This is a genomic window from Streptomyces sp. NBC_00996 (assembly GCF_045162675.1).
Taxonomy (GTDB): Bacteria; Actinomycetota; Actinomycetes; order Streptomycetales; family Streptomycetaceae; genus Streptomyces.
In genome coordinates this window covers 4,986,566-5,098,100 of sequence record NZ_CP108723.1, presented here as the reverse complement: position 1 = coordinate 5,098,100, position 111,535 = coordinate 4,986,566, and the positions used below count along the sequence as shown (strand labels likewise).

Genomic DNA, 111,535 nt, shown 5'->3' with positions numbered 1-111,535 from the left:
GGCGACCCCGGCGACGGTGCCCTTCTTCGCCGCCGGCACCACGTTGGTGCTGGTGCTGCTCGACGCGGCGCCCTTGCCGGTCAGCTCCTGGATGCCGAACGCCGTACCGCCGCCGATGGCCGCGGCGACTATCGCCACGGCGGCGAGCAGGGCCAGCGGGCCCTTCGCGCGCTTCTTGGCCGGAGCGTGGGCGGGGTTCTCCTGGACGGGGGGCGCGGCGAGCACCGCGGTGGCGCCGGCGTCCGGCTCGGGGTATCCCGCGTAACCTCCGCCGCCATGGCCCTCGCCACCGTTGCCGCCCTGACCGGAGCCCGGCCACACGGTGGTACCCGGCTCCACGGCGACCGGTGCGGCCGGCTGGTACGCCGGCGGGGGAGGCCACTCGGGGTTCACGGGGGAGGAGGCGTGCTGCTGCCGGGGGTACGCGGGCTGCTGGTCGCCCTGGACGTACCCGGACCGGCCGTCCTGCCGGGGGTGCTCGTACTCGCCGCTGCGGCGGAAGCTCTCGGTCATGGAAAAAGACTGTCCCCCGATCATGAGAGCTCCCTGAGTGCCCGCTGAGAAGCCCGACAGAACCTCGTATGCCCGATATAAAGGCGCTCGGGCCCGGGAAACGGAGGGTTGCGGTGGGGTGAGGGCGGGGAACGCGGCGGACGAACACTTGTCTGTCTGCTGTGCAGCCCGTGTGGGGAGGGGCGCGTGAGGCCTACGATCTCCGCGCCGGAGCCATCAGCTGGGGCCTGCAGGCCGACCTGGACCGGGACTTCCATCAGGACCTGATCGTCCGCGACAAGGGTGACGGCAAGCTGTACCGCAGCTACCTGGACCACTCCAGCGGTGAGTTCGAGTGGACGCAGATCAGCTCGGTGTGGGGCGGCTACACGTCGTACGCCATCCCCGGCGACATGACCGGTGACGCCCGCCCCGACCTCGTCGCGGTGGACTCCGACGGCTCGGTCTACCTCTACCCGGGCACGAACAAGGCGTCCAGCAGCCTCTTCGGCTCACGGAAGAGCCTGGGCACGGGCTTCAACCAGTACAACCTGCTGTTCCAGGGCATCCGAAGAAACGCCCCGGCCCTGCGGGGCCGGGGCGTTTCTTCAGAGGCGCGGGGCTGTGACATATGCGGCTCCGCCGCGTGGGCGCGAGGGACCACATCGGGCCCGCGGCTACTCGCAACCGCAGGACCGCCGCACAACCAGCCGGGACGGAAACAGCTTCAACCGCTCACGCCGGGACCCGGCGACCCGCAACCCGTCGTCGAGCACGAGGTCGACGGCGGAGCGCGCCATGGCCGACCGGTCCGATGCAATCGTTGTCAAAGGCGGGTCCGTCAGCGCGGCTTCCTTGACGTCGTCGAAGCCGGCGACGGCGAGCTCCCCGGGCACGTCGATGCGCAGCTCGCGCGCGGCCCGCAGCAGACCGATCGCCTGGTCGTCCGTGGAGCAGAAGATGGCCGGCGGCCGGTCCGGCCCGGCCAGCAGCCCCAGGGCGACCTGATACGCGTCATAGCGGTTGTACGGCGCCTCGAACAGGCGCCCTTCCGTGGAGACCCCGGCCTCCTGCATCGCGCGCCGCCAGCCCTCGACGTGGTCGGAGACCGGGTCGCCGACGGCGGGCGTCTCGGCGGTACCGCCGAGACAGGCGACGTACTCGTAGCCGTGCTCCAGGAGGTGGCGGACGGCGAGCTGGGCGCCGCCGAGGTCGTCCGTGACGACCGCGACATCGTCGATCGCCTCGGGCCGCTCGTGCAGCAGCACCACGCGGGCGTCCCAGGCGTCGATCTCGGCGGCCGCGTTGTCGTTCAGCGCGTGGCTGACCAGGATCAGCCCGGAGACCCGCATGCCGAGGAAGGCCCGCAGATAATGGACCTCGCGCTCGGCGATGTAGTCGGTGTTGCCGACGAGCACCATTTTCCCGCGCTCGGCGGCGGCCTGTTCCACCGCGTGCGCCATCTCGCCGAAGAACGGCTGGCGCGCATCCGGGATGATCAGGCCTATGAGCTCGGTCCGCCGCGACGCCATGGCCTGGGCGACCCGGTCGGGCCGGTACCCCAGCTCCTTGATCGCAGCGAGAACGCGCTCGCGCGTGGCCGGGGCAACCGGCCTCGGTCCGTTGTTGATGACATAGCTGACGACGGCGGTGGAAGTACCCGCCAGCCGCGCCACATCATCCCTAGTCACCTTGGCCACGCGCGGAGTCTACGCGGATGGACCTACCTCTGGGCAGGGCGTACGGCGGCTTCCTCTGCCTCCGCTGCGGCCTCCACCGTGTCGACCGCGTCCAGGTGCGCCGTCTCGTCCGCATCATCCGGCTTTGGCTGGGCGGCGTTGGCCCTCGCCCCCTCGGCGGCGCGGTCCACCTTCTCGGGAGTAACGAATCGATAACCGACGTTCCGCACGGTTCCGATGAGCGACTCGTGCTCGGGTCCGAGCTTCGCGCGCAGTCGTCGTACGTGGACGTCGACGGTCCGCGTGCCACCGAAGTAGTCGTAGCCCCAGACCTCCTGGAGCAGCTGGGCGCGGGTGAACACGCGGCCCGGGTGCTGCGCGAGGTACTTCAGGAGCTCGAACTCCTTGAAGGTCAGGTCGAGGACCCGGCCCTTGAGCTTGGCGCTGTACGTCGCCTCGTCCACGGAGAGATCGCCGTTGCGGATCTCCATGGGGGAGTCGTCGCTGACGATCTGCTGGCGGCCCATGGCGAGCCGCAGGCGGGCCTCGACCTCGGCCGGACCGGCCGTGTCCAGGAGTACGTCGTCGATGCCCCAGTCGGCGGTGACGGCAGCGAGACCGCCTTCGGTGACGACGAGGATGAGGGGACAGCCGGGGCCCGTGGAGCGCAGCAGCTGGCACAGGCTGCGGACCTGCGGGAGATCACGGCGCCCGTCGATCAGGATCACGTCGGCACCCGGGGTGTCGACGAGAGCGGGGCCTTCCGCCGGAGCCACTCGCACGTTGTGCAGGAGCAGGCCGAGGGCGGGAAGCACCTCCGTCGACGGCTGAAGGGCATTGGTCAGGAGCAGCAGAGAACTCATCGCGCCCCACCTGCCTGGGTCGTCCTACGTTCGTGCACGGTTCGCTCGCCCATAACGTCTGGTTCCTCCTCGGTCCCTGCGAGGACGTTTGCGGCACTGCTCTGTACGTGCGGCTCCCGCGCCCCTGGGATCCGCTGTGCATTCAAGGCCGCGTACACCTGCGGTTTCCCGCTTCGTATACAACCCTTCCGAAAGCACAAAAGGACCCGGGGGCTACGCTGCCCGAGTCCTCTTCCCAGCAGAATAGCCCACATGAGCTCAGGCCCGGCAGGTCATGTGACGCGATCTTCCAATAGTCCACACCGTGAGACAGCGTCCCGCACCCCGTTGCGGACGTTTCTGCGCACGGTCGACGGGGTGACGATCGATGCGGCGTACGACCCTGCAACGGGGCCTTCCGGCGACCTCGCGATCGTTGTCGCGCACGGTTTCACGGGCGACCTGGAGCGCCCGCACGTGCGCCGCGCGGCGGGTGTCCTCGGGCGGAACGCGGCGGTGGTCACCTTCTCCTTCCGTGGTCACGGGGCCTCCGGCGGCCGCTCGACGGTCGGCGACCGGGAGGTGCACGACCTGGCGGCCGCGGTGGCGTGGGCGCGGGAGCTGGGGCACCAGCGGGTCGCCACCGTCGGGTTCTCGATGGGCGGCTCGGTGGTGCTGCGGCACGCGGCGCTGCACCGAGTGGCCGGTTCGGAGCACGAGGGGCGCACGGAAGCGCATGCGGACGCGGTGGTTTCGGTGAGCGCACCAGCCCGTTGGTACTACCGGGGTACGGCCCCTATGCGGCGGGTGCACTGGCTGGTAACCCGGCCGGTGGGGCGGACCGTGGGCCGCTACGGGCTGCGGACGCGGATCCACCACCGCGAGTGGGACCCGGTGCCCGCCTCCCCCGTCGAGTCGGTCCCCCTCATCGCGCCCACCCCGCTGCTGATCGTCCACGGCGACCAGGACGGCTATTTCCCGGTGGACCACCCGCGGATGCTGGCCGAGGCCTCCGGGGACCACGCCGAGCTGTGGCTGGAGCACGGCATGGGCCATGCCGAGAACGCGGCCGACGACGAGCTGCTCGCCCGGATCGGGGACTGGGTGGCCGCGCACGCGGGCTAGCCTGACGGTGTTCACAGGATCCGCCGACGTACGCGATCCGGATCCACTGATGTACGCGATCCACCGGGTCACGTATCCACTGATTGAGGAACGAGATGGCAAAGGGCACGGTGCGTTACTGGGCCGCCGCCAAGGCCGCGGCAGGCGTCGCCGAGGAGCCGTACGACGCGAGCACGCTCGCCGAAGCGCTCGACGCGGCCCGCGGGCGACACCCCGGCGAACTCGTCAGCGTCCTGCGGCGATGCTCCTTCCTCATCGACGGTGACCCCGTGGGGACCCGCGGGCATGAGACGGTACGGCTGGCCGAGGGCGGCACGGTCGAGGTGCTCCCGCCGTTCGCAGGAGGGTGAGCGAGACGATGAGCAACCAGCCGTATGAGTCCCCGTACGAGCCGCCGTACGAGGGGTACGACCCGTATCAGCAGCCCCAGCAGTCTCCGCAAGCCGCGCAGCAGCCCGAATGGCAGCAGTACACCCAGCAGTGGGAGGGGCAGACCTGGGAAACGCAGGCGCAGGCGCCGGTCTCCGCGGCGGACACGGCATATCTGCCTCCCCAGGGGTATGCCGAGCCGTCTCCTTACGGCACCGTCGGTCAGCCCCTGCCGCCGGAGGCGCCTGCTTCCCAGTGGACCGGGGTTGCCGGTTCTGCTTACGGCCCCGGTTACCCGGCGCCCGGCGACGGCGGCTTTGCCCACGCGTCCGGCCTGGGGGTCCCCCCGGGGCCTTCGGACGCCGGGGGAGGGACGACAGCCCGAACGGGGAGCAGCAGCCCCCAGGAGCCGTCCGTCCCCGTTGCCGAGCCTGCCCCCGGCTACGGTCCCCCCACCATGACCGGCAACCCCCGCATCACCGACGCCCAGCGTGCCCGTGCCGAAGGACGGTCGCCGATCATCGAACCCGGGATGCAGCCGGCCGCGCTCACGGCGGGGCTGGGGCTGCTGCTGTCCGGTGCGGCGGCGATCGGGGAGTACGCACTCGTCGTACCCCTCGTGCTGCTGCAGGCCGTCACGGCGGCGGGATGGTTCCGGCTGAACGGGATGTGGCCCGCCCGGCAGGGCATCGCGCTGGCGTTCCTCGGCGCGGTGACCGCGGACGTGGCACTGCTCGCGACCGGCCGGGAGAACGCGCCCGCCGCGATCCTCGGCACCCTCGGCGTATGGGTCCTGCTCACCCTCGTCCTGCAACTGCGCAGCCACGCCGACCCGGACACCCGGATGTACGGCCTGATGGCGACCGTCGCCTCGGCCGCGCTGGCGATCGTCGCGGCCGGGCATCTCGCCGCGGAGCCGGACGCCGTCACGGTGGGCGCGGCCGCCGTCGCCGTGGCGATCCTCGCCCGTGCGCTGCCGCTGCCCACGGCGGCCTCCGTGGTGGTCGCGCTGCTGGCCGCCGCGGGCGCCGGCATCGCGGTCGGCGGGATGACCGACTTCGGGTCGCGGGGTGCCTTCCTCGGCCTCGGCGCGGGCGTCTGCGCGCTGATCGGCCACCGGGTCGCGAGCTACGACTACCCGTCCCGTTTCGTCCACTTCACCGCGGGCGTGGCCCTTCCGCTGGCCACCGCGGCCCCGGCCGTCTACCTGCTGGGCCGCGCGCTCGGCTAGGTCCCGTCGTCGAACTCCCGTCGTCCGTCGGAGCGTGGGGCAGGCGGGAGTTCTGACGACAGGGCCTGGCGGCGCGGTTCGTCACAGCTGATCGACAAGCAACCCGAAGGGCCCCCGACACGGGGGCCCTTCGGGGTTAGGCTCGCGAATTGACGGCCACTCGGTCGTTGAGACCGGGTCTGCCGAGGTGGGGGAAACACCGAGCATGCGCGCACTGCGAATCATCCTGATCGTCGCCGTCATCCTGGGCGGCCTGTTCGTGATCGCGGACCGGGTGGCGGTCGGGTTCGCGGAGGACAAGGCGGCCGACCGGATCAAGAGCACCGAGGGGCTGGCCAGCACCCCCGACGTGTCCATCGAGGGCTTCCCCTTCCTCACCCAGGTCGCCGGCGGCGAGCTCGACGACGTGAAGATCGGCATCAAGAACTACGAGGCCTCGACGGGCGGCACGGGGGCCGCCGCCTCCACGATCCGCATCGACGACCTCAGCGCCGAGATGCACGGCGTCGTCTTCAACGGCGACTACAGCTCCGCCACCGCGGACAGCGCCACCGGCACCGCGTCCATCTCGTACGCCGAGCTGTTGAAGGCCGCCAAGGCCGAGCCCACCCAGGTCGCCTCGGGTGTCAGCGCGCGGGTGATCGGCCTCTCCGACGGCGGCAACGGCAAGATCAAGGTCACCATCGAGGCCACCGTCCTCGGCACCAAGCTGCCTCAGCCGGTCTCCGTGCTCAGCTCCGTCAGCGTCTCGGGCGACACCGTGAAGGTGCACGCCGACTCCCTGCCCAAGCTGGGCGTTGAGCTCGCCGAGGGCCGGATCCGGGCGATCACCGACTTCCAGCAGAAGATCGACGAACTGCCCGGCGGCATCCAGCTCGACAAGGTCGAGGCGGCGAAGAGCGGCGTCGACCTCTCGGTGAAGGGTTCGGACGTCAAGCTGGTCGGGTAGGCACGGGCCGGGGGCCGTGGAGGGCCGATTGTCCGAAGAGCGAGACGGCCTGGTCCGTACCGCAGATGCGCTATCGGTGTGACGACGGAAAACGAGCCCCGGAAACCGGGCGGGCGCGGCCTCGACCTTCATCGCATCCCACATCGCGGACGATCGCGTCTCAATATACGACACGCCGGTGACATGCCCGCCTGTCCGTCCCTACGATCGGACGCATGAAGCGACAGGCGGATCTCACGAAGCGGCGGGCAGTAGACCTGTGCCGCGTCGCCGCCATGCTCTGTCGCACCTTCTGAGCGGAAGCGTTCGTACTTCCGCGAGCCGGGCCCCTGGACCTCTCTTGTCGGGGCCACCCCTGCGCCACGCAGCCGTCACCGGCATGACCGCGCACCCCTCTTCAACGCACCGCCCCGCCGCAACTGCCCCGGAGGAGAACGAGCATGAGCCGCAGCGACGTCCTGGTAGACGCCGACTGGGTCCAGGACCACCTGGACGACCCGAACGTGGCCGTCGTCGAGGTCGACGAGGACACGTCCGCGTACGAGAAGAACCACATCAAGAACGCCATCCGGATCGACTGGACCAAGGACCTCCAGGACCCGGTCCGTCGTGACTTCATCGACCAGGAGGGCTTCGAGAAGCTCCTCTCGTCGAAGGGCATCGGCAACGACACGCTCGTCGTCCTCTACGGCGGCAACAACAACTGGTTCGCCTCGTACGCCTACTGGTACTTCAAGCTCTACGGCCACGAGAACGTGAAGCTCCTCGACGGCGGCCGCAAGAAGTGGGAGCTCGACTCCCGCGACCTGGTCGACGGCTCGCAGGTGCCCGAGCGCGCCGCGACCGAGTACCAGGCCAAGGCCCAGAACACGGCGATCCGCGCCTTCCGCGACGACGTCGTCGCCGCGATCGGCTCGCAGAACCTGGTCGACGTGCGGTCGCCCGACGAGTTCAGCGGCAAGCTGCTCGCCCCGGCCCACCTGCCGCAGGAGCAGTCGCAGCGTCCGGGCCACATCCCGTCCGCGCGCAACATCCCGTGGTCGAAGAACGCCAACGACGACGGCACCTTCAAGTCGGACGACGAGCTCAAGGAGCTCTACGCCGAGGAGCAGGTCGACCTCGCCAAGGACACCATCGCGTACTGCCGTATCGGTGAGCGTTCCGCGCTCACCTGGTTCGTGCTGCACGAGCTGCTCGGTGTGGAGAACGTCAAGAACTACGACGGCTCCTGGACCGAGTACGGCTCCCTGGTCGGCGTCCCGATCGAGCTCGGCGCCAACAAGTAACCCTCAAGGCCTGACGTACTGAAGGACGGAATCGACATATGTGTGGAGCGAAGGCCGGCGGCCCCGACGCCTCGACGATCAAGCCCGGTGAGACCACGATCCAGGGCCAGGTGACCCGCGACGGCGAGCCGGTCACGGGTTACGTCCGCCTCCTGGACTCGACCGGCGAGTTCACCGCCGAGGTCCCGACCTCGGCCACCGGACAGTTCCGCTTCTACGCGGCCGAGGGCACGTGGACCGTGCGGGCCCTGGTGCCCGGCGGCACCGCCGACCGCACGGTCGTCGCCCAGACGGGCGGCCTCGCCGAGGTCGCGATCGCCGTCTGAGAGGCGGACCGCCGTCGCTGACGGCAGTCACCTGAACGGCTGAAGGGCCGCACCCCCGGGGGTTGGACGCTTACCGGATCGGGGTGCGGCCCTTCGGCTTGCCCAGAGGCTCTCCGCCCGTGCGCCGAGGGCTTTCGCGGGCCTACGCTGGGTGTATGTACGCACGACGGCGTCACGTGTACTTCGCCATGATGGGGACGTGCATCGGGCTCTTCGTCCTGGCCTGGGCAGTGGTGCGGCTCTGGTCGATTCCGGTGGCCGTGGGGATGTGTGTGGTGGCCATGGTGATTCCGCCGCTGGCCGCGATGGTGGCCAATCGGCGCGGGCCGGAGGACCGGTGGTGGGACGACCCGTCCGGTGATCCCAAGTCCGACGAGTGGTGGGACGAGCTGGACGGCAAGAAGCGGCGGCAGTAGCCGGCGGCGGGTCGGCAGACGGCACGGGGCTGCGGGAGAAAGGCGCATATGTCGCGTACGAGATTGTCCACCGTGGTGTTCGACGCGCCCGACGCACATGTGCTGGCCGACTTCTACATGCGGTTGCTCGGATACGTGGTGCGCGCGGAGGAGCCGGACTGGGTGCTCATCGGCCCGTCGTACGGCGGCACCGCGCTCGCCTTCGAGACCGAGCGGCTCTACACGCCGCCCGTGTGGCCCGCGGGCCCCGGCGACCAGCGGATGATGCTGCACCTCGACATCGAGGTCGACGATCTGGCGGCCGAGACCGCGCGTGCCCTCTCCGAGGGGGCCAGGCTCGCCGAGTTCCAGCCCCAGGAGCACGTACGGGTCTTCCTCGACCCGGCGGGGCACCCGTTCTGCCTGTGGGTGCACACGCACGAGAAACCTCCGAAGCGCCTGAGGCGTCACACGCGTCAGAGCGACTCACTGGACGAGCGGTCGACGGCTCGTTAGACGAGCGGTCGGCGACTCAGTAGACGAGCGCCCGCGTCTCGTCCCCCATCGCCTCCTGCACGAACACCTGCGCGCCCGCGATGCGTACGCCCTTCAGGACGTCCTTCTCCGTGATCTCGCGCCGGGCCGCGCACTGCGTGCACAGGGTGATGCGGCCGGCCGCCAGGATCGAGTCGATCAGGTCGGGCAGCGGCGCCGCGTGCGGAAGCTCGAACTCGGCGGCGCGGCCCGGCAGCGCGAACCACGAGGACTCGCCGGTCAGCCACAGGGAGACGTCGACGCCACTGGCCACGGCCACCGCCGCGACGGTGAACGCCTGTGAGCAGCGCTCCGGAGCATCGGCCCCTGCCGTCACCTTGATCACGAGCTTCTTCGCCATGCCCGAATGGTAGTCCGAATCGTAATGAACTCGCGTGCAACTCCATGCGGTGGTCATGGGTCTCCTGTGCGCGCGGATACGGAATCCGCGTTTCACGTTCCGTGGGGGGACGTCTTGGAAGTCTCGGAAACACCTGAAGCATCTGAAAGGCCTGAAAGACCCGAGGTACCTGAAGTGCCTCGAGTGCTGGAAGTGCCCGAAGGATCGGAAACGCCGGAAGTATCTGAAGCGCCGGAAGTGGCTGAAGCACCGGAAGTGCCGGAAATGCGCGTACGTCGACGTGGGCGTACGACACTGCTGATCGCCACGGCCGCCGTGCTCGGGCTCGTCGCCGGTACCTGCGCCGGTTATCTGGTGCAGGCCGACCGTGAGCCCACCGAGCTGCCGTCGCTGTCGCAGCCGGTGGTCGCGCAGGCCAAGGGCGCGGGCCCCGAGCCTCTGTCGGCCGCGCAGGACCACCGGGTGAAGACCGATGGCGACCTGCGCAAGCTGCTGATCAAGCGGCCGAAGGGGACGCGGGAGGCCGACTGGCTGAGCGACGACGGCTGGATGGACATCGGCGAGTACGCGGAGTCGTTCACGAAACCGGCCGGTGCCTTCAGGGATCTGGTCGGCGACGAGTTCCGTCGCACGGCCGTCACCGGATGGCGCGTCGGGAACACGTACAGCGTCGAGATCCGGCTCGTCCAGTACCGCCAGGAGGAGAACCTCGGCGCGGTCGAAGCGGCCGACGACGGCCACTACTGGGCGGTCGACGAGGACGGCACCCGCAGCTGGGACATCCCCGGCACGGGTGACGGCATGGCGTACGTCCACACCAAGCCCCGCACGAAGGCCGGCTATCTGCCGATGTACGAGGCCGAGGCGCAGGCCCGGCGCGGTGACATCGCCGTGGAGATCTGGGTGAACGACACCAAGCCGATCTCCAAGGCGAAGATCATGGACCTGGCCAAGCGGCAGATGGAGCGGCTGTGACCACCGAGCAATCGACAACACCGGAGCCGGTGGAGCCCGTAAGGCCGACGGAGCCCGCGCAGGCTGTGGAGCCTGTAAGGCCGACGGAGCCCGCGCAGGCTGTGGAGCCTGTAAGGCCGACGGAGCCCGCGCAGGCTGTGGAGCCTGTAAGGCCGACGGAGCCCGCGCAGGCTGTGGAGCCTGTAAGGCCGACGGAGCCCGCGCAGGCTGTGGAACCCGTGGAACCCGTGCAGGCCACGCAGGCTGTGGAGCCCGTGGGTTCCGTGGATTCCGTTCGGGAGCCCGTGTCCGAGGCCGCTCCGAAGAAGCCCGTTCGGCGCGGCCGTATCGCCGCCATCGCCGGTTCCGTCCTGCTCGTCGGTGCCGTCATCGGTGGCGCCGGCTATACCGTCGTGACCGTCCAGGACGCCGACCGGGACGCGGGCGCGCCCGTCTGGAAGCTTCCCAAGGCCGCGAAGGAGGACGCCAAGAAGGCGAAGGCGGCCTCGGGACTCGCCGCCATGCTCGTGCCGTACGAGGCCGACGGCTGGAGCAGGGGCCCGGACATCGCCGAGTTCGGCTCCGACGCCGCGCTCAGCGGGGGCGAGGCCGCCGCCCTGCGCAAGGAGTCGATCAGCGATCTGCCCCGCTCCCAGCGGCGGCGGCTGGAGAGGGAGATCGACAAGCAGCACACCAAGGGCATGGTGATGCGCAGTTACCTGAGCACGTCGAACGCGAGCGACTCCACGCTCTACGCCGAGAGGGCCTTCACCGTGAGCGTCGAGCTGATGCAGATGGAGGACAAGACGGCGGTCCGGAACATGTCGACCTTCCAGAACGAGTTCTTCGACGCTCTCTCGATCTTCCGCAGCGGGCCGAAGATCGAGGGCCACAAGAACGCCAAGTGCTTCCTTCCGCCCAAGGACAAGGAGGAGAAGCTCGACATGATGATCTGCTCCGCCTACGAGGGGAACGTGCTGGTCAGCGTCACCGCGGAGGCGGCCAAGCCGTTGAACACCAAGGGGGTCGCGGCGCTCCTGCGCGAGCAGCTCGACCGCATCGTCGAGCCGGGGGAGGCGGTATGACCGAGCAGACGACACCGATGGAGCCGCAGGCCGTGCTGCCTCCGGTGCCACCGATGCCCGAGGCGGCCCCGCCCGTCCTGGTCGCCGAGCCGACTCCGCGCGTCAAGAAGGACCGTCGCGTCCTGCGTGCCGTGCTGCGCTGGACGGCTGCCGTCGTGGTCTTCGGCGCGGTCGGCACGTCGGCCGCGTACGGCATCACGCGGATGGAACGCACCGACGTACCGGGTCTGGCGACGGAGTCGGACGGGCGCTGGGACTACCCGACGATCACCATGCCGCCGCTGCCCTCGGGCAGCCCGGGTCCGATGGCCGAGTCGAACAAGGCCGGCGCCCACTACGCCGACCTGCGCAAGCTGGTACTCCCCGCCCCCAGGGGGGCGAAGGCCGACGCGGCGCTGCGCGGCGAGGACGGCTGGCTGGCGAGCAAGACCTTCCTGGCGGAGTACGCCGAGAAGGCCGACCGGGAGACTGTCGGGCAGCTGCTGACCGACTCCGGTCTGCGGCACATCGCCGCACGCGGCTGGACCACCGAGGACGGTACGCACACGCGGATCTACCTGCTGCAGTTCGACACCGCGGCCGTCGCGGACGATCTGGTCAGCAGCGACCTGGCGAACTACGACTCCCCGCAGTACGCGGTGCGCGGCGCGGCGCTGACCGAGCGGGACGAGAAGTTCCCGGAACGCGCCGCGGTGGACGACATCACGCGTCTCGCGTACGTGGAGAGCAAGCCGTACGGCGCCGAGCAGGTCCGGCAGTCGTACCTCTCGGCGGGGGACACCATCGCCGTGATCGTCCAGTCACGGAAGGGCACCGCACAGGCGGTCCCGTTCCAGCAGACGGTGATCCTGCAGAGCGAGCTGCTCGGCTGAGCCCGCCAGGGTGCACCTGAAAGAGAGGGCCGGGCCCCACCCGACTAGAGTGGGGTCCGGCTCTTGTGTACACCGCAACCCCCGCTCATCCGAGGAGCACCCGTGGAGATCTTCTTCGAAACCCTGCTGGTCCTGGTCTGCGTCGGCGTGCTCGCCTTCGCCGGGCTGACCGTGAAGAAGCTGTACCAGGGCCAGCGCTGACCCCCATCAAGGAATTTCCGAGCTCATGATCGAGATCCCGTCCGACCTCCACAAGGACCTGGTTCCCCTCGCCTTCCTGCTCGGCAACTGGGCCGGGGCGGGCGTCCACGACTTCCCCGGCTCCGAGAAGTGCAACTTCGGGCAGGAAGTCACCTTCACCCACGACGGGCGGGACTTCCTGGAGTACCACTCGCACACCTGGGTGCTGGACGCGGACGGGAACAAGGTCAGGCCGCTGGAGACCGAGTCCGGCTTCTGGCGCATCGACGACAACCGCAAGGCCGAGGTCGTCATGACCCGCGACGACGGTGTCGTCGAGGTCTGGTACGGCGAGCTGGCCGACAAGAAGCCGCAGATCGACCTGGTCACGGACGCGGTCGCGCGCACCGCGGCCTCGGGTCCGTACAGCGGCGGCAAGCGGCTGTACGGGTATGTGAACAGCGACCTCATGTGGGTCGGCGAGAAGCAGACCCCCGAGGTCGAGTTGCGCCCCTACATGTCGGCGCAGCTGAAGAAGGTCGTCACCCCGGAGGACGTCGAGCGCTGGGCCAAGGCCCTCCCCGACGACATGCCGGACGACGGCATCGCGTTCTTCAAGTAGGTCTTCCAGGGCTTCGAGCAGTTCATCAGGTCGGCAACACCCGGAATGGTCCTAGACTTCCAGGTGTGGTGAGCACCGACTGGAAGAGCGACCTGAGGCAGCGCGGCTACCGGCTGACGCCGCAGCGCCAGCTTGTCCTCGAAGCCGTGGACACCCTGGAGCACGCGACCCCCGACGACATCCTCATCGAGGTGAGGAAGACGGCGTCGGGGGTCAACATTTCCACGGTCTACCGGACCCTGGAGCTCCTGGAGGAGCTCGGCCTGGTCTCGCACGCCCACCTGGGGCACGGCGCGCCGACGTACCACCTGGCCGACCGGCACCACCACATCCACCTGGTGTGCCGCGACTGCACGAACGTCATCGAGGCCGATGTCTCGGTCGCCGCCGAGTTCACGGCGAAGCTCCGTGAGACCTTCGGCTTCGAGACGGACATGAAGCACTTCGCGATCTTCGGCCGCTGCAAGGACTGCGCGGCCAAGAAGTAAGGGCTGCGCGGCCGCGAAGCAGGGACGGCGCGGCCGAGATGGGGTGTCGGGCCAGGAAGCCGGGCTCGGCAAGAAATAAAATCGGCAGCGACTGGGTCGTAGGCTGTGTGGATATGAAGAGCCCCCTGCTGTCCCTGTCCGGCGCCGTTCCCGCCGAGGGCGTGGACGAAGCCGTCGCCGCCCACTACGGCGATCTGTTCCGTGAACAGCGTGCCCTCGCCGACGGCACCGGCTTCGTGGACCTCTCCCACCGCGGTGTCGTCACCGTCACCGGTGAGGACCGGCTCAGCTGGCTGCATCTGCTGCTCACCCAGCACGTCTCGGACCTCCCGGCCGGCCGCGCCACCGAGGCACTGATCCTCTCCGCGCACGGCCACATCGAGCATGCGCTGTATCTCGTGGACGACGGCGAGACCGTGTGGATGCACGTGGAACCCGGCACCCAGGAGGCACTGATCGCCTACCTGGAGTCGATGAAGTTCTTCTACCGGGTCGAAGTCGCCGACCGGACGGCCGACTTCGCGCTCGTGCACCTCCCGGCCGGTTCCATCGCCGGGGTGCCGGAGGGCGTCGTCGTACGCGAGACGCCGTACGGGCGTGACCTCTTCCTCCCGCGTACGGACCTGGAGTCGTACGCGCGGAAGAACGGCCCCGCGGCCGGACTGCTGGCCTACGAGGCCCTGCGCGTCGAGCACCACCGCCCGCGCCTCGGCTTCGAGACCGACCACCGCACCATCCCGCACGAGCTGGGCTGGATCGGCAGCGCGGTGCACCTCCAGAAGGGCTGCTACCGCGGCCAGGAGACCGTCGCCCGCGTCCAGAACCTGGGTAAGCCCCCGCGCCGCCTCGTCTTCCTCCACCTCGACGGCAGCGAGGTCCACCTGCCGCCGCACGGCACCGAACTCCGCCTCGCGGACGAAGGCCCCGACGGCCGGAAGATCGGCTTCATCACCACCTCCGTGCGCCACCACGAGCTGGGTCCGATCGCCCTGGCACTGGTGAAGCGAAACGTGCCGGTCGATGCGGCGCTGGTGGCCGACACGACGGCGGCGGCACAGGAGGTCGTGGTCGAGCCGTAGCCGGCCGTCCCGGCTGCGGGCAGTCGTCCCGGCTGCGGCCGTCCTGGCTCACATCTCCAGCAGCACCGTGAAGGGCCCGTCGTTCGTCAGGGACACCCGCATCTGCGCCCCGAAGCGCCCTGTCGCCACCGTCGCACCCAGCGCGCGCAGTTGGGCGACGACCTCGTCGACGAGAGGCTCGGCCACATCGCCCGGGGCGGCGGCGTTCCAGGTGGGGCGACGCCCCTTACGGGCGTCGCCGTACAGGGTGAACTGGCTGATCACGAGCAGCGGCGCGTCGATGTCGGAGCAGGATTTCTCGTCCGCGAGCATGCGAAGGGACCAGAGTTTGCGGGCGAGTTGGCCCGCCTTCTCCTTGGTGTCCTCGTGCGTGACCCCGACCAGCACGCACAACCCCTCACCGCTGATCTCGCCGACCGTCTCGCCTTCCACGACGACGCTCGCGCCGTCCACTCTCTGCACCACCGCACGCATGCGGACCATCATGCCGTGTGGCGCCGACGGGGCGCCGTGCGGGCCCTTCGCGTGATTTCCGGGGTCACTAACCCCCCATCTGGGGCTGATCGGGGGCACTCGGTCACATAGCGGCCACTTGGGGTGGCACGATGCGGTGTGTTGCGGTGCAACCGTGGGGTGGACCGCGCCGGTCGAGGGGACGGTAGAGGCACATGAGCACACCGAGTAGCGGGCAGCCGCCCGGAACCGTGTCATTGACCCGTACGAGCCCACGGGCGGATCGGACGGGCGGGATGACGGCCCGGCCGCCGGCGCAGCGCACCGACAGCCCGCTGTCGGCCGACCCGCCCCCGCGCGACCTCGCGGTGCTCCGGCTGCCCGAGCTGCGAACACTGCGCCGGGACGCCCAGCGCGACGAGGCCGACCTCAGCTACGTGCGGCGGCTGCTGCAGGGACGTATCGACATCCTGCGGGCGGAGCTGGCGCGCCGCGGCGAGCGACGGGCGCCGTTCCCGGCATCGGGGCAGCTGTCGGTCGTCGGCCCCGGACAGCCGTCGGTCGTGGAACGGCTCTCGGAGATCCTGACGGACGCGCCTGCCCGGCACCGCTCGTCGGCCCGCCATGTGACAGTGGGCACACCGCACGGCGAGGAGTACCGGGCGCTGGCCGCGGACATGCTCGCGGAGGTGGAGCTGTCCGACCTGGAAGCCCGCACGGACGAGGAGTTGGGCGCCGGGATGGGCCGGCTCGTCCGGTACGAGCGGCAGGTCTCCCGGCGGCGCCAGCAGTTGCAGCGCACGGCCGACGATTGCAGCGCCGAGATCGCCCGCAGGTACCGTGAAGGCGAAGCACAAGTAGACGACCTGCTCATGTGACGAGGCGGCGCCGGCGATCCCGGGCCCCTTCCGGGGTGGGTCCCCCACCCCGGAAGGCCACCCCTGATGTCCGTGCCCGCCATATCGCCTGTCCTCGCCGAGGTCGTACGTTCCGGCTTCGTCGAGGGACGCCATCGCGGCAGCCTGGTGCTGCTGGCCGCGGACGGGTCGGTCGAGCTGGCGCTCGGCGAGGTGACGACGCCGGTCTTCCCGCGCTCGTCGAACAAGCCCATGCAGGCGGCGGGTGTGCTGCGCGCGGGCCTCGACCTGGCTGGAGAGCGTCTCGCCCTCGCCGCCGCGAGCCACTCCGGGGAGACCTTCCACCGCGATCTCGTCCACAAGATGCTGGACGAGCACGGGCTGTCGGCCGGGCAGTTGCAGTGCCCGCCGGATCTGCCGCTGGACCCGGCCGAGGCCGAGACGTATCTCGCCGCGGGCTCCGTCCGCGACCGGGTCACCATGAACTGCTCCGGCAAGCACGCGGCGATGCTCGCGGTGTGCGCGCTGCGGGGCTGGCCGACGGATTCGTACCTCGACCCCGGACACCCCCTCCAGCAGCTGATCCACTCCGTGGTCGAGGAGGCAGCCGGGGAGCCCGTCGCCGCGGTCGGCACCGATGGCTGCGGGGCGCCCCTCATGGCCATCACCCTCACCGGCCTCGCCCGCGCCTTCCGCTCCTTCGTCCTCGCCGCCCCCGGCTCCGCCGAACGCCGCGTCGCCGACGCCATGCGCACCCACCCCGAGTACGTCGCCGGCACCCGTCGCCCCGACACCTGGCTCATGCGCGAGATCCCGGGTGCCCTGTCCAAGATGGGCGCGGAGGCCGTCCAGGCGATCGCCCTCCCGGACGGCCGCGCCCTCGCCTTCAAGATCGACGACGGCGGAGGCCGGGCGCTCGGCCCTGTCCTCGCGCGGGGGCTGGGCCTGCTGGGCGTGGACGGCCCGGTGGTGTCGCGGATCGGTCGGTCGCCGCTGCTGGGTGGAGGGCGAGAGGTGGGGGAGGTCCGGGCGGCGTTCTGAGCGCAGGGAGACCGCGCGCGGGCCTGGACCCCCGCTGGTCGGGCCCGCCCGGCGGCGGTCGAACAGACCTCGTGGACGCGGAGGACGTCCGCAAGATCGGCCCCGAAGTGCACGACCGGTTCAGGCGCAGTCGGCCCGGCGCCGTCAGCCGCTCCGACCGCTGGTGGCAGATCAACACCGGCGTGCTGCGCCTGGACCGCGTGCCGTGGACGGAGCCGCTCTACGCCGTGTACCGCTCGGCGGCCGGCGAGGTCGAGGGCCTGGTCTCGTACGAGTCGGACGACAACCGGGGCGACGCCAAGCAGCCCCTGAACACGGCGGAGGTGAACTGGCTGATCGCGGTGACGCCGGAGGCCGAACGCGCCCTGTGGCACCACCTCTGCTCGATCGACTGGATCACCCACCCGGGTCAAGACCGGCCGGCGGGCCCCGGACGACCTGCTGCCGCACTTCCTGCCGGACCCGCGCGCCGCCCGCATCACCACGCAGGCGGACTGGCTGTGGGTGCGGATCCTGGATGTCGTACGGACTCTGGAGGCGCGTACGTACGCGGGGACCGGGACCCTGGTGCTGGAGGTCACCGACCGGGACGGGCTGTCCGCCGGGCGCTATCGGCTGGACGCGGGGCCCGCCGGAGCGGACTGCGCGGCGACCACGCAAAGGGCCGAACTCATTCTGGACGTGGGCGACTTGGCGGCATTGTGGCTGGGTGACGAGTCGGCGGTGCGACTCGCGGCGCTGGGGCGGGTGCGGGAAGAACGAGAGGGCGCCGCCTCCGTTGCCGACGCCCTGCTCCGCACGTCCGGGCACCACGGTCGCCCGGACGTGGGCGACTTGGCGGCATTGTGGCTGGGTGACGAGTCGGCGGTGCGACTCGCGGCGCTGGGGCGGGTGCGGGAAGAACGAGAGGGCGCCGCCTCCGTTGCCGACGCCCTGCTCCGCACGTCCGGGCACCACGGTCGCCCGGACGTGGGCGACTTGGCGGCATTGTGGCTGGGTGACGAGTCGGCGGTGCGACTCGCGGCGCTGGGGCGGGTGCGGGAAGAACGAGAGGGCGCCGCCTCCGTTGCCGACGCCCTGCTCCGCACGTCCGGGCGACCGTGGTGCCCGGACAGTTTCTGATCTGGGCCGGCGGTACTCCTTCCGTGCGGGTGATGACTCCTGGTCCGTTATCCGTAGCGAGCTATTCAGTTGTGGCTGTGCATTCAGTTGTGGCTGTGCGTTCAGTTGTGGCTGTGCTGTGCGGTGGTGCGGACTGACCGAGCTCCCGGCTCCCCTCCGGAAGGGAGCCCGGCCAGCCGGACTGACGGACGATGGCGCCCGGTCAGCCGGACTGGGCGAGCAGCATCACGAGGATCACCGCTCCGATGCCGCTGATCACGGAGTTCTTGGCCTTGAGGCCGATGGACAGCGCGACGAACGCGATGATGCCCATCGGCCCGTACTTCCACTGGATGAGCTGTTCGAATCCGATGGCGAGGGCGGCGACGGCGAGGGCGATGAGCGGCATGACGGTCCCTCCTTCGGGACGGGGAGGCGGACCCCCGCTGAGGACCGTCCACCCGATCCACCTGGCTGACAGGTGCGACTCTGGGGGCCAACCCTCGGGAAGTATGACCATGTTGTGCAAGTTGGTGACCAACTCACTGTTACTTATCTCCGCGTTGGGTCGACTCATAACCACCTATCAGGTAACTGCCCAAAGATGGCGGGAAGTTGTAGTGTTTGGTCGTGGACCCGGAACACGCCGCCGTCAATGGGCGGAACAGGTCACCACGGCCACAGAGGTCACACCGCGAGGTGGCCGACGAGCTGCGCAGCCGGATCAGGTCCGGTCAGCTGCGGGCGGGTCAGCGCATGCCCACGCAGGCCAAGCTGGCGGACGAGTTCGGCGTCGAGCGCGGCGCCGTGCGCCAGGCGCTGCGCATCCTGCAGTCGGAGCATCTGCTCGTCAACGTGTCCAAGGGGAGCCCCGCGACCGTCGCCGACACCCCGGAAAGGTCTCCGACCGGTCCCGAAGCCCCGCCGCAGCCCACCACGGTGGCGCTCGGCGCGCGGATAGCGGCCGCCTTCGCGGCCCCTCATGTGGAGATAGACGCGCTGTGTCTGACATCCATCTCGCTGACACTTGCCATCGGTGAGCCCCTCCGTCAGATTCACGCGGGGCGCATAAAACCGGCCAGGGTGGACGTTCGCCTGCTGCTGCCGAGCAGTGACATCGACCTTGCCTTCCCGGCCCCCGTCGACTCTGCCGAGGACGGCCGCCTCCAGCGCAACTGGCTGGCCAACCGCAACGCCCAGGCCCAGGTGCTGCGCCACAACCTGCTGACTCTGCGCTCCACGCACGGCATCGACGTGAACGTCAGCTTCCGAGCGCTCCCCTTCACGCCACCCGTGAAGCTGTATCTGCTCAACGGCGCCGAGGCCCTCTTCGCGTACTACACCCTCGCCAAGCGCGAGCAGGAGATCGACGATGTGTACCTGGAGATGTACGACGTCCAGGGCACGCAGTCCATGCTCTTCCTCTTCACCCAGGGCGCCGGGCTGCGGGACACGACGTTCGTGGAGCAGTCCCACCTGTGGTTCAACGCGCTGTGGGAGACCATCAGTTCGGAGTTGCTGTTCACGAACTGATGGCCTCCTGGACTGTACAGAGGCGTCTCGGGCGGGAGGCTGCCCAGCTCACAGGGCGGGTCCGGCGACCATCAGGGCGAGCATGACCGCCCCGATGGAGCTGCACGTAGGACTCTTGGCCTTGATCCCGATACTGAGCAGCAGCAGTCCGGCGATGCCTATCGGACCGTACTGCCATTGGACGAGCTGCTCGAAGCCGACGACGAAGACGGCGGAGAGGAGGGCTATGACGGGCATGGTGGTTCCTCCTGTTTTCAAGTCCTGCTTCAGGGGAGACCGGTGGGAGGCCGGCCGGGAGGGGAGGCAAAACTTCCGCCAACTTGGCCAAGTTGGTAACCAACTCTGATTAAGTTGTCCCCACTTGGCTACCAGTCATAAACAACTCTCAGGCAACTCCCCATAGATGGGTGACAGTTGTAGCGTTTGGTCGTGACCCAGGAGAACGTGGCAGTGAACGGCAGCAGAAGGACCTCGCCCCAGGAGATCGCCGACATCCTGCGGGAGCGCATCCGCGTCGGCGACCTCAAGGCGGGCGACCGCCTGCCCACCCAGGCCGAGTTGGCAGACGAATTCGGCGTCGAGCGCGGCACGGTCCGTCAAGCCCTCCGAGCACTGCAGGACGACGGTCTCCTCAGCAACGTCAGCAAGGGCAGCCCGCCGAGGATCGCCGATGTTCCCGCCGCGCGGGACGAGCCCCAGCCGACGATGGTGGGGCTGGCGCCGCGCCTCACCGAGGCGTTCTCCGTGCCGCATGTCCGCGTGGACGCCGCCTGCCTGACCGCGGAGACCCTGATGGTGGCCGTCGGGGAGCCCGTCCGCCTGATCCACGAGGGCAGGATCCGTCCGGAGTCGATCGACGTTCGGATTCTGCTGCCCTCCCGGGACATCACCCTGGCGTTCCCCGTCCCGGTGGAGGGACACGGAGGGGACGATCCGGTCCACAAGCGCTGGCTGGACCAGCGCAACGCCCAGGTGGTCGTCCTGCGCCACAACCTCCAGGCCCTGCGCTCCTCTCACGGCATCGACGTCCGCGTGACCTTCCGCGCCCTGCCGTTCACCCCACCGGTGAAGCTGTACCTGCTCAACGAGTCGGAGGCGCTGATCGCGTACTACATGATCACCAAGCGGGAGGAGACCGTGGACAGCGGAGTTCTGGAGATGTATGACGCCCTCGGCTCGGCGTCCCTCCTCTTCTCCTTCGAGAAGCGGGCCGGCCAGCGGGACGCCGCGTTTGTGGAGGAATCCCAGAAGTGGTTCGACGCCCTCTGGGAAACCATCACCACGGACCTGACACTCTCCTAGTGACTTCTGATGCGGTGCAGACTGAATCGGTGGCGACAGCGACAGAGAACCTACGGGAAGTGATCACCCGAGCCCGCTTCGTGCTCTTCGACTTCGACGGGCCGATCTGCCGGTTGTTCGCGGGGCATGCCGCGGAGGATGTGGCGAAGGATCTGGTGGAGTGGCTCGAACGGCAGGGGCTACGAGGCCTGTTGACCGAGGAGGAACGTTTCCACCCGGACCCGATGGTGGTCCTGCACGCCGTCCACCGGCGTCACCCGCACAGTGATCTGGTGACCGAGCTGGAGGCGCGGCTCACCCAGCAGGAACTCAAGGCGGTGCCCTCCGCCATGCCCACCGCGTTCGCCGATCCCCTGATAAGGACCTGGAGCGCCGTCGGGGCCCGGCTGGCCATCGCCACCAACAACTCGGCCCGTACCGTGGTCAGTTACCTGGCGAGTCGTGACCTCGCCGAGTGCTTCGTGCCCAACATCTATGGCCGCACCCAGGAACTGCACCACCTCAAGCCGGACCCGCACTGTCTCAACCGGGCCCTGAACGCCCTGGGCGCCGCCCCGTCGTCGGCCGTCATGATCGGCGACGCTCCCTCGGACCTCCAGGCCGCCCAGCGGGCCGGAGTTCCGTTCCTCGGCTACGCGCGTAACGAGGACAAGGAGAAGCTGCTGCGCAAGGCCGGGGCCGACGTGATCGTCAGGTCACTGGAGCCGGTCCTGCGGGAGCTCCGGGGTCAGGCCTGAGACACCAGGATGATGAAGACCACCGCCGCCCCTGCCGCCAGGGACGAGTGGCCCTTACGTATGCCTATGAAGATCAGCGGCAGAAGGAACGCACACGCGAGGCCGAACTTCACTTGCGTCACCAGTGCCAGGATGAACTCGGTGACCGCCAGAGCTACTTCCCACTGAGCCATGTTTCCCACCCACCCATTCAACTTCCAGTGAAGCGATCAACTCCCCGTCCAATTGGACTGGTTGACTTGAATGTTGTCTGCCCTGCCCGGTTGATCCCTTAACCAGCAGACTGGTTGGACTGGTCACTTGACTGGAATCGGTTTGCTTGTCGGGTGGCAGAGGTACGGTCGGGGTGTGAGCGGACAGCGGATCGGCGACGGCGGCGGCAAGGAGTCTTTGCGTGTCGCCGGAGTGCTGCTCGACAGGATCGGCGACGGTACCTATCCGCTGGGAGCCCTTCTGCCGCCCCAGCGCGAGCTCGCGGAGGAGTTCGGGGTCTCCCGCGACACCGTGCAACGGGCTTTGAGGGAGCTGGCCAACGGCGGGTGGATCATGTCCCGCCAGGGCAGCGGGTCCCGGGTTTCCCGCGTGGTGAAACCGCAGCGTGTTTCGGCCCGCGCGCCGAGTGGTGCGAAGCCTGGCTGGGCCGTGACCCTGGGGCCGATCATCAGCCGGGCCTTCGAGCAGCCGGAAGTCGCCCTCGACGTCTATACGCTGACATCCGAGTCCCTGGACACGCACATCCGGGTTCAGGAGGAGCGGATCCGCACAGGGGAGATCGCCCCTCAACGCATCGTCATGCGCATGCTGCTTCCGTCCGAGGATCTGGCCGTGCCCTATCCGCGCACCAAGGACGACCCGCACGACCCACGATTGGGCGACCGTCTGCACAAACTGACGCGTAGGCACACGGCATCCGTGCGACGCGTGCTGCGGGCCCTTGAACTCGAGGACCTGGTGCCCAGCGTCGAGCTGGAGATCCGCCACGTGGAGCTGACCCCGACGTTCAAGCTGTATCTCCTCAACGGGACCGACGCGCTGCAGGCCCTCTATGAGCCGGTCGAACGCCTGATTGAGCTGGAGGACGGCAGCGAGGCCCTCGCGGTCGACGTGCTGGGCCTCGGCGCCACTCTCACGCACTACGTCAAGGACGACGACCCGGACTCCACCGGGTCAGTTTTCGTCGCCAGTAGTCAGGCGTGGTTCAACTCCGTATGGAGTCTGCTCGCGACATGATGGCAATCCAGCAATGGACTGCCGTGCGCATCCTTGCGCCTTAGCGTCCGTTTACCTCATCGAGACCGTCCCAACACGCCAGAGGCCTTCAGCGGCGCTAGGGTTTGCCGCAACCTCAGTTACAGGAGTGGCCCGTGGGAGCACCTCCGGTTCCCAAGCGCGCCTTGTGGGAACGATGTGCCGCCGATGACGCCTACGACGGGTTCGTGGGACAGGCGAAACAGCTTGGAGTGATGAGCGGCGGTCATCACAACCGGAACTACGTGTTGCCCCTGACCGAGGTGATGGCGCGTCGCGTGGGGCGTGAGCCGGGCACCAACGTGACGGTGCGTATTCGCAGGCCAGAGGCTCTGCCGGTGGTCATCAGGACCTGGAAACACGAGGCGGAGATCCTCGCCGCCATCGGGGACGTCCTCCCGCATGTGCCGGAATGTCTGGCCCGACGTCGCGGCTCGGCCGTGCACAGCTACGTGGAAGGCGTTCCCCTCTCCACAGTCTGCCCCAATGGCAAGCCCGTCGACGGCCTGCTGATCAGGGCACTGGCCGGACTGCTCGCGCAGATGTCGCAGGTGCGCAGGGAGGCATTACCTCCGCTACCCGACGGCTGGCCGCCCAATGACAAGGACGGTCAGGCCTTTCTTCAGACGTTGGCCCTTCTTGCCGACCGTCAAATTCGTCAGCCCAATTGGGCCAACTTCGGCGGCTTGTTCGCCGCGCTGGGGATTCCTGAGGATGCCCTGACCCGGTTGGCCGAGCGGGTCCCGGCCATGGCCCGTCGTCCGTACAGCCTTCTGCACGCGGACCTCCACCGGGACAACGTGATCGTCACCTACGGTGGAGAACCGCCCCTGATCTGTGTGGACTGGGAGCTCGCGACATACGGAGACCCACTGCACGACCTCGCCACGCACCTGGTCCGGATGCAGTATCCGGACTTCCAGTGGAGCGAGGTGATCGATGCGTGGGCCGGGGCCATCCAGGACACCAGGCCCATGGCGGCGAACGGCTTGGTAGGGGATCTGCGTCACTACGTGGCGTTCGAGCGTGCCCAGTCCGTCTATCCGGATGTGATGCGCGCGGCGAAATCCCTGGAGGACTCGCTCGACCAGAAGAGCCTGGACCAGGCGACGGCCTCGGTGAGCCGCGCCATAAGAGCCGCGGCCGAACCGCTTCGGCTCGCCCACGTTCCTGACGAGGCCGAGGTCGAGCGCGTCCTCATCCGCTGGCAGGCGTCTCGGCACGATCGGCGCGTCGGCGCCAGCAGGGCGGTCACCACGCTTGTCTGGAGGCCGGACGAACGGCTTGCGGAGCACCCGGAATTTCCTCATTCGGCCGTACGCCACGCCTTGATCGCCGAGGGGGCGGCGCCCGCCGACCGGGTGTTCAAGGGCACCGCCCACCTCAACTCGGTCGTGCGCGTGCCCGGCATCGAGTTTCCGGTCGTGGTGCGGCGCAAGGTGGCATCGGTCTGCCGTCGCGAACGTGGCTATCTGAGCGAGCACGCCGTCCTCAAGGCCATCGAGGATTCCAAGGTCGACGTGACGGTGCCCAGGGTGCTCGCGCTGGGTGAGAGCCACACCAAGGACCTGTTTGCCATCCACACGTATGAAGGCCCGAAGGACGGTGTCCAGCCTCCCAACCACCCGGTGAACGGTCTGCTGCCCCATGAAGCGGACAAACTGGTGGACCAGCTCTGCGCCCTCACCCTGGTCGACTACGGTCAGCTGGATCCGACAGCGCCGGACTGGTCCGGCGGCGGGGACTTCTACGACTGGCTCACCGATCAACTGGGCCTGCTCGTCGAGGGGTTGCCCAAGGAGTCGCAGCAGCTGGCCCGAGTGCTGGGGTTGCCCGACGGGTCCCGGCTGCGGGAGATCCTGTCCCGGCATCGGGTGACCCTGCGTGAGCCCACCCTGCTGCACGGCGATTTGAACCCGTGGAATCTCGTACGCCGTGACGACTCCTTTGCGCTGACCATCATCGACTGGGAACTGGCGATGGTCGGCGACCCTCTGTACGACCTGGTCCGGCACATGCATCTCACGCCGACGCGGCCCGAGATCCGCGCTCGTATGTTCCGCCGCTGGGCAAAGGCGCTTCCAACTACGCACACCAAGAACTGGAAGCAGGACTGGCTCGCCTACCGGTGGATCGAGATCGTCCGTTCCGCCTATATCGACCTCGACCGCCTGGTCACGGGTGCCAGCCTCGACGCCCCCAATGTGCGCAGGGCGGTGGACTCGTACGCGATGACCTTGGAGGCCGCCAGGGCCTCACTCGGCCTTCCCGTTCGCTCGACGGCGAACCCGTATCTTGCCTACGCACTGCCGCACGGCGACCATGGCAGCACACGACGGGCCGGGTTTTCAGCGGGCAGGTGAGGCTTCGCTGGGTGGTGCTGCCCGGTGAAGGGGGCGGTGCATGTCCGGGGCGGGGAGCGATCCGGTCGACGGTGGTGTCGGTGCGCGTTTGAAGCGGTACCAGGCGCGCTTTGAACCTGTTGTGACGCGCGTGCTCCTTGTTGGGATCTTCCTCACCGGCCTGACCGCCCAGTTCGTCAAGCCGGTGGGAGACGCCCTGGAGGGCAAGGCGTACCTCGGGGGCGCGTTGTTGAGCCTGGTTGGCTATGTGCTGTACGACGCGGTGAAGGACCTCGCTCTGTCGGTCACGGTGCCGACCCGTGTCCTGGTGAACTCGCGCCATCTGGGCAGCTTCGTCAGCGAGGCGTTCCGGTCCCGGAAGGTCGAGATCAGCTTTCTCGGCTATACCGGAGAGACCCTCTACAACGAGCTCTACCACCGGCTGGAGGGGTTGCTCGACGACCCGGGCCCGACCAAGCGGGTCTCAGTGCGGATGCTCGTGCCCGACTTCGGCCAGCCGATGATCGTCCCCTCCAGGATCGGCGGTAACGGCGAACCCGTGGACGACGCCGACTTCCGCAAGCGTCAGGAGCTGAGGTGCAGGGACTAAGACGACGTGCTGTCGGGCCTGGCGGCGCAGCTCACTGACAACGGCCGGGTCATCGTCGAGTGCGAGTACCGCTTCTACCCCGGCATCCCACGGGACAAGATCTGCATCTTCAACAGGGCACAGGTACTGCACGGGCTGTACAACGTCGCGACCCGGATGCGGCTGCAGGAGCAGGAGTTCTACGATCCCAAGGGCTACAGCACCGATCTCAATGTCTGGTCCAGAGAGGGTTCGCCTTCCGCCGAGGCGGCCGTCGCCATGTGGACCAAGCACTTCGACGACCTGTGGAATCTCGCGGAGGCGCCCTCCTGGCGCCGGTCCGCCGGCATCTGAGCCCGAGCCCGACTCACACCTTCAGTACCACCTTCCCCACCAGACCCCGCTCCTCAACAGCCGCATGAGCATCCCCCGCCCGCTCCAGCGGAAACACCTCACCGATCACCGGCCGCAGGCGCCCCGCCGCGGCCGCGCTGAGCGCGTCGGACATGAAGCGTCGCAGGTCGGCGGAGCCGAACTGGACGTCCTCGATGCCGAAGAGCTTGATGCCCCGGCGGGTGGCTTCGGCCGGGTCGACGGGGGAGAAGCCGCCCGTGGGTGCGCCGTGGGCCGAGAAGCGGCCTCCGTCGGCCGTCAGCGGGAAGGCGGTGGCGCCGAGTTCGCCGCCCACGCCGTCCAGGACGACGTCCGCGGCTTCGGTGGAGCCGCCGAGTGCGTGGCGGGCGGCCCGCGGCCAGTCGGGGTTCGTGACGTCGACCGCCGCGTCCGCCCCGAGTTCCCGTACCAGTGCCAGCTTCGCGGCGCCCCGGGCCACGCCGACCACCCGCGCCTCGCGCGCGTGGGCCAGTTGGATCAGCAGCGTGCCCATGCCTCCGGAGGCGCCGAGGACGAGGACGCGGTCGGTGGCGCTGACGGCGGTCAGTTCGAGCAGAGCCGTGGCGGTGACACCGTCGTGGACCAGGGCCGCGGCCGGGAGCAGGTCGAGGGAGTCCGGCACGGCGGTCAGGGCCGAGGCCGGGGCGACGGCCCGTTCCGCGTAGCTGCCGGTCACGAAGGCGGTGACCCGGCGGCCGAGCCACTCGGCGGGGGCGTCGGCCCCGAGCGCACTGACCACTCCCGACACACCGCCCCCGGGCACGTACGGAGGCGTCACCCGGAAGAAGTCCCGGCCCCAGCCCGACCTCACCTGCGTCTCCACGAAGATCGTGTCCGCGTAGGCGACATCGATCACCACCTCGCCCGGTCCCGGAACCGGGTCCGCGATCTCCACCGGCACCAGGACCTCAGGGCCGCCGAACGCCTTCACCTGTGCTGCTCGCATCGGTAACTCCTCGGAAGCGGGTTCACTACCGCGCAGTCTTCGACCTCGAGCTTGGTTGAGGTCAAGCGCCGGCCCTGTCGGTGGCGGATCACCGAACATCCCTCCGCCCCGCCCCTGGTCGTCGACTGGCGCGCCCCCGTCTCGCGCGCCTTCCACCAGGCGAGCGCCCGCGACCCGCAGGGCGTCGCCGTGCGCCGGCGGTTCGGCTGGGCGCCCGGCAGCCGCGGCGACTCGACCGATCTCACGGGCCTGGAGGACGAGTACATCGGCACAGGTCACGAGCCGGACAGCCGCATCGTCGCGAGCGAGATCGAGCGCCCCGAGTCGGCCCCATGCGTGACATCGCCGCCACCATCCAGCCCGAACAGGACGAGCTCGTACGAGGTGATCTCGCGGCCTCGGTCTGTGTGCAGGGTGCCCCCGGCACCGGCAAGACGGCCGTCGGCCTGCACCGGGCCGCGTACCTCCCTTACACGCACCCGCAGCGCATCCGGCGCGGCGGTCTGCTGATCCTCGGCCCCAACCGCACCTTCCTCTCGTACATCTCGGAGGTTCTGCCCGCGCTGGGCGAGACGGGCCTGCGGCAGTCGACCGTCGGGGACGAGATCGCCCGGCACCCGGTGACGGGGGAGGACGACGAGCGCGCCGCCGTCGTCAAGCACGACGTCCGTATGGCGGAGGTGTTGCGCCGGGCCCTGTACGGGAACATCGGCAGCCCCGCCGACGCCCTCGTCGTACCGGACGGCTCGTACCGCTGGCGCGTCCCGGTCGACGAACTCCGCCGCATCGTGGACGGCGTACGGGCCGAGGAGCCCCCGTACGCCGTCGGGCGCGAGCGCGTGCGGACGCGGGTCGTGCGCCGTATGCAGGAGCGGGCCGAACGGCGCGCCGTGCCGTGTACGAACGCCTGGCTGCAGATGATCTCCCGGGCCCGGCCGGTCGGTGCGTACGTCGACGCGGTGTGGCCCCGGGTGCGGCCGGAGGAGCTCGTCGCTCAACTCCTCACCGACGCCGATGTGCTGGCGGCGGCGGCCGAGGGGCTCCTGGACGCGGACGAGCAGAAAGCGATCCTGTGGGTCGAGCCGCCGCGGTCGTGGAAGTCGGCACGGTGGTCGGCCGCCGATCTCGTCCTCCTCGACGAGGTCGCCGGGCTCATCGAACACCCAGAGGGGTACGGCCACTTGGTCGTCGACGAGGCGCAGGATCTGTCGCCGATGGAGTGCCGCGCGATCGCGCGACGGGCGTCGTTCGGGTCGCTGACCGTGCTCGGTGATCTCGCGCAGGGCACGACTCCGTGGGCTGCGCGGGAGTGGGGCGAGGTGCTCGGGCATCTGGGGAAGCCGGACGCCGCGGTGGTACCGCTGACGACCGGTTTCCGGGTGCCGGGCGCCGTCGTCGAACTGGCCAATCGGCTGCTGGGGAGTCTGGATGTGGGGGTGCCGCCCGCTCAATCCCTGCGCAGCGCCTTGACCAGTCGCCAGGGAGCGTACAGATTCGTCTCGGCCGCCTCGCGTACGACGTCCAGGTCGGCGGTGGTCGCGCGCTGCCAGGTGTCGTACGTGATCGCCGCGTTGTTGACCAGGACGTCGAGGGCGTCGATGTCCCGGGCGGCCGCGGTGATGTCGGCCTCGGAGGTGACGTCCAGGCGGAGGGGGCGTGCGTTCGGGCCCACATCTCGCGCCGTCTCCGCGGCGGCCTCGGCCGGCCGTGCGGTCACGAGCACGGTGTGGCCCGCGGCGGCCGGCTGCCGGGCGACCTCACGGCCGATGCCTCGGTTGGCGCCGGTGACGAGAGCGATCACCGCGGCGCTCCCGGTGAGGCCCCCTGGGGTGTCAGGAGGGGGATCAACTGTTCTTCCTCGTATGTCAGATGGGCTTCGAGCTCGCTGGTGAGGCGTTCCACCTGGGAGAGTACGCGGCCGGGGTCCGTGTCCTGCGGATCCTGGGCGAGGACGCGGCGCAGCTCTTCGAGAAGCTCGGCGATCCGCTCGTGCTCCTGGCGCAGTCGGTCCAGGGCCGGAGCGAGTGCGGGATGGCGGTCGGCGAGGAGCGGGAAGATGCCGAGCTCTTCGCCGGTGTGATGGTTGTGGAGGCCCTGGCAGAGGGTGAGGCAGTTGACGCGGAGCTGGGCGCCGAGGGAGGCAACGGTGGTGCCGCTGGCGTCGGCAGCCGTGAACTCCGTGCGGATCAGGGCGAGTTCATGCCGGAAGGCGTTGTGGGCGACCAACAGGTGCTCGGCCATGGAGCCGGCGTTGATCTTCGGCGGGCCGTCCTTCGGGATCGGGTGGAGGGCGACGACCGGGATCACGCGATCCGTCTTCGCCTGGTACTCCGCCCAGCCCGGGTCGGCCTCGATGACGCGGGCGAACACGGCGTCGCGTTCGGCGCGTTCGAGGACGACGGCCTGGGCCTCGTAGGTGAAGAGTCCGTCCTCGACGGTCGACCGGGGGTTCGCGACGAGGTTGTGGAACCAGTCGGGATGCTGGGGCGCGCCACCGGCCGACGCGATGACGAGCACCCGCTCGCCGCCGTCGGGGTAGAAAGCGACGGGGGTCGTGTGCGGGGTCCCCGTGCGCGCCCCGGTGGTCGTCAGCAGGAGCAGCCGCGCTCCCTCGAAATAACCACCGACACGTCCGTTGTTGGCGCGGAATTCTTCGATGACCTGCTCATTGAAAGGATTGGGAATTCGCTGCTTTCTTGTTTTTCGGGCAGGGGGAATTGCCGCGGGGCGAATGGGGTGCGACGGGCGCGCCGCGGTGCTGAACGTATGCGTGCGTGAGGGCGCGCGATGCCCCGAACAGGGGGTGCGCGCAGGGAAGTCGTACGGGGGCGCAGTACGCGGAAGGCATACGCGGAGGCCGTACGAAGAAGGCGTACGAAGATGTCGTACGAGGAAAGTGCGGGCGGGGCTCTACCCCGCCCCGGCCTCACTCGGAGGCCGGGCAACCAACTCGCTCACGGCACAAGGCCGACCCGGCAGTCATGGGCGCAACGCTAATGCCAAGTGCGGCCTCAATGCAATGCGATATTCCTTGCCCGAGCGATTTCGGGCATGTTTTCAGGAATCCAGGGCGGCGACTTCCAGTTCAGCGAGGCGGTCCGGGTCGGCGATGACGTCGATCCCGGTGATGCGGCCGTCGTCCGCGAGGGTGAAGGTGAGGACCAGGCGGAGCCGGCCGAGGGGAGCCATGGCCAGGCCGACGGTTCCGTCTAGGAGGGCGAGGCCGGTGAAGCGGGCGCGGCCGGTGGCGGCCATCGCCCCCTTGGCGACGGTGGTCGCACCGCTGACGACGACCCGTTCGGGGGTGGGGATGACGGACCTGTCGGCGTGCAGGACGACGTCCGGGTGGAGGAGGGCGACCAGCGCGTCGAAGTTTCCGCCGCGGGTGGCGGCCAGGAAGGCTTCGACGACCCGTCGCCGGCGGGTGAGGTCGGCCTCGGGCAGGGGCGAGGCGCCCTTGACGCGGCGCCGGGCGCGGCTCGCGAGCTGCCGTACCGCGGCCGGGGAGCGATCGAGCATCGGGCCGATCTCGTCGAAGGGCACGGTGAACATGTCGTGCAGGACGAAGGCGAGCCGCTCGGCCGGGGAGAGCGTGTCCAGTACCACCAGCAGCGCGACACCGACCGAGTCGGCGAGGACCGCTTCCTCTTCGGGGTCGCCGCCGTCCTCCGGGCTGACGGCCGGGTCGGTGAGGCGTGCGTCGAGGGGTTCCTCGCGCTGCCGCTCGCGGGTGCGCAGCATGTTCAGGCACACCCGCGCCACGATCGTGGTCAGCCACCCGGCGAGGTTCTCGACGTCGTCGGTGTCGGCGCGGCCGGCCCGCAGCCAGGCCTCCTGCAGCGCGTCATCGGCTTCGTTCACCGAGCCGAGCATCCGGTAGGCCACCGCACGCAGATGCGTCCGGTGCTCCTCGAACCGCTCCGCCAGCCATGCGCTCTCGCCCACCGTGTCACATTCCTTCTTCGCCGGGTGTCAGAGAAGTAGAACACCGAGAACCCGCTGAGGGGACAGGGATTTCGCAGGTCCGGTCCCCACCACCATGGGAGCAGTCATGACGTCCACCCCGTCAACCATCCTGGTCACCGGCGGCACCGGCACGCTCGGGAGCCTCGTCGTCCCGCTGCTGCGGGAGGCCGGCCGCGATGTACGGGTGCTGAGCCGGCACGCCCGCGGGGCCGCCGACGGCGTCGAGTACGTGGCGGTCGACCTGCTCAAGGGCGAAGGCATCGAGGCCGCGTCGGCCGGGGTCGACACCGTCCTGCACCTCGCGGGCGGCCCCAAGGGCGACGACATCGCGACGCGGAACCTGGTGCGGGCCGCCCGGTCCGCCGGCGTACGGCACCTTGTGTACATCTCGGTCATCGGGGCGGACCGGGTCCCGCTGGCCTGGCTCAGGTCCAAGCTGGACGCCGAGCGGGCCATCGCCGAATCGGGGGTGCCGTGGACGACGCTGCGGGCCGCCCAATTCCACGAACTGACGCTGAAGACGGTGCGGACGATGGCGAAGATGCCGGTCTTCCCGGTCCCGGGCGGCCTGCGCCTCCAGCCGGTCGACGCGCGCGACGTCGCGGCCCGCATCGCGGAACTCGCCCTCGGCAGCCCGGCCGGCCTGGTGCCCGACCTCGCGGGCCCCAAGGTCTACGGCCTCGGCGACCTGGCCCGCGGCTACCTCAAGGCCCACGGCAAGCGCCGTCCGATGATGCCGGTCCGCATCCCCGGCAAGGCGGGGCGCGCCTACCGCGCGGGCGACAACCTGACGCTCGACGGCGCGGAGATCGGCAAGCGGACGTGGGAGGACTTCTTGGCGGAGCGGGTGGGCCAGGCGCATTGATCACGAGCGTTGCTGACAGCGGCCGGCCACCCCTCACCCGCGTCAACAACCCTGCGGGTCAATACACCTGGCGCCGCGACTCAACGGGGTGGGCCCGGTGGTTCCTATGATCACCCCATGATCGAAGGCAAGTTGGTACGGCTGCGGGCGCTGCGCGCCGACGACCTGGACGCCCATGTGCGCTGGCGCAACGACCCGGAGGTGGTGCACTGGGCGACCGGTTCGGCCTCGGGTTCGGGCTCGGGCTCGGCCTCGGGCTCGGCTTCGGCTTCGGGCTCGGGCTCGGCTTCGGCCTCGGGTTCGGGTTCGGGCTCGGCTTCGGCCTCGGGTTCAGCTTCGGGCTCGGCCTGGCTTCGGGCTCGGCCTCGGGCTCGGGCTCGGGTTCGGCTTCGGGCTCGGGTTCGGCTTCGGGCTCGGGTTCGGCTTCGGCCGACGCCGAAGCCGAGAAACCCCTGAACGATCACGCGCCGACGTAGGTCGCGAGGTGCTCGCCGGTGAGGGTGGAGGGGGCGGCGACAAGGTCGGCGGGTGTGCCCTCGAAGACGATCCTGCCGCCGTCGTGGCCGGCGCCGGGGCCGAGGTCGATGATCCAGTCGGCGTGCGCCATGACCGCCTGGTGGTGCTCGACCACGATGACCGACTTGCCGGAGTCGACGAGACCGTCGAGCAGGCCGAGCAGCTGCTCGACGTCGGCGAGATGGAGGCCGGCGGTCGGCTCGTCGAGGACGTAGACGCCGCCCTTCTCGGCCATGTGCGTGGCCAGCTTGAGCCGTTGCCGCTCGCCGCCGGACAGCGTGGTGAGCGGCTGGCCGAGGCTGAGGTAGCCGAGCCCGACGTCGGCGAGCCGGCCGAGGACGCGCTGCGCGGCCGGCGTGTGCGCCTCGCCGGTGCCGAAGAACTCCTCGGCCTCGTTCACCGACATCGCGAGCACCTCGCTGATGTCGCGGCCGCCGAGGTGGTACTCGAGCACCGACGCCTGGTACCGCTTGCCCTCGCACTCCTCGCAGGTGGTGGCGACGCCGGCCATCATCGCCAGGTCGGTGTAGATGACGCCCGCGCCGTTGCACGTGGGGCAGGCGCCCTCGGAGTTGGCGCTGAACAGCGCCGGCTTCACGCCGTTGGTCTTCGCGAACGCCTTGCGGATCGGGTCGAGCAGTCCGGTGTACGTCGCCGGGTTGCTGCGTCGGGAGCCCTTGATGGCTCCCTGGTCGACCGACACCACGCCCGCGCCGGCCGGGATCGAACCGTGGACGAGAGAGCTCTTGCCGGAGCCCGCCACGCCGGTGACGACACAGAGCACCCCGAGCGGGATGTCGACGTCGACGCTCTGGAGGTTGTGGGAGGTGGCGCCGCGGATCTCCAGCGTGCCGGTGGGCTTGCGCACCGTCTCTTTGAGGGCGGCCCGGTCGCCGAGATGGCGTCCGGTGACGGTGTCGCCTGCCCGCAGCCCCTCGACGGTGCCCTCGAAGCAGACGGTGCCGCCCGCCGTGCCGGCACCGGGGCCGAGGTCGACGACGTGGTCCGCGATCGCGATCGTCTGCGGCTTGTGCTCCACGACGAGCACCGTGTTGCCCTTGTCCCGCAGCCGCAGCAGCAGGTCGTTCATCCGCTGGATGTCATGGGGGTGCAGACCCGTGGTGGGCTCGTCGAAGACGTAGGTGACGTCGGTGAGCGAGGAGCCGAGGTGGCGGATCATCTTGACGCGCTGCGCCTCGCCGCCCGAGAGCGTGCCCGCCGGCCGGTCGAGCGCGAGGTAGCCGAGGCCGATCTCCACGAACGAGTCGAGACTCTGCTGCAGCGCGGTGAGCAGCGGCGCCACCGTCGGCTCGGCGAGGCCGCGGACCCATTCGGCCAGGTCGCTGATCTGCATCGCGCAGGCGTCGGCGATGCTGATCTTCTTGATCTTCGAGGACCGGGCCCCCTCGCTGAGCCGGGTGCCGTCGCACTCGGGACAGGTGGTGAAGGTGACCGCCCGCTCCACGAACGCGCGGATGTGCGGCTGCATCGCCTCCTTGTCCTTGGAGAGCATCGACTTCTGGATCCGCGGGATCAGCCCCTCGTAGGTCATGTTGATGCCCGCGATCTTCATCCTGGTCGGCTCGCGGTGGAGGAAGTCGTGCAGCTCCTTCTTGGTGTACTTGCGGATCGGCTTGTCCGGGTCGACGAAGCCCGACTCGCTGTAGAGCCGGGAGTTCCAGCCGCCCCCGGTGTAGCCGGGGACAGTGATCGCGCCTTCGGCGAGCGACTTGGAGTCGTCGTAGAGCTGGGTGAGATCGATGTCGGAGACCGCGCCGCGGCCCTCGCAGCGCGTACACATGCCGCCGGTGCGGGTGAAGGTCGCCTTCACCGCCTTCTTGGCGCCGCGCTCGACGGTGATCGCGCCGCTCGCCCGGACCGAGGGGACATTGAAGGCGTACGCGCTGGGCGGCCCGATGTGCGGTTCGCCGAGCCGGCTGAAGAGGATGCGCAGCATCGCGTTGGCGTCGGTGGCCGTGCCGACGGTGGAGCGGGGGTCGGCGCCCATCCGCTGCTGGTCGACGGTGATCGCGGTGGTCAGGCCGTCGAGGACGTCGACCTCGGGCCGCGCCAGTGTCGGCATGAAGCCCTGCACGAAGGCGCTGTAGGTCTCGTTGATCAGCCGCTGCGACTCCGCGGCGATCGTGTCGAACACCAGTGAGCTCTTGCCCGAGCCGGAGACACCGGTGAACACCGTCAGCCGGCGCTTCGGGATCTCGACGCTGACGTCCTTGAGATTGTTCTCGCGCGCGCCGTGCACGCGGATCAGACCGTGGCTGTCGGCGCCGTCCGGCGCAGGCGACTGCGTGTCCGTCCTCGTGGCCATGCTCATCGTGTCTCCATCTGTCGGGCGGGCCGCCTGCGCGGTCTCCGTCGGCGCCGCCTGGCTCGATCTGACCGCTTCGAGCGTACGTGTGGTTCTGCTTCGCTTCGGGCCGTTGAGCCTTTTGTGCCCCTGCCACGCGGTGCCCCCGCAGAGGCGCCGGACCGGCCGGCGGCCCTGGGGAGGCGTCGGACCGGCCGGCGGCCCTCGCGCATCAGCTCGCGGTACGGCTGAGGGAGGCCGACCTCGCAGTGAGCACCTGGCTTCGCCGCCCGTCTTGGATCTCGGGCTCGCGGGTTTGTCCTTCCGAGCCGAGGTGGAGTTCGCCGGAAACCGGCCCGGTCGCAGGGCACGGTGCGAGCAGGCCCGCACTGCGGGCCGTACGAGGGGGGCGGGAGAAGGAAGGTGTGCGTCTGTCCGACAGACGCACACCTTCCTCGTGATCGGCCAGGTTGGTCAGTTGGCTGCGGCGGTCGACGCCGTGACGGCGGAGGCGAAGTCCGGCTGTACCCCCAGCTGGGCGAGCATGACGCTGAGGCCGACGTAGCAGTTGAACTCCCGGTCGGGGACGAGTGACGTCGCCAGGATGCGGGGCGGAACAGGGCGTCAGGGGCCCGAGTGTGCGGGCGGGGTGTTCCGCATCGGTGCCGGCGGCCAGGTCTCCACCCGGGGGCATGGCGCATGAGCAGACAGGGCTCACGTGTCGGGGTGTCGTCAAGGCTCCGCGTCAGGACCGGGCGAGGACGCAGAACTCGTGGCCCTCCGGGTCGGCCAGGCACGTCCACGGGACGTCGCCCTGGCCGACGTCGAGATCGGTGGCGCCGAGGGCCCGCAGCCGGGCCACCTCCGCTGCTTTGTCGTCACCGGGGTCCGGCACCAGGTCAAGATGGACGCGGTCCGGCACGGTCTTCACGCCAGTGCGGAGGAACTCGAGATACGGGCCGACACCCTTGGCGGAGCGCCACACCGCATGATCGTCGGTCACCTCGTGCAGGGTCCAGTCCATCGCCTCGTCCCAGAACCGGGCCATGGCCCGCGGATCCGCGCAGTCGACCACCACCCGGGCGATCGGCCCGGTGTCCCGGTAGACCTCCCGAGGCTCCAGCACGCAGAACTCGTTTCCCTCGGGGTCGGCGAGGACCGTCCACGGCACTTTGCCCTGGCCCACGTGGGCGGGCGTCGCACCGAGAGCCTTCAGGCGCGCGACCAACTCCGCCTGATGGGCCACAGAGGTGGTGGCGAGATCGAGGTGCACACGGTTCTTTGCTGTCGTCTTGGGTTCCGGGACGGCAATGACGTCGACGCAGACGGTGACCGGGTCCAGCCAATCGAAGCCGAGGGGTTGAGCGGCGGTCGCGCCGGGTTCCGCGCTGGTCACACGCCAGCCGAGCGCCTCCGCCCAGAACCGGCCGACCGCCGAGTCATCAAGCGCCTTTATGTTCACCAGGACGGGTCGCAGCGTCATGCCGGCGATCCTATGCACCCGCTCTGCAACGACATCCGCAGGTACCGTCGCCAAACGGAGATCAACTCGCTCACCAGCCGCAATGCTCAGCCGGCCAAGCAGACCGCTGAGACGGAGCGAGCCAGTTGTCGTCAACCGTCCACCCTGGCCAGGGGGTTTCTGGACCGCTGAGCACGACAACTGTCGTCAGATTCGCATCGTTCTTGGCGTGTCCCGCACTTTTTGCAAGCAAGTTGTCGCCAACTCCGAAGATCACCGACTCCTGGGAAGGGGGTGCCGTTTGTCTGGGTGCATGACTGATCTACAAGGCGTCACCGCCCCGTACGCAGGGGATGGCACGTCGTACAGCGCCGGGCCGGTGTGGTCTCACCGGTGTAGGTGGGAGGACCTGCTCATACCGGTCTCAGTGGACGCCGGTCGGGCTGGCCTGGATGTGTCGGACGGCTGGGCTGACCGGTGGACGGCGACGTGGAAGTACGCGGGGGACGACGTGATGGGGCCGGTACGGCATCTGGGGCACGCGCCGGTGGCGGACCGCCGGCCGATGCGGGGGTTCACCTGGCGGCGCGATCAGCGGCACCGGCCTGGTCTGGAATCGCTGCTGGCGACGGGGCGGCCTCGGTGGACTCGTGAGGGGGGCAGGGCACCCCGAATTTCTGCTCGTACCAGAGATGCACACGGGCCTCGTTGCGAATCTCCACCTCGGCCGGAAGCCCGGCGAACACCTCCTGCCCTGCCTTGATCACGGCATCCTCTGCCTCCCAGGACAGGTCGGTGCCGTCGAAGTAAAAGATGTCGTAGTCCTTGATGCCGCCGGTCGGGGGCCTGTCGGTGACCACGTTCCACACCGTCTGGAAAAGGCAGCCCGCCGTCACATACCAGCCGGGCAGTTCCAGCGTCGCCGCCCTGGTCAGCACGTCGGTCAGGACGTCGTTCTGGGAGAGCACGGACCGCAAGCCATCGAGCTGCTCAACGAGCGGGAGTCGACCAAGCATCCGTACTCCCTATCACGATCAGCCGCTTTCACAAGGCGCGTTGGCTGCAAGCGGGCGTCCCAGTCCGCGAGGCAGGCAAGGTCAGGACTGCGTGCTCCGGAACGCGAGATACCGGCTGAAGGCTTCGTGGCTGTCGGGGGTGAAGCGCCACTCCGACAGAGCCGAGCTCCGGCTCGGTCAGCCAGCCATGCCAGGCGACCTTGAGATCCGGGTCAGCACAGAATCAGCAGGGGTCGAACAGGTCAGCGCCTACACGGCTTGCGCGCAGGTACTCGCGCCTGCCTCCGACGGGGGTCGACCCGCCATGTCGAGGGGCTCGGACCGCATGGCGTTCTGCAGGACCTGCTGGCAGCGATGCCAGGCGCAGGGCACAGGGTGTCCGTAGATGTCGACGGTTACCTTGATGGACCGGTGGCCGAGCTGGCGGGAGACGTCGCATATGGGAACGCCGTTCGCGAGGGCCGTCGGGGCGAAGGAGTCCCGCAGGGCACGCGATGTGCACTTCGTCCGGCCTGGCCGTCCACCAGTCTCTTGAAGTGGTAGCCATACGCCAGCCTTCGGTGCCTGCCGGACGGGCTGATGAAGTCGACAGGCACCGGGGCCCACTGCCCTCGATCCGCGGCGGCCCCTCCCCGATTCCACGTTCCAGCTTCTTCCGCCCGAGGGATGGCCTGCTCCCCGAGACCCGTGCCCCGACTTGCGCCCCGTCCGTTCGGCCTGCGCGCAGCGGCCGACCGCATCCCGCAGGTCCACGCGCGGGGGGCCTCGCCGGTCGACGCTCACGACGATGTGCGGGTAGGAGACGCGCAGCGCGAACAGTAGGGGTCCGTCGATGAGGTCGGCGAACAGCTCCACGAACTGCCCTGCGCCGCTGGTCCCACCGCAGGCCATAGCACCGCGTTCTCCGTGCGACGCGGACGACGAGCCAAGGCGTGTTGGCGATGGTGAAGAGCATGGCAGTAATCCATGCGGTGTGGACGAGGGGCAGGGCGATGCCTTCGAACAGGACGATGAGGTAGTTGGGGTGCCGCATCCAACGGTAGGGCCCGGTGGTGACCAGCGGTAGCCCGGGCACGACGATGACGCGGGTGTTCCATCGGGGGCCGAGCGCCCTCATGCACCAGGCGCGGCCTGCCTGCACGAGGATGAGGGGCCAGCGCCGGCCAGCCGATCAAAGGGACGAAGGCGCGGTCGGTGAGGGCGACCTCTGCAACGGTCCCAACGAGCAGGCAGACATGAAGGGTGATCATGACAGGGTGGTGGCGTTGCCCGTACTCGACGCCGCCGCGGTCGATGGCCCATCGCGCGTTGCGGCGGGCGGTTGTCAGTTCGACCAGGCGCACGACGGCCACCGCGGTCACGAGAACGAACAGACTTACGGGGATCGTCACCCAGCCAAGGGACATGTCGGATCGTCCTTCTCACTCCCGGCGGCGAAATCCTCGTCTTACGCGGTCGCGAGTCGGTTGAGCCGTTCGGCCAGGGCGCGGTATCTGCCGGCACGGTCCGCTGATTCCTCCATGTGCGCGGCGATCTCCTCCTGGGCGTGCTGTCCGACCGGTGTAAGTCCGGTGGTGTCGAGGGCGCCGAGCATGCGGACGAAGGGAAGGGCGATGTCCTTGTGGTAGATCTCCGGTGAGAGGATGCCCGACCTGGCCATGGAGCTGATCAGCCGGCCGAAGCCGGGTGCGGCATGGCCGGGGGGACGGAATGTCTTGAGGACTTTGGCCACAGCCTGAAGCGTTCGGTCGGGGTGCATACGCATACACGCCTGGAGGGTGGTCCGGTAGAAGAGCATGTGCCGGTTCTCGTCGTGGGCGATGCGCTGCATCAGAGCCCCGCACGCCGGTTCGTCGCACAGTCGGCGGATTCCCTGGTAGCTGACGCGGGTGCCGAGCTCCTGGATGGTGACGTAGACCAGAGAGGCGATGAGGTCGCCTCGGTAGTCGATCTCGTAGCCGTGCTGCACATGCACGGCGCGGGCGTCCTCCAAAAGCACCGGATCGGCACTGCGGGTGACCACGAGGTAGTCACGGATGGCGGTGCCGTGCCTGGCCTCCTCCACGGTCCATCGATTGACCCAGACACCCCAAGGGCCGTCGAGCGACAGCATTTCCCCGATCACCCGGTGGTAACTGGGCAGGTTTTCTTCGGTGAGCAGACTATAGAGGAGGCCGTCCCGAGCGGCCGCCTTCAGTTTCTGCTGGGAGGGGTCCCATGGCTCCCCTTCGAGGAGACCGTCGTAGTCACGGCCCTGGCTCCACGGGACGTACTGGTGCGGGTACCAGTCGACGGTAGTCCGGAAGTGCGTGTCGAGGGCGTCGGTGACCACAGGTTCGAGGTCGATCAGGATGCGTACGTCTGCGGGGATGGCGGGCACGGTCCGTGACACCTTTCTGGTCATGCGGTCGTCAGGTTTCGGTGGCGGCGGGCGGCCCCCTACCAGCGGAGGAGGACCAGTTCGATGGCGAACCCCGGCCCCATGGCGGCGACCAGGCCGGGTGCGTTCGCGGGGGGCGGTGTTTCCATGGCCGCGTGCAGGATGTCCAGTACGGAGACGGACGAGAGGTTGCCCCGCTCGGCCACGGAGCGCCGGGTGAGCTCCAAGGCGCCAGGCTGCAGGTCCAGGGCCTGCTGTACAGCGGTAAAGACCTTCGGTCCGCCACCGTGGATGATCCAGCTCGCGATCTGGTGCGGCGACAGTGCGTGCCGCGCGAGGAGCCCTTGGACGGCCGTGGGCAAGTGCTTCTCCGTGAGCGTCGGGACCTCGGGCGACAGCAGGATCCGGAAGCCGTGGGAGCCGATGTCCCAGCCAAGGACGTCCTCGGTGCCGGGGACCAGCAGGCTGTGGGTGTCCACCAGCTCAGGCCCGGCGGGGCAGCCGTCCCGCTGGGCTCCGAAGGCCACGACGGCGGCCGCGCCGTCCCCGAAGAGGCTGCCGGCGACGATGTTTGCCACGGAGCCGTCCTTGAGCTGGTGCGCCAGTGTGCACAGTTCCACGGCGAGCAGGACGGCCACTTGGTCGGGGTGGGCCAGTAGGTAGTCATGGAGCCGGGCCAGACCTGCGGCGCCTCCGGCGCAGCCGCTGCCGAACAGCGGGATACGTTTGACGTCCGGCCGTAGCCCGACCCGGTGGGCGAGCCGAGCCTCCAGCGACGGCACGGCCAGCCCGGTGACGGTGGTGCTGATCACCGCGTCGACCTCCTCCGGCTGGACGCCTGCGGTGCGCAGCGCGCCGATCAGCGCCCGTTCGCCCAGGTCCATGGCGGTGTCGAGCCAGACGCGGTTCTGCTCGGTGAAGTCCTCCCGGCGGGCGAGATCGACGAGCTTCTCCAACGGCAGGGACAGCGAGCGGGTCTCCACACCCGAGTTGGTATGGATCTTATGGAGTACCAGAGCGCCCATCTCGGACTCCAGCAGCGTCGTGCGGGCCAGGGCGGCCAGGATCTCTTCCTGCCGGTATCGATACGGCGGGAAGGCCGTCTGGATCGCCACCACCTGTGGGCCGGCGACCGCGGACTGCCGGGTGCGGTCATGTGTCGCCTGAGGCATCGACATCAGCTTCCGCCTTTCTTCACAGGTGTAGTGATCAACAACGTGGACCTGGTGCGGGCCGGAGCCCACCAGTTCGCCGGACCAAGGGCCGCCATGACGGCGGGCACCAGAACTCCCCGCACCAGGACGGCGTCCACGAGCGCGCCGAGCGCGACGCCGATGCCGATGAACTTGAGTAGGGCGACGTGGGAGGTGGCCATGGCCGCGGTCGAAATCGCCACGGCTGCCGCAGCGGACGTCATCAGCCGGCCGGTGTGGGCGACGCCCTCGATGATCGAGGTGCGGTTGTCTCCGCAGCGGTCGTACTCCTCCCGGATACGGCCGAGCAGGAAGACCTCGTAGTCCACCGAGAGGGCGAGCGCGATGAACAGGACGAACAGCAGCGTCGAGGCGTCCAGTGTTCCCGTCGCCGTGAAGTGGCCGAGCACTGCGCTGCCGTGGCCGTCCTGGAAGAGAACGACGAGCGCGCCGAGGCTCGCCCCGAGGCTGGCGGCGGCCACGATCAGAGCTTTCAGGGGGGCAACCAGGGTACGGGTGAAGGCGCTGAGGAGGGCCAGGAGCCCCACAGTCAGCAGAAACAGGCACCACGGGAGGGCGCCGAGGACGGCGTCAGCCGTGTCGACGACCTCCGCGGCTCGCCCGCCCACCGCCACGCTTCCCGGGGCGGGGGTTTGGCGTACCTTGTGCACCACGGTGTCCGCCTCCGGCGTGCCGGGGGCGGCGGACGTGGCCGCCAGCAGCACGACCGCCTCACCGGACGGAGCCACACGCACCACGCGGACACCAGTGATGCCCGGGACACGGGCGAGTCGGTCGCCGTACGCCGGTGCACCGTCCGTCGCCCGCGGTCCGGTGACGACCACGGTGAGGAGCCGCTCCGGTGGCGCGGTGAACTCGGCGCGCACACGCTCGGCCGCTGCGGCAGCCGGAGCCGACGAAGGCAGCGTGTGTTCGTCCACAATGCCGAGCTGAGCGTGGGTGAAGGGCAGGGCCAGCAGGGCCAGCAGCAGCACCGCCAGGCCGCCCGCCAGGAGGGGCCGTGCGGTGACCGTGGACGTCGTGCGATGCCAGAAGCGACTCCTGTCCCCGGCACGGGCACGCCGCCACCGCGCCAGCGGGTCCCATGCCTGGGCCCGGGGGCCGAGCAGCCGCAGACAGGCGGGCAGCACGGTCAGGGCGACCAGCGCCGCCAGCACGGTGACGATCATGCCCGCCAGGGAGAGTGCGCGCAGCATCGGCACCGGCACTACCAAGGCGGTGGCGAGGCATACGGTGACGGCGGCGGCGGAGAATGCGACCGAACGGCCGCTGGAGCGGCGGGCGGCCGCCAGCGCTGTGTGAAGGTCCGCGCCCCGGGAGGTCTCCTCGCGTACGCGGGCCAGCAGGAAGAGGCTGTAGTCGACGGCCAGGCCGAAACCGATCGCCGAGGCGGCGTTCACCGCGACCCGTGAAACGTCGGCTACCTGCGCCAGCAGGCCCAGGACCGGGATGGTGCAGCCGATGGCAAGCGCGGCCACGACCACGGGCAGCAGCGCGGACACCACGGACCCGTAGGCGAAGACCAGGACGACGAAGAGTACCGGCGCGGCCAGCAGTTCGGCCCGGCTCAGATCGCGCTCGATGGTCTCGTCGATCTCCCGGTTGGCCCACACCTCGCCGCTGGGCTCCACCCGCATCCCCGGGACGGCCGAGCGGGCCGCCGCCACCACACCGGGCGCCACCTGTTTACGTTCCTTGTCCGTCCCCTTCAGCCGTACGGCGACCAGCAGGGTCCGTCCGTCCTTGGAGCGCAGCCACGTGTCACCGGTGGTCTGTGCCGACCACACGGTCTTGACGTCGCGCTGCCCGGCCAGCGTCTCCATCATCGTTTTGGTGCCGTCCCGGACGGCGGCCCCGCGTTCACCGTCGGTGCGCTGTGAAACGCCGGTGCGCTGTGAAACGGCCAGGAGCAGATCGGGCGAGGGCACGCCGAGCCGCTCTACCTGCCGTCTGGCGCGCGTCGCCTCCGTGTCCGTCGCAACCGCGCCGCCCGTGCTCAGCGCCGAGAAGGCAACCGGGGCCAGCACCCCCGCGCACACCGCCGCCAGCAGGGCGCTCACCACCACCAGCCAGGCCCGGCGCCGCACCGCATCCATCCGTGTGCCTCCGTCTTGCATCCGATCCGGACGCTTCGTCTGGCTCCCACTAGGAAGCCGTGAACAGCAGAACGGCGTTCTGGCCGCCGAAGCCGAAGGAGCAACTGATCCCCGCGTCGCCGCGCGTGGGGCGGGGACGTCCGGCGACGATGTCCAGCTTGTGGTCCCCGTCCTGGCCCTCGAAGTTCGCCACCGGCGGGACGGCCGCATGGCGCAGCGCGAGAACCGTGTACGCCGCCTGAATCGCCCCGGCCGCGCCCAGCGCGTGCCCGATCACGCCCTTGGACGCGGTGACCGGCGGCCCATCGTCACCGAAGACGCGGACGAGGGCTCGTGCCTCGGCCGCGTCGTTCAGCGGGGTGGAGGTGCCGTGCGCGTTGACGTGGCCGACGTTCCTCGGCCCGCACGCGGCGTCGGCGAGAGCGGTGTGGATAGCGCGGACCGCGCCGTCGCCCTGCGGGTGCGGGGCGATGGGATGGTGCGCGTCGGCGCCGGCACCGTAACCCCGCAGCAGCGCCAGGACGGGAGCCCGGCGGGCCCGAGCCGCGCATGCGCGTTCGAGGACGAGGATGCCGGCGCCCTCGCCCAGGACGAAGCCGTCACGTTGCGCGTCGAACGGCCGGCTGGCCAGAGCCGGTTCAGCCCTGCGCCGGGACAGTGCCCGCATCCGCGTGAAGCACGTGGCCGTCATGCGCGAGCGAGCCGACTCACTGCCGCCCGCCAGCATGATGTCGCAGGTACCGGATCGCAGCAGGTCCCGGGCCACTCCGATCGCGGTGGCGCCCGACGCGCAGGCGCTGGCGGTGGTGAAGTTGGGGCCGCGCACGCCCAGGTCGATGGCGACCTCGCCCGCGGCCATGCTCGGAACGCTGCGCGGGAGCGCGAGCGGCGAGACCCGCTCCGGCCGCCCGGCGCCGAGGTGGCCGAACTCAGTGACGTATGTACTCAAACTGTTCGATCCCACGCCCAGCACGACACCGACTCGCTCCGCTTCCCAGGTACGACGATCGAGGCGCGCGTCCGCGACGGCCCGCCGGGCGGCGACGAGGGCGAACTGGATGAAGCGGTCCCCGCGCCGCGCCGACGCCCGGCCGAGTTCCGTCTCGGCGTCGAAGTCCGTCACCCGGCAGGAGAAGTCGACGGGCAGGCCCGCCAGGCCGGGATCCGTCGCGGCCAGCGAGCGCCCCCGGCACAAGGCCGCCCAGTTCGCCTCCACCGTATGCCCGGCCGGAGTCACCAGCCCCAGCCCAGTGACCGCGATCTCAGCGCGCATGCTCGAACGCCCGAGCCGCCTCGCCCAGGGTCGAAGACGGGCGCAGGTCCAGGGCGTTCTCGGGCAGGACGATCCCGTACTCCTCCTCCGCCGCCACCACCAACTCCATCAGCGACAGCGAGTCCAGGCCGAGACTCTCGAACGTCGTCCTGCCGGAGAACTCACCGGCATCCGCCTTTACATTAAGGTGGCCGGTCAGCAGGGCCACCAACTCCTCGGGAAGGGCCGACTCCGCCGCGCCTTCCGCCGCCTGCCTCATGCCTGGGTCTCCTGTTTCCTCGCTGCGAGAGGCCCTGCGGCGCTGCCCGCGTTTATCCGTCTGAAGGCCACGCGCGCGGGAAGCTTCGTCTCAAGCCACTCCACGTGTTGACCGAGCCGGTCCTGCGCCTGTCGCCCGGCCGCACCCAGCCCGGTCGTCGACATCACGCCAAGCGCACACAACAACGGCCCCATCACGTACTCGCGATGGACATCGAGGTTGAAGATGCCGGCTGCCGCGACCCGCGCCGCCCGCGCCCCGAACCGGGGATCCCGGCCCCGGGCATCCGAAAGCCACACACCACGTCAGCCAGGGCCATCAGGGCCTCGGCCGGGAAGCCTTGGAGCGCGTCAGCGTATAGGCCCCGGTAGAACAGCATGTGCAGGTTCTCGTCCGCCGCGATCCGGGCCATCAGTTGCTCGCCCACACGGTCACCGCACGACGCGCCGACGTTGCGGTGGGCCCGGTGGGTCGCCAGTTCCTGCACGGTCACGTACGCCAGCGCGTGCAGGACGGTCGGCAGGTCACTGCGGTACCCGGTGCTGACGTGCCGCATCCGCAGCTCCTCCAGGGCCACCGGGTCGACCGCCCGGCGGGCATGGACGTAGGCCCGAAGCGGGTCGCGATCTCGAAGTGGTAACTGGGCAGGTCGTCCTCGGTGAGGAGATTGATGATCAGCGCGTCCTGCACGGGTTGCGACAGCGTCGACTGCGCCGATTCCCAGGCCAAACCCTTCAGCGGCCCGTCGAAGTCCCGCGCCGCACTCCACGGCACGAACTGGTGCGGCAGCCAGTCACGCGCAGCCGCAAGATGCCGCTCCAGGAGCCGCTCGACCGACGGCTCCAGCTCCCGCAGCACGACTTCCGCCATATTGCCGACCACGCCCGCACCTCCCCTGTCCTGCCCGTTATCTGTTGAGCTGTGCGTCACCGTGTAAACACCAACGAGGGGTGTAGGGAACGATCTGTCACTCGTTAGTGTTCGTAAGGCCGTTCCAGCCATGGCCATCCATGACGCCGACCTGCTGAACGCGCTGCCCTACCCGGCGCTCAACCTTGTCCACACGCTTGTCCACACGCCCGAGGACCCGGTAGGGCCGCATGCCGAGGTTGCAGGGCTGACCAGCGCTTTTAGGTCGGCCGGTTCGTGGTGGAGGGGCACCTCAGCGGGACATGCACGCACACCGCGCGTTCGTCCGTCGCCGTAGACGCCGAGCAGGTCGTCGCGGAACAGGCGGCCAGGAAGCTGTCAACACGTCGTCGCCGGCGCGCCGACCGCCTGACAGGTCAGCGCGGGGCCCCGCAGGACTGCGAGCTTCCCGGGTGGGCCGTGCTGGTCAACTCACACCTCGCGGGGCGGGCCGGGACGGGCGGGTCCGAGCGGGAGCACCGTGACCGGTGTCGCAGTCACGGACGGGCCCGGTTATGGTCACCGTCGTCCCCTTCTCCGTTCTCCGTGGGCCGTCGGGGCGGGGTACGTGGCGGGCAGAGCCAGGGCGTGCGGGTGTCGCGACTCGCGGATGCGGCACGGCGCTGTGCGAAACGGTGTGGAACTGCCCGAGGTCTACGCCCTGCTGGTCGGCGCAGCGCGCGCCGCCGCACACGCGTGCCTAAACGACGAGGTGCGTTCCCGCTTGCTCGCCACCGTGTTCGCGGGGCTGGCGCCAGCCACGAGCCAGACATCGACAGCGGACTTCTCGTGTCGCGCTCCACGGCGGGCAACGACTGTCAACCGCCTGCGGTCAGGAGCCGCTGTCCTGTTCGATCACGAGGGCGGTTCTGATCGAACAGGATGCCTGCTCGGGTGATCTTGGCTGGGTGGGCGCATGGGAACAGGGCCCCTTGGTAGCTCGGGGTTGCGTTACCTACTCGAGCACAAACCCACCACGGCGACCAGGAGATTGCCCGGCTGACCGTGACCGGCGCCGATATGCCCTGGACGCACGCCGAAGTCGAGACACTTCCTGGTTTTGAAGAGTTCCGTCCCCTCTTCAGTGAGCAAGAGCGAGCTGCCGACGAGGAGGACTGGGAGCGGGCCGACGCCTGCTACATCCAGATCCGCAGTGCGCTCACCCTGACGTTTCCCGACGGCGGCCCGGTCGCCGAGTTCATGCTGCACATCCACGACGACGGCACCGCCGGCTGGCGCTGGCACGACGAGCCCTTCGCCGCGGTGAACCCGTGACGAGCTGGGTTCGCTGCTTCTGGGACGAGGAAGACGTCTGGTTCTACTTCGAGCTGGACGCCGATGGCTATGTGATCCGGCAGGTCGAGTTGCAGGAGCCCGGAAACAAGGCTCTTACCGCTGCCTCGCTGGCCGAGTGGCAAGAAGCCCAAAGAGACGGTCGGTCAGCTGAATACAAGAGCGTCTACGGTCTGACCGCGGAACCACCCATCTCCGAGTGGGAAGGGCACGACCCGCAGTCGTTGTCGGCCGATGAGTTCGAGATCGTTTGGTCGACCGCCCGCGGTGAGCTTCAGGATCGTCAGCGGCGCCCCTCTTCCTGAGCACGTCCGTTACTGCGGCTTCCGACCAGGAAACTGCCATCTTCAATGCGAAACCGGCCGTCAAGCGTCTCGCCAACCTGACAAGGTCCTGCTCAGGCGGCAACCGCTGTGCCGGGGCACGTTACTTGCCGTGCCCCACGCCTCCCGACCTGCGAGTTCCCTCCGGCGTTCCACGACATCTGTCGGGAGAGTCGCACCGTACTTGTCGTCAACCCCCTCCAGGCGGTGGCGTGCATCGCCAGGAGCAGCCCGTTTGCGCAGGTCAGAGCCCGCAGGACAGTTGTCCTGCAAACAGGACAACTACCGTGCTCAGGCTCACCGCCTGCGGCGTGGCGTGGCGCACTCTTGCAAGCGGATGCTTGCAATTGTTAGCGAGGATGGGGCAAGGTGGGGGCATGGCATCGCTCAACGTCGGCAATCTTGGTGAGTATCTGCGGGAACAGCGGCGCAACGCGCAGCTGTCACTGCGGCAGCTCGCCGACGCCGCCGGGGTGTCCAATCCGTATCTGAGCCAGATCGAGCGCGGGCTGCGCAAGCCGAGCGCGGAGGTGTTGCAGCAGGTCGCCAAGGCGCTGCGGATCTCCGCCGAGACGCTGTACGTGCGGGCCGGCATCCTCGACGCCGAGCGGGACCGGGACGAGGTGGAGACGCGCGCCGTCATCCTCGCCGATCCCACGCTGAACGAGCGGCAGAAGCAGGTGCTGCTCCAGATCTACGAGTCCTTCCGCAAGGAGAACGGATTCGAGATCACCCCGGCGAGCGAGGACGTGCACGACACCGAGGTGCACGGCACCGGCAGACGCACGGCTCAGGACATACCGGATGCCGAGCACCCGAAGGACACCGCCGTCCGCGGCCCCCGCACGGCCGACGGCAGCGATGCCGATCCGCAGCAGACCGCCAGTTGAAGAACAGCGCCAGCACCGCCAGAAGCTCCGCAGACCGGCCGGTCACACCGCGGATCACCAAAACCCTCAGCCGAAAGCGACACGGGAGGACCATCGCCATGGCCATCACCGACGACATCCGCAAGGCCGCCACGGACCCGACCCCGCTCTACTTCCTCGCCGGCACCGCCGATCTGGCCGTCCAGCAGGCCAGGAAGGTCCCCGGCATCGTGGATCAGATCCGCGCCGAAGCCCCCGCGCGCATCGAGACCGTCAAGAACATCGACCCGAACGCCGTCCAGGAGAGGGCCGCCGCTCGCGCCAAGGAGGCGCAGGAGACCATCCAGGTCAAGGTGACGGAGTTCATCAGCACGCTCGACGCCGACCTCAAGAAGCTCGGCAGCACCCTCGACACCGACCTGAAGAAGCTCGGTGAGTCCGCTCAGGACTTCGCCCTGCGTGGTGTCGGCGTCGCCGCCGAGTACGCCGTCAAGGCCCGGGAGACGTACGAGAAGGTCGCCGAGCACGGCGAGCAGACCGTGAGGACCTGGCGCGGCGAGGCCGCCGACGAGATCGAGGAGCTGGCCGCGGCCGTCGAGCCGAACGCCGAGCCGGTCGAGGTCAAGGACGAGGGCAAGCCGGCCGAGTCCGCCGCGTCCGTCCCGGCGAAGAAGCCCGTCGCCAAGAAGGCCCCGGCCCGCAAGACCACCGTCAAGAAGACGACTCCGCCCGCGAAGTAGGTCGTGGGAAGCAGGTCGTAAGCAACAACCAGGCCGCTTCGCCTTCCTGAGACGGGCCGGGCACTCTCAGAGTTCCCGGCCCGTTCTGCGGGTACGGTGGCCGTAGAGACGACTCGACTCGGGCGGTGGGCATTGTGCTGATGACGGCATTCGGCGGCCTCATGTGGCTGATCTTCACGGCCATGCTGGTGCTCGCCGTGGTGGCGCTGGTGATGGCCGCGGTGGCCCGCGAGGACGCCTACCGCGCGGCCGACAAGCAGAACAAGATGTTCTGGCTGATCATCCTCGGCATCACGGTGGCGGTGAACCTCCTGGTGCCGATGCTCTTCCTGCAGATCGCGGGCCTGATCGCCACGATCGTCTTCTTCGTCGACGTCCGCCCCGCCCTGCGCCAGGTATCCGGCGGCGGCCGCGGCCGCCGCGGCGGAAGCAGCAGCGACGGCCCGTACGGTCCCTACAACGGCGGACGGTAAGACCAACCAGCCCAATACGGTGGATAAGGCCAATACGGCCAAGACGGCCAACATGGCCAACAAGCCCTGACGCGTACGGCGCTTACGGCGTCCTGTCCAGCAACAGCACCGCGACGTCGTCCGCCAACTCCCCGCCGTTGAGCTCGCGCACCTCGCTCACCGCCGCGCGCAGCAGCTCCTCGCCCTCCAGCCCCTGTGCGAGCTGGCGGCGGACCATGTCCACCATGCCGTCCTGGCCGAGCCGCTCCTTGCCCTCGCCGATGTGGCCCTCGATCAGGCCGTCGGTGTAGAGCATCAGGCTCCAGGCGGCGCCCAGTTCCACCTGCATACGCGGCCAGCGGGCGTGCGGCAGCAGGCCGAGTGCGGGTCCGTTGTTGTCGTACGGCAGCAGTTCCGCGGGCCGGCCCGGGCGGGCGATCAGCGGGGACGGGTGGCCGGCCAGGCAGAGCCCGGCGCGGCGGCCGTCCGGTGCTATGTCCACGGTGCAGACGGTCGCGAAGATCTCGTCGTTCTCGCGCTCGTGCTCCAGGACCTGCTGGAGCGTCGAGAGCAGTTCGTCGCCGCACAGGCCCGCAAACGTCAGCGCGCGCCAGGCGATGCGCAGCTCCACGCCGAGCGCCGCCTCGTCGGGCCCGTGCCCGCAGACGTCGCCGATCATCGCGTGCACGGTGCCGTCGGGCGTGCGGACGGTGTCGTAGAAGTCGCCGCCGAGCAGCGCACGGGAGCGGCCCGGGCGGTAGCGCGCGGCGAAGCGCAGCGGGGAGCCCTCCAGGAGCGGGGTCGGCAGCAGGCCGCGCTCCAGGCGCGCGTTCTCCTGGGCGCGCAGCTTTGACTCGGTGAGCCGTCGCTCGGCCTTGTCGGAACGTTTCCTCTCCACTGCGTACCGGATCGCGCGGCTCAGCAGCCGCCCGTCCAGCTCATCGCGGAACAGGTAGTCCTGGGCGCCGACGCGCACCGCCTCCGCGCCGCGCTCGGCGTCCCCGGACGCGGTGAGCGCGAGGACGGCGTGCCGCGGCGCGAGCCGCAGCACGTGCTTGAGCGTGGCCAGCTCGTCCTCGCCGCCGCCGGCCCGGCCGGGCGCGGGCAGCGCCAGGTCGAGCAGGATGCAGTGGACGTCGTCGGTCAGCAGCCGCTCGGCCTCGGTGAGGTTGCGGGCGGTACGGATACGGATCGGCTTGCCGGCGGCGTCGAGCATTTCGGGCACGCTGAGCGAACCCGCCGGGTCGTCCTCGATGACCAGCAGGGTCAGGTTGGTGGTGCTGTCGACAGGGGCAGTGGTGCGGGGCGCCGGAACTGTCCCGGCGGGGCCGCCGGTCGAGACTCCGGATGGGCCGCCGGGTGAGAACGCGGCTTGAGCCTGACCACTTTCCACGGCCGGGATCGCTCTCTGCCGCGGTACGGGTACGGGCATCGTCTGGGTTCCTTCCCTCCCCCCGAGGGCGTGGCGGGTCGAAGGTCCTCGAGCCGCCGACGGGGACCATAGCGTCACCGGGTGCCGCAACGGAATGGTGTGCGGCACGACGTCCGGCAAACAGCCACCGTCATATGCCGCATCCTGTAACGCACTTGGACAGGATGCGGCTCCCTCCGGGATGACGAAGGTCACGTCCCTGGGGTTGCGTGGGGAGGGCAACCGTGCGATAGGTCACGTGGGGCAGGTCACGCGGCGTGCGCCGACGCCGGCCACTCGTGAGGCGTGTCACGCGTCCGGCCGGACGACCCCCAGAATCCGCATCGAACCCGCACCCGTGATCGTCACCGTGCGCCCGGGCCGGGGCGCGTGCACGATCGCGCCGTCCCCTATGTACATCCCGACATGGCTGGCGTCGTCGAAATAGATGATCAGGTCGCCGGGGCGCATGTCCTTGATGCCGACGTGGGTGAGCTGCTTCCACTGCTCCTGCGAGGTGCGGGGAATGCCGTGTCCGGCGGACGCCCAGGCCTGTGAGGTCAGCCCCGAGCAGTCGTACGACCCCGGGCCCTCCGCTCCCCACCCGTAGGGCTTGCCGATCTGGTCGGTCGCGTACTTCACGGCCTTCTTGCCCTGCGCGGACGCCTTGCCGTTGATCTCCGCGAGGATGCCGGAGCTCAGCCAGGTCGTCTGCGCCTGGTAGGCGGCCTCCTCCTCCAGCTTCGCCAGCCGCTCCTTCTCCTTCTTCTCCAGCTGGGACTCCAGCTTTTCGGCGGCGGCGATCCGCTCCTTGATCTTCTTCTTGGCCTCGGCCTTGGTCTTGCGGTTGGCCTCCAGCTTCTTCCACTGGGCGGAGGCGTCCTTCGCGTACTGCCGCAAGTCCTGCTGGGTGCGCGTCATCTCGGCGAGCAGCCCCTTGGTCGCGTGCTCGCCCTGTCGCACGCGCCCCGCGCCGTCCAGGAACTCCTGCGGGTCGTCGCTCAGCCACAACTGCGCCTCGGGCGGCAGCCCGCCGCCGCGGTACTGCGCACGGGCGGCGGCACCCGCGCGGTTCTTCAACTTGTCCAGCTTCGCCTGGCCCTTGACGATCTCGCGGGCCAGATCGACGATCTCGGCGGACTGCTTCCGGGCCTTCTCCTCGGCGGCGTTGTACGCGTCCGTGGCCACCGACGCCTCGTGGTAGAGCTTGTCCAGCTTCTTGCGGACCGCTTCGAGGTCCTTGTTGCTCGCGGGCGTTGGTGTCGCGTTGGGGGTCCGGGTCGGTGTCGGTGTCGGGCTCGCGTACGCCACTGTGGGTGTCGCGAGCACCGCGCAGGCACATGCGCAGGCCAGGGCCATGGCCGCCGTGGTCAGGCTCCGCTTGCCGGGTCCCATTACTCAGCCCCCAAACTGATTTACCGTCAGTAACTTACGGACGCCTGGGGGATCGTGCCATGTCGACGCGCAATGCGACAGAGGTGGGCAAGAACTCCCCTCTCTCGGCCCAACTCGGCGCCCCTCCGTCGGCCTAACTCCCCACCCTCTCCGGCCCGCTCCCCTTCCGCTGCCCGGATCCGGCAGGACGATCTCCCCGCCTGTGTGACGAACCGGTCACGGAGATCGTTCCCCGCAGGTCAGGCCACCCCGGTCGGACATGTTCCTCGATCCGCGATCACGCGCACGGCGCCAACGCCTCCCAGCGCACCGTGACTTCGCCCTGCCGCCAGCGCGTCACACCGTCCGTGACCGGCCAGTCGGCGGTCAGCTCACGGACCGTCCGGATCCAGCGTTGCCGGGCGCCGTACGAGGCGTAGGGCGCGGCGGCGGCCCAGGCGCGGTCGAAGTCGCGCAGGAAGGCGTGCACCGGCTCACCCGGGACATTGCGGTGGATGAGAGCCTTCGGAAGGCGTTCGGCGAGGTCGGACGGGCGGTCCAGGGAGCCGAGGCGGGTGGCGAAGGTGACCGTGCGGGGGCCCTCCGGGCCGAGGGCGACCCATACGTGCCGGCGGCCGATCTCGTCGCAGGTGCCTTCGACGAGCAGGCCGCCCCGGGAGCCCCGGCCCGCCGGCGCGAGGCGTGCGCACAGGCGCTGCCAGACCTCGGTGACCTGGTCCTCGTCGTACTGGCGCAGCACGTTGGCCGCGCGGATGAGGGCGGGGCTGCCCTGTACCGGCACCTCGAAGCCGCCGTGCCGGAAGGCGAGACCGTCGCGCTCGTACGGGCGGGCGGCGGCGACTCGGGCCGGGTCGATCTCGACGCCGACCACGTGGGTGCGGGGGGCGGTGGTGCGCAGCCGTGTCAGCAGTTCCACCGCCGTCCAGGGGGCCGCGCCGTAGCCGAGGTCGACCGCCACGGGGGTGGCGGCGTGGCGTAGTTCGGCGCCGTGCGTCGCTGCGATCCAGCGGTCCATGCGGCGGAGGCGGTTGGGGTTGGTGGTCCCGCGTGTCACGGTTCCCACGGGGCGGGAAGCTGCGCGGGCTGTCATACGTACGAGGGTATGCGCCCGTTCGGGGGCACCCCTGCGCCGGTGCCGAGGCCGGGGGATTTCCGCCCCCTCCGCCCCTTGGCCGTCCCATCCCCGGGGCTCTGCCCCAGGCCCCGTTCGCGCAGTTCCCCGCGTCCCTGAAGCAGCTCCCCGCTCCCCTGAAATAGGGGCGCGGGGAGCTGCGCGAACAGCTCCCACCCACCCGCAGCCGAAAGGCTGGGTCGGGACGGGCAGGGGGGAGGGGGCGAAAACACATCCACGCCGCACCGCACGGCCCCGCGCCCCCCATTCTCGAACGGTTGAGCGACAGCCGGTAATGATTCGGCAAAGAGGAAATGGAGCAGCGCCCTCCGGCGTTCCTGCTCTCGGAGGGCGCGTGCGTCCTGCGACCGGCATGCCCGCAGCGAGGAGGAACGCCACGTGAGCCAGTACGTCAGCAGGCTCGGGCGACGCTCCCCGGCGGCGTCCGCACGGCTCAGGCTGCACCGCAGGCCCCGTCGCGTGGCGATGCTCTCCGTGCACACCTCACCGCTGCACCAGCCCGGCACGGGCGACGCGGGCGGGATGAACGTCTACATCGTGGAGCTCGCCCAGCGCCTCGCCGCGATCAACATCGAGGTCGAGATCTTCACCCGGGCCACCACGGCCGCCCTGGCGCCGACCGTCGAGCTCGCCCCCGGCGTCCTCGTCCGGCACGTCGACGCGGGCCCCTACGAGGGCCTCGCCAAGGAAGACCTGCCCGCCCAGCTGTGCGCCTTCACGCACGGCGTCATGCAGGCCTGGGCCGGCCACCGCCCCGGTTACTACGACCTCGTGCACTCGCACTACTGGCTCTCCGGCCACGTCGGCTGGCTCGCCGCCGAGCGCTGGGGCGCGCCTCTGGTGCACGCGATGCACACCATGGCCAAGGTCAAGAACGCCGCGCTCGCGGAGGGCGACACTCCCGAGCCCGCCGCTCGCGTCATCGGCGAGACCCAGATCGTGCGCGCCGCCGACCGCCTCATCGCGAACACCGCGGAGGAGGCCGACGAACTCGTACGACACTACGAGGCCGACCCCGGCAAGGTCGCTGTCGTCCACCCGGGCGTGAACCTGGACCGCTTCCGCCCGGCCGACGGCCGCGCCGCCGCCCGCGCCCGCCTCGGGCTCCCGCAGCACGCCCTGATCCCCCTCTTCGCGGGCCGCATACAGCCCCTGAAGGCGCCCGACGTGCTGCTGCGCGCCGTCGCCGTCCTGCTCGACGAGCGTCCCGAGCTGCGCGGCAACATCGTCGTCCCCGTAGTGGGCGGTCCCAGCGGCAGCGGTCTTGCCAAGCCCGAGGGGCTGCAGAAGCTCGCCGCGCGGCTCGGCATCGCCGACGTCGTGCGCTTCCGGCCGCCCGTCGGGCAGGAGCAGCTCGCGGACTGGTTCCGGGCGGCGTCGGTGCTGGTCATGCCCTCGTACAGCGAGTCCTTCGGGCTGGTGGCCATCGAGGCGCAGGCGGCGGGTACGCCGGTGCTCGCGGCCGAGGTGGGCGGGCTGCCGGTGGCGGTCCGCCACCAGGAGACCGGCTTCCTCGTCCCCGGGCACGATCCCGTCGACTACGCGCGCGTGCTGCGTGATTTCGCGGACGACGCGCGGCTGTCCGTCCGGATGGGCGCCGCCGCGGCGTGCCATGCGGAGCACTTCGGGTGGGACACCGCGGCCGCGGTGACGGCGGACGTGTACACGGCAGCGATGCAGGCCCACCGGCGTCGCGTACGCTCCCACCATGGCTGACGTACAGCAGGCGGCACAGGTCATCGAAGGGGTCCTCAAGGACGCCGAACTCGAATGGGAAAGCCCTGAGCCCGGCAACTACGTGGTGAAGCTCCCCGGCACCCGGAAGCTGTCGACGACCGTCTCACTGATCGTCGGCAGGCACTCGCTGTCGCTGAACGCGTTCGTGGTCCGGCACCCGGACGAGAACCAGGAAGCGGTCCACCGCTGGCTTCTGGAGCGCAATCTCAAGCTCTACGGGGTCAGTTACGCGGTCGACTCCCTCGGGGACGTCTATCTGGTCGGCAAGCTGCCGCTGGCCGCGGTCGCGCCGGACGAGATCGACCGCCTCCTCGGCTCGGTCCTCGAAGCCGCCGACGGCTCTTTCAACACCCTCCTCGAGCTCGGCTTCGCCTCCGCGATCCGCAAGGAGTACGCCTGGCGGGTGTCCCGCGGTGAGTCGACCCGCAATCTGGACGCGTTCACTCACCTGACTCAGCGTCCCGCCAACTGACCGCCCTCAGTCACTAATTAGCCGCTGCGCGACCCCTTCCCTGCCTGCGGCACCCGTGGCATGCTCACCGCCGACGCAGATCTGAACGTCGTTCACATCCATGGAAACGATGGAAGGCGGACGGGTATGAGCACGGGCAGGGGTACGGGGATGGGCAACGCGCATAGGGGCATCACCAGACGGCGCCTGCTCGGCAGCGCCACAGCCGTGGCGGCCGTCGCCGTGACCGGCGGAACGGCGACGGCCGCCGCATCACCCGCACAAGCCGCAGAAGCCGCGCAAGCGGCACAACAGGGTCAAGTCCCGGCCCTCTGGCACGAGTTCACCCGCACCCCCTTCACCCACCCGCAGATCCCGTACATCGGCAGGTCCGGCCGCGATGGCGGGGCGGCGCGCTTCCCCCGCCGCCCCGTCGTGGCCGACGTACGCGACTACGGAGCCGTGGCGGACGACGGCACAACGGACTGTGCCCCCGCGATCAACCGTGCCATCGCTGCTGCCGGGAGGGCCGGCGGTGGCACGGTTCTCATCCCACCCGGCACCTTCCGCATCGACGACCTGATCCGCATCGGGCACTCGAACGTCGTCCTGCGCGGCGCCGGCAGCGAGCGCACGAAGCTGTACGCGACCAAGAACCTCACCGAGCTGATCGGCGTCTACGGATCCCGTTACGGCGGCGACAAGTCGTCCTGGTCCTGGGCGGGCGGGCTCGTCTGGCTCTGCCCGGCGGACCGTTTCGCGACGCTGACGACCGCCATCAAGGCCAAGGCCTGGCCCTTCGAGGGCTGGACCGGCAACAAGCGCGACGAGTGGGAGACGCTGACGACTCTCGCGCCCGCGCGTCAGGGCTCCTGGACGGTGACCGTCGCGGACGCCGAGAGGCTGCGGCCCGGCGCGCTCGTCCTCCTCCGCCTCGCCGACGACGCCGACCACACGCTCCTGGAGCACATGGCGGGCGGCGGTCCGGGCCCCGAGGCGTACTACTGGGACGACAAGACGAAACTGACGTCGTACGTCCCCTACGAGTGGCCCGTCCGCATCGCGCACGTCCACGGCCGCAAGGTCACCCTCGAACGCCCGCTCCCGCTCGACATACGCCCCGAATGGGACCCGCGCCTGACCACCCACGTACGGGAGTTGACCGGCTCGGGGGTCGAGGGACTCACCCTGGAAGCGGTCGAGACGCCGCAGTCCCCGCACCTCCTGGACAAGGGCTACAACGGGGTCGTGTTCCAGTGCGCGTACGACTGCTGGGCCGACGACATCGTCGTACGCCATGTGGACAACGGATTCGGTCTCGTCGCGGCCTCCGCCTGCACCCTGCGCCGTACGACGGTCGCGGGCCGCGGCTCGCACCACCCGTACTTCTGCCGCGAGGGCTCGCACGACAACCTCGTCGAGGACTTCACGATCGAGCAGCGCACGGTGCCGGCCCCCGCCGGAACCCAACTCCACGGCATCAACGTCGAGGGTCTGTCCTCCTACAACGTCTGGTCGCGCGGCGACATGCGGATGGGCACGTTCGACTCCCATCGCGGGCTGCCCTTCGCCAACGTCCGCACGGACATCACCGTCGACAACAACGGCCGTCACGGCGGCGACGCCAGTGCGGGCCCCCTCTTCGGCGCCCGCTTCACACACTGGAACATCCGGGTGACCAACGGCCGCGCGGGCCTGATGAAGATCGACGGCCTCGCGCCCCACTCCGCCACCGTCGGCATCGACGAGGTGACGGAGTTCGACCAGATCGACGTACCCGACTTCACCGGAGACCTGCACTCCCGCCTGGAGCTGTACGGGAGCACGGACGTCGTACGCCCGCGCAATCTGTACGACGCTCAGCGCGAGCTGGAGCGGTAGCGACCGGGGGAGACCCCCACCAACCGCCTGAAGTGGCGCGTCAGATGGGACTGGTCGTAGAAGCCGGTCGCGGTCGCCACCTCGGCCGGTTTTCCGCCCTCCAGGAGGAGCCGGCGGGCGCGGTCGACGCGGCGGGACATCAGGTACTGGTGCGGTGCGATGCCGTACGCGCCGCTGAACGCCCGTACCAGGTGGGCGGGGTGGGCGTGCACGAGCGCCGCCGCCTCGTCGAGGGCGATGCCCTGGACGAGGCGCTCGTCGAGGAGTTCGCGCAGGCGATGGGCGAGCGGGCGGTCGGCCCGCGTCTCCTCGACGAGCCGCGGCCGCAGGTGCCCCCGCAGCCGCTCGGCGATCAGGGTCAGCCTGCTCTCGGCCTCCAGCTCGTCCCCGGGATGCGCGAGCACCGTGTGCAACTGCCCGACGCGGCGCCGCAGTACGGGATCCACCAGGTCGGGACCGTCCACCGCGGGTCCGATGAGACTCTCGTCGAGCCGGCTCAGGTCGAGATACAGGACCCGCTTGCGAAAGCCGTGCTCGGTGACCGGCGACCCGTTGTGCGGGACGTACGGCGGAAGCAGCGACACCGTGTCGTGCGGAGTGCCGTGCTCATGCCGGTCGAGGTCGTACCGCACGGCGCCGTCGTCGACGATCAGCAGCGTCCACGCCTCGTGCACGTGCATGGGGTACGCGTACTCGGTGTAGTGGGCGTGGAAGACCTCCACGACACCCGGAACGCGCGGGCGCCACGCGGTGATCTCCCGCTGAGCGGCCTGATGGGCCTGAGGGGCCATGCAAAGAACGTACAAGACGACGTCGTACGGCGTTCGAGAGTCTCGACGCATGAACACCTCGACCCCTGAACCCGTCCGCTTCGACACCAAGATCGCCGTCCTGCTGCGGGACGACCTGGAGCCCTGGCAGCGACTCAATGTGACCGCTTTTCTGGTCAGCGGGCTCGGGACGGTCCTTCCCGAGGTGATCGGCGAGCCGTACGAGGATGCCGACGGCACCCCGTATCTGCCGATGTTCCGCCAGCCCGTGCTGATCTTCGAGGGCGCGAAGGAGACCTTGACCGCCGCGTACGGCCGCGCGCTGTCCAGGGCGCTGCCGCGCGCGGTCTTCACGTCCGATCTGTTCGCCACGGGCAACGACCGTGACAACCGGGCGGCCGTACAGGCCGTGCCGACGGGAGAGCTGGATCTGGTCGGGCTCGCGGTGTACGGGCCGCGGAACGCGGTGGACAAGGTGCTGAAGGGGGCCCGGATGCATCCCTAGGGGGTGGCGCTGCCGACCTCGGTCTGCGCGGAGGCGGGGGCGGGGGTGGAGACGATGGCGGTGGCCGGCGCGGCCGGCGGCGTCGGCTCCTCCGCCGGAAGCCGTCGCATCAGCATGCCGTAGCCGAGGCCCGCCGCAGTGCCGACCACCGCGCACAGCCCCCACAGCCACTCCGCGCCGAACCGGTCGATGACCAGGCCGGACATCAGAGGCGCGATGAGTGCGGCGAGTGACCAGGACAGGGTGTACATGCCCTGATAGCGGCCGCGGCCGTGCACGGGGGAGAGGCGGACCACCAGACCCGTCTGGGTCGGCGCGTTGACGATCTCGGCCAGGGTCCACACGCAGACGGTGAGGGCGAAGACGCCGACCGAGCCGGCGAAGGCGGTGAGCCCGAAGCCGTATCCGGCGAGCAGCGACGAGACGACCAGCAGTCGTCGCGCGTCCCGGTGCTCGATGAAACGGGTGACCGGGATCTGGAGCGCGACGATCAGGACGCCGTTGACGGCGATCGCCATGCCGTAGTCGGCCGGGGTGAAGCCTGCCTCGCCCATCGCGACCGGGAGTCCGACGGAGCCTTGCTGGAAGACGAGGGCGACCAGGAAGGACAGCCCGACGACGCTCATGAAGCGGCCGTCGCGCAGGACGGTGCCGAGGCCGACGGCGGGTTCGGAGGCGGCCTTGGCCGTGAGGGACGGCCTGGACTCGGGCAGCTTCGCGAAGACGACGAGCGCGCAGACGAGGGTCATGCCGGCCTCGATGAGGAATCCGGCGAGGTAGCTGAACTCGGCGATGAAACCGGCTGCCATGGAGGAGACGGCGAAGCCGAGGTTGATGGCCCAGTAGTTGAGGGAGAAGGCGCGGACGCGATCCTCGGGCCGGACGATGTCGGCCATCATCGCCTGCACGGCGGGCCGCGAGGCGTTCGAAGCCATACCCACCAGGAAGGCGACCGCGGCGATCGCCACCGGGTGGTGCATGAAGCCGAGCAGCGCGACCGAGGCGGCCGTCGACAACTGCGCGATGAGCAGGGTGGGCCGCCGTCCGAGCCGGTCGGTCATCACACCGGCGCCGAGCGAGGAGACGACACCGCCGAGCCCGTGCAAGGACGCCACCAGGCCGGCGTACGAGGCGGAGTACCCGCGGTCGAGCGTCAGGTACAAAGCCATGAAAGTAGCGACAAACACCCCAAGTCGGTTGACCAGGGTGCTGGTCCACAGCCACCAGAACTCGCGGGGGAGCCCCGAGACGGTCTCTCGGGCGGCGCGTCTCATGACGGCGAGTGGCATGGCTGGTCCCCCACGGGTGTCTTGCGGCCTGACGGGTGTAAGTGGCTCAGGCGGTGAGCACAACTTACGAGCCGGAGAGGCCGGGGAGCCACTCAATTAACAGAAGCCGTCAACCGACGGGCTTCCAGGGGGGCGAGTGTCCGGCTTGCGGGCAGGCGAGCGGCGGGACGAAGGCTTCCATTACGCTCGGACATATGGCCGACGCACCGTACAAGCTGATCCTCCTCCGCCACGGCGAGAGCGAATGGAACGCGAAGAACCTGTTCACCGGTTGGGTGGACGTCAATCTCAACGAGAAGGGCGAGAAGGAGGCAGTCCGCGGCGGTGAGCTGCTCAAGGACGCCGGCCTGTTGCCCGACGTGGTCCACACCTCGCTCCAGAAGCGCGCGATCCGCACCGCGCAGCTCGCCCTCGAGGCCGCCGACCGCCACTGGATCCCGGTCCACCGCTCCTGGCGCCTGAACGAGCGGCACTACGGTGCCCTGCAGGGCAAGGACAAGGCGCAGACGCTCGCCGAGTTCGGCGAGGAGCAGTTCATGCTGTGGCGCCGCTCCTACGACACCCCGCCGCCCCCGATCGAGGACGGCTCCGAGTTCTCCCAGTCGGACGACCCGCGCTACGCCTCCATCCCGCCGGAGCTGCGCCCCCGCACGGAGTGCCTGAAGGACGTCGTCGTCCGCATGCTTCCGTACTGGTACGACGGCATCGTCCCCGGCCTCCTCGCCGGCCGCACGGTCCTGGTCGCGGCCCACGGCAACTCGCTGCGCGCCCTGGTCAAGCACCTCGACGGCATCTCCGACGCCGACATCGCGGGCCTGAACATCCCCACCGGCATCCCCCTCTCCTACGAGCTCGACGCCGACTTCAAGCCCCTCAACCCGGGCGGCACCTACCTCGACCCGGAGGCCGCGGCGGCCGCCATCGAGGCGGTCAAGAACCAGGGCAAGAAGAAGTAAGACGACGCCAACAAGCCCCCTGTCTGCGGGTTCTCCGCGGGTAGGGGGCTTGTTGCTGTGCTGGGGCCGTCTCTGGGTCGTGAGGTGCTTGACCGGGCCGTCAGGCGGCAGGGCCGGAGGAGTGGGGTCCCGGTTGTTGCCGTACCTCAGCCAGAGCTCCAGCTCCGCGCAGTGCCGTGACCGCGATCTCGGCGGTCTCCTCGGGAAGGCCGTCGAGGATCAAGACGGGTGCTTGATCCACCAGAACCTTGCTGCGCCAGAGGCTCAGTCCAGTCAACCCACGCACGACCTGGGCGACGTCAAGGACACGGGTGCCCGGGTCGACGAGCACCACGTCGTTGGGCGCGTCATCACAGACCAAGGTGACGTACTCGACTTCCATCCTTGCTCCCCTCCCGTTCCGACCAGGAGCGTAGGGCGTCCCTGGCCATCTCAGCCTCCGGATGTCGCATCTCCGAAGACGGCAGCCACTCCCTTGCGGGTGCGCTCCTGGCTGGACGGCATGAGGTGCGTGTACACACGGAGCGTCAGACCCGGGTCCGAGTGGCCCAGGTACTCGGCGAGGGCCTCGATGTTCTCTCAGGCGCCCTCGGGCGGTTGTACTCCGACAAGTTCGGGCTGTCCGTGATCTGCCTGCGGATCGGCAGCTTCGAGCGTGCGCCCTCCGAACCACGGCATCTGGCGACGTGGTTGAGCCCGCGCGACGCCGTCGGCTACATCCGGGCCGCGCTGACCGCTCCGCCCTCCACCCGCTTCGCCACGGCATATGCCGTCTCCGCCAACACCCGCCGCTTCTGGGAGCTCCCCGAACCGACGCTGCTCGACTACGCCCCCGTCGACGACGCCGAACTCCACGCCGGAGACATCCCTGGGGCAGACCTCCCGGCCGACCCGGCCGCACCCCAGGCCGGCCCCTACGCCTTGCCCGAGTTCACCCTCGAGCACCTCCGCCCCTGACGCGCGCACAGATCGCCAGGCCACCACTTGTGCGCCCGCATCAGCTGGTCGGCCGTGATGCCCGCCCTTTCGTGGCGCAAGTCGCCGGGAGGTAGAAGGGCACATTCAAGGGCATGCAGAAGGGCCCCGCCGTGATGACGGCGGAGCCCTTCTGTATGCGCCTATGCCGTCAGCCGCACTGGCAAGGATTGCCGGACTGGCAGCCGCACCCGCAGCCGGAGCCGCAGCCGCAGGCGCCGAACAAGGGGAGGCTTTTGATGTCGGCGGGCTGCTCGGTGTCACGGTCCTGCGTCGGGTCGGGCGTGCTGGGGGATTCGGTCATGGGTCCCTCCTTCAGGCACGAAGGTGTGCGAGGCACACTGCGCCGCACAGCTCCTGTCGCCCATTTGATGCCCACTGAGGCAGGCGCATCAACGGCGCACACTCGGCGCACTGAGGCTTCCACGCGCCCCCGGGGGCGGAGGTCAGGCCCCCTCCACCCCCGTCACCGGCTGGATGTCCGGCTGCAGATCGTCCGCGTGCTCGCCCGTCACCAGGAACACGACCCGCTTGGCGACCGCCACCGCGTGGTCGGCGAAGCGCTCGTAGTAGCGGCCGAGCAGGGTGACGTCGACGGCCGTCTCGATGCCGTGCTTCCAGCGGTCGTCCAGCAGGTGCTGGAAGAGCGTGCGGTGCAGCAGGTCCATCTCGTCGTCATCCTGCTCCAGCTGGAGGGCGAGGTCGACGTCCTTGGTGATGACGACCTCGGCCGCCTTGGCCATCAGGCGCTGGGCAAGTTGGCCCATCTCCAGAATCGTGGCGTGCAGGTCGTGCGGGACCGCACGCTCGGGGAAGCGCAGCCGGGCCAGCTTCGCGACATGCTGAGCCAGGTCGCCGGAGCGCTCCAGGTCGGCGGACATACGCAGCGAGGTGACGACGATACGGAGATCCGTCGCCACCGGCTGCTGGCGGGCCAGCAGGGCTATCGCCCGGGCCTCCAGCTCGTGCTGAAGATCGTCGACCTTCTGGTCGGCCGCGATGACGCTCTCGGCCAGCTTCAGGTCGCCGTCGAGGATGGCCGTCGTGGCGCGTCCGATCGCCGACCCGACAAGCCGGGCCATCTCGACCAGGCCCTCGCCGATCGAGTCCAGTTCCTCGTGGTACGCGTCCCGCATCAGGTTGTCCCTCTCTTACGTCAGCTTCGGGGGTTCCGGGGGCCGGGTCCCGCCATGACCATGGGACATGCGCCACTGGACATGACCACCGGACATGAGCTCCGGACAGGCCCGTTAACCCCACGCTCCCACGTTCCGGCCCGTACGCGTCCGTTTCAGTCACCCCAAATGAACCATCCCTAGCTCCTAGGTGAACTCTGGGCGACGAGTGTTCGAGGTCGCACCCGGATGGCTGTGGCCAGCGGTGACGACATGCCTAACCTGGATGCATGGACGTGAACGCGGCGGTCGCCGCAGCGGCAGCGATCGCCGGAGTGCTCACCGGTGTCATCGCCATGCTGGCGTTCCGCTGGAGCGAGCGCGACCAGAAACGCCCGACCCGCACTTCACTGCATACGGACCCGGTGCTTCCGCCGGGTGTCGACACCGTGCTGTCCGTGCTCCGGTCCTCGGCCGTCGTGCTCGACGAGGCGGACGCCGTGGTCAAGGCCAGCTCGGCCGCGTACGCCCTCGGGCTGGTGCGCGGCGGCAAGCTGGCCGTCGAGCCGATGCTCCAGATGGCGCGTGACACCCGTCGGGACGGGGAGATACGTCAGGTGGAGCTGGATCTGCCGAGGAGGGGGACGGGGAGGGGAGAAGCCCTCGCAGTCTCGGCGCGCGTGGCGCCGCTCGGCTCCCGGCTCGTGCTGCTCCTCGTGGAGGACCTGACGGAAGCGCGGCGCATCGAGGCCGTACGACGCGACTTCGTCGCGAACGTCAGCCATGAGCTCAAGACACCCGTCGGCGCGCTCTCCCTGCTCTCCGAGGCCGTCATGGACGCCTCGGACGACCCGGAGGCCGTCGAGCGCTTCGCCGGACGTATGCAGATAGAGGCCACCCGCCTCACCAACCTCGTACAGGAACTCATCGACCTCTCCCGGGTCCAGAACGACGACCCCCTCGAGGACGCCGAGCCCGTACGGGTCGACGAACTCGTCGCCGAGGCGATCGACCGCTGCCGCCACCAGGCCGGCACCAAGCAGATCACCATGGCCGCGGGCGGCACCGCCGACCTGAGCATCTGGGGGAACAGGGGCCAGCTGGCCGCCGCCCTCGGAAACCTCGTCGAGAACGCCGTCAACTACTCGCCGGCTCGCACCCGCGTGGGCATAGCCGCGCGCCGGGTGACCGCCCCCGGCGGAGACCTCATCGAGATCGCCGTGACCGACCAGGGCATCGGCATCTCGGACAAGGACAAGGAGCGCATCTTCGAGCGCTTCTACCGCGTCGACCCGGCCCGTTCCCGCCAGACCGGCGGTACGGGCCTCGGCCTCGCGATCGTCAAGCACGTGGCCGCCTCGCACGCCGGGGAGGTCACGGTATGGAGCTCCGAAGGTCAGGGCTCCACTTTCACCCTGCGGCTGCCGGAGGCGGGCGCGGCCCGCGACCGCGCGAACGAACACCACATGCCCGGACTCGACGAAGAGGACGAGACCGAGCAGCCCGACGGGACGACCACCGTCTCATCCCCGTACGAACCGCTTCCTGCTCCGGAGGTCCTTCCGTGACCCGTGTGCTCGTCGTCGAGGACGAGGAGTCCTTCTCCGACGCCCTGTCGTACATGCTCCGCAAGGAGGGCTTCGAGGTCGCCATCGCGACCACCGGGCCCGACGGACTCGACGAGTTCGAGCGCAACGGCGCCGACCTCGTCCTCCTCGACCTGATGCTGCCGGGGCTGCCCGGTACGGAGGTGTGCCGCCAGCTGCGCGGCCGCTCCAACGTCCCGGTGATCATGGTCACCGCCAAGGACAGCGAGATCGACAAGGTCGTCGGGCTGGAAATAGGAGCCGACGACTACGTCACCAAGCCCTTCTCCTCCCGCGAGCTGGTCGCCCGTATCCGGGCCGTCCTGCGCCGCCGCGGGGAGCCGGAGGAGGTCACCCCGGCCGCTCTGGAGGCCGGGCCCGTCCGCATGGACGTCGACCGCCACGTGGTCACCGTCTCCGGCTCCAAGGTCGACCTCCCCCTGAAGGAGTTCGACCTCCTGGAGATGCTGCTGCGCAACGCGGGCCGTGTGCTGACCCGCATGCAGCTCATCGACCGGGTGTGGGGCGCCGACTACGTCGGCGACACCAAGACCCTCGACGTCCACGTCAAGCGCCTGCGCGCCAAGATCGAGCCGGACCCGGGCGCGCCGCGCTACCTGGTGACGGTGCGAGGCCTCGGCTACAAGTTTGAACCCTAAGTCGCCGGACTGCTACGGTAGGTGACCCTCGCCGTCGGGTGGACGGAGAGGCTAAACGCCTGTGGAGCCTTGGTAAGACCCGGGGAAACCTGGGCGCGACGCCGTGAAGCAGGAATCCCGTTGAGGGTGCACCAAAAGTTCGAGCCGTAAAGGCTGAGAACCGCCGAGGGCGGGAACCGATAACCAAGGTTCCCGCCCTAGTCGTGTGCGGCGTCGCTTACTGACCGGAAGCCGACGCGGTCGCCGTGGCCGTCGCGCTCGACGACGCCGCGTCCGTGGGCGTGCCCGACACGGACTGGGACGGGGAGCCCGAGGCCGACTCGGACGGCTTGGTGCCCGCGGACCCGGTCGCGGAGGCCCCCGGCGCCGCCGGGATGTTGCTCGGGCCCCACTTGGAGAAGTAGCTCTCGGCCGGGACCACGAAGGCGCTCAGCTTCACGTCGCCGGCCTTGCTGAACGCGAACGCGACCTGGCGCACGCTGCCGTCCTGGACGGCCTCGTGACCGTTGGGCAGCACGGCGGAGGCGTTGCCCTCGCCGCCGATCAGGAGCGAGCCGCCGGCCGGGACGACGAGCTTGCCGGTGCCCTTGGCCGGCTTGAGCTGGGCGGCCGTGCCGCTGCTCGTGAGGGTGATCGAGTCCAGGGTCTCGTCGGTGCGCCCGTTGTTGAAGAGGGTCGCGGAGACCACGGCCGGACCGGTCGACTGCAGGTCGGGCTGGGTGATGACCAGGGCGTTCTGGATCTTGATGTCGCCGACGGTGGTCGCCGCGTTGTCCGGCTTGACCTCCAGCGTCTGTGCGTCGTTGCCGGCACCGCACGCGGCGAGCGAGGCGATCGAGAACACGATGGCGGCGGCGGCGAGAGCGCCGCGTCGAAGGCTGCTGCTCACGGCGGCGGCAACTCCTTGAACGTGGGCGAAGCAGGGCGACTTCGTTGTAAAGCCGCCCTAAGGGTCTGTCAGCGGCCTTAGGTTACCGAGCCGTTCCCGTGCCGCCGCACCCGACCCGCCTCTAAGAGCCTGTGTCACGTCCCCGGCCGGGTGCACGCCGCCTGGCACGCGCGCTGCCGCGTTGCCGAAACGCCCTGGTTGGTCCGCTGTGCGGACGCTCCGGCGCCTTGCGATCGCGAGTACCGGACGACATGCGCTGATCCGGCCGGGGATGTGACACAGGCTCTGAGCGCCGACGGGCATCGTTGCGCCGGGTGTGCGCCCCGTCCGGCGCGTGCTTCGCCGCCGCTTCATGAACTACTTTGGCGACGTGCTGGTCCGCCATTCACATAAGTACCCCCGGCATCCGCTTGCGGATTTCACGCAGGGAATGCGTGGCGGTGCAGAAAATCGATCTTCGGTCCGAGATCGGTGACCGTGATCAATTCCGGATTCGTCTCGTACTCGACTCCGGTCACCGAACGGAGTAGCGGAAGTCTCGCTCTTGGAGTAGGACAAACCGGTACGTTCGGACCCTGGTCAGCGGCTTCCGTTGTCTGTAACGTGCGCGTTTCACTTCCCTTGGACAGCCGCTCCGACCTGCGAATACCCTCTTCCGCTCACCCCTCGCAGCACGTTCCTGTTGCGGTTGTCAAGCCCCGAGATATGCCCTGACCTGCGAAAACGCCATTCAGAAGACGCCGTTTCCGTGTTACCCTGGATAGCCACGGAAGGGGTACCTGTCACATGACGTTCAAGGTTGGCGACACCGTGGTCTATCCCCATCACGGGGCCGCGCTGATCGAGGCCATCGAAACTCGCCAGATCAAAGGCGTGGACAAGACCTACTTGGTGCTGAAGGTCGCCCAGGGCGACCTGACGGTGCGTGTGCCAGCGGACAATGCGGAGTTCGTCGGCGTGCGTGATGTGGTCGGTCAGGACGGGCTGGACCGGGTCTTCGAGGTGCTGCGCGCGCCGTACGCCGAGGAGCCCACGAACTGGTCGCGTCGTTACAAGGCAAATCTGGAGAAGCTCGCCTCCGGCGATGTCATCAAGGTCGCAGAAGTCGTGCGTGACCTGTGGCGTCGTGAGCGTGAGCGTGGACTCTCCGCCGGTGAGAAGCGCATGCTCGCCAAGGCCCGCCAGATCCTGGTGAGCGAGCTCGCCCTCGCGGAGAACACGAACGAGGACAAGGCCGAGGCCCTGCTCGACGAGGTTCTCGCGTCCTGACGCAGGCAGTCGCCGAGGCGGTCGTCGTCCCGGCGCACACAGTCGCCGAGACGGCAGTCGTCTTGACGTACGCACAAGCCCGCGCAGCTGCGCAATGAAATGCCGCGGTGCCCGATGACGCAATTGCTGTCGCCGGGCGCTGCGGCATGTTCGTACCCACTTCGTACTCGCGCCCACTCGGAATATTGGATGTTCACTCGGTATACGTATACCGGTGTATCCAAATACCTGGCGTACCGGGCCCGGGTTCGGCTCGACCGGATGTCACGGAAGGGTCCCCGGTCAAGGCGTCGCGCCCGGCACTCCCCCAGCTCCCCGAGCAGGGGGTACCCCCAGGCCATACCCACCCCGGCCGAGCACACAAACCTGACAGGAACCGATGTCTGACGATTCGCGCCCCTCGCCTTCGGGATCGCGTACGGCGGCCGTGATTCCGGCCGCCGGCCGGGGCGTGCGCCTCGGCCCCGGCGCCCCCAAGGCGCTCCGCTCGCTGAACGGCACCCCGATGCTCGTTCACGCGGTCCGCGCGATGGCCGCGTCCCGCGCCGTCTCGCTGGTCGTCGTCGTGGCCCCGCCCGACGGCGCGGCCGAGGTGAAGACGCTGCTCGACGCGCACGCGCTGCCCGAGCGCACCGACTTCCTGGTCGTCCCCGGCGGGGACAGCCGCCAGGAGTCCGTGAAATACGGACTCGACGCGCTGCCGCCCGGCATCGACGTCGTTCTCGTGCACGACGCGGCCCGGCCGCTCGTGCCCGTCGACACCGTGGACGGTGTCATCGAGGCCGTACGGGAGGGGGCCCCCGCCGTCGTTCCGGCGCTGCCCCTCGCCGACACCGTCAAGGAGGTCGAGCCCGCAGCCGTCGCCGGTGCGCCGGAGCGCGTCGTGGCCACGCCCGAGCGGGCGCGGCTGCGCGCCGTGCAGACGCCGCAGGGGTTCGACCGCGAGACGCTCGTACGCGCCCACGAGACCGTCACCGACAACGTGACCGACGACGCGAGCATGGTCGAGCAGCTGGGGCTGCCGGTGGTCGTGGTGCCCGGGCACGAGGAGGCGTTCAAGGTGACGCGCCCGCTGGATCTCGTACTCGCGGAGGCCGTTCTGGCGCGGCGGAGGCTGAACGATGGGTTCTGAGCGGCCTGATGTGCCCGTACTTCCGCAGGTCGGCATCGGTACCGACATCCACGCCTTCGAGGACGGGCGGGAGCTGTGGTGTGCCGGGTTGCTGTGGGAGGGGGAGGGGCCCGGGCTCGCGGGGCACTCCGACGCGGATGTCGTCGCGCATGCCGCGTGCAATGCGCTGTTCTCCGCTGCCGGGCTCGGTGACCTCGGTGCCCACTTCGGGACCGGGCGGCCCGAGTGGTCCGGTGCCTCGGGCGTCACGCTGCTGACGGAGGCGGCGCGGATCGTGCGGGCGGCGGGGTTCGTCATCGGCAATGTCGCCGTGCAGGTCGTCGGGCCGCGTCCGAAGATCGGGAAGCGGCGGGACGAGGCGCAGAAGATTCTGTCGGACGCGGTGGGGGCGCCGGTGTCGGTCTCCGGTGCCACGACGGACGGTCTTGGTTTCCCCGGGCGGGACGAGGGGCTGATGGCGGTGGCCACGGCACTGGTGGCACGGGCGACCTGAGCGGGGGTTTGTTCGCCCCACCGGCCGTCGCACACGCCTTTGACGTCAGCGGCGGCCCCCGTATGTCACGAATACGTGCCCCTTGCGGTGGAGGGTCGCGGGGCACTGCCCGGGGGCCACTACCCTGGAGTGGTGACTATTCGCCTGTACGACACCAGCGCCCGGCAGATCCGTGACTTCACCCCGCTCGTGCCGGGTTGTGTCTCGATCTACCTGTGTGGCGCCACCGTGCAGGCCGCACCGCACATCGGGCACATCCGCTCGGGCCTCGACTTCGACATCATGCGCCGCTGGTTCGAGTACCGCGGCTATGACGTGACGTTCATCAGGAACGTCACGGACATCGACGACAAGATCATCACCAAGTCGGCCGACCAGAGCCGCCCTTGGTGGGCGATCGGGTACGAGAACGAGCGGGCGTTCAACGACGGTTACGACGTGCTCGGGTGCCTCCCGCCGTCGTACGAGCCGCGCGCCACCGGGCACATCACCGAGATGATCGAGATGATGCGCGGTCTCATCGAGCGCGGTCACGCGTACGAGGCCGACGGGAACGTCTACTTCGACGTGCGGTCCTTCCCCGAGTACCTCCGGCTGTCCAACCAGGAGCTGGACAACCTGCTCCAGCCGTCCGGCGAGGGCGAGACCGGCAAGCGGGACCCGCGCGACTTCGCGATGTGGAAGGCCGCCAAGCCGGGGGAACCGAGTTGGGAGACGCCGTGGGGACGCGGGCGCCCCGGCTGGCACCTGGAGTGCTCCGCCATGGCGCACAAGTACCTGGGCTCCGCCTTCGACATTCACGGTGGCGGGCTCGATCTGATCTTCCCGCACCACGAGAACGAGATCGCGCAGGCCAAGGCCTTCGGCGACGAGTTCGCCAAGTACTGGGTGCACAACGCCTGGGTCACCATGAGCGGCGAGAAGATGTCCAAGTCCCTGGGCAACTCCGTCCTCGTGAGCGAGATGGTCAAGACGTGGCGGCCGATCGTGCTGCGGTACTACCTCGGCACGCCGCACTACCGCTCGATGATCGAGTACAGCGAAGAGGCCCTGCGCGAGGCCGAGTCGGCGTTCGCGCGGATCGAGGGCTTCGTGCAGCGGGTGGTGGAGAAGGCCGGGGGAGTCGTCGAGCCCGCGCCCGAGGTGCCGCCGGCCTTCGCCGAGGCCATGGACGACGACCTGGGTGTGCCGCAGGCGCTCGCCGTGGTGCACACGACCGTGCGGCAGGGGAACTCCGCCCTCGCCGCCGACGACAAGGAAGCCGCCGTCGCCCGCCTCGCCGAGGTACGGGCCATGCTCGGCGTCCTCGGGCTCGACCCGCTCGACCCGCACTGGGCCGGTGAGGGCGACCGGGGCGAGGATCTGCACGGCGTCGTCGACACCCTCGTACGCCTTGTGCTCCAGCAGCGTGAGGCGGCGCGCAGCCGTAAGGACTGGGCGACCGCCGACGCCATCCGGGACCAGCTCAACCAGTCCGGTCTCGTGATCGAGGACGGCCCGCAGGGGCCGCGCTGGACGCTCGGGCCGCGCTGAGCTTTTCTTGATCGATTGTGCCGCCCGGCTCTCCGGGCGGCACACTCATATACGACACTCGAAATACGTACGTACGCACGCTTCACACAGACAGGTAGGTCATGGCCGCTAACAACCGCCGCATGTCCGGCAAGAAGGGCGCGCAGGTCGGCAGTGGCGGCCAGCGACGCCGGGGCCTCGAAGGCAAGGGCCCGACCCCGCCCGCCGAGATGCGCAAGGGGCACAAGAAGAACCGCATCGCCACCGCCAAGGCCAAGCAGACCGCGCGCCGTCCCGCGCCGCGCGGCCGCGGCGGCAAGGGCACGTCCGAGATGGTCGTCGGGCGCAACCCGGTCGTCGAGGCGCTGCGCGAGGGCGTGCCGGCCGTCACGCTCTACGTGCAGCAGTTCATCGACAACGACGAGCGGGTACGGGAAGCTCTTCAGCTCGTCGGTGAGCGTGGTGGCATCCACCTCATGGAGGCGCCGCGCCCCGAGCTCGACCGTATGACCAACGGGCTCAACCACCAGGGCCTCGTCCTCCAGGTCCCGCCGTACGAGTACGCGCACCCGGAGGATCTCGCCGCCGCCGCGTACGACGAGGGCCAGGACCCGCTGATCGTCGCCCTCGACGGTGTGACCGACCCGCGCAACCTCGGTGCCGTCGTCCGGTCCGTCTCCGCCTTCGGCGGCCACGGTGTCGTCGTGCCCGAGCGGCGCGCGGCGGGCATGACCGCCGGCGCCTGGAAGACGTCCGCCGGCACCGCGGCCCGTACGCCCGTCGCCCGGGCGGCCAACCTGACGCGGGCCCTTCAGGCGTACAAGAAGGCGGGCCTCATGGTGGTCGGTCTCGCCGCGGACGGTGAGGTCGAACTCGGCGAGCTGGAGGCCCTGGGCGGCCCCGTCGTCATCGTCGTCGGCAGCGAGGGCAAGGGGCTGTCGCGGCTCGTCGGCGAGACCTGCGACTTCCGGGTGCGGATTCCGATGCCGGGTGGCGCGGAGTCGCTGAACGCCGGTGTGGCAGCGGGAGTTGTGCTGTACGAGGCAGCCCGCCGCCGCGCCTGAAGCGCCTGAACAGCCGCGCCGGGTGGGCCCGGTGCGGCTGAACGGATGGGTGCTGAGCCACCCGCGTGGGGCGATCCGGACGACCGTGATGACCTTGACGCGGTCCGGACAGATCGACGCGGTCAAAGCAGTGTCCTAAGCACACGTCACTCGGTTAGATGAGTGTGGACACCAGAACACCCCGCACACCCACGGGGGACCGCTCGTCGGGATTCGACGACGCTCCCGCGCTGAGCATGGTGAAGGTGCCGAGCGATCCGGCGCAGGTCATCGTCAATCATGCGAGCTTCCGCGTGCAGCTAGGCGCCGCGCAGCGGAACCAATCCTCGCGTCTCGCACGGCACTTGAGCTCCACCGACGACACCGCGCGGATCCCCGCGGTCGGTACGGCGGGCAGAGCGGGCGCGGCCGGTTCGGCCCGCCGCCGCGCCCCCGTCGTCTGGAGCGGGAAGTCCGCGCCGGACGACACGGGCGCCCACCGGCTGCTGCAGGCCGTACGGAGTACCAGCCTGCGCCACGGTGCGGTCGACCCGATGGGCGACGCCGGCGCGACCCAGGTCATCCCGCGCATCGACGAGCACGGCTACGACGTGGACCTGACCGTCGAGACGGTGGAGACACCCCTCGTCGGCAGCCAGCGCACCCGTTCCCCCGAAACCGGCCAGGCCCCCCTGCTGCCGCACATGCGCACGGTGGGCAGCACGTACGACGAACCGGCCTACAGGGGCGGGGAGTTCGAGGAGGAGGCCTTCGAGGAGGGCGAGGAAGAGGAAGGCGAGGCGCGCGGCAGGCGCCACGGCGCGGACCCTGTCCGGCATGCCTACTACCCCGGCCGCCGCATGAACCTCGGGGTCGTGCTGCTTCCGCTGCGCGTCTTCCTCGGGTTCATCTCCATCTACGCCGGCATGGGCAAGCTCTGCGACCCGCTCTACTTCGACGGCGGCAAACGCGGCTCCATGGTGAAGTGGCTGAACACCCTGCACCCCTGGGAAGTCGCCGAGCCGCTGCGGCAGTTCGCGCTCCATCACCCCGTCGGTGCCGGGCTCGTCATCGCCTTCTTCCAGGTCATCGTGGGCGTCCTCACGGTGCTCGGCCTGTGGCAGCGGGTAGCCGCCGTCGTCGGCGCGTTGCTGTCGGCCGCGCTCATCGTCACCGTCAGCTGGAAGACCGTGCCCGCGTATGACGCGCCGGACATCATCTACCTCGCCGCCTGGTCGCCGCTGATCATCGCGGGTGCCCCCGTCTACTCCGTCGACGGGCGCCTGGCGAGCGAGGCCTGGCGCAGGCTCGGGCCGCGCGCCGACATCTGGGAGCTGCGGTACCGAGTACTGCGCCGCGGCACGCTCGTCTCGGCCGTCGTCGTGGGCCTCACGCTGCTCGTCGGCTCGCTCCTCGGCGGCGCCGTCCGCGACGCCGACCGGGTCGTCGTTCCAGGACCCGGCGAGGCCCCGCGCAACGAACTGCCCGGCTCACCGCTCCCCGAGACGCCCGGCAGGCGCCACCACACGGTCACCCCGTCGGCCTCCGAGGCGCCCACCCGGGGCGGCACCTCGTCCCCGTCGGGCGCGGCCACCACGCCCGGCGCGGTCCGCGAGACCGGTGGCGCGGCCAGCAGCGGTCCCAGCCAGACCCAGGGCAGCGGCCAGGCCCCGCCCCAGCAGTCCGCACCGGTGGAGCAGGCCCCGAGCACCACCGCGGGCCCGACGTCCAGCGGCGGCACGTCGAGCGGCGGCTCCACGGGCGGCTCTTCGGGTGGCGGCTCCGGCAGCGGCGGCTCTTCGGGGCAGCCGGGGCTGGTGGGTGGCCTGTTGGGGTAGGCGGGCCGGTGGGCGGCATCCTGAAGCAGCCCACCGGCTGATACGACGACGAAGGGGTCCCGCACGGTCGTTGTGCGGGACCCCTTCGACGTACCGGAAGCGTCGTCTGAGCGGCTTCAGGGAAGTGAGGCACGCCCCCACGCCGCCCGGCCCGGCACCTCGCCGCACTGCCACATCACCCAAGGACATCCAGTACGAGGGCGACGCGGCAGCACGCCGATGCACCGCACTGGACGACGCGGAAACGCACCCACTCCCGCGAGGCCGCTCAGCGCCCCAGCGCCGCGAGCTCCCTAGCCGCTTCCCGCAGGTCCTTCGCCGTGTCGATGGCGCGCCAGTACGCGCCCTGGGGAATCGGGAAGCCGGCCAGGCGGCGCTCGCGGGCCAGCCGGGGGAACGTGGTGCGCTCGTGGTCGCCGCGCTCGGGGAGCATGTCCGCGAAATCGGGGGAGAAGACGTAGACGCCCGCGTTGATCTCGTACGTGGTGGGCGGGGACTCGATGAAGTCCGTCACGCGGCCGAAGCCGTCCGTCTTGACGGCGCCCCACGGGATGCGGGGGCGGGCGAGGGCGAGGGTCGCGGCCGCGTCGCGCTCGGTGTGGAAGTCCGCCATGTCGCGCAGCGAGAAACGGGTCCAGATGTCGCCGTTCGTCGCGTACCACGGCTGGTCGGGGTGGGGGAGGTGCGCGGCGGCGTACTTGAGGCCGCCGCCGCGGCCGAGGGGCTCCGTCTCGACGACCGTCGTGACGTTGACGGGCAGGTCGGCCGAGTCCAGCCACTTCTGGAGGACCTCGGCGAGGTGGCCGCAGGAGACGACGACATCGGTCACGCCCTCTTCGGCGAGCCAGGTCAGCTGGTGGCCGATGATCGGGGTCCCGGTGCCGGGGATCTCGACCATCGGCTTGGGCCGGTCGTCGGTGTAAGGACGCAGCCGGGAGCCCTGGCCGCCGGCCAGGACAACGGCTTGAACGGGGCGCGACGCGGCGTTCGGATCGGTCATGACCGAACTGTACGTCGCGCCCTGCTCGCGCCTTCTGGCGGCAACCGTTGCTTAATCAGCCGTTACCAGAGGGTCCCGAATCCGCCCTTTCACGGCGGTCGGAGGTAAGCGGCCCGGAAGTGCGAGGGTCAGAAGTGTGTGGCCGCGACCCCCGAGGCGAAGGACGTGTCGCAGACGGGGCGGGCGAAGGACTGGGCGCGCGTCGGGCCGTAGGCGCGGACCGCGGCGCGGCCCAGGGCGCGGGCGATGGCGACGCAGTGCTTCGCGAGCGACGGGCGCTCGTTCACCGCCTCCTGAAGGTGGGTGAGCGCGATGCCCGGGTCCTTCTCCTGGAGCTCCAGCAGCAGCTTGTCCCGCAGGACCTCCTGCGGGGCGCGGTTGACGGCTCGCGTGGAGACATCTTCGGAGGACGCGGTGAGCACCGAGTTCGAGGGATTCCCCGACCAGTTGACTCGGGTGACCGCGAGGGTCCCGGAGAGCACCAGGACGACAGGCAGAACGAGGGCGAGGGTGCGGCCGATCCGGCGGGCGGGGCCACGGCCACGCCGGGTCCGTTGGTTAGTGGTGGAGTGCTTCACGCGAGTGAGGGTAGCGCGGGGTGATGATTTGGCGACATTTAGTCACCGGTTCGGGGGATAAGGAAGCGGCGGTTTTTGGGTAGTGCGTTGACGCACACGTATCGAAATGCCCGGTCTGCCGGGGTATTTGTCGACAACGAAGAGGGCCCCGCAGCAGGCTGCGGGGCCCTCTTCGTCAACTTGGGTGAATTCCACCCCTACGGGGTGTGGGAGCGACCTCGGGGTGTTGATGCCGCCCCGTCGCGTCAGGCGCGTCAGTCGGAGAGGCGCTCGCCCGTCGAGGTGGAGAACACGTGGGTCTCGCCCGGACGCGGCACGACGTGCAGCGTGGCGCCCTTCTCCGGGACCGCGCGGCCGCTGACGCGGACGACGAGGTCCTTGAGGTCGTCGCCGACCTTGGCGCTGCCGTAGACGTAGCCGTCGGCGCCGAGCTCCTCGACGACGTTCACCGAGACGGCGAGGCCGGCCGGAGCGTCCTCGGCGTCCTTGGAGAGGGACTTGGCGGCCTCGCCGTTGTGCTCGACGATGTCGAAGTGCTCCGGGCGGACACCGACGGTGACCGTGCGGTCGCCCTTGTCGGCGGCGGCCTTGAGCGCCTCACGGTTGACCGGGACGACGCTGTTGCCGAACTTCACGCCGCCGTCGGTGATCGGGACCTCGACCAGGTTCATGGCCGGGGAGCCGATGAAGCCGGCGACGAAGAGGTTGGCCGGGCGGTCGTACATGTTGCGCGGCGAGTCGACCTGCTGGAGCAGACCGTCCTTGAGCACCGCCACGCGGTCGCCCATGGTCATGGCCTCGACCTGGTCGTGGGTGACGTACACGGTGGTGATGCCGAGGCGGCGCTGCAGCGAGGCGATCTGCGTACGGGTGGAGACGCGGAGCTTGGCGTCGAGGTTCGACAGCGGCTCGTCCATGAGGAAGACCTGAGGCTCACGCACGATGGCGCGGCCCATGGCGACACGCTGACGCTGACCGCCGGAGAGCGCCTTCGGCTTGCGGCCGAGGTACTCGGTGAGGTCGAGGATCTTCGCCGCGTCCTCGACCTTCTGGCGGATGTCGGCCTTCGGGACACCGGCGATCTTGAGCGCGAAGCCCATGTTGTCGGCGACCGTCATGTGCGGGTAGAGCGCGTAGTTCTGGAACACCATGGCGATGTCCCGGTCCTTGGGCGGCAGGTGCGTGACGTCGCGGTCACCGATGTGGATCGAGCCGGCGTTGACGTCCTCGAGACCCGCGAGCATGCGCAGGGAGGTGGACTTTCCGCAGCCGGAGGGACCGACGAGGACGAGGAACTCGCCGTCCGCGACGTCGAGCTCAAGCTGGTCGACGGCGGGCTTGTCGCCACCCGGGTAGATGCGGGTCGCCTTGTTGAACGAGACAGTGGCCATGGTGATGGGCCCCCTTCACCGGCAGGAACGTGCCGGACGATCCGTTGTAAAGGTGGTGGTGTAGTCCACAAGGGTGAACTGGGTCAGGACGGTACCTGGCGTTCACTCGGTCTGTCAGTACCTGCGGCCCTGTGAACTTCGCGGAAATTTTCGACAGGACGCGGCTGGGACCTGGGTACACTGCACGGGCGTGCATGCGTGCACGCCAGGCACGCACGCGTGCAGGCCTCCTTAGCTCAGCTGGTCAGAGCGCCGCTCTTGTAAAGCGAAGGTCGTCGGTTCGAATCCGACAGGGGGCTCCAACAGCTCAAGAGGACCGGGGCTCCGGCAGCTCGAAAACACCCGGGGCTCCGGCAGCTCACGAACCCGGCCGGCGCGCGTCACCCAGCGCCCGCAGTGCGTTGTCCGTCAGCCGGTACACCGTCCACTCGTCCTGCGGACGGGCGCCCAGCGACTCGTAGAAGTCGATGGACGGGCGGTTCCAGTTCAGGACGGACCACTCCAGGCGCTGGTATCCGCGCTCCACGCAGATCCGCGCCAGCTCCGTCAGCAGCGCCCTGCCGTGGCCGGCTCCGCGGGCCCCGGGGCGTACGTACAGGTCTTCCAGGTAGATGCCGTGGACACCGCGCCACGTCGAGAAGTTCAGGAACCACAGGGCGAAGCCGACCGGCTCGCCCGTCGTGTCGTCCACCGCGATGTGCGCGTACGCCGCCGGGCGCTCGCCGAAGAGTGCCTCGCGCAGCTGCTCCGGTGTCGCCCTCGCCTCCTCCAGGGCCTTCTCGTACTCGGCCAGTTCACGGACCAGGGCGTGGATGACGGGGATGTCGGCGGGGGTCGCGGTACGAATCATGCGGCGAGGCTAGGGCCTGCGGAGTCGGCGGGCGATCTCCAGCTGTTCGGCCTCCAGGGGGCGGCCGTCCTCGATATCCCAGAGGGCGTTCTGCAGGACGCGGGCGAGGGTCCAGGCCCGGGCCCGTTGCCGGTCCAGTCCCATCACGTCCGTCATGGCGTCGAAGCGCCAGAGGATCTCGTCCGCGTCGAAGCGGTTGTGGAGGGCGGGGCACAGGTCGAAGCCGGGGTCGCCGGCCAGCGGCTTCGGGTCGATGGCGAGCCACGGGGCGCGTTCGCAGGCGAGGACGTTCTCGTAGTGGAGGTCCCAGTGCAGGAGGCGGTCGCCGGGTTCGGCGACGACCTCGCGTACGGCGGCCGCGCAGTCGGCGAGGAGACGGCGGGCGTCCGGGTCCGCAATCCGCTCCAGCGCCTGCGGCAGCTGCTCCAGCATCGCCCGCGCGATGTCGCCGAGCCGCCGCATGCCCGGCGGTGCCGGCAGGGAGGTGAGGTGGGCCAGCAGGCGGGCGACGACCAGGACGGCCTCGCGGCTGTCGGGCTCGTGCGACAGCATGCGGGCCGGGTCGAGGCGTTCCAGGAGCATGGTGCCGGTGGCCGCGTCGTGTTCGAGGAGCCGTACCGCTCCGTCGCCGTCCCAGATGCGCAGGGCGACCGGCTCACCCTCGCTCTCCTCGTCGAGGAGCTGGAGCTTGAGGACGGCCGGAGTTCTGTCGGGGCGGCGCACGGGGAGGACCAGGGCCGTCACACCGTGCAGGGAGGGGCCGTCGGGGCGCAGCTCCCAGCGGCCGAGGAAGTCCGCTGCCCGCCGCGGGAGCGCGGCGATGAACGCGCGACCGGCCTCTCCGTTGTATTTGAGCTGAGAGGCGGCCAACTCATCCGGAACGTCGATCACCTATGGGACCCTACTGGCGTGCGTGAATCGGCTCATGCGAATTGACCGGGTCCTCCACAGGGTGTGGAGGTATGTGTGCGGCGCCCCCGGTACCTACGTCTGGCTGGGGATCCTCTTCGTCACCACGGTGGCCGTGCACCAGATGTCGCCGGAGTTCGAGCAGCAGTTCCTGCGGCAGCGCTCGACCAACATCCACGAACTGTCGAACACCCCGGTGCGGGTGCTGATCGCCAGCGCCATGTGGATCGACGGCGGACACTGGCTGCCGTACGCCGTCCTGTACACCGTCTTCCACGCCCCGGCGGAGCGCTGGCTGGGCACCGCGCGCTGGCTGCTGGTGTGCGTGGCCGCGCACGTGCCGGCCTCGCTCATCAGTGAGGGGGCGCTGTTGCTGGCCATCCGGCACGGGGTGGCGCCGCTCTCGGCGGTCAACACGCTCGACATCGGGGTGAGTTACGCGCTTGCGGGGGTGATCGCGGTGCTCACGTACCGGATCGCCTCGCCATGGCGGTATCCGTATCTGATGGTCGTCCTCGCCGTGTACGGGGTGCCGCTCGTGACCGGTCGCACCTTCACCGATCTCGGACATTTCATCGCGGTGCTGATCGGTCTGGCCTGCTGTCCGCTGGTCAGGGGCCGCGGAAAAGCACGGAATCCGAAGGAGACAGTGGCTGCTCCGAGGGGTTAACGTCCCGGCCATGAGCAGCTCGGCAAGCAATGTCGTGAACGGCGGCATCTCCTTCTGGTACGCGGACGACGGCCTCCCCGAGACGCGGGAGCCGCTGCCCGGCGACGCGTCCGCCGACGTCGTCATCGTCGGCGGCGGCTACACGGGACTATGGACCGCGTACTACCTGAAGAAGGCGGCCCCCTTCCTCCGCATCACCGTCCTGGAGCAGAAGTTCTGCGGCTACGGCGCCTCGGGGCGCAACGGCGGCTGGCTCTACAACGGCATCGCGGGCCGCGACCGGTACGCGAAGCTGCACGGTCACGAGGCGGCCGTGCGCCTTCAGCAGGCGATGAACGAGACGGTGGACGAGGTCGTCCGGGTCGCCGCCGAGGAGGGCATCGAGGCCGATATCCATCAGGGCGGCGTCCTCGAAGTGGCGTACACGCCCGCCCAGTTGGCCCGGCTCAAGGCCTTCCACGCGCACGAGCTGTCGTACGGCGAGAAGGACCGCGAGCTGTACGGGGCCCTGGAGACCGCCGAGCGGATCCGGGTCGCGGACGCGGTGGGCTCGACCTGGACGCCGCACGGGGCGCGGCTGCACCCGGTGAAGCTGGTCAAGGGGCTCGCGGCGGCCGTCGAGGCGCTCGGCGTCACCATCCACGAGCAGACGCCGGTCACGGAGATCCGCCCGAAGCACGCGGTCACGCCGTACGGCACGGTCCGCGCGCCGTACGTGCTGCGCTGCACGGAGGGCTTCACGGCCGCCCTGAAGGGGCAGAAGCGCACCTGGCTGCCCATGAACTCGTCCATGATCGCGACGGAACCCCTGTCGGCGGAGCAGTGGGAGTCGATCGGCTGGGAGGGCCGCGAGACGCTCGGCGACATGGCGCACGCGTACATGTACGCGCAGCGCACCGCCGACGACCGGATCGCGCTCGGCGGCCGCGGCGTCCCGTACCGCTTCGGTTCGCGCACCGACAACGACGGCCGTACGCAGCAGGCGACCATCGAGGCGTTGCACGAGATCCTCGTCCGCTTCTTCCCGTCCCTGGCGGGCGTGCGGGTGGCGCACGCCTGGTCGGGTGTCCTCGGCGTCCCGCGCGACTGGTGCGCCACGGTGACCCTGGACCGCGCGACGGGCCTCGGCTGGGCGGGCGGTTACGTCGGCTCGGGCGTCACCACCACCAACCTCGCCGCGCGCACGCTGCGGGACCTCGTCCAGCAGGATTCGGGGCAGGCGGGCGCGACCGACCTGACCGGGCTTCCGTGGGTCGACCACAAGGTCCGCAAGTGGGAGCCGGAGCCCTTTCGTTGGATCGGCGTCCACGGCATGTACGCCACCTACCGCACGGCCGACCGCCGCGAACTGACCACGCACAGCGCCCAGTCGTCGCGCCTGGCTCAAGTGGCGGACCGGGTGGCCGGGCGGCACTGAGGAAACTTTGCTCTCTGATTGCCGTCCCACAGCTCTCCCATAACTCCCTTCCCCTCAAAGCTGTTTGGCAGCTTGTGTCATGTACGCCACGGCTTCCTCAGGGGAGGACACTTTCATGGCAGCCAACGGCTTCCGAAGAAGGAGACGGGTGTGGGCGGTTCTCGCCGCGAGCGCCGCTCTGGGCCTGACGGTTACGCAGGCCCAGGCGGCGTCGGGCGGTGACGCCGACCCCTTCGGTGTGCGAGCGCTACAGCGACAGGCCCTTCTGAACCAGCAGAAGGGCCTGTCGGCTTTCGCGGAGGACCCGGGGGACGAGGACGAGGACGAGTCGGGGAACATCGCCGAGCAGGCCGACCAGTACGCGGAGGCGCGTACCTCGCCGGGGATCGTGGCGCCGGGCGCGTACGGGGCCGCGTACGACGAGCTCTCCGATCTGCCGCACACGGGCGGCAGTTGGAGCGATGCGACCCGCCTGCCGTACGACTCCGACGACGCGCGCTACCGCGACATCAACTCCAACTCCAGCGGCGGCGCGGGCCGGGTCACCGGACGCGTGACCGGGCTCGCGGCCGACAGCCACGGGTATGTGTACGCGGGTGCCGCCAACGGCGGTGTCTTCCGGTCGAGCCGTGGGGGCGGCCACTGGAAGAACATCTCCGACCGGCTGCCCGCCCTGTCCACCGGCGATCTGCAGCTCGATCCGCGCGGCCGTCTCTGGTACGCGACCGGCGAGGCCAACACCAGCGCGACCGCTTTTCTCGGGACGGGTGTGTACGTCCTTCGCGATCCGCGCAAGGGCAGCTTCAGCCCGCGTGACCGGGTCGGCGGGGACGAACTGGAGTCCACGTCCATCAACGCGCTGCGGTTCGGCGGCGGCAAGGTGTGGGCCGCGACCACGCGCGGGGTGTGGAGCCACTCCACCAAGTCCCTGAAGGGCGCCTGGAAGCTGGAGTTCGCGCCCAACCCGGACTATCTGCCGGGGGGTTCGAAGGCGTCCGATCCGTCGGCCGCGTACAAGAACATAGCGAGTGACATCGCGATCGACCCGAAGGATCCGAGCAAGGTCGTGCTCGCTGTGGGCTGGCGCAGCGGCGACACGTACAACGGGTTCTATACGAAGGGACGTCGGGGCTGGGAGCGGGCGACCGGGCTCGGTGAGCTGCCCACCAGCAGCGATGACGTCGGCAATGTGACCTTCGCGCGGAGTGCGGACGGGTCGCGGTACTACGCGATCGATCAGTCGCCGAAGATGATGGCGGAGAATCCGGACAGCGGGCTGGCGGGCATATTCGTCTCCAAGTCCGGTTCTCCGACCGGGCCTTGGAAGAGAATTGCCGATTACAAGCAGCTGCGTGACTCGGGCTCCGCGCTCACCGGTGACGGATACCAGCCCGGGATCCAGGCCTGGTACGACCAGTTCCTCCAGGTCGACCCGAAGGACCCCGGCCATGTGTACGCGGGCCTTGAGGAGGTCTTCGAGACCAAGGACGGCGGGGCGAGCTGGAGCGTGCCCGGGCCGTACTGGAACTTCGGCTTCGCCTGCTGGTCCATCGACCCGGCGAAGCAGAGCGGCGACTGCCCGGCTACCACCCATCCCGACCAGCACTCGGTCGCGATCGGAAGCGACGGGGGCGCGCCCTACGTGGTCGTGGGCGACGACGGCGGCGTCTACAAGCGGCCCGTGCAGGGAAGCGCCGACGCCTCGGGGCACGCCACCGACTGGAAGTCCCTGAACGACGGCACGATGGACGCGCTGCAGTACTACTCGGTGGGCGTGGGGGCCGACTCCCGCGGCGTCGCCGTCACCGGCGGCCTGCAGGACAACGGGCAGTCGATCCTGCGTCCCGGCGACCGCGTGATGGGCTCCGACTTCGGCGGTGACGGCGGCGACACGATCGCCGACCCGGACAACGGGTGCAACATCGCCGCGGAGTACGTCTACCTGGCGGTTTCGGTCACCAACAACTGCGCGGTGAACGACGGGAGTTGGCTCACCGACCCGTCGAAGGCGACCTCGTACTCGGTGGCCCCGCCCGACAACGCCACCGGTGAGGCCCGCTTCATCGCCCCGCTGAACGCCGACATCAAGGACAAGAACACCTGGGTCGCGGGCGGCCGCCACGTCTGGATCAACACCCACGGGTACGCGATCCGCAGCGGCGGTGAGTGGTTCGGCGCCTACGACCTCGGGGAGGGCCACACGGCCACCGCCGTCGCCTCCTCCGGCGGCAAGGTGTACGCCGCCTGGTGCGGCCCCTGCAACAACGCGGGCTTCACCCGGGGCATCGCGGTGGGCAACGCCGACGGCACGGGCTGGCACCAGCTGACCCTCCCGGTCGACGGGACGGTCCCCAACCGCTACCTGTCCGCCCTCGCCATCGACCCGGGCGACTCCGACCACGTGCTGCTCGCCGTCAACGGCTTCTCGCGCAAGTGGACCGAGGGTCCGGGCGCAGGCGTCGGGCATCTGTTCGAGACAAAGGACGGCGGGGTGACCTGGAAGGACGTCTCCGGGAACCTGCCGGACGTGCCCGCCAACTCGGTGGCCCTGCTGAAGGGCGGCGTCGTCGCGGTCGGCACGGACCTCGGCGTGCTGGTGCGGACCTCCCGGTCCTCCGGCTGGAAGGTCGCCGGGGACAACCTGCCCACGACGGCCGTGCTCCAGCTGCGCACCGGACCCGACGGGCGGCTGTACGCGGCCACGCACGGGCGCGGGATCCGGTCGATCGACGTACGGCGACTGCGCTGATCCCCTGACGCGTACGGCAGCGGGGCGGGACCGGACCGGATCTCGCCCCGCTGCCGTGCACACGGCCGGTTCAGGCCACCGACTGGGGCACGCGCGCCCCCGCGGGCGCGCGCTTCGGGGGCTTCGCCGTGACCATCAGGCCCGCGACCAGGGCGGCCAGGAGCATGATTCCGACGGCCCACCAGATGGCGACGGTGTAGCCGTGCACGATGCCCTCCCTGGTGACCAGGGCCTGCTGGGCGGGGTCGTGGAGATGGGCGGCGATGTACGCCGCGCCGCTGGTGGTGGCGATGGTGTTCAGCAGGGCCGTACCGATCGAACCGCCCACCTGCTGGGAGGTGTTGACCGTCGCCGACGTCACTCCGGAGTCCTGCGGGGCGACCCCGGCGGTGGCGGTGGCGAAGACCGGCATGAAGGTCAGGCCCATGCCGAGGCCCATCAGGATCAGGCCGGGCAGCAGCCGGCCCGCGTAGTCGGAGTCGACCGTCAGCCGGGTGAAGATCAGCATGCTGCCGGCCGCGAGGATCATGCCGGGGACCATCAGCATGCGCGGCGCCACGTGCTGCAGCAGCCGGGCCGAGATCTGGGTGGAACCGACGATGATCGCGGCCGTCAGAGGCAGGAAGGCCAGGCCGGTCTTCACGGGCGAGTAGCCGAGGACGACCTGCAGGTAGTAGGTCAGGAACAGGAACATGCCGAACAGCCCGATGACGGCGAGGGCCATGGTCAGGAAGCAGCCGGCGCGGTTGCGGTCCTTGACGATGTGCAGGGGGAGCAGGGGGCTCGGGGCCTTCGTCTGCCACAGGACGAAGGCGGTCAGCAGGGCGACGCCGACCGCGAACAGGGACAGCACCAGCGGGTCCGTCCAGCCGCGCGGCTCCGCCTCGCTGAAGCCGTAGACGAGCGCGACCAGGCCGCCGCAGCCCAGCACCACGCCGGGTAGGTCGAGCCGGGCGCCCTTGTTGCCCGGGCGGTCGCGCAGCAGCGTGAACGCGCCGAAGACGGCGGTGATCGCGATGGGGATGTTGACGTACAGGCACCAGCGCCAGTTCAGGTACTCGGTCAGCAGCCCGCCCGCGATGAGGCCGATCGCGGAACCGCTGCCCGCGAGGGCGCCGTAGACGCCGAAGGCCTTTCCGCGCTCCTTCGGGTCGGTGAAGCCGGTGGTGAGCAGCGACAGCGCGGAGGGGGCCAGTACGGCGGCGAAGGCGCCCTGGAGCGCGCGGGCGCCGAAGAGCATGCCGGGTCCGGTGGCCGCGCCGCCGATCGCGGAGGCGACGGCGAACCCGACGAGCCCGAAGACGAAGGTGCGCTTGCGGCCGACGAGGTCGGCGATCCGGCCGCCGAGCAGGAGAAGACCACCGAAGGCGAGCGTGTACGCCGTGATGACCCACTGCCGGTTGCCGTCGGAGATGCCCAGGTCGTGCTGCGCGGAGGGGAGCGCGATGTTCACGATCGTCGCGTCCAGGACGACCATCAGCTGTGCGAGGGCGATGATCACCAGGCCCCACCAGCGGTGGGGGTCGACGCCTGCGGGAGCCTTGGGTTCACCTGTTCGGGTGACGCTCACTCGGCCAGAAGACCATGAATCGGTATGTATCGCATCTCTTGTCGCATGACCTTCGCTCATGGCTCCAGCACCACCTTTCCGATCGTGCCCCGGGTTTCCAGCGCCCGGTGGGCGGCGGCCGCCTCGGCGAGCGGGAAGCGCGTCACGGCGGGAGCGAGGCGACCGGCGGCCGCCTCGGCGAGGGCGCGCAGTTCCAGGGTTCGTACGGCGTTGGGGCCGCCCGCCTTCCGCAGCATCACCGGGCCGAGCACCTGCTCCGTCACGCCCTCGACGACCAGCGGCTCCCCGCCCTGGATGCCCTCGCCGGACCAGCCGAAGACGATGTGCTTGCCGCCGGGCCCGAGGAGGCCGACGGCGGCGCGGGCGACCTCGCCGCCGACACCGTCGAAGACGACCGTCGCCGTGCGTGGGCCCAGCTGGGAGCGGACCTCCTCCGGCCAGGTGGGGTCCTTGTGGTCGACGGCCAGGTCGGCGCCGTTCTTGCGCACTCGGGCCACCTTCTCCGGGCCGCCCGCCAGGCCGATCACGGTGGCGCCCGCGTGCTTCGCGTACTGCACGAGGAGGGTGCCGATGCCACCCGCGGCGGCGGGCACGACCGCCACGGAATCGGGGCCGAGCTCGGCGAACTGCAGGATCCCCATGGCCGTACGACCTGTTCCGATCATGGCGACGGCCTGGGCGAAGTCGAGGTTCGCGGGGATCTCGTGGACGCGGTCGACATCGGTCACGGCCAGCTCGGCGTAGCCCCCGGGCGCGAAGCCGAGGTGGGCGACGACGCGCTTGCCGAGCCAGAGACCGGCGACGCCCTCGCCGAGGGACTCGACGGTTCCGGCGACCTCGCGGCCGGGGATCGTCGGCAGTGGAGTGGGCTCGGGGGCCGGGCCCCGCATGCCTTCGCGCAGGGCCGTGTCCAGGAGGTGGACGCCCGCCGCGGCCACGGCGATACGGACCTGGCCGGGGCCCGGCTCGGGGTCCTCGGCCTTCTCGTGGAGGAGGTTCTCGGCCGGGCCGAAGGCGTGCAGGCGGATGGCGTGCATGGTGGATTCCCCAATCATTCGGAGAAACCCAGCGTTTGACCTCAAGCATGCTTGAGGTCAAGGCGTTCCCGGATCCTGAAGGCCAGCGCGACGGCTTCGAGGGCGCTGTTGAAGGAGACCTCCGAGAGGACCCCTGGGGCGGCGACCTGGTCTCCCGCCAGGTAGACGCCGTCGCCCCGGTCGATGGACGGCCGGTCCCGCCAGCTCGTGCCGGGCAGGTCGACCGCGCCGGTACGGCCGCCTGCGACGGCCTCCCGTCGCCGGACGACGCGCTCGCGCCAGCCCTCGAAGGCGAGATCGAGCAGGTGCTCGGCGCGGGCGATGCCGTCCCGCCCGGACTCGTGCGGGGCGATCGGGATCTGGCCCTGGATGAGCTGCTCCCCGGCCGGGGCGAGGGTGCGGTCCTGGGCGGTGAACCGTTCGATCCAGCCGGGTGCGTCCAGGTCGGAGACGGCGAACGCGTCGCCGCGGCGGGTGCGCACGGCCAGGTCGACCAGCGCGGTCCGCCCGCTGTGCCAGGTCAGCGAGTCGTCCTTGAGGAGGTGGCGGGCGGAGGCGAGGGAGGTGGCGACGACGACCGGCCCCTGACCCACGGGCACGGTGTCGATACGGGCCAGGGTCTCCATGCGCACGCCGAGATTCCATGCCCGGGCGGCCATCCGGTCGATGACACTCGCCCATCCGCCCCGCGGGTAGTGCGCCTCCGGGGGCAGCTTGGTGGCCCGGCGCAGCCGTTCCTGCACGAACGCGGCGGAGAGCGAACCGGGGTCGTGGTGGAAGAGGGCGACGGCGGAGTAGTGCGCGGCGGCCCGCGCTCCTTCCTCTCCGGCCTGTTCGGTCGCCCACGTCATGAAGTCGACGTCCACCGGCGCCTGTTGGGAGGAACGGCGCAGCAGCTTGAGCATCGCGAAGGGCGGGGTGCGGCGCAGGGCGCCCTTGTGGTGCAGCCGCAGCCGGGCGGCTTCCAGGGGTGGGATCGGGGCGAGCGGCCCGATCAGGTCCCGCTGCTTGAGCCAGGTCCAGTGCGGGCCGCCGCTGTAGAGGGCGTGCGGGCCTTCGTTCGTCCGGTACGGCCCCTCGGCGGTGCGGGCCCGGCCGCCGAGCGTGTGGTGCGCCTCGTACACGGTGACCCTGGCACCGGCCTCGGCGGCGGTGATGGCTGCGGTGAGTCCGGCGAAACCGCCGCCGATGACGGTGATGTGCTGCATGGTTGGCCTCTCCCTGCTGTGGGGCGTCTTGCTGATACGACTGGTCGAGGGCCCCGGAATGTGACATGAGCGGCGACTTCGCAGGTCAGGAGGATTGTCAGTGGCGGCATGCAGTATGGGGGCATGGCGAGGCGAGCGGCGGGTGGGAGCAGCGGTTCGGGTGCGAAGGCGTCCGGGACCGGGGTGAAGGCGGCACGGCGGCCCGAGGTGCGGCTGCCGGCGCTGGAGCCGTACGGCGGCGCGGAGTTGGAGCCGGACGGGGATTACGACGGTCTGGAGTTCCAGGAGCTGGACTTCGTCGGGCAGGACGGCGGGGGCGCCCGCTTCATGGACTGCGCGCTGAGGGGCTGCGCGCTGGACGAGACGTCGCTGCATCACGCGCGCGTGCTGGACTCGGTCCTGACGGGCATACGGGGCGTGGGCACCGATCTCGCCGAGTCGACCCTGCGCGACGTCGAATTGATCGACGCCCGCCTCGGTGGAGTGCAGCTGCACGGGTCCGTACTGGAGCGCGTCCTGATCCGCGGCGGCAAGATCGACTACCTGAACCTGCGCAAGGCCCACCTCAAGGACGTCGTCTTCGAGGGCTGCGTGCTGGTCGAGCCGGACTTCGGGGGCGCCCGGCTGGAGCGCGTGGAGTTCGTGGACTGCGTCCTCAAGGGCGCGGACCTCACGTCGGCGACCCTCACGGACGTGGACCTGCGCGCGGCGGCGGAGCTCGACATCGCGCGGGGGGTGGACCGGCTGGCGGGGGCAGTGATCAGCCCGGTCCAGCTGATGGATCTGGCGCCGGTGCTGGCGGCGGAGATGGGGGTGCGGGTGGTGGGGGTCGACCAGGACTGAGCGGCCGGGGGTGATCGACCGCGCTGTTCGGGCCGGGGCGATCGACCGCGCTGATCGGTCCGGGGTGAGCGGCACTGCGGGAGCTCTCGGACCGATCGGTCCGGATCGAAGAAGCCGGGGCCGGTGCGCTGGTCGTAGCGTGAACCTCGTGGTGTGCGGTCCGTGCGGCGGCCGTGCGCCGTCGAGGAGACCGCGAGGCCGACTTCCGGCGGCTCGTCGGCGGGTTCTTCGCGCAGACGGAGGCCAAGTTCCTGCAGCCCGGGTGTTTTCTTGCGGACCGGACCGGGCCGACGGCGTGGGGGCGCGGTCAGCTCACCCGGGGGAAGCGGGCCTGGAGGGTCCAGATCGCCGGGTTCTCGGCGAGGTCGTCGTGCAGGTCGGTGAGGTCGGCGATCAGGTCGTGCAGGAAGTCGCGGGCCTCGCGGCGGAGTTCGGAGTGGGAGAAGGTCAGCGGTTCCTCCTCGCCCGGCATCCAGTCGGCTTCGATGTCCACCCACCCGAAGCGGCGCTCGAAGAGCATGCGGTCGGTCGACTCGGTGAAGTCCAGCTCCGCGTGCTGCGGCCGGGAGGCCCGGCTGCCGCGCGGGTCCTGGTCGACCTGCTCCACGATGTCGCACAGCGCCCACGCGAAGTCGAGCACCGGCACCCATCCCCAGGCTGTGGACAGCTCCCGGTCCGCCTTGGTGTCGGCGAGGTAGACGTCTCCGCAGAACAGGTCGTGCCGCAGTGCGTGGACGTCCGCGCGGCGGTAGTCGGTCTGCGGGGGGTCGGGGAAGCGGTTGGAGAGGGCGTAGCCGATGTCGAGCACGTAAGTGATGGTGTCACGGCCGACCGGGCGGCTCCGTCGGCCACGGGGCGTCGGTGCCAGGGCGCCGGAGGGCGGCAGCCCCCATAGGATGACGCATGTGCACCGATCTTCCGTCGCCGTCCCCTTTGCCCTGGCGCTCGTCGTCGCCCTCGCCGGGTGCAGTGGAGGCGGAGTGCAGGGAAAGCCCGGCGCGTCCGGTGTCCGCGACCCGTACTTCCCGAAGATGGGCAACCTCGGCTATGACGTCACCCACTACGGACTGACGCTCTCCTACGATCCCAAGGCGCGGCATCTCGTCGGCACGGCGGAGATCACGGCCAGGGCCACCCAGGACCTCACTGCGTTCAACCTCGACCTCAAGGGGCTGGACGTCGACGGCGTCACCGTCGAGGGAAAGGTCGCCCGCTGGAATCGCGCAGGACAGGAGCTGACCGTGCGCCCGCACGACGACCTCGACAAGGGGGAGACGTTCCGTGCGACGGTCCGTTACTCGGGTGACCCCGAGACGATCACCGACGCGGACGGCTCGCAGGAGGGCTGGCTGCGCACGGCCGACGGCTCCCTCGCCCTCGGCGAGCCCACCGGCTCGATGGCGTGGTTCCCCGGCAACCACCATCCCTCCGACAAGGCGTCGTACGACATCCGGATCACGGTTCCGGAGGTCCTGCAGGCCGTCTCCAACGGTGAGTTGAAGAGCAAGACGACCAAGAACGGCCGTACGACCTTCGCCTGGCACACTGCCGAGCCGATGGCGAGCTATCTCGCCACGGTCGCGATCGGCCCGTTCAGGATCACGCGCTCGACGACGAAGGACGGCCTGCCCGTGTACGTCGCCGTCGACCCGACGCAGGTCGAGCCGAGCGAGAAGGTGCTCGCGCGTATCCCCGAGATCATGGAGTGGGCGGAGTACAACTTCGGTCCGTATCCCTTCTCCTCGACGGGCGCGATCGTCGACCGCCCGGAAGACGCGGACTACGCCCTGGAGACCCAGACCCGCCCCGTGTTCCCGGGCGCCCCCGGGACCGAGCTGCTCGTCCACGAACTGGCCCACCAGTGGTACGGCGATTCCGTCTCCCCCAAGTCCTGGCGGGACATGTGGCTCAACGAGGGCTTCGCCACCTACGCGGCGTGGCTGTGGCAGGAGGACCACGGCGGCGACACGGCCGACGAGATCTTCCACGCGCTCTACAAGGGCGACTACTACGACAACCCGGAGGAAAGCGACGAGGTCTGGGCCTTCCCGCCCGCCAAGCCCTCCGGACCCGCGAACATCTCCGACAGCCCCGTCTACGACCGCGGCGCGATGGTCCTTCACAAGATCCGGCAGACCGTCGGCGACGACACGTTCTACGACATCATCCAGGGCTGGGCCGCCACCCACCGCCACGGCAACGCGAACACCGAAGACTTCACGGCGTACGTCGAGGAGAAGGCGCCGGACAAGGATTTCAGCGAGATCTGGAAGGACTGGCTGTACGGGGAGGGCAAGCCGGACCACGCATGAGGGACGGGGTGGCCCGACTGCCCGTCTCCGGCCGCTAGTTCACGTTGACCGCGGTCCAGGCCGAGGCCACCGCCGCGTACTCGGGGCTGCTCGTGCCGTACAGGTCGGCTGCCGCCTTGAGGGTGCCGACGCGTGCGGCGGCGTAGTCCGTCGAGGACGTGAAGTACGTGGTCAGGGCCTTGTACCAGATCTGGTAAGCCTTGGTGCGGCCGATGCCGGTGACCGTGGAGCCGTTGTAGGTCGGGGAGTTGTAATTGACCCCGTTGATGGTCTTCGCTCCGCTGCCCTCGCTGAGCAGGTAGAAGAAGTGGTTGGCGACGCCCGAGGAGTAGTGCACGTCGAGGTGGCCGACCGTGCGGGACCAGTAGTCGGCGGAGCCGCCGTCCTTACTGGGCTTGTCCATGTAGCGCAGCGGGGTGCCGTCGCCATTGATGTCGATCTTCTCGCCGATGAGGTAGTCGCCGACGTCGGAGGAGTTGTTCGCGAAGAACTCGACCGAGGTGCCGAAGATGTCGGACGTCGCCTCGTTCAGACCGCCGGACTCGCGGGTGTACTTCAGCCCGGCCGTGGCGGCGGTCAGGCCGTGGCTCATCTCGTGCCCGGCCACGTCGAGCGAGGTGAGCGGGTGCGTGTTGCCGGACCCGTCGCCGTACGTCATGCAGAAGCAGCTGCCGGACCAGAAGGCGTTGACGTAGGCGTTGCCGTAGTGGACGCGGGAGTAGGCGGCCTTGCCGTCACCGGCGATGCCGTTGCGATTGAACGCGGACTTGTAGAAGTCCCACGTCACGGCGGCACCGTAGGCGGCGTCGACGGCCGCGGTCTGCCGGTTGGCGGGTGTGCCGTCGCCCCAGCTGTCGTCCGCGTCGTGGAGGAGGGTGCCCGTGCCGGACGTACCGCCGTTCAGGTCGTACGTCTTGTGGCCGCCGCGGCCGCCGTCGATCAGGTCGTAGCCGCCGGACGAGGAGGCGGTGGTGCCGAGGGCGACGGTGCCGCTGTACTCGGCGGCGCCTGTGCCGGTGTCGATCGCCTCGTAGCTGTACAGCTTCTTGCCGGTGGCGGCGTCGGTGATGACGTGCAGTTCGCTGGGCGTGCCGTCGTGCCGCAGACCCTTGACGACGGACTCGTAGGCGAGGACGGGCTTGGCGGGGACGGCCCAGACGACCTTGCGGGTGGTGGAGGTGGCCTTCTCGGTTCCGGCGGCCTTGAGCGCCGACTTCTTCGCGGCGGACGCGGATACGGCGGCCTCGGTGGACACGACGGATATCCGGGCCCTGGTCGCCTTGTCGACGCCTTTGAGGTGGCCGCTCCTCGTCACGTGCGTGACCAGGTCGCCGCCGAGGACGGGCAGTCCGTCGTACGTCCGCTCGTAGCGGGTGTGGACGGTGCCGTTGGCGTCCTTGACGACATCGCGGACGACGAGTTTCTCCTGGGCGCCGAGGCCGAGCTTCCCGGCGGTCGAAGCGGCGCCCGACTGTGCCGACTTGATGGCGGCTGCGCGCTCGGAAACGCTCAGCGGGAGGGCAGTCGCCCCGCTGCTCTTCTCCGGGGCGGCGGTGGCCGACCCGTTCTGCACGGCGAGTACGACCATCGCGGCGGACGCGGCGAGGGCGGTGGCACGGAGTGCGGTCTTGCGCGGGGTGTGCGCGGCGCGGGAGAGCAGTCTCACTCGAACTCCTTCAGACAGGCCACGATGGGGCCACAGGGGACTCACAGCTATGGGGTGTGAGGGTGGAGCCTGAGGGGAAGTGCGAGGAGAGGGTGACACTTGACGCCCTGCGTTTGACAGGGTGCGGTCAACTCTTTACGTATTCGTATCCGAAAGCCGTGTGGCGGAATCCGCTATGCGGACGGCCCGGCGTTGCCCAACTCTGCCAGCAATTGCGAGAGGTGGGGCGGCCAGTGGGCCTCGGTCGACGTGGCGAGTTCCTGCGGGCTCCACCAGCGCCAGCCGAGGATTCCGTCCTCGTTGTGCGCGGCGGCGAGATGGTCGCCGGCCGGCTCACGACGGGGTCCGCGCGCCACATAGATGTGCTCGTACTGGCGCACCGGAACTCCGGCCCGGGTGAAGTCGTGCTCCCAGGTGCACAGCAGGAGTCCGGGCGTGAGGTCGGTCCAGCCGGTTTCCTCGCGCAGCTCCCGCAGGGCGCCGTCGCGCGGACTCTCCCCGGGTTCGAGGCCTCCGCCGGGCATGGCCCAGTGGACGCCCACCTCTTCGTTGTCGTACCGGAAGAGGAAGACGGATCCGTCGGGATCGAGGACGGCGACGCGTGCCGCCGCGCGCGGGGTGCGCAGCGCCTTCCGCAACACGGCGCAGGGGCGCCCGAGTCGGCGGTCCTTGCGCCGCCCGATGACCTCGTACCCGAGCGAGGTCCAGAAGGCGAGGCCCTCGGGGTTGCTGTCGAGTACGGCGAGGCGCAGGGCGTCCCGCCCCGCGCCTCGGAACCGCCCCTCGACGCTCGCCACCAACTCCCGCCCGTATCCCTTGCGTCGCTCGCCCGCCACCACCATGAGGAACCCGATCCACGGATCGGGATCGTCCGGGTCGGGATGCCGTGCGAGCGTGATCACGACCCCGACGAGCTTTCTGCCACTCCGGCCGAGGAGCACCTCCACGTCCGGATCCGCCAACTCCGCGGCGAGCACGGCCGAGACCTGCTCCGGGCGGATGTCGTCGGGGTCGGGGAAGTCTCCGCTCAGGGCATGGAAGTCGCGGTGGGAGGCGTGGAGGGCGGTGAGCTCGGCGAGCAACTCGCCCTGCAGGGCGCCGCCTTCCGGGGTGAGGGGTTCGAGCAGCATGGTGCGCACGCTAGCCGCCGCCGGGATCATCTCGGAGCTCGAACCAGACGCGCTTTCCTGCGGCCAGAAATCCGTCGCTGCGGGCCACGCCCCAGTCGTGGGCGAGCCCGGAGAGCAGGACTAAGCCCCGCCCGCTTTCCGCCTGCGTGTCGGGGCCGATCAGACGAGGCGTGGCATCGGCGGTCTCGTCGTACACCGAGACCCGTACGCGATCGTGCCGGACGACTGCTTCCATGCGCACGACGAGGGACGCGGTGTGCGCGCCGACGTTCGTCACGACCTCCGACACCAACAAGCGGGCGATGTCGGCGAGTTCACGGTGACCCGTGGCCTGGAGGAGGAGGGCGATCGTGTCTCGGCAGACCTTGGGGCTGGTGGGGGAGTTGGGGGTGCGGAGGCGGTAGATCTGTGGGGGGTGTGGGGTGGGCGGAATGGGGTCCATGTGGGGGCTCCGTCGTTGTCTTGGGGGTACGGGGCTCCGTGCTGCACACCGCCATGGCTCGGCCGTGCCAACTGGCCCGGCTGCACTGCGGTCTTACTGGTGTGCGGTACGGCATGGGGAAGACGGTAGGGCACAGGTATGTGACGTCGCATACCTGCGACGCGAATTCCACTCGTGTGGGTGGACCCGTCGGAAGACTGAGCGGCAGACTGTGACCATGAGTCAGGAAGGGAAACGATGCCTCCCAGGAGCAATCCCACCGCGCGCCAGGTGCGGTTGGGCGCGGAGCTGCGCAAGTTGCGTGAGGCGGCAGGGCTGACCACCACGGAGGCCGGCGCCCTGCTCGGCGGCAACCAGGCCCAGATCAGCCATATCGAGGCAGGCCGCTGGGGTGTCAGCGCCTCGCGTGTGAGGCAGTTGGCCGTTCACTACGAGGCCTCGAACGCTCGACTGGTCGATGCGCTGTGCGTGATGGCCGAGGAACGGAGCAAGGGGTGGTGGGAGGACTACCGCAGTGACCTCGCCCCAGGCTTCCTCGACGTCGCCGAACTTGAGCACGGGGCGTCGTACCTCCGCTCCTTGCAAACGGTGACGATCCCGGGGATCTTGCAGACCGAGGACTACGTACGGGCCATCCACGACGGCCGCATCCCACCGCTCCCGGCAGCTGTGGTCGATGTGCGGGTGGAGTTCCGGATGAAGCGAAGCCAGATCCTCGACCGTGACGACCCGCCGCCATTCGAGGCGTTCATTCACGAGGCGGCGTTGCGGATGCGGTTCGGCGGCCGCAAGGTCACGCAGGCGCAGCTGCGACACTTGCGAGAAGCCTCCGAGCGGCCGGCCGTGACGGTGCGCGTCATCCCCTTCGCCTACGAGGGCTTCATCGAGGCGACTCAGCCTGTGTCCTACGCAGGCGGCCCACTAACGGAGTTGGACACGGTTCGCGTCGACAGCGCTCTGGGCGGACGGAGCCTGTACGCCGACGCCGCACTCAAGAAGTACCGCGCGCAGCTTGAGGTCGCCGACGGGGCCGCGCTCGGTACGGAGGAGTCCCTTCGGCTCATTTGCGACATCGAGAGAGAGCTATGACCAGGTTGTCCACGCATGCGATCCGCTGGCAGAAGTCGTCCTTCTCGGGAGTGGATGGAGAGGACTGCGTCGAACTCGCCCGCGCCGAAGCCCACCTCCTCCTCCGCGAGAGCGACGCCCCCGGCGATGTACTCGCGCTGGCTCCCAGGGGCTTGCTGGCTCTGATACGTCACTTCAAAGCCGAGCCTCAGTGAGCGGTTCCGGTCGCCGTGCTCCCGTGCGCCGTACGCGCCTCTCTTGCCCCGGCGAGCCGCTGGGCCGATGCTCGTGCACGCTGGTGCAACCCCACTCGACAGTCGGCTCCCGGCGGTCATGCTGCAGTACATTCCCCACCCGGACCACGGCAACGGAGAGACGGCACGTGCAACCACCAGCGCGTAACGCCCTGGCGAAGGCCCAACACTCGGCGGTCCACCTTGAGTTGCGTGACAGCTACATGCTGGATGACCCCGAGTTCATCGCGTGGCAGCAGGGCAAGCGACTTGACCCCGCTGACCGCTCCTCGTGGTGGGGCGGCTGGCATGACGCGGTGCGCGACGCGGTTGTCCGCGGCGTCGTGGTCCGGCGTGTCCGCATCGTTTCCGAGCCGATCAGTGACTACGTGCGGTACGAGTACGACGGCACGTTCACCAACATCGCAGCGGGTGAACTGGTCCGATGGCTGCCGAGGCGGGAGACGACCGATCTCGCGTTGCCCGGTACGGATTTCTGGGTTTTCGACGGCGCGCAGGCGCTCTTCCACCACTTCACCGGCGAGGGGCAGTTAGACGAGGATGGTCGGGAGTACACGGACGATCCAGTGCGAGTGAAGCTCTGCGTTGACGCCTTCGAGGACGTATGGCAGCGCGCGATCTCCCACGAGAAGTACTCGGTCTGATCCCAGCGCTCGCCGAGAATCGATGTGTTGCGTTGTTGCCCGTTCGAGGCCGCTGTCGGTCATGCGTCGGCCACGTGACCAACCTCTCGTAAGCGCTGATCAGATCCCATCTGCCCGTGACTCGAACCCACAGTTCTATGCGACTACGTGACTAGACTGCGGGCCGCTCTTGTAGCGGGCGTATGACCGTCCGTAGCTTGCTGACCACACAGACCGGAGGGGGTCTCAGTGGACGAACTGCGGATGATTGCTGGCGGGCCGTGCAGGAGCGGCGAGGACGACAAGTGCGGGAACGGCGACTGCCCGACCGTGTACGCCACGCCGGAGCCGGGAATGTTGGCCATCCAGGGTTACGACGTGGCCCATCCGACGCCGGAGGGTGAGTCGGTCGTGCTGATCCCGGAAGGCATCCTGAAGGAGGCCGCCCGTGGCCGTGGATGGCTCTAGCCCCGTACTGCTGGACGGCGACGAGTGGCAGGTGTACTTCCGCGACTTCAAGCGCTCCGCGTTCCGGCTGGAAGGCCACCAGACCTACACCATGCCTGCCGAGGCTGAGACGGTCCGCGACTTCCTTGCCGGAGCCTCTATGCCGGAGGGCTTCAACGCGCCGTGGCACCAGACGATTCGGGACCACGCGGCGGCCGGGCGGACGATGACCCGAGCGAAGATCGTGCGTCGACCGCTCACGCCCTACAACCGGTACCTGTTCGAGTGGTGCATCCCTGGGAATGTCGCTGCCGGAGAGGACTACCAAATAGTTGATTTGACCGATGGGCCGAATCCCGGACTTCCGGAGCAAGACTTCTGGCTGTTTGATGAGACGACCGTGGTTCATCTCAACTACCGTCCTGACGGTACCCAGATCAATCGGGAACTGATCCAAGACCCGGACATCGGCAAGTATCTCGCGTGGCGGGATCTCGCACTAGAGAGTGCCGTACCGTTCAGTGCCTATCGAACCTGAGACACAAGCACGGGAACGGAAGGATTTGGCGGAGGTCCTTCGGGGTCTCCGCCGTGCTTCCGGTCTCAGCGGCGAACGCCTGGCGCTGCGCTGCAACATGAGCCAAACGAAGATCAGCCGCATCGAAACCGGCCGCGCTCTGCCTACGGTTATCGATGTTGAGCGCATCCTCAAGGCACTTGCTGTGCCCGATGAGGTTGCCGACGAGCTTCTTCGGCTGGCACGCCGAGCCAATGTTGACTATGCATCTTGGCGCGCCTATGCGCGCGTTGGCCTCTACCACAAGCAGGCCGAGCTGAAGGCGCTTGAGTCGTCATCGCGAGTGATGCGGCACTTCTTGCCGGCAATCCCTACTGGCCTGTTGCACGTCCGTGAGTACGCCGTCGAGACGCTGTCACCCATGGTCGCTGGCGACCCGGCCAGGGATGTTGTGCGGGCTGTACAGGCCCGCATGGACCGTCAGGCCATTTTGGACGACACGTCGCGCTCGTTCTGGTTCCTGCTGACCGAGCAAGCTGTCAGGTGGCAGCGTGCCAGTGCCGAGGCCATGGCGGCGCAGTGCGCGCATATGGCCGAGGTCAACCGGAAACCCAACGTCGAGATTGGGATAGTCCCGCAGGGGGCGCGGGTTCCTGGCACCCCTATGAACATCTTTGTCGTCTACGACAACCGCCTCGTGACCGTCGAATTGTTCTCCGGGGAAGTCGTTTTGCGTGACCCCAGAGATATATCCCAGCACCTCAATTTGTTCGATCTCTTCTGGTCGCATGCTCTCGCCGGTGATGAGGCTTCGGCGTTCCTTGAGGAAGCCGCAGGCGGCTTTATGTGTCAACGTAAATAGCGCTACGCAAGGGCCGGTCGGGGTGCGAGGATGAATTCATGGAGAGCGAAGAGAAGACCTCGGAACCTGGAGAGCTGATCTCCAGAGGACTTTGTTTTACTGAGCTGCCGCCTGAACCCTCGGCAAAGCCCGGTTGCGCTGACTGCCTTTCCATTGTGGTTGCCCGTGAGAACGCGCGCTCCGCCGGGAACTACAGCGGCGTATCCGACTGCAATGTGAAGCTGCGTCAGCATCACACGGGGGCACACGTACCTGCCTCTCCTCCCATGAACTCCCGTCCGGCACGGGCGGCGACGGTCAGTCATGGCCGTGACAGGTGAGCAGGAAGGTGCAGCGATGCAGAACGGAACTGACCTGTACGCGCTCAACATCGACGGGGCCTCGTTCATGAAGGCCTGCGGGGGCCCGTGCACCGAGGGGTGCGTGACTCTGGCCCGGATCGGAGACGACTCCTGGGCCCTCGGTGACAGCAAGCGGCCCGAAGCGGAACCGCTGAGGTTTACCACGGAGGAATTGGACGCGGCCGGTATCGATCCGGCGCGGTTCGGCCTGTCGGCCTGACCCTCCCCTTGCCAGTCGGCCCTGTCCCTCCCCTTGCCATCACCGGGTGGGGCCGACTGGTCTGTCTCCCTTTCGCCTCTGAGCCCGTCGGGACGACTGTTGCCACACCACCATGGCTATCTCTGGACGGGTCCGAAACAACGCTTCGACCAGGAGGCGCTCCGGCGGCCCCCGCATCCTGATCCGCCCCCGGCGGGGAGCAGGCCGGAACTGATCCAGCGGTACCGCGAGGTGGTCGCGGAATTTCCCAGCTCTGATCTGCCGCCACTGGAAACGGCGTTCTGGCTGATGAAATCGCCCTCTGCAGTCCGTGGAACGTGGGACGAGCCGAAGGAAGCCGCTGCCTGGCTCGGGGACCGGTTGACGGAATACGCGCCTCGTTTCGACTCGGCTGCGGAGCGTGACATCATGCGCATCGCGCTACTCATGAACTCCACGATGGAGCAGCTGAGTTGGGGCAGTGACGTATCCCTGGGCTTCTACCTTGAACGCCCCTTGTACCTCTCTCTGGCTCTGGTCACCTGCTCACCGAACCGCGCGGCTCCCGATCTGCCGTGCCCTGTTTCACCGAGGAGATGATGCGTGACGAAGGAACCGTCGTTCGAGGAATTGCTGAGCAGGACCCGCCGCTCGGCCGTGTATCTGGAGATGCGGGACGGCTACATGACCTCGGATCCCGATTCTTCGCCGAACGGGCGCTCGCGGTCGACGAGGCGCGTCAGCAACTGTTGACCTGAGCACGGGACGTCGCATAGGGCGGTGCCCCGGCCGCGACGGTGGACGTCGTGGTCGGGGCACCGTAGCCGCAGGCGAACGTCAGACGCTCACGCCGAAGTCCTGGGCGATGCCCACCAGGCCCGAGGCGTAGCCCTGGCCGACCGCGCGGAACTTCCACTCCGCGCCGTTGCGGTAGAGCTCGCCGAAGACCATGGCCGTCTCCGTCGCCGCGTCCTCGGAGAGGTCGTAGCGGGCGATCTCGGTGCCGCCGGCCTGGTTGATGATGCGGATGTAGGCGTTGCGGACCTGGCCGAAGTTCTGCGAGCGGGTCTCGGCGTCGTAGATGGAGACCGGGAAGACGATCTTGTCGACGTCGGCGGGGAGGCCCGCCAGGTTGACGTTGATCGCCTCGTCGTCGCCCGCGCCCTCGCCCGTGCGGTTGTCGCCGGTGTGGACGATGGTCTGGTCCGGGGTCTGCTTGTTGTTGAAGAAGACGAAGTGGGCGTCCGAGTAGACCTTGCCCTGGGTGTTCACCGCGATGGCCGAGGCGTCGAGGTCGAAGTCGGTGCCCGTGGTGGTGCGGACGTCCCAGCCGAGGCCCACGGTGACGGCCGTCAGGCCCGGAGCCTCCTTGGTGAGCGAGACGTTGCCACCCTTGGACAGGCTTACAGCCATGGGGAGTCCTTCCCTCGTTGCGTACGGGCTTCGTACTGGGGACGAAGCTACCGGTACCCCTATGAACGCAGAGAGGGGCACCCGAGGTTCCGGGCCTCTTTACTTTCTTTACCGAGGTCGGAAACGAGGCCGAGGCCGGGACCGAGGGCGGGAGTCCCGTACGGCCTTGAACCCGTACGGCCTTGAAAACGAGGTGACGTGGGCCCGTCACGCACGCGACCATGGACCCATGTCCGGTCCTTACGTCATCCGCGGCTCCGTCTCCCTGCCCGAGGCCGAGCTCATGTGGCGTTTCTCGCGGTCCAGCGGGCCCGGCGGACAGCACGTCAACACCAGCGACTCGCAGGTCGAGCTGCGGTTCGACCTCGCGAAGACCGAGGCGCTGCCGCCCGTCTGGAAGGAGCGCGCCCTCGCCAAGCTCGCGGGGCGCCTCGTCGACGGCGTCATCAGCGTCAAGGCCTCCGAGCACCGCTCCCAGTGGCGCAACCGCGAGACCGCGGCCGTACGACTCGCCTCCCTGCTCGCCGAGGCTTCCGCGCCCCCGCCCAAGCCCCGCCGGCCCACCCGTATCCCGCGCGGGATCAACGAACGCCGACTGCGCGAGAAGAAGCAGCGCTCCGACACCAAGCGTGGCCGCTCCGGGCGCGACTGGGGCTGAGCGGCTCCAGGGCCCTGTCACATTCCTTCCGCGCGATCCGTCGAAGAACTGACGGAACGGACCGTGACGAGGAGATGTGACCGACATGAGCGACAGCGAATTCCCGGGTGCGCCGGGTATGCCGGATGCGTCGGGTGCGCCCGGCAGGAGTGCGGCCGAATTCCTCGCCGAGCGGTTCGAGTCGCACCGGAGTCATCTGCGCGCCGTCGCCTACCGCATGCTCGGATCGCTCACCGAGGCCGATGACGCCGTGCAGGAGGCCTGGCTCAAGCTCAGCCGGACCGATGCGAGCCGGGTCGACAACCTCGGCGGCTGGCTGACGACCGTCGTGGGGCGGGTCTGCCTGGACATGCTGCGTTCGCGCAGGACGCGCGGCGAGGAGCCGCTGGCGGAGCCCGGTGATGCCGTCGTGCGGATGCCGGATCCCGTCATCGGTCCCGCCGAGGGCATCGACCCCGAGCAGCAGGCGCTGCTGGCCGACTCGGTGGGCCTCGCCCTGCTCGTCGTACTGGAGACACTGACGCCGGCCGAGCGGCTCGCCTTTGTGCTGCACGATCTGTTCGCCGTGCCGTTCGAGGAGATCGCGCCCATCGTGGGCCGTACGCCGGCGGCGTCCCGTCAACTCGCCAGCCGGGCCCGACGCCGGGTCCAGGGCGGGGCACCCGCGCCGGATCCCGACCTCGCCCAGCAGCGGGAGGTCGTCGACGCGTTCCTGGCGGCGGCGCGCGAGGGCGACTTCGACGCGCTCGTGGCGGTGCTCGATCCGGATGTGGTGGCGCGCTCGGAGGGCGGTGTGACGGCCGGGGCGATCGCCGTGGCCTCGGGGGCGAGCAGCTTCGCCCACCTCGCCCGTGTCGCGCGGCCCGCCCTCGTCAACGGCGCCGCGGGTGTCGTGGTGGTCGCCGAGGGCCGCACGGTCGGCGTTCTCGCCTTCACGGTCGTGCACGGCAGGATCGCCGTGATCGACATCCTCAACGACCCGGAGCGGCTGGCCGGGCTGGACCTGACGCTCCTGGACGGTTAGGAACCGCTACCCCAACTGCCGGTAGCGGCCCTTGAAGTACGTCAGCGGTCCGCCGTCCGCGCTCGGCACCTGCGCCGTCAGCACGCGGCCGATGACGAGCGTGTGGTCGCCGGCGGCCATCCGCTGCTCCGTGCGGCACTCCAGGGTCGCCAGGGCGCCGCCCACCAGTGGCGCCCCGGCGATCTCGCCGCGGACGTACGGGATGTCCTCGAAGAGCAGCCGGTCGCTGATGCGGCCCTTCATGGCGAAGCGGCCGGCGATGTGGCGCTGGCTCTCGGAGAGCACGGAGACGGCCCACAGGGGCTGTTCGGCGAGCAGGTCGTCCATGCGGGAGCCGTCGCGCAGGCTGACCAGGACGAGGGGCGGGTCCAGGGAGACGGACATGAACGCCGTCGCGGTCATGCCGACGTCGTCCCCGCCGGGGCCGTCCGGGTCCAGCGCGGGCTCGTGCGCGGTCACCAGGACCACACCTGCGGCCAGCCGGGACATGGCGGCGCGGAACTCGTCGTTGCTCACCCCCTCAGCATGCACGGACGGGGAGGGCACAGCGGCAGGGGAAGTCTTCAGCACGCCAAGACGCTAGTCTCCGCCCTCGGGCCGGCACATCGGACCTCGGCCCGAACCCGGTCCTAGGACCAACGACGGACACAATCAGTCACAGCCCCTGCACAGCTCCCCAATATGCGTTCAGTAAACGTATGAGGAAAATGCAGAAACCCCACTCAATTGCTCACGTTCACTTGTGACTTGAGTCACAGGGGCCATAAATTGTTGACCCTGTGTACCGAGTGGGCAGCGCGCTGTGATTCAGTGGCGGAGAAGCCGAGCACGAAGCTACCAAGCAGTACGCGGAAGAGCATCGAAGAGCACGCACCGAAGAGCACCTAGTACGCCGAGAGAACCCTGGAGTTGCTGCGAGGTCTCGAGGGGAGGGTGAATGGAGACCGAGTCGGAGCCCTACGTCCGTCTTGCGACCCTGCGGCAGCTGCATCAGGTGATGGCGGACATGAACACCGCTCGCAGCCTGGCCGACACGCTGCAGACCGTCGCCGACGGCGTGGTCACCGGCCTCGGCTACGAGCTGGCGTGTGTCAACCTCGTACGCCCGGACGGTGACCTCGTGGTCGCCGCGTTCGCCGGCAACTCCGCCGCCGAGGCCCTGATCACCGGCCGCATCGGCTCCCGTACCTCCTGGGACCGCCGGCTGAACATGGGCGAGGCCTGGGGTGACCTCAGGTTCATACCGCACACCGAGGGCTGGGTTCTCGACGAGGACGACGTGCCGCAGTGGTACACCGACGGTCCCGCGCCCCGCTTCGAGGACGAGTGGCACCCCTCCGACCGTCTCTTCGCGCCCATGTACACCCCGGGTGTCTCCGGCGCCGCCTGCGGCGAGCTGATCGGGGTGCTGTCCGTCGACCGGCCGCGCAACGGCCGACGGCCGGGCGCGTGGGGCCGTGAGGCGCTCCAGATGTACGCCTTCCAGGCCGCCATCGCGATCAGCAACGCGCGTCTACGCGCGAACATGCAGCGCGCCCTGGTCCGCCTGGAGCGCGAGCAGCAGGCTCTTCGCGCCAGCGAGGAGAGCTTCCGCCAGGCCTTCGAGTACGCCCCGTCCGGCATGGCGATCGCCGAGATGGGCGGCGACCAGCACGGCCGGATCCTGCGGACGAACGACGCCCTGTGCCGCCTGCTGGGCCGCCCCGCCTCCGCGATGCGCCGCTACTCCTTCTCCGACCTCGTGCACCCCGAGGACATCGGCACCCTGCTCAGAACGTCCGCCGAGGGCGGGCGGGCCGAGCTGCGGCTCGGCCGCCGTGACGGCACGTACGTCTGGGTCCACCTGCGCAACTCCGTCGTCGCGGACGCCGCCGACGGCCCCCGCTTCCTGCTCACCCACGTCGAGGACATCGAGGAGCGCAAGCGCCGCGAGCTGCAGCTCGCCCACCGCGCCTCGCACGACGCGCTCACCGGCCTGCCGAACTCGGCCGAGCTGCGCTCCCGGCTCAGCTCCCGCCTCTGTCAGCGCCCGCAGTCCCTGCCGCCCGGCGCGGTCGCCTCGCTGGACGCGGCGTACGCGCACGGGCAGTACGCGGAGCTGCCGGGCGCGGCGTACGAGGGGAACGGTCATCCCGCGTACGACGGCAACGGCCACGGTTTCGACTTCCGGTCCGACTCCGAGGCGTACGACGCCTTCGACCACCATGTGCACACGATCGCGCCCGAGGGTGAGACGGACGACGGCACCAAGGGGCTCGCGGTGCTCTTCTGCGACCTCGACGGCTTCAAGTCGATCAACGACCGGTTCGGGCACAACGCGGGTGACGCGGTTCTCATCGAAGTGGCCAGGCGGCTCACCAACGGTGTCCGGGACGGCGACACGGTCGCCAGGCTCGGCGGTGACGAGTTCGTGGTGCTCGCCGACGGGCTCGGCCGCGCGGACGCCCAGGACCTCGCCGTACGGCTGCGGAACGCGATCATTCCGCCCATCCGGGTCGACGGACGGGCGGTCCGCGTGGGCGCCAGCTTCGGCATCGGATGGGCACACTGCGGCATGACGGCGGACGAGGTGTTGAAATCCGCTGACGAACGGATGTACGTCGAGAAACGGTCTCGTCCCAAAGCGCACAGGCGAGCGGGATAAAGAGCAGGTCAGTGGGTTGATGCGGTGAAGGCCACCTGTTTGGCCCCGCTGGAGCGGGTAGGCTCGCCATTCATCCGTGTACCGCATTTGAACCGCACCTGTTGAGGAGACCAAGGGATGACGCCCGGCAACAACGGCGCGAGCACGCCCGAGGACGACGACCCGTTCGGCTATCTCTATGCCGATGGTCAGGCCAACGGAGCCACCCCGCCCAGTGGAGGCGGCGGCTACGGCTACCCCGGCTCGGTCAACCGGGTGCGGGCGGTCGGTGAGCGCCAGTACGGCAGCCAGCAGGCCCCGACCGCGCAGTACGGCCAGCAGGCCCCGGCCGCGCAGTACGGCCAGGTCCCGCAGCAGCAGGCGTACGGCCAGCAGCCCGGCTACGGCCAGCCGAACGCGCACTACGCCGCCCCCGAGACGATGGGCGGCCAGCCCACCACCCGACAGCCGCTGCCCGGCGAGGGCGGCGGCCGCGGCCGCGGCCCCAACACCAAGGGCCTCCTCATCGGCGCGATCGCCGTGGTCGCGGCGGTCGTGATCGGCATCGGGGTGGCGATGCTCGGCGGCGACTCGGACGACAACAAGTCGGACAAGGTGACTGGCTCGACCCCGTCCACCTCACAGAGCGCGGAGCCGAGCCGGTCGGCATCCCAGAGCGCCGGTGCCGCCGCGGAGCTGCCGAAGATCGACGCGAAGGCGCTGAACCTGGGCACCGGCGTGACGACGGCGTCGGACGTCACGGGCGCGAGCGCCGACGGCGGTGTGTACGTGCAGGGCCTCAACGCCGTCGGCGCCTCGGTCACCTGGACCGTCAACGGCATTCCCAAGGACGGCCTCTACACCCTCTTCGCGGGATACAGCGCGACCGGCGAGAACCAGTCGATGACGCTGACCGTCAACGGCAAGCCGTTCGGCAGCAAGCTGAACCTGGGCAACTTCACGAGCGCCGCCGACGGCGACTTCGCCAAGGGCTGGACCCAGACCTACGCGTGGCCCACCCTCAACAAGGGCACCAACACGATCTCCCTCTCCTGCCAGGACGGCGACAAGTGCAACGTCCTGCTCGACCAGCTGTGGCTGAAGGAAGGCAAGGTCAAGAAGTAGCCGGAGCGACGGCGGTCACGCCGCCGTCGCGTCCCCCGTCACCGCTATCTGGTCCAGCAGGGTCTCGTACGCCGCGTGGTCGAACCCGCCTGCCGTGGGAGTCAGTACGGTCGCCGCGGACAGGGCGACGGCTCGGGTGAGGCGGTCGGGCCAGGGGAGATGTTCGACCAGGCCGGAGAGCAGGCCCGCCACGGCCGAGTCGCCTGCGCCCGTCGGGTTGCCGTGCACGCGGCGCGGTGGGGTGGCGCGCCAGCGGCCGTCCGCGTTGGCGGCGAGGAGGCCCTCGGGGCCCAGGGAGGCCACCACGGTGTGGGCGCCGCGTCTGCGGGCGTCCCGGGTGGCCTGCAACGGGTCGTGGGAGCCGGTGAGTTCGGCGAGTTCGTCGGCGTTCGGCTTGACGATGTCGGGGCGGGCCGCGACCCCACGGCGCAGCGGTTCTCCGCTGGTGTCGAGGAGGACCGGGACGGCCGCCGCGTGGGCCGTGCGGACGAGCCCCGCGTACGCGCCCACCGGCACCCCCGGCGGCAGGCTGCCGCACAGGGCCACGGCCGAGGCGGAGCGCAGGAGGACCTCGTACGCCTCCTGGAAGGCCGCCCACTCGGCCGGGGCGATCTCCGGGCCGGGTTCGTTGAGCTGAGTCGTGTCACCCGTCGTCGTGTCGACCACCGCTATCGTGCGGCGCGTCGAGCCCGTCACCGGGACCAGCGCGTCCACCACGCCCGGTGTGCACATGAGTTGCTCCCGCACCGCGCGGCCGGTCGCGCCGCCCGTGAAGCCCGTGACCGTCACCTCGTGGCCGAGGGCGGCGAGTACCCGGGCCACGTTCAGGCCCTTGCCGCCCGGGCGTTCGGTCACCTCGGTCACCCGGTGCGAGGTGTGTGGCCGCAGGGACCGTATGCGGTAGGTGATGTCGAGAGCGGTGTTCAGCGTGACCGTGAGGATCACCTGGGCCGACCTCCCCCGAAGAGAATCATGAAGTAGACGCCGCGTACGCGCTTACCGGTTGTTCCGGAGGCTCGATCATGCCAAAGACAACGGCGGTCGGCCCAGTCCCGCGGGCCAACCGCCGTGCTTGAACAGTCAATTGTTGTACGCCGGTAGTCATTCGCCGTGCGTCGGCAGGGGACCAATCACCCCAGTTGCGGATCGACCACCCATTCGCCCTTGCGCATCACGCCCTTGAGCCCGAAGCCGGCGTCGAGGACCACGAGGTCGGCGTCCTTGCCCGGCTCCAGCGAGCCCACCTTGTCGTACACCCCGAGCAGCCGCGCGGGGTTGGCGGACAGGGCCGCCACGACGCCCTCGACCGGCAGCCGGTCGATCGTCACCGCGCGCTGGAAGGCGCGGTCGAGCGTGAGCGTCGAGCCCGCGATCGAACCGCCCTCCACCAGGCGGGCGACACCGTCCGCGACCTCGACCTCCAGGGGGCCGAGCAGGTAGCGGCCGTCACCGAAGCCCGCCGCGTCCATCGCGTCCGTGATGAACGCGACCCGGTCCGCGCCCGCGTGATGGAACGCCAGCTCCAGCGAGGCCGGGTGCAGATGCGTCCCGTCGTTGATCAGCTCCACCGTGATCCGCTCGTCCTCCAGGAGGGCGGCGATGGGGCCGGGGGTGCGGTGGCCGAGCGCCGGCATCGCGTTGAACAGGTGCGTCGCGACGGTCGCGCCCGCGTCGATGGCCTCCTGCGTCTGCTCGTACGTCGCGTCGGTGTGCCCGATCGCCGCGATCACCCCGTGCTCGGCCAGCAGGCGTACGGAGTCGATGCCGCCCGGCAGTTCGGTGGCGAGGGTGACCATCTTGGCCGCGCCGCGCGCCGCGTCGATCAGCTTGCGCACCTCCGCCGGGTCCGGGTCGCGCAGCAGCTCCTCGGAGTGCGCGCCCTTGCGGCACGGGGAGATGAACGGGCCCTCGAAGTGGATGCCCGCGATGTCGCCCTGCTCGGCCAGCTCGGACAGCAGCCCGGCGCGCTCGGCCAGACCGTGCATGTCGCCGGTGACGGTCGAGGCGACGACCGTCGTGGTGCCGTGCAGCCGGTGCGTGTGGACGCCCTGGAGGACCTCCTCGACGGTCCCGGAGGTGAAGGACGCGCCTCCGCCGCCGTGGTTGTGCATGTCGACGAAGCCGGGCACCAGCCAGTGGCCCGACAGATCGACCGTCTCCGTCCGAGTGGGGGCGCTTCCAGCGATCCGCGCGCCGTCGACGATCACGCGGCCGCCGTCCACGATCCCGGTGGGCAGGACCACCCGGGCGCCGGCGAGAACCTTGCTAGGGGCCATCAGGTGGTTACCTCCGAGCGGTCGGTGATGTCGGTTTCGAGTAGATCCCAGGCCAGCAGGCCCGCGCCCAAGCAGCCGGCCGTGTCTCCCAGGGCCGCCGGAACGATGGACGGCAGCTTCTGGAAGGTGACGCGCCGCTCGACGGCGGCCCGCAGCGGTGTGAACAAGGTTTCTCCGGCCTCGGCCAGACCGCCACCGATGATCAGGGTGCGCGGGTCCAGCAGGGTGAGCGCGGTGACGAGCCCGTCGGCGAGCGCGTCGACGGCCTCCTGCCAGACGGCTGTCGCTCCCGGATCCCCGGACTCCACGGCCTTGGCGCAGTCCGCCGCGTCCGCCTCCGGATCGCCGGACGCCTCGGCCCAGGCCTGGCTGACCGCAGCCGCGGAGGCGAACCGCTCCAGACAGCCGCGCTGCCCGCACGGACACCGGGTCCCTCCGGGGCGTACGACGATATGGCCGATCTCGCCCGCGAAGCCGTGCGCGCCCTCCTCGACGACGCCGTCGATGCCGATGGCGCCCGCGATACCGGTACCGAGGGGGACGAACAGGAAACGGTCCGCGCCGCGCCCCGCGCCGATGCGGCCCTCGGCGAGCCCGCCCGTGCGGACGTCGTGGCCGAGTGCGACGGGTACGCCGCCCAGCCGGTCGCCGAGCAGCCGACGCAGCGGGACGTCGCGCCAGCCGAGGTTGGCCGAGTACACGGCGATGCCCTGCGCTGCGTCGACGATGCCGGGGACGGCGACTCCGGCGGCGGACGCGGGCTCGCCGAAGCGCTGCTCGCCGTACCCGCGCAGCTCGGCGGCGAAGCCGAGGATCGTCTCGACGACGGCGTCCGGACCGCGCTCCCGGCCGGTCGCCCGGCGGGCCTGATGGAGCAGCTCGCCGTCTGCCCCCACGAGGGCGGCTTTCATCCCGGTGCCGCCCACATCGAGGGCGATGACATGTCTCACGGGGGACAGTGTCGCCCCTTACCCCGGGAGAGGTCTAGTCCACTCACGTGGTGTAGACCTTGTATCCGCATTCCGAGACAGATGCAACGGACGCAGAAGCAAAGAGGGCCAGGGGCCGGCCGGAGACCTGTGGCCAGGGGTTGGGAGAAGGACACAGTGCAGCGGCGTAGGACAGGACTGATCGCGGTGGTCTCCGCCTTGGGCATGACGGCGACCCTCGCGGGCTGCGGCAGCTCGGGCGGATCCTCGGAGGTGACCCTCAAGCTGGTGGCCGCCGACTACGGCGACTCCAAGGCCAACAGCTCCCAGAAGTACTGGGACGAGCTGGCCAAGGAGTACGAGGACGACCACCCGGGGGTCAAGGTCGAGGTCAGCGTCTACTCCTGGACCGACGTCGACCGCAAGGTCAAGGAGATGGTCGCGGCGGGCCACGCCCCCGACTTGGCGCAGATCGGCGCGTACGCCGACTACGCGGCGAAGGGCGAGCTCTACAAGGTCGACGACCTGCTCTCCATACCCGTGCAGGCCGACTTCGTCCCGCAGCTCACGGACGCGGGGCAGATGGACCGGACGCAGTACGGCATGCCGTTCGCGTCCTCCACGCGCCTGCTCTTCTACAACAAGACGCTGTTCTCGCAGGCCGGGATCACCCCGCCGCAGACCTGGAGCGAGCTCGCGGCCGACGCCAGGGCGCTCAAGTCCGAGGGCGTCAAGTTTCCGTACGCGCTGCCGCTCGGGCCGGAGGAGGCGCAGGCCGAGACGATGCAGTGGCTGCTGAGCGGGGGCGGCGGCTACACCGACGACGTCGGCACCTACTCCATCGACTCGCCGCAGAACATCAAGACGTTCACCTGGCTCAAGGACGAGCTGGTCGGCAAGGGGCTCACCGGGCCCGTCGCGCCCGCGAAGCTGAACCGCGCCGACGCGTTCTCCGCGTTCACTCGCGGCGAGGTCGGAATGCTCGTCGGGCACCCCACGCTGATGCAGACGGCCGCCAAGAAGGGCGTGAAGTTCGGCATGGTGCCGATGCCCGGCATCGACGGCCGGGCCAAGGCCACGATGGGTGTCGCCGACTGGATGATGGCGTTCAAGAAGAACAACCACGGCAAGCAGATCGGCGACTTCCTCAACTTCGTCTACGACGACAAGAACGTGCTCGCCTTCTCCCACGAGTACAACCTGCTGCCGGTCACCGCGTCGGCGTCCGAGGCCATGGCCGCCGACAAGAACGACCAGGACCTCGGCCCGTTCCTGGACCAGCTCCCCTCCTCCGTGCTCTACCCGGTCGGGAAGACCTCCTGGGCCGGGATCAGCGCCGACGTCAAGCAGCAGATCGCCCAGGCCGTGAGTTCGAGCGGAAGCCCGACCGGGGTCCTGAGCAGGCTCCAGATCACGGCGACGACGCAGGACAGCGCGGCATAGCGCTGTCAGTGCCGGGGGATACCGTGCTGTCCATGGAGGACCTCACCCTGCGGGAACAGGGCATTCTCGCGATGGAGCGCCGCGGCTTTCCGGGCCCCGGGACCAAGGAGCGGGCGATACGGGAGCAGCTGGGCCTGCCCCCGGTGCGCTACTACCAACTCCTCAACGCCCTCCTCGACGACCCGCGCGCCCTCGCCCACGACCCCGTCACGGTCAACCGCCTCCGACGGGTCAGGGAGGCGCGCCGGGGAGAGCGGTGACGGCGGTGCGGGCGGGTGTTTTTCGCCCCCGCCGCCCCGGCCCGTCCCGACCGGCCTTTCGGCAGTTCCCCGCGCCCCTTTCAGGGGTGCGGGGAACTGCGCAGTCTTTTGGCGGGGGTCTGGGGGCGGCAGCCCCCAGGAACGGGCCGGGCCGGGGCGGCGGGGGCGAAGAACTCCTCGCGCGCACCCCGGTGGGCAGCCGCGCGTGACGCGATGAGCCATGGGTACGCCCGGCCCCGCGCGGATAGGGTCGGCGTATGGGCAGCCATCCGGAATCCCCGGAGTCCACGGACTCCTCGCCGACGCCAATGACCCCCGCCGGCCGCGAAGGCCGCGACGCCATCCTCGCCCGGCCCACCCGGGCGGTGATCGCGCTCGACTTCGACGGAACCCTCGCGCCGATCGTCCCCGACCCCGAACAGGCCCGCGCCCACCCCGACGCGGTCCCCGCCCTCGCGGCCCTCGCCCCGAAGGTCGCCTCCGTAGCCGTGATCACCGGCCGCCCGGCCGGCGTCGCGGTCCGGCACGGCGGCTTCGCGGGCGTCCCGGGCCTGGAGCACCTGGTCGTCCTCGGCCACTACGGCGCCGAACGCTGGGACGCGGTGAGCAGCACGGTCAGCGCCCCCGCCCCGCACCCCGGCGTCGCCGCCGTCCGCGCCGAGCTGCCCGGGTTCCTGGACAAGATCGGCGCCTGGCAGGGCACGTGGATCGAGGAGAAGGGCCGCGCCGTCGCCGTCCACACCCGCCGGGCCAGCGACCCGCAGGCCGCCTTCGAGGCCCTGCGTGAGCCCCTCACCGACCTGGCCACCCGGCACGGCCTGATCGTCGAGCCGGGCCGCATGGTCCTGGAGCTGCGCCCGCCGGGCATGGACAAGGGCGTCGCCCTTCTGGAGTACGTCCGCGAGATCGGTGCCGAAGCCGTCCTGTACGCCGGTGACGACCTGGGCGACCTGCCCGCCTTCGCCGCCGTCGACAAGCTCCGCTCCGACGGCATCCCCGGGCTCCTCGTCTGCAGCGGCAGCTCCGAGGTCGCCGAACTCGCCGACCGGGCCGACCTGGTGGTGGACGGCCCGCCCGGCGTCGTACGACTGCTGTCCGCGCTCGCGGCTCAACTGGACTGATCGGCACCGATGTCGGAGGGGCGGAGACCGGGTTCCCGAAGTGGTCCGGTCCGCCCCCGCCGACCCCGCCCCGCGGGCGGGCGAACCGGCATGCAGCCGTACGTCGTACGGCCCCCGCCGGGACCGCGGACACGAACAGCGGATCGGCGTTCACCGCGGCGGTGTCCCGGTCCTGCGAGGTGTGCCGGTACGGCAGGCGCTGTTGGACTGCTCTCCAGCTGTCACCGCTGTGCCCGTCAACGCCGGGTGACCCGCAATCAGGCGTCCAGCTCGTGCAACTGATCGAGGAACCACTGGGCCGGCGGCAGAGCCGTAGCCGCGGCAGCCAGCCGCTTCGTACGCTCGGCCCGCTCACCGACGGACATGGACAACGCCTCGTGCAACGCCCGGGCGGTACCGATCACGTCGTACGGATTCACCGAGATCGCATCCTCGCCCAGCTCCTCGTACGCCCCCGCCTCGCGTGACAGCACCAGCACGCACCCCTCGTCGGAGACGACCGGCACCTCCTTGGCGACGAGGTTCATGCCGTCCCGGATGGGGTTGACGAGGGCCACGTCGGCGAGCCGGTACGCGGCCAGCGACCGTGCGAAGTCGTCCTTGACGTGCAGGACCACCGGAGTCCAGCCGGCCGTCCCGTACTGCGAGTTGATCTTCTCGGCGAGACGCTGCACCGCGGCCGTGTAGTCGCGGTACACGGCGAGGTCCTGCCGGGACGGATACGCGAAGGCGACGTGCACGACGCGCTCGTGCCACGCCGGGTGGTCGTCAAGGAGCTGCCGGTACGCCAGCAGTCCGCGCACGATGTTCTTCGACAGCTCGGTCCGGTCGACCCGCACGATCGTTTTGCGGCCGTCGCCGATCTGCTCCCGCAGGGTGGCCATCCGCTCCTCGACGTCCGCCTCGTGCGAGCGCCGCCGCAGGAAGTCCGCGTCCGCGCCGAGCCCGTGCACGCCGACCCGGGTGTCACCGAGCCCGCCGACGAGCTCGGTGGCGCAGCTGGTGAACGCGTCCGCCCACCGACTGGTGAGGAAGCCGAGCCGGTCCGCGCCCAGCATCCCGCGCAGCACCTGCTCGGCGATGTCGTCCGGCAGCATCCGGAAGTAGTCCACCGGCGCCCACGGTGTGTGCGAGAAGTGCCCGATCCGCAGATCGGGGCGCAGCTCGCGCAGCATCCCGGGCACCAGGGTCAG

The 111,535-nt window shown here is 69.7% G+C and carries 112 protein-coding genes, 1 tRNA gene and 7 pseudogenes (2 of these 120 cut by a window edge); 70 read left to right on the top strand and 50 right to left on the bottom strand.

Annotated elements, in window-relative coordinates; genetic code table 11:
- The 3 genes from OG390_RS24010 to OG390_RS24000 all read right to left on the bottom strand — a co-directional run.
- Nucleotides 1-513: the 5' end (the start) of a S1C family serine protease gene (locus OG390_RS24010; protein WP_406170926.1), read on the bottom strand. 714 nt of this gene lie to the left of the window's left edge; only the first 513 of its 1,227 coding nucleotides appear in the window; the start codon lies at nt 511-513; the stop codon falls past the left edge of the window.
- Between the two features lie 656 nt (nt 514-1,169).
- Nucleotides 1,170-2,192: a LacI family DNA-binding transcriptional regulator gene (locus OG390_RS24005; RefSeq protein WP_406170924.1), complete on the bottom strand. Its 1,023-nt coding sequence runs from the start codon at nt 2,190-2,192 to the stop codon at nt 1,170-1,172.
- A gap of 23 nt (nt 2,193-2,215) precedes the next feature.
- Nucleotides 2,216-3,034 (bottom strand): response regulator transcription factor, encoded by an 819-nt coding sequence (locus OG390_RS24000; protein ID WP_406170922.1) that lies wholly within the window; start codon nt 3,032-3,034, stop codon nt 2,216-2,218.
- A 252-nt stretch (nt 3,035-3,286) separates the two neighbouring features.
- Here OG390_RS24000 and OG390_RS23995 point away from each other — a divergent pair, with 252 nt between their 5' ends.
- The 9 genes from OG390_RS23995 to OG390_RS23955 all read left to right on the top strand — a co-directional run bounded on the left by OG390_RS23995 (nt 3,287) and on the right by OG390_RS23955 (nt 9,210).
- Nucleotides 3,287-4,138: an alpha/beta hydrolase gene (locus OG390_RS23995; protein ID WP_406170920.1), complete on the top strand. Its 852-nt coding sequence runs from the start codon at nt 3,287-3,289 to the stop codon at nt 4,136-4,138.
- 95 nt (nt 4,139-4,233) lie between these two features.
- The gene (locus OG390_RS23990; protein ID WP_406170919.1) at nt 4,234-4,488 is read left to right on the top strand and encodes a MoaD/ThiS family protein; all 255 of its coding nucleotides are present in this window, start codon (nt 4,234-4,236) and stop codon (nt 4,486-4,488) included.
- An 8-nt stretch (nt 4,489-4,496) separates the two neighbouring features.
- Nucleotides 4,497-5,738 (top strand): hypothetical protein, encoded by a 1,242-nt coding sequence (locus tag OG390_RS23985; RefSeq protein ID WP_406170917.1) that lies wholly within the window; start codon nt 4,497-4,499, stop codon nt 5,736-5,738.
- Between the two features lie 205 nt (nt 5,739-5,943).
- On the top strand, nt 5,944-6,687 hold the full coding sequence (locus OG390_RS23980; RefSeq protein WP_406170915.1) for a DUF2993 domain-containing protein: 744 nt from the start codon (nt 5,944-5,946) through the stop codon (nt 6,685-6,687).
- A 215-nt stretch (nt 6,688-6,902) separates the two neighbouring features.
- The gene (locus tag OG390_RS23975) at nt 6,903-6,983 is read left to right on the top strand and encodes a putative leader peptide (RefSeq protein WP_350310325.1); all 81 of its coding nucleotides are present in this window, start codon (nt 6,903-6,905) and stop codon (nt 6,981-6,983) included.
- Between the two features lie 144 nt (nt 6,984-7,127).
- Nucleotides 7,128-7,973 (top strand): sulfurtransferase, encoded by an 846-nt coding sequence (locus tag OG390_RS23970; RefSeq protein WP_406170913.1) that lies wholly within the window; start codon nt 7,128-7,130, stop codon nt 7,971-7,973.
- 38 nt (nt 7,974-8,011) lie between these two features.
- Entirely contained in the window at nt 8,012-8,299 is a 288-nt protein-coding gene (locus OG390_RS23965; protein WP_054232391.1) for a DUF1416 domain-containing protein, read from the top strand.
- Nucleotides 8,300-8,454: 155 nt separating this feature from the next.
- Nucleotides 8,455-8,715: a DUF3099 domain-containing protein gene (locus tag OG390_RS23960; protein WP_037650795.1), complete on the top strand. Its 261-nt coding sequence runs from the start codon at nt 8,455-8,457 to the stop codon at nt 8,713-8,715.
- A gap of 48 nt (nt 8,716-8,763) precedes the next feature.
- Entirely contained in the window at nt 8,764-9,210 is a 447-nt protein-coding gene (locus OG390_RS23955) for a VOC family protein (protein WP_406170911.1), read from the top strand.
- A gap of 16 nt (nt 9,211-9,226) precedes the next feature.
- On the opposite strand, the gene OG390_RS23950 is transcribed toward OG390_RS23955, so the two are convergent.
- Entirely contained in the window at nt 9,227-9,589 is a 363-nt protein-coding gene (locus tag OG390_RS23950) for a DsrE family protein (RefSeq protein ID WP_406170909.1), read from the bottom strand.
- 264 nt (nt 9,590-9,853) lie between these two features.
- On the opposite strand from OG390_RS23950, the gene OG390_RS23945 reads away from it, so the two are divergent.
- The 6 genes from OG390_RS23945 (at nt 9,854) to OG390_RS23920 (ending at nt 14,869) form a co-directional block, all read left to right on the top strand.
- Entirely contained in the window at nt 9,854-10,564 is a 711-nt protein-coding gene (locus OG390_RS23945; RefSeq protein ID WP_406170907.1) for a hypothetical protein, read from the top strand.
- A 284-nt stretch (nt 10,565-10,848) separates the two neighbouring features.
- Nucleotides 10,849-11,628 (top strand): hypothetical protein, encoded by a 780-nt coding sequence (locus OG390_RS23940; RefSeq protein ID WP_406170905.1) that lies wholly within the window; start codon nt 10,849-10,851, stop codon nt 11,626-11,628.
- A complete protein-coding gene (locus OG390_RS23935; protein WP_406170903.1) occupies nt 11,625-12,500 on the top strand; it encodes a hypothetical protein in 876 nt (291 codons plus the stop codon). The genes OG390_RS23940 and OG390_RS23935 overlap by 4 nt, the downstream gene beginning before the upstream one ends.
- 226 nt (nt 12,501-12,726) lie before the next feature.
- The gene (locus tag OG390_RS23930) at nt 12,727-13,302 is read left to right on the top strand and encodes an FABP family protein (protein WP_406170901.1); all 576 of its coding nucleotides are present in this window, start codon (nt 12,727-12,729) and stop codon (nt 13,300-13,302) included.
- 65 nt (nt 13,303-13,367) lie between these two features.
- Nucleotides 13,368-13,790, top strand: a complete 423-nt coding sequence (locus OG390_RS23925) for a Fur family transcriptional regulator (protein WP_369247531.1) — start codon at nt 13,368-13,370, stop codon at nt 13,788-13,790.
- 113 nt (nt 13,791-13,903) lie between these two features.
- On the top strand, nt 13,904-14,869 hold the full coding sequence (locus tag OG390_RS23920) for a YgfZ/GcvT domain-containing protein (protein ID WP_406170899.1): 966 nt from the start codon (nt 13,904-13,906) through the stop codon (nt 14,867-14,869).
- Nucleotides 14,870-14,917: 48 nt separating this feature from the next.
- Here the strand turns inward: OG390_RS23920 and dtd are convergent, their stop codons facing one another.
- Nucleotides 14,918-15,343: a D-aminoacyl-tRNA deacylase gene (dtd, locus tag OG390_RS23915; RefSeq protein ID WP_406170897.1), complete on the bottom strand. Its 426-nt coding sequence runs from the start codon at nt 15,341-15,343 to the stop codon at nt 14,918-14,920.
- Nucleotides 15,344-15,537: 194 nt separating this feature from the next.
- On the opposite strand from dtd, the gene OG390_RS23910 reads away from it, so the two are divergent.
- The 4 genes and pseudogenes from OG390_RS23910 to OG390_RS23895 form a co-directional block, all read left to right on the top strand.
- Nucleotides 15,538-16,200, top strand: coding sequence for an AmfC protein (locus OG390_RS23910; protein ID WP_406170895.1), 663 nt, complete (start codon nt 15,538-15,540; stop codon nt 16,198-16,200).
- 66 nt (nt 16,201-16,266) lie between these two features.
- Entirely contained in the window at nt 16,267-17,220 is a 954-nt protein-coding gene (locus OG390_RS23905; protein ID WP_406170893.1) for an asparaginase, read from the top strand.
- Nucleotides 17,221-17,231: 11 nt separating this feature from the next.
- Nucleotides 17,232-18,048, top strand: a pseudogene (locus tag OG390_RS23900) (sterol carrier protein domain-containing protein); the annotation flags it as partial.
- Nucleotides 18,049-18,186: 138 nt separating this feature from the next.
- A pseudogene (locus OG390_RS23895) lies at nt 18,187-18,342 on the top strand (sterol carrier protein domain-containing protein); the annotation flags it as partial.
- A gap of 202 nt (nt 18,343-18,544) precedes the next feature.
- Here the strand turns inward: OG390_RS23895 and OG390_RS23890 are convergent.
- Nucleotides 18,545-18,730 (bottom strand): hypothetical protein, encoded by a 186-nt coding sequence (locus OG390_RS23890; protein WP_369247526.1) that lies wholly within the window; start codon nt 18,728-18,730, stop codon nt 18,545-18,547.
- A 215-nt stretch (nt 18,731-18,945) separates the two neighbouring features.
- Between OG390_RS23890 and OG390_RS23885 the strand changes: the two genes are divergently transcribed.
- Nucleotides 18,946-19,854 (top strand): FadR/GntR family transcriptional regulator, encoded by a 909-nt coding sequence (locus OG390_RS23885; protein ID WP_406170891.1) that lies wholly within the window; start codon nt 18,946-18,948, stop codon nt 19,852-19,854.
- Nucleotides 19,855-19,902: 48 nt separating this feature from the next.
- Here the strand turns inward: OG390_RS23885 and OG390_RS23880 are convergent, their stop codons facing one another.
- A complete protein-coding gene (locus tag OG390_RS23880; RefSeq protein WP_406170889.1) occupies nt 19,903-20,091 on the bottom strand; it encodes a hypothetical protein in 189 nt (62 codons plus the stop codon).
- 186 nt (nt 20,092-20,277) lie between these two features.
- On the opposite strand from OG390_RS23880, the gene OG390_RS23875 reads away from it, so the two are divergent.
- Together OG390_RS23875 and OG390_RS23870 are read left to right on the top strand one after the other, a co-directional pair.
- Entirely contained in the window at nt 20,278-21,156 is an 879-nt protein-coding gene (locus tag OG390_RS23875) for a GntR family transcriptional regulator (protein WP_406170887.1), read from the top strand.
- Nucleotides 21,156-21,893 carry an HAD family hydrolase gene (locus tag OG390_RS23870; protein WP_406170885.1) on the top strand — a complete coding sequence of 246 codons (738 nt, stop codon included), beginning with the start codon at nt 21,156-21,158 and terminating at the stop codon, nt 21,891-21,893. Before OG390_RS23875 ends, OG390_RS23870 begins: the two co-directional genes overlap by 1 nt.
- On the opposite strand, the gene OG390_RS23865 is transcribed toward OG390_RS23870, so the two are convergent.
- Nucleotides 21,884-22,066, bottom strand: coding sequence for a hypothetical protein (locus OG390_RS23865; RefSeq protein ID WP_406170883.1), 183 nt, complete (start codon nt 22,064-22,066; stop codon nt 21,884-21,886). The two genes, OG390_RS23870 and OG390_RS23865, sit on opposite strands and share 10 nt — an antisense overlap.
- A gap of 175 nt (nt 22,067-22,241) precedes the next feature.
- On the opposite strand from OG390_RS23865, the gene OG390_RS23860 reads away from it, so the two are divergent.
- From OG390_RS23860 to OG390_RS23845, 4 genes are all read left to right on the top strand, one after another.
- The gene (locus OG390_RS23860) at nt 22,242-23,123 is read left to right on the top strand and encodes a GntR family transcriptional regulator (protein ID WP_406170881.1); all 882 of its coding nucleotides are present in this window, start codon (nt 22,242-22,244) and stop codon (nt 23,121-23,123) included.
- A gap of 134 nt (nt 23,124-23,257) precedes the next feature.
- On the top strand, nt 23,258-25,504 hold the full coding sequence (locus OG390_RS23855; RefSeq protein WP_406170880.1) for a phosphotransferase: 2,247 nt from the start codon (nt 23,258-23,260) through the stop codon (nt 25,502-25,504).
- A 130-nt stretch (nt 25,505-25,634) separates the two neighbouring features.
- The gene (locus OG390_RS23850) at nt 25,635-26,093 is read left to right on the top strand and encodes a hypothetical protein (RefSeq protein WP_406170878.1); all 459 of its coding nucleotides are present in this window, start codon (nt 25,635-25,637) and stop codon (nt 26,091-26,093) included.
- Nucleotides 26,094-26,099: 6 nt separating this feature from the next.
- Nucleotides 26,100-26,426, top strand: a complete 327-nt coding sequence (locus OG390_RS23845) for a hypothetical protein (protein ID WP_406170877.1) — start codon at nt 26,100-26,102, stop codon at nt 26,424-26,426.
- A gap of 13 nt (nt 26,427-26,439) precedes the next feature.
- Here the strand turns inward: OG390_RS23845 and OG390_RS23840 are convergent, their stop codons facing one another.
- Nucleotides 26,440-27,411, bottom strand: a complete 972-nt coding sequence (locus OG390_RS23840; RefSeq protein ID WP_406170875.1) for a zinc-binding dehydrogenase — start codon at nt 27,409-27,411, stop codon at nt 26,440-26,442.
- Between the two features lie 51 nt (nt 27,412-27,462).
- Here OG390_RS23840 and OG390_RS23835 point away from each other — a divergent pair.
- Nucleotides 27,463-28,874 (top strand): annotated as a pseudogene (locus OG390_RS23835) (HelD family protein); the annotation flags it as partial.
- Here OG390_RS23835 and OG390_RS23830 read toward each other — a convergent pair.
- From OG390_RS23830 to OG390_RS23820, 3 genes are all read right to left on the bottom strand, one after another.
- Nucleotides 28,859-29,212, bottom strand: a complete 354-nt coding sequence (locus OG390_RS23830; protein WP_406177823.1) for an SDR family NAD(P)-dependent oxidoreductase — start codon at nt 29,210-29,212, stop codon at nt 28,859-28,861. The pseudogene OG390_RS23835 and the gene OG390_RS23830 overlap by 16 nt on opposite strands.
- Entirely contained in the window at nt 29,209-30,096 is an 888-nt protein-coding gene (locus tag OG390_RS23825; protein WP_406177821.1) for a nitroreductase/quinone reductase family protein, read from the bottom strand. The genes OG390_RS23830 and OG390_RS23825 overlap by 4 nt, the downstream gene beginning before the upstream one ends.
- 372 nt (nt 30,097-30,468) lie before the next feature.
- The gene (locus OG390_RS23820) at nt 30,469-31,356 is read right to left on the bottom strand and encodes a sigma-70 family RNA polymerase sigma factor (protein ID WP_406170873.1); all 888 of its coding nucleotides are present in this window, start codon (nt 31,354-31,356) and stop codon (nt 30,469-30,471) included.
- Nucleotides 31,357-31,462: 106 nt separating this feature from the next.
- Between OG390_RS23820 and OG390_RS23815 the strand changes: the two genes are divergently transcribed.
- The gene (locus OG390_RS23815) at nt 31,463-32,242 is read left to right on the top strand and encodes an SDR family oxidoreductase (RefSeq protein WP_406170871.1); all 780 of its coding nucleotides are present in this window, start codon (nt 31,463-31,465) and stop codon (nt 32,240-32,242) included.
- Between the two features lie 460 nt (nt 32,243-32,702).
- On the opposite strand, the gene OG390_RS23810 is transcribed toward OG390_RS23815, so the two are convergent.
- From OG390_RS23810 to OG390_RS23765, 10 genes and pseudogenes are all read right to left on the bottom strand, one after another.
- Nucleotides 32,703-35,090 (bottom strand): ATP-binding cassette domain-containing protein, encoded by a 2,388-nt coding sequence (locus OG390_RS23810; RefSeq protein WP_406170869.1) that lies wholly within the window; start codon nt 35,088-35,090, stop codon nt 32,703-32,705.
- Between the two features lie 718 nt (nt 35,091-35,808).
- Nucleotides 35,809-36,546, bottom strand: coding sequence for a VOC family protein (locus OG390_RS23805; protein ID WP_406170867.1), 738 nt, complete (start codon nt 36,544-36,546; stop codon nt 35,809-35,811).
- A gap of 611 nt (nt 36,547-37,157) precedes the next feature.
- Nucleotides 37,158-37,541, bottom strand: a pseudogene (locus OG390_RS23800) (nucleotidyltransferase family protein); the annotation flags it as partial.
- 910 nt (nt 37,542-38,451) lie between these two features.
- A pseudogene (locus tag OG390_RS23795) lies at nt 38,452-38,947 on the bottom strand (isoprenylcysteine carboxyl methyltransferase family protein); the annotation flags it as partial.
- 41 nt (nt 38,948-38,988) lie between these two features.
- Nucleotides 38,989-39,921: an acyl-ACP desaturase gene (locus tag OG390_RS23790; RefSeq protein ID WP_406170865.1), complete on the bottom strand. Its 933-nt coding sequence runs from the start codon at nt 39,919-39,921 to the stop codon at nt 38,989-38,991.
- Between the two features lie 59 nt (nt 39,922-39,980).
- Nucleotides 39,981-41,093 carry a type III polyketide synthase gene (locus OG390_RS23785; protein WP_406170864.1) on the bottom strand — a complete coding sequence of 371 codons (1,113 nt, stop codon included), beginning with the start codon at nt 41,091-41,093 and terminating at the stop codon, nt 39,981-39,983.
- 5 nt (nt 41,094-41,098) lie between these two features.
- On the bottom strand, nt 41,099-43,231 hold the full coding sequence (locus OG390_RS23780; protein ID WP_406170862.1) for an MMPL family transporter: 2,133 nt from the start codon (nt 43,229-43,231) through the stop codon (nt 41,099-41,101).
- Nucleotides 43,232-43,280: 49 nt separating this feature from the next.
- Nucleotides 43,281-44,504 carry a beta-ketoacyl-[acyl-carrier-protein] synthase family protein gene (locus OG390_RS23775; RefSeq protein ID WP_406170861.1) on the bottom strand — a complete coding sequence of 408 codons (1,224 nt, stop codon included), beginning with the start codon at nt 44,502-44,504 and terminating at the stop codon, nt 43,281-43,283.
- A complete protein-coding gene (locus OG390_RS23770) occupies nt 44,494-44,763 on the bottom strand; it encodes an acyl carrier protein (RefSeq protein WP_402049472.1) in 270 nt (89 codons plus the stop codon). Before OG390_RS23770 ends, OG390_RS23775 begins: the two co-directional genes overlap by 11 nt.
- A 193-nt stretch (nt 44,764-44,956) precedes the next feature.
- Nucleotides 44,957-45,633: pseudogene (locus tag OG390_RS23765) on the bottom strand (acyl-ACP desaturase).
- A 649-nt stretch (nt 45,634-46,282) separates the two neighbouring features.
- On the opposite strand from OG390_RS23765, the gene OG390_RS23760 reads away from it, so the two are divergent.
- The 6 genes from OG390_RS23760 to OG390_RS23735 all read left to right on the top strand — a co-directional run bounded on the left by OG390_RS23760 (nt 46,283) and on the right by OG390_RS23735 (nt 49,370).
- Nucleotides 46,283-46,570, top strand: coding sequence for a hypothetical protein (locus OG390_RS23760; RefSeq protein ID WP_406170859.1), 288 nt, complete (start codon nt 46,283-46,285; stop codon nt 46,568-46,570).
- Nucleotides 46,571-46,677: 107 nt separating this feature from the next.
- Complete coding sequence (locus OG390_RS23755; protein ID WP_406170857.1) at nt 46,678-46,947, top strand: hypothetical protein; 270 nt, start codon at nt 46,678-46,680, stop codon at nt 46,945-46,947.
- Complete coding sequence (locus OG390_RS23750; RefSeq protein WP_406170855.1) at nt 46,944-47,270, top strand: hypothetical protein; 327 nt, start codon at nt 46,944-46,946, stop codon at nt 47,268-47,270. The genes OG390_RS23755 and OG390_RS23750 overlap by 4 nt, the downstream gene beginning before the upstream one ends.
- A 395-nt stretch (nt 47,271-47,665) precedes the next feature.
- A complete protein-coding gene (locus tag OG390_RS23745; protein WP_406170853.1) occupies nt 47,666-48,178 on the top strand; it encodes a helix-turn-helix domain-containing protein in 513 nt (170 codons plus the stop codon).
- A gap of 98 nt (nt 48,179-48,276) precedes the next feature.
- Nucleotides 48,277-48,897, top strand: coding sequence for a hypothetical protein (locus OG390_RS23740; RefSeq protein ID WP_406170851.1), 621 nt, complete (start codon nt 48,277-48,279; stop codon nt 48,895-48,897).
- Nucleotides 48,898-49,031: 134 nt separating this feature from the next.
- Entirely contained in the window at nt 49,032-49,370 is a 339-nt protein-coding gene (locus OG390_RS23735) for a DUF2516 family protein (RefSeq protein WP_189186484.1), read from the top strand.
- 82 nt (nt 49,371-49,452) lie between these two features.
- Here the strand turns inward: OG390_RS23735 and OG390_RS23730 are convergent, their stop codons facing one another.
- From OG390_RS23730 to OG390_RS23720, 3 genes are all read right to left on the bottom strand, one after another.
- Nucleotides 49,453-50,781 carry a PP2C family protein-serine/threonine phosphatase gene (locus tag OG390_RS23730; RefSeq protein WP_399086053.1) on the bottom strand — a complete coding sequence of 443 codons (1,329 nt, stop codon included), beginning with the start codon at nt 50,779-50,781 and terminating at the stop codon, nt 49,453-49,455.
- Nucleotides 50,782-51,069: 288 nt separating this feature from the next.
- Nucleotides 51,070-52,155, bottom strand: coding sequence for an NlpC/P60 family protein (locus OG390_RS23725; RefSeq protein ID WP_406170849.1), 1,086 nt, complete (start codon nt 52,153-52,155; stop codon nt 51,070-51,072).
- A gap of 277 nt (nt 52,156-52,432) precedes the next feature.
- Nucleotides 52,433-53,245, bottom strand: a complete 813-nt coding sequence (locus OG390_RS23720) for a class I SAM-dependent methyltransferase (protein WP_406170847.1) — start codon at nt 53,243-53,245, stop codon at nt 52,433-52,435.
- A 420-nt stretch (nt 53,246-53,665) separates the two neighbouring features.
- Between OG390_RS23720 and mshA the strand changes: the two genes are divergently transcribed.
- The 3 genes from mshA (at nt 53,666) to OG390_RS23705 (ending at nt 57,356) form a co-directional block, all read left to right on the top strand.
- Entirely contained in the window at nt 53,666-55,003 is a 1,338-nt protein-coding gene (mshA, locus tag OG390_RS23715; protein ID WP_406170845.1) for a D-inositol-3-phosphate glycosyltransferase, read from the top strand.
- Nucleotides 54,996-55,496, top strand: a complete 501-nt coding sequence (locus OG390_RS23710; protein ID WP_406170843.1) for a YbjN domain-containing protein — start codon at nt 54,996-54,998, stop codon at nt 55,494-55,496. Before mshA ends, OG390_RS23710 begins: the two co-directional genes overlap by 8 nt.
- 126 nt (nt 55,497-55,622) lie before the next feature.
- Entirely contained in the window at nt 55,623-57,356 is a 1,734-nt protein-coding gene (locus OG390_RS23705; RefSeq protein ID WP_406170841.1) for a glycosyl hydrolase family 28-related protein, read from the top strand.
- Here the strand turns inward: OG390_RS23705 and OG390_RS23700 are convergent.
- Nucleotides 57,335-58,147, bottom strand: a complete 813-nt coding sequence (locus OG390_RS23700) for an AraC family transcriptional regulator (RefSeq protein ID WP_406170840.1) — start codon at nt 58,145-58,147, stop codon at nt 57,335-57,337. The genes OG390_RS23705 and OG390_RS23700 overlap by 22 nt on opposite strands.
- Nucleotides 58,148-58,196: 49 nt before the next feature.
- On the opposite strand from OG390_RS23700, the gene OG390_RS23695 reads away from it, so the two are divergent.
- A complete protein-coding gene (locus OG390_RS23695; RefSeq protein WP_406170838.1) occupies nt 58,197-58,631 on the top strand; it encodes a DUF2000 family protein in 435 nt (144 codons plus the stop codon).
- On the opposite strand, the gene OG390_RS23690 is transcribed toward OG390_RS23695, so the two are convergent.
- Nucleotides 58,628-59,920 carry an MDR family MFS transporter gene (locus OG390_RS23690; protein WP_406170836.1) on the bottom strand — a complete coding sequence of 431 codons (1,293 nt, stop codon included), beginning with the start codon at nt 59,918-59,920 and terminating at the stop codon, nt 58,628-58,630. The genes OG390_RS23695 and OG390_RS23690 overlap by 4 nt on opposite strands.
- 194 nt (nt 59,921-60,114) lie before the next feature.
- Between OG390_RS23690 and OG390_RS23685 the strand changes: the two genes are divergently transcribed.
- A complete protein-coding gene (locus OG390_RS23685; protein ID WP_406170834.1) occupies nt 60,115-60,876 on the top strand; it encodes a phosphoglyceromutase in 762 nt (253 codons plus the stop codon).
- A 100-nt stretch (nt 60,877-60,976) separates the two neighbouring features.
- Here the strand turns inward: OG390_RS23685 and OG390_RS23680 are convergent, their stop codons facing one another.
- Both OG390_RS23680 and OG390_RS23675 read right to left on the bottom strand, forming a co-directional pair.
- Nucleotides 60,977-61,258, bottom strand: a complete 282-nt coding sequence (locus tag OG390_RS23680; RefSeq protein WP_406170832.1) for a ribosomal protein L7/L12 — start codon at nt 61,256-61,258, stop codon at nt 60,977-60,979.
- A gap of 50 nt (nt 61,259-61,308) precedes the next feature.
- Nucleotides 61,309-61,455, bottom strand: a pseudogene (locus OG390_RS23675) (site-specific integrase); the annotation flags it as partial.
- On the opposite strand from OG390_RS23675, the gene OG390_RS23670 reads away from it, so the two are divergent.
- Nucleotides 61,384-61,833, top strand: coding sequence for a hypothetical protein (locus OG390_RS23670; RefSeq protein WP_406170830.1), 450 nt, complete (start codon nt 61,384-61,386; stop codon nt 61,831-61,833). The pseudogene OG390_RS23675 and the gene OG390_RS23670 sit on opposite strands and share 72 nt — an antisense overlap.
- Nucleotides 61,834-62,002: 169 nt before the next feature.
- On the opposite strand, the gene OG390_RS23665 is transcribed toward OG390_RS23670, so the two are convergent.
- A complete protein-coding gene (locus OG390_RS23665; protein ID WP_399086014.1) occupies nt 62,003-62,155 on the bottom strand; it encodes a hypothetical protein in 153 nt (50 codons plus the stop codon).
- A gap of 142 nt (nt 62,156-62,297) precedes the next feature.
- Entirely contained in the window at nt 62,298-62,987 is a 690-nt protein-coding gene (gene phoU / locus OG390_RS23660; RefSeq protein ID WP_399086011.1) for a phosphate signaling complex protein PhoU, read from the bottom strand.
- A 269-nt stretch (nt 62,988-63,256) separates the two neighbouring features.
- Between phoU and OG390_RS23655 the strand changes: the two genes are divergently transcribed.
- Nucleotides 63,257-64,534, top strand: a complete 1,278-nt coding sequence (locus OG390_RS23655; protein ID WP_399086008.1) for a sensor histidine kinase — start codon at nt 63,257-63,259, stop codon at nt 64,532-64,534.
- The gene (locus tag OG390_RS23650) at nt 64,531-65,211 is read left to right on the top strand and encodes a response regulator transcription factor (RefSeq protein WP_009340348.1); all 681 of its coding nucleotides are present in this window, start codon (nt 64,531-64,533) and stop codon (nt 65,209-65,211) included. The genes OG390_RS23655 and OG390_RS23650 overlap by 4 nt, the downstream gene beginning before the upstream one ends.
- 217 nt (nt 65,212-65,428) lie before the next feature.
- Here the strand turns inward: OG390_RS23650 and OG390_RS23645 are convergent, their stop codons facing one another.
- Nucleotides 65,429-66,100 (bottom strand): DUF461 domain-containing protein, encoded by a 672-nt coding sequence (locus OG390_RS23645; protein WP_406170827.1) that lies wholly within the window; start codon nt 66,098-66,100, stop codon nt 65,429-65,431.
- Between the two features lie 786 nt (nt 66,101-66,886).
- Between OG390_RS23645 and OG390_RS23640 the strand changes: the two genes are divergently transcribed.
- The 6 genes from OG390_RS23640 to OG390_RS23615 all read left to right on the top strand — a co-directional run bounded on the left by OG390_RS23640 (nt 66,887) and on the right by OG390_RS23615 (nt 73,387).
- Entirely contained in the window at nt 66,887-67,369 is a 483-nt protein-coding gene (locus tag OG390_RS23640) for a CarD family transcriptional regulator (protein ID WP_003953493.1), read from the top strand.
- Nucleotides 67,370-67,748: 379 nt separating this feature from the next.
- Entirely contained in the window at nt 67,749-68,501 is a 753-nt protein-coding gene (ispD, locus tag OG390_RS23635) for a 2-C-methyl-D-erythritol 4-phosphate cytidylyltransferase (RefSeq protein ID WP_406170825.1), read from the top strand.
- Entirely contained in the window at nt 68,491-68,994 is a 504-nt protein-coding gene (ispF, locus tag OG390_RS23630; protein ID WP_406170824.1) for a 2-C-methyl-D-erythritol 2,4-cyclodiphosphate synthase, read from the top strand. Before ispD ends, ispF begins: the two co-directional genes overlap by 11 nt.
- 132 nt (nt 68,995-69,126) lie before the next feature.
- Entirely contained in the window at nt 69,127-70,527 is a 1,401-nt protein-coding gene (gene cysS / locus OG390_RS23625) for a cysteine--tRNA ligase (protein ID WP_406170822.1), read from the top strand.
- Nucleotides 70,528-70,628: 101 nt separating this feature from the next.
- A complete protein-coding gene (rlmB, locus tag OG390_RS23620) occupies nt 70,629-71,570 on the top strand; it encodes a 23S rRNA (guanosine(2251)-2'-O)-methyltransferase RlmB (RefSeq protein ID WP_399085993.1) in 942 nt (313 codons plus the stop codon).
- Between the two features lie 158 nt (nt 71,571-71,728).
- On the top strand, nt 71,729-73,387 hold the full coding sequence (locus OG390_RS23615) for a DoxX family membrane protein (RefSeq protein WP_406170820.1): 1,659 nt from the start codon (nt 71,729-71,731) through the stop codon (nt 73,385-73,387).
- A 268-nt stretch (nt 73,388-73,655) separates the two neighbouring features.
- Here the strand turns inward: OG390_RS23615 and OG390_RS23610 are convergent, their stop codons facing one another.
- The 3 genes from OG390_RS23610 to OG390_RS23600 all read right to left on the bottom strand — a co-directional run bounded on the left by OG390_RS23610 (nt 73,656) and on the right by OG390_RS23600 (nt 76,356).
- Nucleotides 73,656-74,387, bottom strand: a complete 732-nt coding sequence (locus OG390_RS23610; protein WP_406170818.1) for an NDP-sugar synthase — start codon at nt 74,385-74,387, stop codon at nt 73,656-73,658.
- A 128-nt stretch (nt 74,388-74,515) separates the two neighbouring features.
- Complete coding sequence (locus tag OG390_RS23605) at nt 74,516-74,965, bottom strand: hypothetical protein (protein WP_406170816.1); 450 nt, start codon at nt 74,963-74,965, stop codon at nt 74,516-74,518.
- Nucleotides 74,966-75,219: 254 nt separating this feature from the next.
- Nucleotides 75,220-76,356 carry an ABC transporter ATP-binding protein gene (locus tag OG390_RS23600; protein ID WP_399085981.1) on the bottom strand — a complete coding sequence of 379 codons (1,137 nt, stop codon included), beginning with the start codon at nt 76,354-76,356 and terminating at the stop codon, nt 75,220-75,222.
- 225 nt (nt 76,357-76,581) lie between these two features.
- Between OG390_RS23600 and OG390_RS23595 the strand changes: the two genes are divergently transcribed.
- Nucleotides 76,582-76,658, top strand: a tRNA-Thr gene (locus tag OG390_RS23595).
- Nucleotides 76,659-76,714: 56 nt separating this feature from the next.
- Here OG390_RS23595 and OG390_RS23590 read toward each other — a convergent pair.
- Together OG390_RS23590 and OG390_RS23585 are read right to left on the bottom strand one after the other, a co-directional pair.
- The gene (locus tag OG390_RS23590; protein WP_406170814.1) at nt 76,715-77,206 is read right to left on the bottom strand and encodes a GNAT family N-acetyltransferase; all 492 of its coding nucleotides are present in this window, start codon (nt 77,204-77,206) and stop codon (nt 76,715-76,717) included.
- A gap of 9 nt (nt 77,207-77,215) precedes the next feature.
- Nucleotides 77,216-78,097: an aminoglycoside phosphotransferase family protein gene (locus OG390_RS23585; RefSeq protein WP_406170812.1), complete on the bottom strand. Its 882-nt coding sequence runs from the start codon at nt 78,095-78,097 to the stop codon at nt 77,216-77,218.
- 34 nt (nt 78,098-78,131) lie between these two features.
- On the opposite strand from OG390_RS23585, the gene OG390_RS23580 reads away from it, so the two are divergent.
- The 3 genes from OG390_RS23580 to OG390_RS23570 all read left to right on the top strand — a co-directional run bounded on the left by OG390_RS23580 (nt 78,132) and on the right by OG390_RS23570 (nt 82,951).
- The gene (locus tag OG390_RS23580; RefSeq protein ID WP_406170810.1) at nt 78,132-78,785 is read left to right on the top strand and encodes a rhomboid-like protein; all 654 of its coding nucleotides are present in this window, start codon (nt 78,132-78,134) and stop codon (nt 78,783-78,785) included.
- 10 nt (nt 78,786-78,795) lie between these two features.
- A complete protein-coding gene (locus OG390_RS23575; RefSeq protein WP_406170809.1) occupies nt 78,796-80,202 on the top strand; it encodes an NAD(P)/FAD-dependent oxidoreductase in 1,407 nt (468 codons plus the stop codon).
- Between the two features lie 115 nt (nt 80,203-80,317).
- On the top strand, nt 80,318-82,951 hold the full coding sequence (locus OG390_RS23570) for a glycosyl hydrolase (protein WP_406170807.1): 2,634 nt from the start codon (nt 80,318-80,320) through the stop codon (nt 82,949-82,951).
- A 70-nt stretch (nt 82,952-83,021) separates the two neighbouring features.
- On the opposite strand, the gene OG390_RS23565 is transcribed toward OG390_RS23570, so the two are convergent.
- From OG390_RS23565 to OG390_RS23555, 3 genes are read right to left on the bottom strand one after another with little or no spacing between them, the layout of a single operon-like run.
- Nucleotides 83,022-84,521 (bottom strand): MFS transporter, encoded by a 1,500-nt coding sequence (locus tag OG390_RS23565; protein WP_406170805.1) that lies wholly within the window; start codon nt 84,519-84,521, stop codon nt 83,022-83,024.
- Nucleotides 84,522-84,577: 56 nt separating this feature from the next.
- Complete coding sequence (locus OG390_RS23560; protein WP_406170803.1) at nt 84,578-85,558, bottom strand: zinc-binding dehydrogenase; 981 nt, start codon at nt 85,556-85,558, stop codon at nt 84,578-84,580.
- A 41-nt stretch (nt 85,559-85,599) separates the two neighbouring features.
- Nucleotides 85,600-86,766 (bottom strand): FAD-dependent oxidoreductase, encoded by a 1,167-nt coding sequence (locus OG390_RS23555; protein ID WP_406170801.1) that lies wholly within the window; start codon nt 86,764-86,766, stop codon nt 85,600-85,602.
- A 123-nt stretch (nt 86,767-86,889) separates the two neighbouring features.
- Between OG390_RS23555 and OG390_RS23550 the strand changes: the two genes are divergently transcribed.
- Nucleotides 86,890-87,609 carry a pentapeptide repeat-containing protein gene (locus OG390_RS23550; RefSeq protein ID WP_406170799.1) on the top strand — a complete coding sequence of 240 codons (720 nt, stop codon included), beginning with the start codon at nt 86,890-86,892 and terminating at the stop codon, nt 87,607-87,609.
- Nucleotides 87,610-87,916: 307 nt separating this feature from the next.
- Here the strand turns inward: OG390_RS23550 and OG390_RS23545 are convergent, their stop codons facing one another.
- Nucleotides 87,917-88,417: a hypothetical protein gene (locus OG390_RS23545; protein ID WP_399085947.1), complete on the bottom strand. Its 501-nt coding sequence runs from the start codon at nt 88,415-88,417 to the stop codon at nt 87,917-87,919.
- Nucleotides 88,418-88,514: 97 nt separating this feature from the next.
- Between OG390_RS23545 and OG390_RS23540 the strand changes: the two genes are divergently transcribed.
- Nucleotides 88,515-89,921 (top strand): M1 family metallopeptidase, encoded by a 1,407-nt coding sequence (locus OG390_RS23540; protein WP_406170796.1) that lies wholly within the window; start codon nt 88,515-88,517, stop codon nt 89,919-89,921.
- A gap of 34 nt (nt 89,922-89,955) precedes the next feature.
- On the opposite strand, the gene OG390_RS23535 is transcribed toward OG390_RS23540, so the two are convergent.
- The 3 genes from OG390_RS23535 to OG390_RS23525 all read right to left on the bottom strand — a co-directional run bounded on the left by OG390_RS23535 (nt 89,956) and on the right by OG390_RS23525 (nt 93,159).
- On the bottom strand, nt 89,956-91,509 hold the full coding sequence (locus OG390_RS23535; RefSeq protein ID WP_406177819.1) for a M4 family metallopeptidase: 1,554 nt from the start codon (nt 91,507-91,509) through the stop codon (nt 89,956-89,958).
- A 251-nt stretch (nt 91,510-91,760) separates the two neighbouring features.
- Nucleotides 91,761-92,717, bottom strand: coding sequence for a GNAT family N-acetyltransferase (locus OG390_RS23530; RefSeq protein ID WP_406170795.1), 957 nt, complete (start codon nt 92,715-92,717; stop codon nt 91,761-91,763).
- Between the two features lie 10 nt (nt 92,718-92,727).
- Nucleotides 92,728-93,159: an ATP-binding protein gene (locus tag OG390_RS23525; protein WP_406170793.1), complete on the bottom strand. Its 432-nt coding sequence runs from the start codon at nt 93,157-93,159 to the stop codon at nt 92,728-92,730.
- A gap of 237 nt (nt 93,160-93,396) precedes the next feature.
- Between OG390_RS23525 and OG390_RS23520 the strand changes: the two genes are divergently transcribed.
- The 9 genes from OG390_RS23520 to OG390_RS23480 all read left to right on the top strand — a co-directional run bounded on the left by OG390_RS23520 (nt 93,397) and on the right by OG390_RS23480 (nt 98,223).
- Nucleotides 93,397-94,248, top strand: coding sequence for a helix-turn-helix domain-containing protein (locus OG390_RS23520; RefSeq protein ID WP_406170791.1), 852 nt, complete (start codon nt 93,397-93,399; stop codon nt 94,246-94,248).
- Nucleotides 94,245-94,442: a DUF397 domain-containing protein gene (locus OG390_RS23515; protein ID WP_406170789.1), complete on the top strand. Its 198-nt coding sequence runs from the start codon at nt 94,245-94,247 to the stop codon at nt 94,440-94,442. The genes OG390_RS23520 and OG390_RS23515 overlap by 4 nt, the downstream gene beginning before the upstream one ends.
- 167 nt (nt 94,443-94,609) lie before the next feature.
- Nucleotides 94,610-95,125 (top strand): DUF6879 family protein, encoded by a 516-nt coding sequence (locus OG390_RS23510; protein WP_406170787.1) that lies wholly within the window; start codon nt 94,610-94,612, stop codon nt 95,123-95,125.
- Nucleotides 95,126-95,353: 228 nt separating this feature from the next.
- Nucleotides 95,354-95,572, top strand: coding sequence for a hypothetical protein (locus OG390_RS23505; RefSeq protein ID WP_406170785.1), 219 nt, complete (start codon nt 95,354-95,356; stop codon nt 95,570-95,572).
- Nucleotides 95,553-96,089: a DUF6879 family protein gene (locus OG390_RS23500; protein ID WP_406170783.1), complete on the top strand. Its 537-nt coding sequence runs from the start codon at nt 95,553-95,555 to the stop codon at nt 96,087-96,089. Before OG390_RS23505 ends, OG390_RS23500 begins: the two co-directional genes overlap by 20 nt.
- Nucleotides 96,090-96,114: 25 nt before the next feature.
- Complete coding sequence (locus OG390_RS23495; RefSeq protein WP_406170781.1) at nt 96,115-96,930, top strand: helix-turn-helix domain-containing protein; 816 nt, start codon at nt 96,115-96,117, stop codon at nt 96,928-96,930.
- 336 nt (nt 96,931-97,266) lie between these two features.
- Entirely contained in the window at nt 97,267-97,491 is a 225-nt protein-coding gene (locus tag OG390_RS23490) for a DUF397 domain-containing protein (RefSeq protein ID WP_406170779.1), read from the top strand.
- A 99-nt stretch (nt 97,492-97,590) separates the two neighbouring features.
- Entirely contained in the window at nt 97,591-98,070 is a 480-nt protein-coding gene (locus OG390_RS23485) for a hypothetical protein (protein WP_406170778.1), read from the top strand.
- Nucleotides 98,071-98,073: 3 nt separating this feature from the next.
- A complete protein-coding gene (locus OG390_RS23480) occupies nt 98,074-98,223 on the top strand; it encodes a hypothetical protein (RefSeq protein ID WP_406170776.1) in 150 nt (49 codons plus the stop codon).
- An 84-nt stretch (nt 98,224-98,307) separates the two neighbouring features.
- Here the strand turns inward: OG390_RS23480 and OG390_RS23475 are convergent, their stop codons facing one another.
- Entirely contained in the window at nt 98,308-98,883 is a 576-nt protein-coding gene (locus tag OG390_RS23475; protein ID WP_406170775.1) for a TerD family protein, read from the bottom strand.
- 229 nt (nt 98,884-99,112) lie between these two features.
- Here OG390_RS23475 and arfB point away from each other — a divergent pair, with 229 nt between their 5' ends.
- Together arfB and OG390_RS23465 are read left to right on the top strand one after the other, a co-directional pair.
- On the top strand, nt 99,113-99,541 hold the full coding sequence (arfB, locus tag OG390_RS23470) for an alternative ribosome rescue aminoacyl-tRNA hydrolase ArfB (RefSeq protein WP_406170773.1): 429 nt from the start codon (nt 99,113-99,115) through the stop codon (nt 99,539-99,541).
- A 118-nt stretch (nt 99,542-99,659) separates the two neighbouring features.
- Entirely contained in the window at nt 99,660-100,565 is a 906-nt protein-coding gene (locus OG390_RS23465; protein WP_406177818.1) for a sigma-70 family RNA polymerase sigma factor, read from the top strand.
- 6 nt (nt 100,566-100,571) lie between these two features.
- On the opposite strand, the gene OG390_RS23460 is transcribed toward OG390_RS23465, so the two are convergent.
- Nucleotides 100,572-101,054 carry a flavin reductase family protein gene (locus tag OG390_RS23460; RefSeq protein WP_406177816.1) on the bottom strand — a complete coding sequence of 161 codons (483 nt, stop codon included), beginning with the start codon at nt 101,052-101,054 and terminating at the stop codon, nt 100,572-100,574.
- 448 nt (nt 101,055-101,502) lie between these two features.
- Between OG390_RS23460 and cdgB the strand changes: the two genes are divergently transcribed.
- Nucleotides 101,503-103,209 carry a diguanylate cyclase CdgB gene (gene cdgB / locus OG390_RS23455; protein WP_406170771.1) on the top strand — a complete coding sequence of 569 codons (1,707 nt, stop codon included), beginning with the start codon at nt 101,503-101,505 and terminating at the stop codon, nt 103,207-103,209.
- A gap of 117 nt (nt 103,210-103,326) precedes the next feature.
- Nucleotides 103,327-104,313, top strand: a complete 987-nt coding sequence (locus tag OG390_RS23450) for a carbohydrate-binding protein (protein WP_406170769.1) — start codon at nt 103,327-103,329, stop codon at nt 104,311-104,313.
- Nucleotides 104,314-104,328: 15 nt separating this feature from the next.
- On the opposite strand, the gene OG390_RS23445 is transcribed toward OG390_RS23450, so the two are convergent.
- From OG390_RS23445 to OG390_RS23435, 3 genes are all read right to left on the bottom strand, one after another.
- Entirely contained in the window at nt 104,329-105,258 is a 930-nt protein-coding gene (locus OG390_RS23445) for a 1-phosphofructokinase family hexose kinase (protein ID WP_406170767.1), read from the bottom strand.
- Between the two features lie 185 nt (nt 105,259-105,443).
- A complete protein-coding gene (gene nagA, locus OG390_RS23440) occupies nt 105,444-106,589 on the bottom strand; it encodes an N-acetylglucosamine-6-phosphate deacetylase (protein WP_406170765.1) in 1,146 nt (381 codons plus the stop codon).
- Complete coding sequence (locus tag OG390_RS23435; RefSeq protein ID WP_406170763.1) at nt 106,589-107,539, bottom strand: ROK family protein; 951 nt, start codon at nt 107,537-107,539, stop codon at nt 106,589-106,591. Before OG390_RS23435 ends, nagA begins: the two co-directional genes overlap by 1 nt.
- A gap of 156 nt (nt 107,540-107,695) precedes the next feature.
- On the opposite strand from OG390_RS23435, the gene OG390_RS23430 reads away from it, so the two are divergent.
- The 3 genes from OG390_RS23430 to otsB all read left to right on the top strand — a co-directional run bounded on the left by OG390_RS23430 (nt 107,696) and on the right by otsB (nt 110,342).
- Complete coding sequence (locus OG390_RS23430) at nt 107,696-108,961, top strand: ABC transporter substrate-binding protein (protein ID WP_406170762.1); 1,266 nt, start codon at nt 107,696-107,698, stop codon at nt 108,959-108,961.
- A gap of 32 nt (nt 108,962-108,993) precedes the next feature.
- The gene (locus OG390_RS23425) at nt 108,994-109,221 is read left to right on the top strand and encodes a DUF3263 domain-containing protein (RefSeq protein WP_406170760.1); all 228 of its coding nucleotides are present in this window, start codon (nt 108,994-108,996) and stop codon (nt 109,219-109,221) included.
- A gap of 257 nt (nt 109,222-109,478) precedes the next feature.
- Entirely contained in the window at nt 109,479-110,342 is an 864-nt protein-coding gene (otsB, locus tag OG390_RS23420; protein WP_406170758.1) for a trehalose-phosphatase, read from the top strand.
- Between the two features lie 257 nt (nt 110,343-110,599).
- On the opposite strand, the gene OG390_RS23415 is transcribed toward otsB, so the two are convergent.
- Nucleotides 110,600-111,535, bottom strand: partial view of a trehalose-6-phosphate synthase gene (locus OG390_RS23415; protein WP_406170756.1) — the 3' portion only. Its footprint extends 453 nt past the window's final position; the window shows 936 of its 1,389 coding nt (coding positions 454-1,389); its start codon lies off the right edge, out of view — the gene reads right to left on this strand; it ends in the stop codon at nt 110,600-110,602.

What these genes read in the sequence shown, in the direction of transcription:
- OG390_RS24000 (WP_406170922.1), bottom strand. Translation starts at nt 3,034, where the DNA reads ATGAGTTCTCTGCTGCTCCTGACCAATGCCCTTCAGCCGTCGACGGAG.
- OG390_RS23995 (WP_406170920.1), top strand. Translation starts at nt 3,287, where the DNA reads ATGAGCTCAGGCCCGGCAGGTCATGTGACGCGATCTTCCAATAGTCCA.
- OG390_RS23990 (WP_406170919.1), top strand. Translation starts at nt 4,234, where the DNA reads ATGGCAAAGGGCACGGTGCGTTACTGGGCCGCCGCCAAGGCCGCGGCA.
- OG390_RS23985 (WP_406170917.1), top strand. Translation starts at nt 4,497, where the DNA reads ATGAGCAACCAGCCGTATGAGTCCCCGTACGAGCCGCCGTACGAGGGG.
- OG390_RS23980 (WP_406170915.1), top strand. Translation starts at nt 5,944, where the DNA reads ATGCGCGCACTGCGAATCATCCTGATCGTCGCCGTCATCCTGGGCGGC.
- OG390_RS23975 (WP_350310325.1), top strand. Translation starts at nt 6,903, where the DNA reads ATGAAGCGACAGGCGGATCTCACGAAGCGGCGGGCAGTAGACCTGTGC.
- OG390_RS23970 (WP_406170913.1), top strand. Translation starts at nt 7,128, where the DNA reads ATGAGCCGCAGCGACGTCCTGGTAGACGCCGACTGGGTCCAGGACCAC.
- OG390_RS23965 (WP_054232391.1), top strand. Translation starts at nt 8,012, where the DNA reads ATGTGTGGAGCGAAGGCCGGCGGCCCCGACGCCTCGACGATCAAGCCC.
- OG390_RS23960 (WP_037650795.1), top strand. Translation starts at nt 8,455, where the DNA reads ATGTACGCACGACGGCGTCACGTGTACTTCGCCATGATGGGGACGTGC.
- OG390_RS23955 (WP_406170911.1), top strand. Translation starts at nt 8,764, where the DNA reads ATGTCGCGTACGAGATTGTCCACCGTGGTGTTCGACGCGCCCGACGCA.
- OG390_RS23950 (WP_406170909.1), bottom strand. Translation starts at nt 9,589, where the DNA reads ATGGCGAAGAAGCTCGTGATCAAGGTGACGGCAGGGGCCGATGCTCCG.
- OG390_RS23945 (WP_406170907.1), top strand. Translation starts at nt 9,854, where the DNA reads ATGCGCGTACGTCGACGTGGGCGTACGACACTGCTGATCGCCACGGCC.
- OG390_RS23935 (WP_406170903.1), top strand. Translation starts at nt 11,625, where the DNA reads ATGACCGAGCAGACGACACCGATGGAGCCGCAGGCCGTGCTGCCTCCG.
- OG390_RS23930 (WP_406170901.1), top strand. Translation starts at nt 12,727, where the DNA reads ATGATCGAGATCCCGTCCGACCTCCACAAGGACCTGGTTCCCCTCGCC.
- OG390_RS23920 (WP_406170899.1), top strand. Translation starts at nt 13,904, where the DNA reads ATGAAGAGCCCCCTGCTGTCCCTGTCCGGCGCCGTTCCCGCCGAGGGC.
- dtd (WP_406170897.1), bottom strand. Translation starts at nt 15,343, where the DNA reads ATGCGTGCGGTGGTGCAGAGAGTGGACGGCGCGAGCGTCGTCGTGGAA.
- OG390_RS23910 (WP_406170895.1), top strand. Translation starts at nt 15,538, where the DNA reads ATGAGCACACCGAGTAGCGGGCAGCCGCCCGGAACCGTGTCATTGACC.
- OG390_RS23905 (WP_406170893.1), top strand. Translation starts at nt 16,267, where the DNA reads ATGTCCGTGCCCGCCATATCGCCTGTCCTCGCCGAGGTCGTACGTTCC.
- OG390_RS23890 (WP_369247526.1), bottom strand. Translation starts at nt 18,730, where the DNA reads ATGCCGCTCATCGCCCTCGCCGTCGCCGCCCTCGCCATCGGATTCGAA.
- OG390_RS23880 (WP_406170889.1), bottom strand. Translation starts at nt 20,091, where the DNA reads ATGCCCGTCATAGCCCTCCTCTCCGCCGTCTTCGTCGTCGGCTTCGAG.
- OG390_RS23865 (WP_406170883.1), bottom strand. Translation starts at nt 22,066, where the DNA reads ATGGCTCAGTGGGAAGTAGCTCTGGCGGTCACCGAGTTCATCCTGGCA.
- OG390_RS23840 (WP_406170875.1), bottom strand. Translation starts at nt 27,411, where the DNA reads ATGCGAGCAGCACAGGTGAAGGCGTTCGGCGGCCCTGAGGTCCTGGTG.
- OG390_RS23815 (WP_406170871.1), top strand. Translation starts at nt 31,463, where the DNA reads ATGACGTCCACCCCGTCAACCATCCTGGTCACCGGCGGCACCGGCACG.
- OG390_RS23810 (WP_406170869.1), bottom strand. Translation starts at nt 35,090, where the DNA reads ATGAGCATGGCCACGAGGACGGACACGCAGTCGCCTGCGCCGGACGGC.
- OG390_RS23805 (WP_406170867.1), bottom strand. Translation starts at nt 36,546, where the DNA reads ATGACGCTGCGACCCGTCCTGGTGAACATAAAGGCGCTTGATGACTCG.
- OG390_RS23785 (WP_406170864.1), bottom strand. Translation starts at nt 41,093, where the DNA reads ATGCCTCAGGCGACACATGACCGCACCCGGCAGTCCGCGGTCGCCGGC.
- OG390_RS23780 (WP_406170862.1), bottom strand. Translation starts at nt 43,231, where the DNA reads ATGGATGCGGTGCGGCGCCGGGCCTGGCTGGTGGTGGTGAGCGCCCTG.
- OG390_RS23775 (WP_406170861.1), bottom strand. Translation starts at nt 44,504, where the DNA reads ATGCGCGCTGAGATCGCGGTCACTGGGCTGGGGCTGGTGACTCCGGCC.
- OG390_RS23770 (WP_402049472.1), bottom strand. Translation starts at nt 44,763, where the DNA reads ATGAGGCAGGCGGCGGAAGGCGCGGCGGAGTCGGCCCTTCCCGAGGAG.
- OG390_RS23760 (WP_406170859.1), top strand. Translation starts at nt 46,283, where the DNA reads ATGCGGCACGGCGCTGTGCGAAACGGTGTGGAACTGCCCGAGGTCTAC.
- OG390_RS23745 (WP_406170853.1), top strand. Translation starts at nt 47,666, where the DNA reads ATGGCATCGCTCAACGTCGGCAATCTTGGTGAGTATCTGCGGGAACAG.
- OG390_RS23740 (WP_406170851.1), top strand. Translation starts at nt 48,277, where the DNA reads ATGGCCATCACCGACGACATCCGCAAGGCCGCCACGGACCCGACCCCG.
- OG390_RS23730 (WP_399086053.1), bottom strand. Translation starts at nt 50,781, where the DNA reads ATGCCCGTACCCGTACCGCGGCAGAGAGCGATCCCGGCCGTGGAAAGT.
- OG390_RS23725 (WP_406170849.1), bottom strand. Translation starts at nt 52,155, where the DNA reads ATGGGACCCGGCAAGCGGAGCCTGACCACGGCGGCCATGGCCCTGGCC.
- OG390_RS23720 (WP_406170847.1), bottom strand. Translation starts at nt 53,245, where the DNA reads ATGACAGCCCGCGCAGCTTCCCGCCCCGTGGGAACCGTGACACGCGGG.
- OG390_RS23710 (WP_406170843.1), top strand. Translation starts at nt 54,996, where the DNA reads ATGGCTGACGTACAGCAGGCGGCACAGGTCATCGAAGGGGTCCTCAAG.
- OG390_RS23705 (WP_406170841.1), top strand. Translation starts at nt 55,623, where the DNA reads ATGAGCACGGGCAGGGGTACGGGGATGGGCAACGCGCATAGGGGCATC.
- OG390_RS23700 (WP_406170840.1), bottom strand. Translation starts at nt 58,147, where the DNA reads ATGGCCCCTCAGGCCCATCAGGCCGCTCAGCGGGAGATCACCGCGTGG.
- OG390_RS23695 (WP_406170838.1), top strand. Translation starts at nt 58,197, where the DNA reads ATGAACACCTCGACCCCTGAACCCGTCCGCTTCGACACCAAGATCGCC.
- OG390_RS23690 (WP_406170836.1), bottom strand. Translation starts at nt 59,920, where the DNA reads ATGCCACTCGCCGTCATGAGACGCGCCGCCCGAGAGACCGTCTCGGGG.
- OG390_RS23685 (WP_406170834.1), top strand. Translation starts at nt 60,115, where the DNA reads ATGGCCGACGCACCGTACAAGCTGATCCTCCTCCGCCACGGCGAGAGC.
- OG390_RS23680 (WP_406170832.1), bottom strand. Translation starts at nt 61,258, where the DNA reads ATGGAAGTCGAGTACGTCACCTTGGTCTGTGATGACGCGCCCAACGAC.
- OG390_RS23665 (WP_399086014.1), bottom strand. Translation starts at nt 62,155, where the DNA reads ATGACCGAATCCCCCAGCACGCCCGACCCGACGCAGGACCGTGACACC.
- phoU (WP_399086011.1), bottom strand. Translation starts at nt 62,987, where the DNA reads ATGCGGGACGCGTACCACGAGGAACTGGACTCGATCGGCGAGGGCCTG.
- OG390_RS23655 (WP_399086008.1), top strand. Translation starts at nt 63,257, where the DNA reads ATGGACGTGAACGCGGCGGTCGCCGCAGCGGCAGCGATCGCCGGAGTG.
- OG390_RS23640 (WP_003953493.1), top strand. Translation starts at nt 66,887, where the DNA reads ATGACGTTCAAGGTTGGCGACACCGTGGTCTATCCCCATCACGGGGCC.
- ispD (WP_406170825.1), top strand. Translation starts at nt 67,749, where the DNA reads ATGTCTGACGATTCGCGCCCCTCGCCTTCGGGATCGCGTACGGCGGCC.
- ispF (WP_406170824.1), top strand. Translation starts at nt 68,491, where the DNA reads ATGGGTTCTGAGCGGCCTGATGTGCCCGTACTTCCGCAGGTCGGCATC.
- rlmB (WP_399085993.1), top strand. Translation starts at nt 70,629, where the DNA reads ATGGCCGCTAACAACCGCCGCATGTCCGGCAAGAAGGGCGCGCAGGTC.
- OG390_RS23615 (WP_406170820.1), top strand. Translation starts at nt 71,729, where the DNA reads ATGAGTGTGGACACCAGAACACCCCGCACACCCACGGGGGACCGCTCG.
- OG390_RS23610 (WP_406170818.1), bottom strand. Translation starts at nt 74,387, where the DNA reads ATGACCGATCCGAACGCCGCGTCGCGCCCCGTTCAAGCCGTTGTCCTG.
- OG390_RS23600 (WP_399085981.1), bottom strand. Translation starts at nt 76,356, where the DNA reads ATGGCCACTGTCTCGTTCAACAAGGCGACCCGCATCTACCCGGGTGGC.
- OG390_RS23590 (WP_406170814.1), bottom strand. Translation starts at nt 77,206, where the DNA reads ATGATTCGTACCGCGACCCCCGCCGACATCCCCGTCATCCACGCCCTG.
- OG390_RS23580 (WP_406170810.1), top strand. Translation starts at nt 78,132, where the DNA reads ATGCGAATTGACCGGGTCCTCCACAGGGTGTGGAGGTATGTGTGCGGC.
- OG390_RS23575 (WP_406170809.1), top strand. Translation starts at nt 78,796, where the DNA reads ATGAGCAGCTCGGCAAGCAATGTCGTGAACGGCGGCATCTCCTTCTGG.
- OG390_RS23570 (WP_406170807.1), top strand. Translation starts at nt 80,318, where the DNA reads ATGGCAGCCAACGGCTTCCGAAGAAGGAGACGGGTGTGGGCGGTTCTC.
- OG390_RS23560 (WP_406170803.1), bottom strand. Translation starts at nt 85,558, where the DNA reads ATGCACGCCATCCGCCTGCACGCCTTCGGCCCGGCCGAGAACCTCCTC.
- OG390_RS23555 (WP_406170801.1), bottom strand. Translation starts at nt 86,766, where the DNA reads ATGCAGCACATCACCGTCATCGGCGGCGGTTTCGCCGGACTCACCGCA.
- OG390_RS23550 (WP_406170799.1), top strand. Translation starts at nt 86,890, where the DNA reads ATGGCGAGGCGAGCGGCGGGTGGGAGCAGCGGTTCGGGTGCGAAGGCG.
- OG390_RS23535 (WP_406177819.1), bottom strand. Translation starts at nt 91,509, where the DNA reads ATGGTCGTACTCGCCGTGCAGAACGGGTCGGCCACCGCCGCCCCGGAG.
- OG390_RS23530 (WP_406170795.1), bottom strand. Translation starts at nt 92,717, where the DNA reads ATGCTGCTCGAACCCCTCACCCCGGAAGGCGGCGCCCTGCAGGGCGAG.
- OG390_RS23525 (WP_406170793.1), bottom strand. Translation starts at nt 93,159, where the DNA reads ATGGACCCCATTCCGCCCACCCCACACCCCCCACAGATCTACCGCCTC.
- OG390_RS23520 (WP_406170791.1), top strand. Translation starts at nt 93,397, where the DNA reads ATGCCTCCCAGGAGCAATCCCACCGCGCGCCAGGTGCGGTTGGGCGCG.
- OG390_RS23515 (WP_406170789.1), top strand. Translation starts at nt 94,245, where the DNA reads ATGACCAGGTTGTCCACGCATGCGATCCGCTGGCAGAAGTCGTCCTTC.
- OG390_RS23490 (WP_406170779.1), top strand. Translation starts at nt 97,267, where the DNA reads ATGCAGAACGGAACTGACCTGTACGCGCTCAACATCGACGGGGCCTCG.
- OG390_RS23475 (WP_406170775.1), bottom strand. Translation starts at nt 98,883, where the DNA reads ATGGCTGTAAGCCTGTCCAAGGGTGGCAACGTCTCGCTCACCAAGGAG.
- arfB (WP_406170773.1), top strand. Translation starts at nt 99,113, where the DNA reads ATGTCCGGTCCTTACGTCATCCGCGGCTCCGTCTCCCTGCCCGAGGCC.
- OG390_RS23465 (WP_406177818.1), top strand. Translation starts at nt 99,660, where the DNA reads ATGCCGGATGCGTCGGGTGCGCCCGGCAGGAGTGCGGCCGAATTCCTC.
- OG390_RS23460 (WP_406177816.1), bottom strand. Translation starts at nt 101,054, where the DNA reads ATGTCCCGGCTGGCCGCAGGTGTGGTCCTGGTGACCGCGCACGAGCCC.
- cdgB (WP_406170771.1), top strand. Translation starts at nt 101,503, where the DNA reads ATGGAGACCGAGTCGGAGCCCTACGTCCGTCTTGCGACCCTGCGGCAG.
- OG390_RS23450 (WP_406170769.1), top strand. Translation starts at nt 103,327, where the DNA reads ATGACGCCCGGCAACAACGGCGCGAGCACGCCCGAGGACGACGACCCG.
- nagA (WP_406170765.1), bottom strand. Translation starts at nt 106,589, where the DNA reads ATGGCCCCTAGCAAGGTTCTCGCCGGCGCCCGGGTGGTCCTGCCCACC.
- OG390_RS23425 (WP_406170760.1), top strand. Translation starts at nt 108,994, where the DNA reads ATGGAGGACCTCACCCTGCGGGAACAGGGCATTCTCGCGATGGAGCGC.
- otsB (WP_406170758.1), top strand. Translation starts at nt 109,479, where the DNA reads ATGGGCAGCCATCCGGAATCCCCGGAGTCCACGGACTCCTCGCCGACG.